This is a genomic window from Fontimonas sp. FW305-C-3, assembly GCF_058783185.1.
In genome coordinates, this window is record NZ_JBYSYK010000001.1 from 396,140 (window position 1) to 509,450 (window position 113,311).

Sequence of the window (113,311 nt, forward strand, 5' to 3'; positions counted from 1 at the left end):
GCAGCTCGACGAGATATTGAGTGGCGCCGGGAACCAGCTCGATCTGGATGCGCCCGCGGACCGGCTTCACGGCGCGGCTGGTGTTGCGTTCGCGGATGAAGTATTCGACGAGGCCGCTGCGCGGCGTCGTGTCGGCACTCAGCGATGCGAGGCGATGCAGGCCGCCGCCGTTCAGCGCGCGGCCTTCGATCGGGCTGTAGGAATAGCGCCGCGCGGGCAGATCCTTCAGCGTCAGCTCAAGCTCGATCAGCTCCCAGTCGGGCACCGTGTTGGCGACATAGATCTGGATGCCGTCGCTGACCGCGGAGCCGGCGCGCGTCTGCGCTTCGAGCTCCACCGCGCGATCGAGCAGGCCGTCGGTCGTGACGTCAGCGCCGGCTGCGGCCAGGCTCAGCAGCGCTGCCGCGCTGCCCAGCAGGATCGACGCGCTGCGACGCGGGTTCATCACGACGTCCCGGTCAACAGCTGTTGCGCCGCGGCCATCTCCCAGCCGCGCGCGGCGAGATAGCCCGCCGGATTGTCGGGATCGAGTTCGCTGCCGCTGATGAAGCGGCTCTCCACGGTGGCGCCGTCGGCACCGAACGCGACCGAGCCTGCGCCCTCGCGAATCGCATCGACCGCCGGCTTCGGCAGGCCGAGCGCACTGGCCGCATCGCAGAACGCCGCGCCGTCGCAGACTGCGGTCGTCAGCCGCTGCATGTCGAGCGGCTTCTGCCACTGGCGCCAGCGCAGCATCTGCAGCGCGCACCACATCAGCTGAGAGCGGCGCGGGAAAGCCTGCAGGCCGGCGGAGAAGCGCGGCGTGCTGCCGATGCCGTCGCCACGCAGCGCCGATTCGATCCATGCCGCCGGCACCGACAGCACTTCACGCTGCAGCAGCAGGTCGGTGAGCTCGGCGGAAACGTCGCGGCTCGACAGCTCCTGCAATGCGCGCATGACGGCGACGATCAACGCGCGATGCGTGTTCGGATACCGCTGCGCCCACTCATGGGTGACGCCAAGCACCTTGTCGGCGCCGCCGTCCCAGATCGCACTGGTCGGCGTGATGACGACGCCCAGGCCGCCGCGCACCGCGGCGGTGTTCCAGGGCTCGCCGACGCAGAAGCCGTCGACCGTGCCGCTTTCCAGCAGGCGCACCATCTGCGGCGGCGGCGCGGCGCTGATTTCCAGGCCCGGCGTGTGCTCGGGCACATCGCCGAGCGCGAGCCATTCGCGCAGCAGATAGTGGTGCATCGAGTACGGGAACACGTGCGCCAGGCGCGCCTTGCCGCCGTGGCTCAGATAGTTGCCGAGCGCCTTCGCGCTTTCGACGGCGGTCATCTTCGGCTCGAAGCCGATGCGGATCGCCATGCTGCGCGACAGCGTGATCGCCGCGCCGCCCTGCGACAGGCACAGGCCGGTGACCATGGGTACGCCGACGCGGTCGGCGCCGAGGGTTGCGGCGATCGGCATCGGCGCTAGGCACTGCGCGGCATCGAGCGCGCCATAGGCCAGCCGGTCGCGCAGGCTCGCCCACGACACTTCGCGGACCAGGGTGACGTCGAGCCCGGCGGCGCGGAAGTAGCCGCGATGCTCGGCCCACAGCAGCGGTGCCGCATCCAGCAGCGGCATGTGGCCGACCGTCAGATGATGGACCTCCGGGGCGAACGGCAGCGACGATCTCATGGGAGATCTCCGCCCGGCTGGTGATCGAGCGAGCCGTCGAGCAGATTCGCCGCTGCGATGACGATGCGTGCGGCTTCGCCGATCGTCACGCGCTGCGCCATCGCGCTGCGTCGGAGCAGCGCATAGGCCTGTGCCTCGTCGAGCTTGCGCATGCGCGCGAGCATCGACTTGGCGCGCTCGACGTCGCGGCGGTCGGCCAGGCGCGTGCGCATGTTGTCGAGTTCGTCGCGCAGCTTCTGGTGTTCGAGGAAGCGCGCGATGGCAACGTCGAGAATCGGCTTGAGGCGGTGTTCGGCCATGCCGTCGACGACGTAGGCGCTGACGCCGGCGCGCACCGCCTCGGCAATGGTCTCGGTGTCGGAGTTGTGCGCGAAGAACACGATCGGCCGCGGCACCTGCTGGGAGATTGCCGCGCAGCCGTCGATGACATCGCGCGCCGGGTTGTCCATGTCGACCAGGATCACGTCGGGCTGGACCCGACGCACGGCGGCCGGCAGATCCTCGGTGGCGCGCATGCGCGCGACGACGTCATAGCCGCTGGCGTGCAGGGCCTGGGTCACGAAGGCGGCGCGCGAAGTGTCGTCATCGACCAGCATGACGCGGAGGCGCCCACGGTCGGCGCTACGCAGTGCGGGTTGCGCTGCCATCAGTCCGATCCGTTCGCCACGCTTGCTCATGCACCCTGTCTGTCCCTGACCGTTGCAGACAGCGGCGCACTAAAGGAGCCCCTGCTGCAGTACACGCAGCGGACGCCTTTGTCCGAGAGAAAATTCGTTGACCTTGATCACTCATGGGAATGAAGCGGCAGCGTTGCCACGGTCTGTACAGCGAATGTGGATAAGCGAAACGCGTGCCAACACCTGAAGTAGATGAAATACAGCCACTTAGTCCATTTGCGAACGCACCAAAAGTTACTCTTGCCTCGAAGCACTGCACTGCGATTGGGCATCCGGCATAGAACTTGCGTTGACGCACTCCGAATGCACATTGCACCGACTCGATACATCCCATGCGCGTAATGCTGGTCGACGACGACCAAAGCCGATTGACGATGCTGCATCGCGCGCTCAGCGACGACGGTCATGAAGTCGTCGCCCGCCTGGCGGCGGAAGCCGACCTGCTCGACGCGGTGAAGCGCCATGCGCCGGAGATCGTGCTGATTGATGTCGATGCGCCGACCCGCGACACGCTGGAGTCGCTGTCGCAGGTGACCCGCGATGTGCCGCGGCCGGTCGTCATGTTTGCCGCCCACAGCGATGCCGACACCACGCGGCGTGCGCTGCGCGCCGGCGTCAGCGCCTACGTGGTCGATGGCCTGGTACCGTCGCGGCTGCGCTCGGTCATCGAGGTGGCGATCGCGCGATTCCACGAGCACCGCGCGCTGGTCGAAGAACTGCAGGATGCCAAGTCGCGCCTCGCCGACCGTCGCGACATCGATCGCGCCAAGGGCCTGCTGATGGCCCGCCGCGGCATGAGCGAAGACGCCGCCTACGAGCAGCTGCGCAAGCTGGCGATGGACCGCAACATCCGCATCGGCGAAGCCGCGCGCGTGCTGATCGCGGCGGCGGAACTCATATGAAGCGCACTCCTTATGAATAGTCGCGGCAAGCTGGAACAGCCGGCGCTGACGCTCGGCCTGATGCCGCTGGTCGACGCCGCGCCGCTGGTGGTGGCACAGGCGGGCGGTTTCTTCGCGCGCGAAGGCCTGGCGATCGAACTTTCGGTCGAACGTTCTTGGGCCAGCATCCGCGACAAGCTGGCGACCGGCGTGCTCGACGGCGCGCAGATGCTGGCGCCGATGCCGCTGGCGTCCAGCCTCGGCCTCGATCCGCTGCTGCAGCCGACGGTGGCTATAGCGGCGCTCAATCAGGGCGGCGCCAGTCTCTGCGTCTCTTCGCAGCTGTTCGACCGTTTGCAGGCTCAGGGCCAACCGGCCGATCCGCTGGCCTGGGCAAAGGCGCTGAAGGCGGTGATCGAGGCGGATCGCGGCAGCGCGCCGCCGCTGACGCTGGCGCATGTCTTTCCGCATTCCACGCATCATTACGAACTGCGCTGGTGGCTGGACAGCGTCGGGCTGCTGCCCGATCAGGATCTGAATCTGGTCGTCGTGCCGCCGCCGCTGATGCTCGAGCACCTGCGCAGTGGCCGCATCGACGGTTTCTACTGCGGCAGTCCCTGGCCGCAGCTCGCGCAGCGCCAGCATTACGGCCGCATCCTGTTCGGCAAGCAGGAACTCTGGAACGGCGGCCCGGACAAGGTCTTCGGCGTGACCGCGGCGATGGCCGACACGCATCCGCTGACCCTGCAGGCATTGTTGCGCGCGCTGATCGCGGCGGCGGTCTGGCTCGACGAGCCGCGCCACCATGGCCAGGCGGCGGACTGGATGATCGCCAGCGGCGCATTGAATGTGGAACACGAGGTGCTCGTCGACTCGCTGGCCGGCATCCGCTTTCACAGCGGTGCCGCCGGTTTTCCCTGGCGTTCTCACGCGCTGTGGCTGCTCGAACAGATGCGGCGCTGGAAGCACTGCGACGCCTCGACGCCGTTCGGCGAGATTGCCGAACGCGCGTACCGGCCCGATCTCTATCGTCAGGCCGCGCACAGCCTGGGCCTGGCGACACCGATCGCCGATTCGCGGGTCGAAGGCGGCCAGGCCGCCAGCTACGACTGCGCGAGCAGTCAGGGCCAGCTGAATCTGCCGGCGGACCGCTTCTTCAGCGGCGCCGCGTTCGATCCCGGAAAGCGTCCGGACTGAACCCGTCATGCTCCGATCGGAGGCGCGCTGCACTGCCATGAAGCAGAAAGCCGCGCCGCCGTGGTGCGGTCGTCGCATTCACAGCGCCATCTTCCTACGTAGCGCCTATGGCATAGGGATTGCTTTACTGAAGGGGCGCGGCCAACGACGGTCGCGCACGGCGCGCCCTGATGAGCGCGCTCCCGACAACGGCGTCTTGTGTACGGAAAAAAGCTGCATTCCGTGCCAGGGCGCTTTTTTGTGGCCGGTGATCTGGCGCCCGGCACAGGAGACATAAGGCAATGTTCGAAGGTTCAGCCCCACGACCCGCACGCAAGAAGCTGCTGGTGATCGGCCATGGCATGGTCGGCCACAAGCTGTTGCAGTGCCTGGAGAGCGAACAGAGTCTCGAGATCACGGTGCTCTGCGAAGAGCCGCGCGCCGCCTACGATCGCGTCCATCTGACGTCCTATTTCAGTGCTTCCAGCGCCGATGAGCTGTCGCTGGTCGAAGCCGATTTCTTCGAGCGCAGCGGACACGTGCTGCGCCTCAACGAAGCGGCCGCGAGCATCGATCGCGACACGCGCACCGTGACGACCACGCTGGGCCATGTACTCGGCTACGACCTGCTGGTGCTCGCGACCGGCTCGTACCCGTTTGTGCCGCCGCTGCCCGGCAAGGATCGGCCGCAGTGCCATGTGTACCGCACGATCGAGGATCTCGACGCGATCCGCGCATCGGCGCAGAACGCGAAGATCGGCACCGTCGTCGGCGGCGGCCTGCTCGGCCTCGAAGCGGCGAAGGCGCTGGCCGATCTGGGCCTGCAGACGCATGTCGTCGAGTTCGCGCCGCGCCTGATGGCGGTACAGGTCGACGACATGGGCGGACGCCTGCTGCGGCGCAAGATCGAAGCGCTCGGCGTCGGCGTCCATACGCAGAAGAACACGCAGCGCATCGAGGACGGCGAGGCGACGACGCACCGCATGGTCTTCGCCGACGGCAGCCAGCTCGACACCGACGTCATCGTGTTCTCCGCCGGCATCCGCCCGCGCGACCAGCTCGCCCGCGATTGCGGGCTGACGGTCGGCGAGCGCGGCGGCATCGTCGTCGACGACCGCTGCCGGACGTCCGATCCGGCGATCTACGCGATCGGCGAGTGCGCGCTGTGGAACGGCAAGATCTTCGGCCTCGTCGCGCCGGGTTACCAGATGGCCGAGGCTGCAGCAAAGGACCTGCTTGGTCAGAGCGGCAGCTTCGTGGGTGCCGACATGAGCACCAAGCTGAAGCTGATGGGCGTCGACGTCGCCAGCATCGGCGATGCGCATGGCGCAACGCCGGATTCGCTGAACCTTCTGTACACCGATGAAGTGGCCGGTCACTACAAGAAGCTGGTGATCAGCGCCGACCGCAAGACCCTGCTCGGCGCGGTGCTGGTCGGTGATGCCAACGACTACGGCAACCTGCTGCAGCTCGCGCTCAACGCGATCCCGCTGCCGGATCATCCGGAAGACCTGATCCTGCCGGTGCGGGAAGGCGGCGCGCCCAAGGGGCTCGGTGTCGACCTGCTGCCGGCGACCGCAATGATCTGCTCCTGCAACAACGTCACCAAGGCCTCGCTGTGCGACGCCGTCAGCGGCGGCGCGACGACGATCGGCGCACTGAAGAAGTGCACGAAGGCGGCGACCACCTGCGGCGGCTGTTCGACGCTGGTCAAGCAGATTCTCGACGCCGAGCTCAAGCGCCAGGGCGTCGCGGTCGACAACAACCTCTGCGAGCACTTTGCCCACACGCGGCAGGAGATGTTCCACCTGATCCGCGTCGGCGAGCTGAAGGATTTCGCGACCGTGCTCGCGCGCCATGGCCGCGGCCGCGGCTGCGACATCTGCAAGCCGGCGATCGGCAGCATCCTCGCCTCGTGCTGGAACGAGCACATCCTCAAGGGTACGCACGCGTCGTTGCAGGACACCAACGACTATTACCTGGCGAACATGCAGAAGGACGGCACTTACTCGGTCGTGCCGCGCATCCCTGGCGGCGAGATCACGCCGGAAAAACTCATCGTTCTAGGCCGCGTCGCGCAGCGCTTCAATCTCTACACCAAGATCACCGGCGGCCAGCGCATCGACCTGTTCGGCGCGCGCGTCGAGCAGCTGCCGCTGATCTGGCGCGATCTGGTCGAGGCCGGTTTCGAGTCCGGCCACGCCTACGGCAAGGCGGTACGCACCGTGAAGTCCTGCGTCGGCAGCACCTGGTGCCGCTTCGGCGTGCAGGACTCGGTCGGCATGGCGATCCACATCGAGGAGCGCTACCGCGGCGTACGCGCGCCGCACAAGCTCAAGTTTGCGGTGTCCGGCTGCACGCGCGAATGCGCCGAGGCGCAGAGCAAGGACGTCGGCGTCATCGCCACCGAGAAGGGCTGGAATCTCTACGTCTCCGGTAACGGCGGCATCAAGCCGCGCCATGCGTCGCTGCTCGCCACCGATCTCGACAGCGAGACGCTGGTACGCATGATCGACCGCTATCTGATGTTCTACATCCGCACCGCCGACCGCCTGCAGCGCACGAGCACCTGGCTCGACAACCTCGAGGGCGGCATCGACTACGTGAAGAAGGTCGTGCTCGAGGACAGCCTCGGCATCGGCGCCGAGCTCGAAGCCGACATGCAGCGCCTGGTCGACAGCTATGCCTGCGAATGGGCCAAGGCGATCGACGATCCGGGCACGCTCAAGCGCTTCCGCCATTACATCAACTCGGCGGAAACCGACACCAACATCCAGTTCGTCGACGAGCGTGGGCAGATCCGGCCGATCAAGCCGACCGAACGCAAGCGCACCGTCGAGGTCGAGTCATGATCGCCGAGGCCAGTGCAACGATGGCGGCGGCGACGCGCTGGGTGTACGTCTGCCGCGTCAACGAGATCGTGCCGAACACCGGTGTCTGCGCCAAGGTCGGCAACGATCAGGTCGCGGTGTTCCGCGTCTGCGCCGACGATGCCGCGGCCACCGATCAGGTCTATGCGCTGAGCAACCACGATCCGAAGTCGGGTGCCAACGTGCTGTCGCGCGGCCTGGTCGGTGACCTGCTGAACGAGCCGGTCGTCGCCTCGCCGGTCTACAAGCAGCACTACAGCCTGCGCGACGGCCGCTGCCTCGAGGATGAGGCGCTGACCGTCCCGGCGTTTCCGGTGCTCGTCCATGACGGCATGATCCTGGTCAAGGAACGCGCGTGACCCGCGAAAGCATCGCCGTCGTCGGCAACGGCATGGCCGCCGCGCGTGCGCTCGAGGAGTTGCACAAGCGCGCGCCGAAGCGTTACGACATCAGCGTCTTCGGCGAGGAGCCGCATGGCGCGTACAACCGCATCATGCTGTCGCCGGTGCTCGCCGGCGAAAAGAAGGTGGCCGACATCGTCACGCATCCGCCGGCCTGGTATGCCGAGCGCGGCATCGAGCTGCGCCGCGGCGCGGCGGTCGTCGAGATCGACAAGCAGGCGCAGGCGCTGCGCACCGCCGACGGCAACTTGATGCACTACGACCATCTGCTGCTGGCGACCGGATCGAAGCCGTTCATCCTGCCGGTGCCCGGCAAGGAGCTGCCTGGCGTGGTCGGCTTCCGCGACATCGCCAACGTCGAGACGATGATCAAGGCGACGCAGGACCGTCGCTACGCCGTCGTCATCGGCGGCGGCCTGCTCGGTCTTGAAGCAGCTTACGGTCTGATGAAGCGCGGCATGCGCGTGACCGTCGTGCATCTGATGGACCGCATTCTCGAACGCCAGCTCGACACGCCGGCGTCGGAACTGCTGCGTGCGCATCTGGAGAAACAGGGCCTGCGCTTCCACATGCCGGCGCAGACCAAGGAAGTGCTCGGTCGGACCAATGTGCGTGCGGTTGGTTTTGCCGACGGCACGGAGATTCCGGCCGACCTGGTCGTCATGGCCGCGGGCATCGTGCCGAACGCCGACCTGGCGCGCAGCAGCGGCCTGAGCTGCGAGCGCGGCGTCGTCGTCGACGATCATCTGCAGAGCAGCGATCCGCATATCGCCGCCCTGGGCGAATGCGCGCAGCATCGCAAGACCTGCTACGGGCTCGTCGCGCCGCTGTATGAGCAGGCCGCGATCTGGGCACGGCGCATGGCCGGCGATGCGGAGGCCCGCTACGAAGGCTCGGTGATCGCGACGCGCCTCAAGGTCACCGGCGTGAATCTGTACTCGGCCGGCCAGTTCGACGGCGGCGAACACTGCGAGGACCTGGTGTTCCGCGATGCGCGGCGCGGCATCTACAAGCGCCTGGTGATCAAGCAGGGACGTCTCGCCGGTGCCGTGTTGTATGGCGACACGCGCGATGCCAGCTGGTACTTCGAACTGCTGTCGGCCGACAAGGATCTCGGACGTTTGCGCAAGGCGCTGTTGTTCGGTCAGAGCTACGCGGGCGCCGCTGCGTGAGTGCCACGATATCGACGACTTGCCCGTACTGCGGGGTTGGCTGCGGGGTCAGGGCGACGCCGAGCGGCGCGCAGTCGGCGGTCGTCATCGGCGACCCGCAGCACCCGGCGAACGCCGGCCGCCTTTGCGTCAAGGGCTCGGCACTCGGTGAAACGCTGGGCCTGCACGGCCGCCTGCTCGAGCCGATGCGCCGCGCCGCGGACGGTGTGCTCAATGCGGTGAGCTGGGAATCCGCGCTGGACGAAGTCGCCGGCGAGTTCAATCGCATCATCGATCAGCATGGTCCCGACGCCGTCGCCCTGTACGTGTCCGGCCAGCTGCTGACCGAGGACTATTACGTCGCCAACAAGCTGGTCAAGGGCTACATCGGCACGGCCAACATCGACACCAACTCGCGGCTGTGCATGTCGTCGGCGGTAGCCGGCCACAAGCGCGCGTTCGGCGAAGACATCGTGCCGGTCGACTACGACGATCTCGAACGCGCCGACCTGATCGTGCTGGTCGGCTCGAACACGGCCTGGTGCCACCCGATCCTGTTCCAGCGCATGCTCGCGGCGAAGCAGGCGCGCCCGCAGATGCAGATCGTCGTCGTCGATCCGCGCCGCACCGCGACCTGCGAATCCGCCGACATGCATCTGCCGGTGCAGCCGGGCACCGATGTCTGGCTGTTCAACGGCCTGCTGGCGTATCTGCATGAGCATGGCGCCACCGATCAGGCCTTCGTCGGCGGCCACACCAGCGGCGCCGCGGCGAGCGTCGAGATGGCGGCCAACAGCACGGGCAGCCTCGCGCATGTGGCGCGAACCTGCGGGCTGACCGAAGCGGCGCTGCGCGAGTTCTACGAACTGTTTACGCGCACCGAGCGCGTCGTCACGATGTTCTCGATGGGCGTCAACCAGTCGAGCGCCGGCACCGACAAGGTCAACAGCATCATCAACTGCCATCTGCTGACCGGCCGCATCGGCAAGCCCGGCATGGGGCCGTTCTCGATCACCGGCCAGCCCAATGCGATGGGCGGGCGTGAGGTCGGCGGCCTGAGCAATCAACTCGCTGCGCATCTCGACATCGACAACGCGGCGCATCGCGAGATGGTGCAGCGCTTCTGGTCCTCGCCGCGCATCGCCCAGCGCGCGGGCCTGAAGGCCGTCGATCTGTTCGACGCAATCCACGACGGCAAGGTCAAGGCCGTATGGATCATGGGCACCAACCCGCTCGTCAGCCTGCCGAATGCGGACAAGGCGCGCGAGGCGCTGCGCCGCTGCGAGTTCGTCGTCGTATCCGATGTGCTGCGCGATACCGACACGACCGTCGAGGCCGATCTGCTGTTGCCGGCGCTGGCCTGGGGCGAGAAGGACGGCACGGTCACCAACAGCGAACGCCGGCTGTCGCGTCAGCGTGCGTTCCTGCCGTGGCCGGGTGCCGCGAAGCCGGACTGGTGGGCGCTGTCCGAAGTCGGCCGGCGGATGGGCCACGTCGAGGCCTTCAGCTACAGCGCCGCCCACGAAATCTTCGATGAGCATGCGCGCTTGTCCGCGTTCGAGCAGCAGCGCATGCCGCGGGTCTTCAATCTCGTTGCGCTGTGCGGGCTGGGGGCCGAGGCCTACGAGAAGCTTCAGCCGCAGCAATGGCCTTGCCTGGGAACCGGTTCGGTGCGCCCTTACGCCGACGGCATGTTCACGACGTCCGATGGCCGCGCACGCCTGCTTGCGCTGCGGCCGCGCAAGCCCGTGCATGCCGCGGACGACGACTGGCCGCTGGTGCTCAATACCGGACGCCTGCGCGATCAATGGCACACGATGACGCGCACCGGCCGCTCGGCGCGTCTGTCGGGCCATCGCCCCGAGCCGCAGGTGGACGTGCATCCGCACGATGCGCTGCTGTGCGGCGTCAAGGACGGACGCTTGGGGATCGTGCAGACGCGCTGGGGTCGTTGCGTGGTGCGTGTGCGCACCACAACGGAGCAGTCGCGCCGCCAGCTGTTCATGCCGATTCACTGGAACGACCAGAACGCGTCGGACGCGCGGGTCGGCAGCATCGTCAACCCGGTCGTCGATCCGGTGTCTGGCGAGCCGGAGTTCAAGCACACGCCGGCACGGTTGGAACCGTTCCATGTCGACTGGTACGGCTTCGTGCTGTCGCGTCAGCCGCTGCCGATGAACGCCGCCAGCGGCGCGATCTGGTGGACGGCGATCCAGGGCGAGCAATTCCTCCGCTACGAGATCGCCGGCCGCGGACAGATCGAGGACTGGAGCCAATGGGCGCGTACGCAGCTCGGCGTCGGCGAAGACGCCGACTGGATCGAGGCCAGCGACGCGTCGGAGCAGCAGTACCGCGCTGCACACCTGATCGACGATCGCATCGAGGCCTGCGTGTTCGTCTCGCCACGCACGGACGACCTGCCGGCGCGCGAATGGTTGTCCGGGCTGTTCCTGCAGCCGGTACTCGAAGACATCGACCGCGTCGGCCTGATGGTCGGCCAGCCGGCCCAGCCGGGCGCCGATCCGGGGCCGCTGGTCTGTTCCTGTTTCGGGGTCGGCCGCAATGTGATCTGCGCGGCGATCCGCGAAGGCCTGCACAGCGCCGAGGCGCTCGGCGCCAAGCTGCGCTGCGGGACCAACTGCGGTTCCTGCGTGCCCGAACTGAAATCGCTGATCACGCTGACGCGCGCGGAACTGGCCGAAACCAGCTGAGCACCCGCAGAGGCTGTCATTGCGCTGTCATATGGCACGCCCTTTGCTCGTTAACAACAAGGGCCAACGATGGCTCTGTAACGATGCGGACAACGGCGCCCGCTCCCGACAACTCGGAGTTGTGTCGTGTCCTCATCCGCCAAAGCAGTCCGCATCGACCTGTTCAGCTTCAGCACGCCGCAGATGCGTGCCTTCCACGTCACCTGGATGGCGTTCTTCGTGTGCTTCTTCGCGTGGTTTGCGATTGCACCGCTGATGCCCCTGATCAAGGGCGAGTTCGGTCTGAGCAAGGACCAGATCGCCAACATGAACATTGCCGCGGTCGCGGTCACCATCCTGGTGCGCCTGATCATCGGCCCGCTGTGCGACCGCTTCGGACCGCGTCTCACCTATACCGCGCTGCTGCTCATCGGTGCGCTGCCGGTGATCGGCGTCGCGACGGTCGAATCCTATGAAGGCTTCCTGTTCTTCCGCCTGTGCATCGGCGCGATCGGTGCGAGCTTCGTCATCACCCAGTACCACACCTCGGTGATGTTCGCGCCGAACGTCGTCGGCGCCGCCAATGCCGCGGCGGCGGGCTGGGGCAACGCCGGCGGCGGCTTCGCTCAGGCGATCATGCCGTTGCTGCTGGCGGCCATCGTCACGCTCGGCGTCGAGCAGGCCTTCGGCTGGCGTCTGGCGCTGGTGGTGCCCGGTGTGCTGATGATCGTCATGGCCGGCGTCTACTGGAAGTTCACGCAGGACACGCCGGAAGGCAACATCATCGAGCTGCGCAAGCAGGGTGCCGAGATCAGCTCTGGCAAGAAAGGCGGCTGGGCTTCGTTCAAGCAGGCCTGCGCGAACTACCGCGTGTGGATGCTGTTCATGGTTTACGCCGCCAGCTTCGGCGTCGAGATCACGATCCACAACCTGGCGGCGATCTACTACGTCGACACCTTCAAGCTGGATCTGAAGACCGCCGGCCTGTGTGCGGGCAGCTTCGGCCTGCTCGCGCTGTTCGCCCGTGCGCTCGGCGGCTATGTGTCGGATCGCATCGCCAAGACGCGCGGACTCGATGGCCGTACGCTGCTGCTGTTCGCGCTGATCGTCGGCGAGGGCATTGGCCTGATCGCCTGGTCGATGAGCGATTCGCTCGCGGTCGCGGTGACGATGATGCTGATCTTCGGCCTCTTCACCCACATGGCCTGCGGCGCGACCTACAGCCTCGTGCCTTTCATCGATCGAAATGCGTTGGGCGGCGTCGCCGGCATCATCGGTGCTGGCGGCAACGTCGGTGCGGTGGCTGCCGGCTTCATGATGAAAGGCGCGGTCGACACGCAGAGCGGCCTCACCATCATGGGCATCGCCGTCGTTTGCTGCGCGGTCTGCGCGATCGCGGTGCGCTTCAGCGCCGAGCACAAGTCGCGCGAGGCGGATCTTTACGCGGAAGCCGTCGAAGCACGGCGTATAGCGAGCACGAGTACCAGCAGCGGAACTCTGGCTCAGGCCTGAGCCATGGCGCGAGCATCCAATATCACCGCCGGCATCCTCGCCGGCGGTGAGGGTCGGCGACATGGCGGCGCCGACAAAGGCTGGCTGCCGTTCAACGGCCGCCCGCTGATCGAGTACGTGATCGACAGCCTGCAATCGCAGGCCGACGAACTGTTGGTTTCGGCAAACCGCAACACCGAGCGCTACGCGGATCTGGGCCTGCGCGTCATCCGCGACACCCTGGGCGCCGGCCCTTTGGCGGGCCTGCGCGGACTGATGCTGGTTGCCAGCAATCCCTGGTTGCTGTGCGCGCCTTGCGATGCGCCCAACCTGCCGGACGATCTCGCCGAGCGCTTCATGGCCGTCGCCATCGAGCAGGACGCCGATATCGTCGTTCTGCATGACGGGGTGCGCGCTCATCCGACGATCTGTCTGCTGCGCGTCGATCTGGTCGGCGATGCGGAACAGTATCTCGCCGCCGGCGAGAGCAGCCTGCTGCGCTGGCAGGAGCGCCATGCGATGGCCTGGCTGTATGGCGATGCGCCGCTGAACTTGAACACGCCGCAGGATCTGGCCTTGGCGGAGCTCACGCACTGATGGGCAATGCACTGCCATTCATCGGGGCATCCACGGTTGCGGTGCTGCGCGATGCCCGCGGCCGCACCAAGCGCAAGCTGCGCCTGTCGTTGACCGACCGCTGCAACCTGCGTTGCCTGTACTGCATGCCGGACAAGCCGACCTGGCTGCCGCGCGCGGAGCTGATGTCGCGCGCCGAGCTCGTCGAGCTGGCGCGGGTCTTCATCCGCGACCTGGGCATCACCGAACTGCGCCTGACCGGCGGCGAGCCGCTGCTGCGCAGCGATGTCGTGGAGATCGTCCGCGAACTGAATGCCTTGCGCCCGCTCGGCCTCGAGCGCATCGCGATGACCAGCAACGGCGGCCTGCTGCCGCGTTACGCGGCCGAGCTCAAGGCCGCCGGCCTCGACGATCTCAACATCAGCCTCGACGCCATCGACGCCGACACCTTCAAGCGCCTGACCCGCGGCGATGTGCATGCCGTGCTGCGCGGCATTGCCGCCGCGCAGAGCGCCGGCCTGCCGGTCAAGCTCAACTGCGTTGTCGTGCGCGACTACAACGAGGACCAGGTGCTGCCGCTGGCGCGCTGGGCGCAGCAGGCCGGCCTGCCGCTGCGCTACATCGAATTCATGCCGCTCGACGGCCGTCGCGACTGGAGCCGCGAGCGCGTCGTCAGCGAAGCGGAAATCCTCGACAGCCTGCAGCCGCTCGGCACGCTGACCGCGATTCCGCGCGGCCACGATCCGGCCAGCTATTACGAACTCGCCGACGGCTATCGCATCGGCGTCATCTCGACGATCTCCAAGCCGTTCTGCGCCAGCTGCGACCGCCTGCGCGTCGATGCGCGCGGTGCGCTGTACAGCTGCCTGTTCTCTGAACGGGATCATGATCTGCGCGCCACGCTGATGGCCGACCCCGCATCCCTCGCGGAACTGGTCCGCCTGCGCGTCTGGCACAAGGACATCGGCTACATCGCGAGTCCCGGTCAGGTCGAGCGGCCGATCACCATGCATCACCTCGGAGGCTAGGCGATGAACGCCGGCCACCCGTCACCGCGTTCCTGTCTGCTGGCCGGCTGCACTGGAGGAGGGTGAGTACGACAACCCTCCGTGCTCACTGCTAAATGCAGCCGGCCAGCTGACTCGACATCAGCTTGCAGAGATTCCGATGATAGAAGTCAGCGATGCGCTCGATCGCATCCTCGCGGCGACGCCGCTGCTGGGCAGTCTGCGGATGCCCCTGGCCGCAGCGCGCCAGCGCGTGCTGGCAGCCCCGGCGCAGAGCGCCTGCGACCTGCCGCCGTTCACGCAAAGCGCGGTCGATGGCTACGCCGTCCGTCACATCGACATCGCCGGCGCGCCGCTGGCGCTGCCGTTGACGCAACAGATCACCGCATCCGCGCAGGAACGCATTCCGGTGCTGCAGCCGCAGACCGCGGCGCGCATCTTCACTGGCGGCATGCTGCCGCTCGGCGCCGATACGGTCGTGCGTCAGGAACTGACGCAGCGGCCGTACAGCGACTCGGTCGTCATCGTCGACAGCGTCGCGATGGGGGCGGACATCCGTCAGGCCGGTGAGGAATTGCGGGCCGGTGCCGTCATCGCGCGCAGCGGTGCGCTGCTGACGCCGGGACTGGTCGGAGCGCTGGCCATGGCCGGCGTGACGGAAGTCAGCGTGCGCAGCCGGCCGCGCGTGGTGGTGCTGATCACCGGCGATGAAGTCGTCGCGGCCGGCCAGCCGCGACGGCCGGGACAGATTGCCGATGCGAATGGTCCTCTGCTCGAAGCGCAGCTCGCCGAATGGGATTGCTCGCCGCTGCGTGTCGAGCACGTCGCCGATTGCGAGGAGCGCTTGCATGACGCACTGACGCGCGCGTTCGACGATGCCGATCTGGTGCTGACGACCGGCGGCGTGTCGGTCGGCGATTTCGATTTCATTCCCAAGGTCTGCGAAACGCTCGGTGCCGAGCGTGTGCTGTGGAAGATCGCGCAGAAGCCGGGCATGCCGATGTATGTCGCCCGCAAGGGTCAGGCGGTGCTGTTTGGCCTGCCGGGCAATCCCGCATCGGTGATGGCCAATCTGCTGGTCTATGTCCGCAGCACGCTGGATGCGATGCAGGGGCTCGATCCCAAGGCGCGCTGGAACTCGGTACGGGCGCCGCTGACGCTGAAGCGTCTACCGGACAAGACCTTCTGGATGCGTGCCGTCGTCAGCGCGGATGCGGAGGCGCAGCTGCAGTTGCAGGCCCTGGGCGGCCAGGCTTCGCACATGCTCGGCAATCTGGCGAAAGCCAACGCATTGGTGCGCGTGCCCGGCTTGCACGAAGCCGCGGACAGCGCCGTGCTGCAGTGGCTCAGGCTGTAGCCTCACCTAGGCGAGAGACTCGTACAGGTTCAGAAGTTCGGCATCGTCGCCGATGCGCACGGTGCCGGCCGCGACAAAGCCGACGCTCTGCAGCACGCGGATCGATCCAGCGTTGTCCGGCAGCGTGATCGCCAGGATGCGGCCGACCGCATGCTGCCGGCGTGCCTGTTCGAGGATCGCGCGCGCCGCCTCGACGGCGTAACCCTTGCGATGATGCGCGGCGAGATACGCAAAGCCGAGATCGACGTCGGGCAGCGTTTCGCGGCGGATCAAGCCGCATAGGCCGATCGGCACGTCGCCATCGCGCAGACTGACCCGCAGCATCGCGTAGCCGTGCCTGCGCAGATTCGCGCGTGGGCCATTCTCGATGTAGCGAATCGCATCCTCGATCGTGCGGACCTTGCGGTCGCCGATGTACTTGATGAACGAAGGTTCGTTCAGCAGCTCGATGATGAACGCCGCATCGTCGTCGCCGAGCGGTCGCAGCAGCAGGCGTTCGGTCTGCAGCATCGGCGTGCTCGATCCGTCAGCGCGTCAACAGCAGCCAACGCGCCCAGATCGCCGCGAAGACGACATCGCCGACGGCGGCCAGCGCGGTCGAGCCGCTGCCGAGATCGGACAGCCACAATGCTTGCGCGACGACGAACGCGGCGGTCTTGCAGATCGCGACAAAGGCGAGCATCTCGCGGTTGAGCGTCTTCTGCAGCGGCATCCAGGCGTACAACAGGCCGAACGCGGCGACGAACATGCTGCTCAGCGCGGCATACAGGGGCGGCACCGGCGACGGCAGGTCCATCAATGCGCTGATGCGCGAAGCCGGGAACAGCAGCATGCCGGCAACGATCAGGTTGAACGGCACGCTGAGCAGCAATGTGGCCCGCACCAGACGATCGGAAACCTCCGGCCGCGTCACAGCGCGCGACCGTCGAAATGCTGGACCGCCAGCTTGTCGAGATCGACGTCGTCGAGGCAGCGCACATTGACCGCCGCCATGCGATTGCCCTTGGGATCGCTGCCTTCGCCGTAGGGATGCATGCCGCACTGTCCGCAGAAGATGTGCTGGATCACGTGCTTGTTGAACGTGTACGTGCGCAGATCGGCGGCGCTGCTCAGCAGCTTGAGGCTGTCGCGCGGCAGGAACCACATCAATGAGCCCTTGCGCTGGCAGATCGAGCAGTTGCAGGACATCACGCCTTCCAGCGTGCCCTCGACCTCGAAGCGGATCCGACCGCAGTGACAACCGCCGCTGTATTTCATGACGACCCCCGAATCGCAGATCGTCAGAGAATCACACCGTTGCCAGCCAGTTGTCGAGCAGCCGCTGCATGCGCCGGTTGCTGCCGGCGAAATGGTCGAGCTGGGCGAGCACGGCGGCCGGCTCCTGGACGTACTTCGAGAGCTGCATGGTCTCGCCGACGTACATGTCGCGCGCATTGGCGGCGGTGACTTCCAGATGGAACTGCAGGCCGAGCACGCGCTCGCCGATCTGGAAAGCCTGGTGCGCGCAGCCTTCGCTGCTCAGCAGCAGCGCGGCGCCGGCTGGGATCGCGAACGTGTCGCCGTGCCAATGGAATGCCGGAAAGCGCTCCGGGAAGCCGGCCAGCAGGGAACCCTGTACGGCACCGGGCGTGCGGAACACGTCGAACCAGCCAATCTCCACATGCGCGTTACGCGTGACCGGCGCGCCGAGGCTGGCCGCGATCAGCTGGGCGCCGAGGCAGATGCCGAGCACCGGCTTGCCGGCATCGATCGCCGAACGCACGGCGGCGCGCTCGTCGCGCAGCCAGGGATGCTGATCGAACTCGTCGACATTCATCGGCCCGCCCATGACGATCAGGGCGTCGTAAGCACCGGTGTCGGGCGCCGTCTCGCCGGCGAACCAGCGCGTGACCTGCAGACTGTGACCGCGAGCGATCAAGGCCGGTGCGATGCAGCCGAGATCCTCGAACGGGACATGCTGGAACCAGGCGATGCGCATGCGCGGCTCAGCTACGCGGCTTGAAGTTCAGCGCGGCGGAATTGATGCAATAGCGCAGACCGGTCGGCTTGGGCCCATCCGGGAAGACGTGACCGAGATGGGCTTCGCAACGCGCGCACAGCACTTCGACGCGGCGCATGCCGTAGCTGTTGTCTTCGCGGTTCTCGACGTTGCCGTTCTGGACCTGGTCGAAGAAGCTCGGCCAGCCGGTGCCGGATTCGAACTTGGTCTGCGAGTCGAACAACGGCAGATCGCAGCAGACGCAGTGGAACTTGCCATCGCGATGGTCGTCCCACAGCGCGCCGGTGAACGCGCATTCAGTACCGCCGTGGCGCGTGACCCGGTACTGTTCCTCGTTCAGCACGGCGCGCCACTCGGCGTCGGTCTTGATGATCTTTTCCATGGCCTTGGCCTGCATCAATTGGGGAAGTGATCCAACACTGTGGCAGCTTGCGCGGCGTTTTCAAGGGCTGGCGGGACTTCCGCGCCGCGGTCCTTTAGGCTTGCCGCACTCAAATCCGGAGTTGTCGATGCTGCAGGGTCTCTGTGTTGCCGCGGTCGTCAGTGCGGTGCTGGCCATCATTGCCGACTGGAACGAAACCAAACCGAAGGTCTTCTTCGTGCTCAAGCCGCTGACGACGATCCTGATCGCCGGCATCGCGCTGCAGGCGACGGACACGCCGTACCGCGACTGGATCGTCGCCGGTCTGCTGCTGTCGATGATCGGCGACATCTGCCTGATGTTTCACGGCAACGCGGCGTTCATCGGCGGCCTGTCGAGCTTCCTGCTTGCCCATCTCGTCTTCATGTGGGCGTTTGTGCAGGATCTGCAGGTTGGTGCGGTGCCACCGTGGGCTGCGGCGTATGTGGTCTATGGAATCGCGTTCTCCGCGGTGCTGCTGCCGCGCGCCGGCAGCCTGAAGATTCCGGTGCTGCTGTACGGCGCCGTTCTGATGGCGATGGCGATCACCGCATCGATCCGCTACGTGCACGTCAGCAATGCCAGCGGAGTGTTGGCACTCGTCGGCGCCTCGCTGTTCGTGCTGTCGGATTCCGCGCTCGGCGCGCGCAAGTTCATCGGCGCCTACCGCGGCGCGCAGGGCGTGATTCTCAGCACCTACTGGGCTGCGATCGGATTGATCGCGGCTTCGGCACTTTACGTCGCGTAGGGTGGGCTGAGCGCAGCGAAGCCCACCGTTGCCGTTGCTCGAAAACGATGGGCTTCGCTGTGCTCAGCCCATCCTACGGCTGCGACGAAGCTAGTAACGCTTCAGCAGATCCTCGACGTCCTTGCGGATCGCATCGAGCGATTCGCGCATGGAGATCGACTTGCGCGCCGACGCGCCGTTGACCAGCGCGGCGAAGGCGATCCAGCCGCCGTCGTTGCGGCGCATGTAGCCGGCGATGCCGAACGCCGAATGCGGTTCGCTGAGCGTGCCGGTCTTGAACGACACGCGATTCTTCCAGTCCGGGTTGCCATGGCGCAGATAGGCGTGCGGCGCCTGCGCCGGCACGACTAGGCCCGCATAGAACAGCGGGAAACGCTGGGTATCGCGGTACTCGGCCGTCAGCACCGCCACCAGATCCTGCGCGGAAAGCCGGTTCTCCGGCGTCAGGCCGCTGCCGCTGAGCATGTGCGGACGGTCGTCTGCATCGCGCGGCAGCGGATACCCCATGCCGACCCGTGCGCGCAGGATGAAATCCTCGAGCTGGCGGGCCGCTTCGGCAAGACTGCCGATCGGCTTGGGCGTGCGATCGGCAGCCAGCGCCAGGGTCAGCACATCGGTGATGTAGTTGTTCGAGTAGCGCAGCAGGCTCGCGACCTGCTCGTTGAGCGGCTTGCTGTCGATGCTCGCCAGCAGATGCGCGTCCTTCGGCACCGCACCGTTGTCGACCCGCACATCGCCTTCGACCTTGATGCCGAGTTCGCCGAGAATCTGCTTCAGCAGCATGCCGGCGCCGAGCGAAGGATTGGTCATCGATCGATACAGGCGCTGTGCCGGCGCCTTGTCGCCGATGTCGCCATCCATGATCAGCGCTTCGTTGTCGTCGCGGGTGACGCGGTCGAGCCACATCCAGGTGCGCGGCTTGCCTTGCTTGGTCAGGATCTCGCCTTCCAGCGGAATCGGCACATCCACTGCCGCGCAGCTCTGCACGTTGGCGACATCGCCCGGACGCGTCGGCGTGATGTCGACGCACCAGGTGCCGTAATCGACGCCGAACGCGGCCAGTGGCGCGTCGTAGGCCGTGTGCGCGCGGGCCTGTGCCTCGCAGCGATCCTTGGTCTCGCAGTCGAGCACGCCGAACGGCGCGGCCTTGACGACGAGATCGCCGCTGACCTTGCGGATGCCGGCCTGGCGCACCTGCGCGGCCAGGAACCACAGCGACTGGTGATCGAGGGTGGCGTCGCCTTCGCTGTAGACGATCAGATCGCCGCCGAGCTTCTCGTCGCGCGGAGCGCGCTCGCTGACGATGCGCGTCACGAAGGTCTTGTCGCCCGGCCAAGCATCGAAGGCGGCGCCCGCGAGCACGATCTTGCTCAGCGAAGCCGGCGTCAATCGCTGCTCGGGATTCAGCGCCTGCAGCGTCTTGCCGGTCGCGAGATCCACCGCTGCCGCGGTGACGAGCACGCCGCGCTTGGCCTGCAGAGCCTGCAAAGACGACCAGTCGGCGGCCGCGGGGTTGATCGGAACCAGCGCCGCCAGCGGCAGTGCGCAGAAGAGCTTCAAATACTTGCGGTACGGCTTTGCGGACATTCGGAACGAAGGAAAAGTGAGCGCGGCGCAGCGCCGCGACTGAAGAAAGGGTTGCGCTAACTCAGCGCGGCGATCCAGATCGCGGCGATGCGTTCGAGCCCCGCCTGATCCTCGGCGTCGAAGCGGCCGAGCAGCGGGCTGTCGAGATCGAGCACGCCGATCACTTCGCAGCCGCGCAGCAAAGGCACGACGATCTCGGAGTTGGAGGCCGAATCGCAGGCGATGTGGCCATCGAATTGATGCACGTCGGCGACGACCTGCGTCGTGCAGCTTGCCGCCGCCGTGCCGCAGACGCCCTTGCCGATGGCGATCCGCACGCAGGCGGGCTTGCCCTGGAAGGGACCGAGCACCAGCTCCCGGCCATCGAAGAAATAGAAGCCGGCCCAGTTGAGGTCCGGCAATCCGTACCACAGCAGCGAAGAAAGGTTGGCCGCATTGGCGATGCGATCGGTTTCGCCCTGCAGCAGCGCCTGTGCCTGTTCCGCGAGCACGGCGTAGCGTTCGGCCTTGCTGATGGCCGACGCGCTGGCGTCGTCGATGGGCTTGAGTTCAAAGCTCACGCGGTTCTCGGGCGGGCTGGGCCGGGCAGTATAGTGATGTCAATGTGATTAAGTATTGATTAATGGTATTTAAAACATGTATTACGCACATCGACTTTCGTTCCTTTGCAGGCACTGGGGAATCTTCCGCTGCCCAACGGAGTCTGTACCCCATTAAGCTGCTGCCGTTCCGTCTTACGCCCTGCATCCATAAAAGAGGAGTTTCCGATGCGGCAAATCGCCTTTACGGCGCTCAGCATTGTGTTGCTGACCGCTTGCAACAAATCCGAACCGCCCGCTCAGCCAACGACCGCTGTTGCCGCGACGCCCAAGGCGCTGGCATCGGGTATCGACCAGACCCAGTTCGACAATGGCATCCGTGCGCAGGACGATTTCTATCGGCATGTGAACGGCCAGTGGCTGAAGAACAACCCGGTTCCTTCCGACAAGTCCAATTACGGTTCGTTCACCAAGCTCGCCGACGATGCCGAGGCGCAGCTCAAGACCATCATCGAGGAATCGGCCAACGCCAAGGACAAGAAGGCCGGCTCGGACGAACAGAAGGTCGGCGACTACTACAGCGCCTACATGAATGAGGCGCGTGCCGATGAACTCGGCATCAAGCCGATCGAGGCCGAGCTGGCAGCGATTGATGCGGTGAAGGATCGCAAGGAACTCGGCAAGCTGTTCGCGCAGATGATCCGCAACGGCGTGAACATCATGCCCGGCTATGTCGACACCGACGCCAAGGATTCCTCTCAGTACATCCTGACGATTTTCCAGGGCGGCACCGGCCTGCCGGACCGCGACTACTACCTGGATCAGACCGAGGAGTTCAAGGCGATCCGTGCGAAGTACGAGGCGCACATCGGCAACATGCTCGCGCTGGCCAAGGCCGGCGATGCCGCGATGGCCAAGAAGGTGCTCGCGCTGGAGACGCGCATTGCCGAAGCGCAGTGGACCAAGGTCGACTCGCGCGATGCCGACAAGACCTACAACAAGTTTGCGTTCGGCGATCTCGGCAAGCTGTCGCCGAACTTCGACTGGTCCGGCTTTATCGACGGCATGGGCGTGGAGAAATCGCCGGGTGTCGTCGTCTCGCAGCCGAGTTTCTTCACGGCATTTGACGGCATCTTGCAGAAGTCCGATCTGCCGACGATCAAGGCCTGGTTGAAGTGGAATGTGCTGTCGACCTACGCGCCGTTGCTATCGAAGCCGTTCGTCGACGAGAACTTCGCGTTCTATGGCAAGACGCTCAACGGCATCGCCGAGCTCAAGCCGCGCTGGAAGCGCGCGGTCGATGCGACGGAAGGCGCACTCGGCGAAGTGCTTGGCCGCATCTATGTCGCCCGCCATTTCCCGCCTGAGGCCAAGGCGAAGATGGATGGGCTCGTGCAGAACCTCGTGAATGCCTACGAGGCGAGCATCAAGGAACTCGACTGGATGAGCGACGAGACCAAGGCGAAAGCCCTGACCAAGCTCGGCAAGTTCACGCCCAAGGTCGGCTATCCGAAGAAATGGAAGGATTACTCCGCGCTCGAAGTGAAGAGCGACGATCTAGTCGGCAACGTCATCCGCTCGAGCAATGTCGAGCACGCCCGCGAAGTCGCCAAGCTCGGCGCGCCGATCGATCGCGACGAGTGGCACATGACGCCGCAGACCGTGAATGCCTATTACAACCCGGGCATGAACGAGATCGTGTTTCCCGCGGCGATCCTGCAGCCGCCGTTCTTCGACATGAATGCCGACGATGCGGCGAACTATGGCGGCATCGGCGCGGTGATCGGCCACGAGATCGGCCACGGCTTCGACGACCAGGGTTCGAAGTACGACGGCGACGGCAATCTGCAGTCCTGGTGGACCGATGAAGATCGCAAACGCTTCGAGGAGCGCACCGCGGCGCTGATCTCGCAGTACGACACCTACGAGCCGCTGCCCGGCCAGCATGTCAACGGCGCCTTCACGATCGGCGAGAACATCGGCGATCTCGGCGGTCTGTCGATTGCGTATCGCGCCTACAAGATGTCGCACCCACAGCCGGAAACGATCGACGGTCTGACCGGCGACCAGCGCGTATTTCTCGGTTGGGCGCAGGTCTGGCGGCGCAATTACAAGGACGAGAACCTCTTGCAGCGCCTCAAATCGGATCCGCATTCGCCGTCCGAATATCGCTGCAATGGCATCGTTCGGAACATTCCGGCCTGGTATGAGGCCTACGGAGTGAAGGAAGGCGACAAGCTTTACCTGTCGCCCGAGCAGCGTGTCCGTATCTGGTAATAGATTGAAAATAAACAAAAAAGGGCCGACATCGTCGGCCCTTTTTATTGCGGCTCCAGCGGCTAAGTCAGAATCTCGCAAAACTAACCAGTAACTTCATTCCCCAAAAAAGTGCAAGCGCGTTCGTCCGGAATTTGCCACCGGCTGTCGCCGCGCTTTGATTTCGGCGAGCGTGCAGTGCAATATCCCTCACAGAAGTAAGGGCTTATCAGATCGGGGAACTGCATGCGGTGCGCGTCGGCAATGGCCTGGGAGGGCATTGTCGCTGTCATTGCGGGTCGCCGCGCTGACGCTTTTGAATGTGCCGGTCACGAATCCGGCACACCATCAACTGAGAGCACTGATGCGTATTGTTTCCCTGCGTTACCTGTTGCCGATCGCGGCATTGTTCATCGCCGCCTGCGGCGACGATTCCATCCGCAGCCCGGATCTTCCCCTCGACCGGCTCGTCTCGGGCCCGACAATCACCTGCACGCCTTCGGGCCCGCTCGCGGTTGGCGAAACGACTCAGTGCGCCGCTACCGCTTGCGTCTATCAATCGGTTGACGCCGAAGGCAACGTGACGCGCGATACCTCGCGCGCATGCCCGACAGCGACCTGGTCGGTCAGCAACGACAACGGCACGATCGACGAAGGTGGCCTGTTCACCGCGACCAAGCCGGGAACGGTTGTCGTCACCGGCACCATCGAGGGTGGTTCGGACGACATCACGATCACGGTGTCGGCTGCCTGCGCCGATAGCGTCGCCGATTTCACGATCAGCCCGGTCAACGCAACGACGATCGCCGGTTCGGCACCGACGACCTACCGCGCCTCGCTGGTGCTCAGCGACAACTCGACGGTGGACGTCACGGCAGGCACCACCTGGGCCAGCTCCGACAATCGCGTCACGTTCACCGGCAACGTCGCAAGCACGCCGGCGGATATCGACGGCGATTTCACCGCAACGATCACCGGTAGCTACAACGGTTCGCTGCTCTGCGACGACGTGACTGGCCCGGCGACCCGCTCGACCAGCCTCACCGTCACCGAGTCGACGGTCGTCGCCAACGGCGGCATCTGCATCGGCGTGATCCCGCCGGCCGTGGACTTCGATGGCTGCCGTCCGGATACCGGCGCCTGCGTGCTGCCCGAGGCGCCGATCGAACTGGCGTTCACCAACCCGCCGCAGACGCGCGACCTGCTGATCCGTGCCCGCTACACCAACGGCACCGAGTGCAACGTGACGAACACTGCGACGATCACGTCGAACAACACCGGCATTGCGACGGTCAGCAACGGTACGGTCAGCGGTGTCGGCGTCGGTGCAACGACGATCGCCGCCACGTTCCTGGGCCAGACCGCCACGCCGCGTCCGGTCACGGTGACCGCGGGCCAGGTGCTCGGCGCCAACAGCCTCAAGGTCTTCACCAAGCAGCCGTTCACGGAAACCGAGCAGATCACGTTCGCGCGCGCCAACAACAACAAGTTCGCCTGCGTGGGTTCCAACAACCTCGTTGCCGATGGTCTCGCCGGCAATCCGCCGCGCGCCGGCCTGCTGACCTATGCGCTGGCTGCAACTTGCGCCGCGGACATGCTCGACGAGGACGGCAATTGCACCGCCGTGCCGCCGATCGATCCGGAGAATCCGCCGGAAGAGCCGCAAGTAGCGAGCGCCGAAGGCTTCGATGCGATTGTCCGTACGCGCGCTGCCAATGAAGTCACCAATCCGCAGGCGCCGGACTCCGACCTGCTGGCCGACGGCATCGTCTGGAACAGCGTCGCCGGCTTCTGGAATGGTCCGGAAGAAGGCTGCGACACCGAGGCCGTCGACTCGTCATCCCATGTGGGCGACGCGTACATCGATCCGCGCACCCTGGCGGTGGGCGATGACGGCACGCCGGTCGAGCCGGATCCGGAACTCGATCTGCCGCCGGGTGCGCTGCAGCCGAACGGCGTCGTGTATTCGGTCCCGGGCGTTCGCCTCGGCTTCAGCTGCGTGACCGCGACCTACACCAATCCGCAGGATCCGACCCAGACCATCACCGACGGTATGACGGTGCTGGTGTTGCCGGTGATCAACGACGTACTGCTTCAGAGCGGCGCCGATCCGGGCGGCGACAAGCTGTGCGACGCGCTGTCGCCGCTGTTCGGTTCCGGCCCGCTGCTCGGTCTGGTCCAGACCACGCCGGTGCTGTCGGCGGTCACGTCATCGCTGGCGCCGCTGCTCGAGGGCCTGGACGCAGTGCCGGTCGACGGACTCGTGACGGAGCTGCAGGGCGGCCTGTCCGCACTCACGGCGCCGCTGATCGCCCTGCTGAACGGCACGCTGATTCCGCCGCTCACGGACGGTCTGTGCGTGGTCACCTCGGGTCTCGGTACGCTGCTCGGTGCGCTCACCGGCAACCCGAACGATCCGGATTGCGCGCAGGATCCCGACGCCGAAGAGCCAGCCCCGTAAGCCGGGATCGATCGAAGCATCACCGTAACGACCAATCGGCGGGCCCTCACAGGCCCGCCGAACGCCGATAAGGAACAGAAGAATGAACTTGATCCACAAGCTTTGCGTAGTAACCCTGGGGTTGGCGCCGCTGCTTGCCAGCGCGCAGCAGAACGTACCGCCCGGGCAATGGGTGCCGGCGTCCACCGGTCAGGCGCAGACGGAGCGCGTGGAGCTGCGTCCGGTGCTCGACAATCGCTGGTCGCTCTGGCCGCAGGTCGGCGTGATCCTCTCCGACCAGTCCGATCTCGATAGCGGCATCACCGCCGGCCTCAAGTTGACCCGTCCGCTCGGCGACCATGTCGCCCTCGAGTTCGGCGGCGACTGGGGCAACCTCGAAACCTCCCGCGCCGGCGATTACGAGCGCGTGTCGATTCGCGCCGGCCTGCAGCTGTTCCCGGGCACGCCGTACTACGACGCCGCTTCGGACTTCCAGCCGTTCCTCGCGCTGGGTGTCCACGGCTCGCAGATCGATTTCATCGGCCAGACGGCCAGCGCCTTCGGTCCTTACGGCAGCCTCGGCTTCCTGCAGCGTCTCGGCGACTGGACGATGCTGAGCGTTGAAGGCCGTTACCAGCTCGACAGCGTGAGCGAAGAAGGCCCGCTGCCGGAATCCGATTTCTACACCTGGCAGATTCTTGCCGGTCTGCGCGTCGCGCTCGGCGAGAAGCCGTACGACCCGACCCAGGATGCGGATGGCGATGGCGTGCCGGATGCGCGTGACCGCTGCCCGAACACGCCGCGTGGCGTGCAGGTTGACGTCAACGGTTGCCCGCTCGATTCCGATGGCGACGGCGTGCCGGATTACCTCGATCGTTGCCCGGGCACACCGCCGGGTGCCGTGGTCGGCCCGGATGGTTGCGAACTCGACAGCGATGGCGACGGCGTGCCGGATCGTCTCGACAAGTGCCCGAACACGCCGCGTGGCGTGCAGGTCAACGCCGAAGGCTGCCCGACGCAGGATTCCGATGGCGACGGCACTCCGGACTACATGGACAAGTGCCCGAACACGCCGGCCGGAATCCCGGTTGGTCCGGATGGCTGCCCGCTCGATTCCGACGGTGACGGCGTGCCGGATTACCTCGACGAGTGCCCGAAGACCCCGCCGGGTGCGAAGGTGCTGCCGAACGGTTGCGCGCTGACCGGCGATTGCCGCCGTCCGCGTCCGGGCGAGCAGGTCGATGCCAACGGTTGCGCGATGGACAAGAACTTCATCCTCAAGGGCGTGAAGTTCGAGTTCGACTCCGACCGCCTGACGGAAGCCGCGAAGCTGATCCTCAACGACGTTGCCGAGACGCTGAAGTCCTATGACAACCTCAACGTCCGGCTGGAAGGTCACACCGACGGCGTCGGTTCCGACGCCTATAACCTCGGCCTGTCCGAGCGTCGTGCCAACTCGGTGGAAACCTACCTGATCGGTCGCGGCATCAGCGGTGGTCGCATGACGCCGGTCGGTTTCGGCGAGAGCCGCCCGATCGCCAGCAACGACACCGAAGAAGGCCGTGAAGAGAACCGTCGCGTCGAACTCGGCGTGATCGACTGATCCGAAGCTGGATCACTCAAGAACCCGCCGGATTCCGGCGGGTTTTTTTGTGCCTGTCGATTCGCTTCGGCGTCGATCGACCATCAGCAGGCGCTGCAATTGGCGTACGATCCGCAGCGAAAGAATCGGGAGCACCTGTGGCATCCATCATCTCTGTCAAAGGTCTGAACAAGACCTATGCATCGGGTTTTCAGGCGCTCAAGAGCGTCGATCTGGAAATCCGCCGCGGTGAAATTCTCGCGCTGCTCGGCCCCAACGGCGCCGGCAAGACCACCATGATCAGCATCGTCTGCGGCATCGTCACGCCGACGGCGGGCGTGGTGCTGGTCGATGGCCACGACATCAATCGCGAGTTCCGCGCGGCGCGGATGAAGATCGGTCTGGTGCCGCAGGAACTGTCGACCGATTCCTTCGAGACGGTGTGGGCAACGGTCAGCTTCAGCCGCGGCCTGTTCGGCAAGTCGCGCGACGACGCCTACATCGAGAAAGTCCTGCGCGAGCTGTCGCTGTGGGACAAGCGCGACGCCAAGATCATGACCCTCTCCGGCGGCATGAAGCGTCGCGTGATGATCGCCAAGGCGCTGTCGCACGAACCGAAGATCCTGTTTCTCGACGAGCCGACGGCAGGCGTCGACGTCGAGCTGCGCCGCGACATGTGGGCGATGGTGCGGCGCCTGCGCGACAGCGGCGTCACGATCATCCTGACGACGCACTACATCGAGGAAGCCGAGGAGATGGCCGATCGCATCGGTATCATCCGCAGCGGCGAGCTGATCCTGGTCGAGGACAAGCACGTGCTGATGCAGAAACTCGGCAAGAAGCAGCTGACCCTGCATCTGCAACAACCGCTGGAGCGGATTCCCGACGCACTGGCCGGACAGGGACTGGAGCTGGCCGCCGGCGGCTGCGATCTGGTCTACACCTTCGACGTGCAGAGTGAGCAGACCGGCATCGCGGCGCTGCTGCGCAAGCTCGGCGAGCACGGCATCGACTTCAAGGGACTGGAATCCAGCGAGAGTTCGCTGGAAGACATCTTCGTCAATCTGGTGAGCAAGCGCGCATGAACCTGAATTTCTACGCGATCCGCGCGATCTATACCTTCGAGATGGCGCGCTGGTTCCGCACGCTGATGCAGAGCATCGCTTCGCCGGTGCTGTCGACCTCGCTGTACTTCGTCGTCTTCGGTGCGGCGATCGGTTCGCGCATGGGCGCGGTCGACGGCATCAGCTACGGCGCGTTCATCATTCCGGGGCTGGTCATGCTGTCGCTGCTCAGCGAAAGCATCTCCAATGCGTCGTTCGGCATCTACTTCCCGAAGTGGGCGGGAACGATCTACGAAATCCTGTCGGCGCCGGTGTCTGCGGTCGAGATCGTCATCGGCTACGTCGGTGCGGCGGCGACCAAGTCGATCCTGCTCGGCCTGCTGATTCTGGTGACGGCGCGAATCTTCGTTCCCTACGAGATCGCCCATCCGTTCTGGATGCTCGGATTTCTGGTGCTGACCTCGGTCACCTTCAGCCTGTTCGGATTCATCATCGGCGTCTGGGCCGACAGCTTCGAACGCCTGCAGGTCATTCCGATGATGATCGTCACGCCGCTGACCTTCCTCGGCGGCAGCTTCTACTCGATCAGCATGCTGCCGCCGGTCTGGCAGAACATTGCGCTGCTCAACCCGGTGGTCTATCTGATCAGCGGTTTCCGCTGGGCCTTCTTCGAAGTGTCCGACGTCAGCGTCGGCGTCAGTCTCGGCATGATCGCGCTGTTCATGGCGCTGTGCCTGCTGGCGATCTGGTGGATCTTCAAGACCGGCTACAAGATCAAGAACTGAGTCACAAGCCCAGGTTGAACTGCGCGCAAAAACGCGCACACTAGCTTTACCACACCAGCGCAACGGGAGAGCAAGATGTCGAAGGGCATGGACAAGAAGAAAGAGACGAAGAAGGCACCGCAGAAGACCCTGAAGGAAAAGCGCGCCGCGAAGGCCGCGAAGAAGGGCTGACGGCATCGGGGCTCGGACTCCGGTCCGGCCCCAGCCGCTTCGATGCGTGCTGTGTTCAACCGGCGCAGTGCGCTACTGAGTGTGGCGGCGTTGTTGCTGCAAGCCTGTGTGTTCGTGCCGCGCACCGTCGAGATCTACGACGCCGGCTGCCAGGTGAAATCGAAGCAGATGTACATCGAGCCGATCCAGATCGGCGACTTTGTCGGCTGCAGCGACGAGACTTGTGCCCATTATCTGGTTGCCCTCGGCGCGGTTGCCGCCACCAGCGTCGTCGTGTCGGGCAGCATCGTGATCGTCGGTAACGCGGTCTACTGGTTCGAGATGCAGGGGCGTTGCGACCGCGAGCTCTGAGGCCGCTACAGCCAGTAATCCGAGCGGGACAAGCCGCCCTCTTTTGCGCGAGGGCTCCCCCCAGACAGGTGGGAAAATGCTGCGGGTATTCACGCGCCGATCCGGCACCGCGCCTTCTGTGATGCAGTGCCGATTGCCGGTCTAAGCGCCGGAGCCGATGGGGGATTTTCAGCCGTTCCGGTGTCTTCTCTTGACCTTGATGGCAGCGGCGGCATTGACCGGCCCATTTCGGCTCCAAAACTGCGTGCTAGGCTGAATTTCCAATTATTCCAAGCCACAGCACCAGAGGTAGGACCATGAAGTACGCGTCTTCGATCGTTCGCATCATCGCCGCTGCAGGTACGCTCGCCGCCGTCGCGATGGCACCGGCCGCCGTCGCCGGCGACCAGGATTTCACCATCAACAACGAAACCGGCGTCGAGATCTACAACGTCTACACCTCGCCCGCCAGCGCCAACGAATGGCAGGAAGATGTCATGGGCGCCGACACGTTGCCGAGCGGCGAGAGCGTCGAGATCACCTTCAGCCCGAGCGAAGACGCCGAACTGTGGGATCTCAAGGTGACGGACTCCGAAGGCAACGGCATCGTCTGGACCCAGCTCAATCTGATGGAAATCTCGGCGCTGACCCTGCATTACAAGAACGGCAAGGCCTGGGCTGACGCCGAGTAATTCGCGGCGGACCGCGTCATGCGGCCGGACAAGGGCGCTCCAGAGGTCATGGAGCGCCTTTGCTTTTGCGGACTCGGAAAGCGCACCCGGTAGACGCCCGTGTCCATTTCTCCACGCATTGAATACCTGACGTACGCTGCCGTTTGCGTCGTCAATGCATTGGCGATGATGTTGTTGTTCTTCGGCCATGCGGCGACAGGCTCCGGGATCAAGCCCCTGCTATGGCCTGAAGCACTGCTGTGCATCCTCGGCGTGCTGCTGCTTGCCGCATTCAATGGAGCGAGAGCAAAGCAGGTCGATCAGCCGGGCTGGACGGCGGGTATCGCCACGCTGCTATTGCTCGGGTTGGGGCCGGCAGTGTTGCTGCTGGTGATCTATCTGGCGGCTCTGCCCGAAAAAGGCGTGCCCGGGCAGATCGGCAGGCAGGCTCCGCCGATGATCATCGGTCTGCAGGCCGCAGCATTGCTTCTGTTGCCGTGGCTTCTGCTGTGGGGCATGCGCAGCATCTGGTCGCCCGCCTGACGGTGCCCGGCGCGAACGCAACGTTCAAAGCAGCTTGAGCACCGTATCGACCAGCGTGCGGATCAGACGTTCGCGCGAGAGCTGCGGCGGGCGGTAGAGCACGGTCTGCAGCACGGCGGACCAGACCATGTTCATCAGCAGATAGGTGCTGGCTTCGGGGTCGTCGAAATGCACGACGCGCTGGCTCTTGTGGCGGCCTTCCTGGGCGATGAGCTGCAAGGTGTCGGACAGATCGCGGACCTCGGCGATCTCCCACAGAAAAGGCACTTCGCGCAGCGCAACGCGCAGCAGGTCGCCGCGCTGTTCGAGCGCTGCGGTCATCGCGCGGACCCAGTAATCGATGCCGGCGCGCGGCTGATCCTCCAGCGACAGCGCCACGCGCATGCCCAGCAGCACCTCGCCGGTGATCTCGCGCATGACGTCGCCCAAGGCGACGGCGATGATCGACTGCTTGTTGGGGAAGTATTCGTAGAGCGAACCGATGCTGACGCCAGCCTCCTCGGCAACCCGGTTGGTCGTCACCGCGGCGTAGCCGTGGCGCGCCAGTATCTGAGTGGCCGCCTGCACCATGGCATCGAAGGTGGCCTGCGCACGCGCCTGCCGTGGGCGTTTTTTCGCCCTCAATTCACGGCCTTGCAGTGCTGTTTCGATGCGCATGAGCGGGCGGCGGGATTCCGAGTATTTCCGAGCTTTTATTCAGGTTAAGGTGAATACTGCGGCTTGGAAAGAGCGGCGTCGCTATTGCGCGCAGCCAGGGGCCTGACTTGAGCGGGCTGCCCAGCGGAGAGAGAACGCGGATGAAGACAATCTTGAAGCATGCCGGCGGATGGGGGGCGATCGCCGGCATGGCGCTGCTGGTCGCAGGCTGCGCGGGCGAATACGACGGCGGCGCGGCGGGTGGCGGCAACGGGCCCGGCACCAGCGGCGGCAGCTTCTCCAGCGTCAGCGACTTCTACGACAAGCGCATCGAACCGCGGCTGGCGTTCTGCCGCACCTGTCATATCCCGGGCGGCGTCGCCGATGTCGAAGACGGCCGGCTGTTCATGCTGGCACCTCTCGAAGGCAACGACTTCGCGACGCTGAAGGCTTCGTGGGAAGCGCTGGGCGGCAACAACCCGACCTCGCGCATCCTGCTGATGGCCTCGGGGCAGGAGCTGCCGCACAGCGGCGGCCAGCCGTGGGCGCAGGGCTCGAGCCCCTACAACGACATGGCCACGCTGCTGAAGTGCTTCGAGAATCCGGACGGCTGTCTCGCCGGTGCCGGCGGCGGACCGACCACCCAGGAAGAGCCGCTGCTCGGCAGCAAGCGCGGCGGCCACGCCTGGTTCGATTTCTGCGAAGGCAAGCCCGACGACACGCTGCTGCCGCCGGATCCGCGGTCGCTGGTCGTGTCCGGCGTGAACTCGGGCAGGGCGGTCTACTTCAATGCGTACTGGAAGGACTGTCATCGCGAGGAAGTGCCGGTCGGCGAGGAAGATGCGGCAACGACCTGCGGCGAGCTGCGCGATCAATGGCAACGCGGCGAAACCCTGGTCAAGGGCGACGGTGCAATCGGCGCGGGCTGGTACTTCGGCGGCAACGGCACCAGCGGCAATTTCAGCGCGGCCAAATACAACGCGCTGTGGGAAAGCTGGGGGCTGCCGGGGCGGCCGGACAATTTCGATCTGCTCGCCGCAGAGCGTTACGGCATGGCGATGGGCGCGACACGCAACCCATACCCGCTGGCCGGCGAAGATCCGAATGCGAAGAACGGCGGCAGCGGCCAGCTGCCGGTGGGCCTCACGCAGCTGCGCGAAAGCGGCGGCCGCTGGACCGGCAACATCGGCGTCAATTGCCATGTCTGCCATAGTGGCGGTGTCGGCTACGCCGATGAAGGCGCGGGCCTGGGCGCGGTGTTCGGCGGCAGCAACAGCCTCAGCGAGTTCGGCCAGATCGATGTCGATCTCGGCGGCAGCGCGGCGTCCAGCTCGCTGAAGGTTCCGGTCGTCGTCGGCAAGACGCGCGGCACCAACAACGCACTCGCGCTGCAGATCATCGTCTTCCTGCTGACCGGCGATATCCGCCCGCTCAATCCGAACTTCCTCGGCTTCGCCGTACTGGCACCCAACGGCGGATCGATCGATACCCCAGCCTGGTGGAACATGGGACATCGTCCGGTGAAGTTTCAGGACGGATTCCTCGCGATGGACGCGCTGCGTTCCGACTTCGGCTTCTTCATCCAGGGCGTGCCGGAAGGCTACGACTGGATCCGGCAGCACGTGCGCGCCGGCGATACCTACATCAGCTCGCTGAAGGCGCCGGCCTGGCCGAAGAGCGTCGACACCGCGCTTGCCGAGCAGGGTTCGATCCTGTTCCACAGCAAGGATCTGTGGGCCGACAAGCTTGCGAATCCGGTACCGAAACCCGAGGGCGGCAACGGCTCCTGCGCGAGCTGCCACGGCGCCTACGCGCCGCGCTACGTCAAGGATTCGGCCTATCTCGAAACGCCGGAGCTGGAAGGCATGGCGAGCTACATCGTGCCGCGCAATCTGATCGGCACCGATCCCAAGCGTGTCGACAGCGACAGCGAAGCCGCCGAGCAATACGGCAAGGACAACTTCTTCGCCTATCCGGAAACGATCAACGCCGATCCGGAGCTCGACTGCAGCACGCAGAACCGCGCGCAGATTCGCCAGGGCCGCGAGCCCGGCTATCTCGCGCCGCCGCTGTACGGTGTGTGGGCCAGCGCGCCGTACTTCCACAACGGCTCGGTGCCGAACGTCTGGGAAGTGCTCAAGCCGGAAGACCGCAAGACGATCTGGCGCCGCCTGTCGACGCCGGCGCGCTTCGACCAGATCGGCAGCGTCGTCATGGGCTTCGACACGAACTTCGCGCGCGCCTACGACCAGCAGCGGCTCGGCTGGAAGTACGACGCGCTGAGCTGCGGCGACGAAGGCACGACACCGTACTTCGACTGCAATCCGTCGAACCAGCCGAACGACCCGAGTTTCCAGGCGCTGCTGAACATCCTCAACTCCAGCAATCCGTACCTCTGGTACGTCGGCGCTGGCGCGACGCGCAACGAGCAGCTCGAACAGCGCAAGGTCTACAACACGACGATGTACGGCCAGGGCAACCAGGGCCACGAATTCACCGCGGTGCTCACCGACAACGAGCGTCGCGCGATTCTCGAATATCTCAAGACGCTGTGACGGCGTCTTAACTGCGACAGTTCACGGAAGAATCACCATGAAGACGGCGATGAAAAAAATTCTGCTGAGCGGCATCAGCGCCGCGGCGTTGCTGGTCTCCGCCTGCGCCGAGAACTACGACAATCCCAACACCGCGCCACAACCGACGCCGGATGGCGGCGGCCCCGGCACGCAGGAATTTCCGTTGCTCGGCAGCAAGCGTGCCGGCCATTACTGGTTCGACTACTGCGAGGGCAAGGCCGACGACACGCCGGTGCCGCAGGATCCGCGCGAGCTGGTCGCGCCCGGCATCGATGCTGGCAAGGCGGTGCTGATGAACGCCTACTGGAAGACCTGCCAGGAAGACAATCATCCGGGCACCTGCGGTGAACTGCGCGCACGTTCCGAGCGCGGTTATCGATTGATCGCAGCCAACGGCGAGGTCGGTGCCGGCACGATGTTCGGCGGCGATTCGCCGGATCCAAGTTTCGGTTTCCCGGCGGAGACCTACAACAAGCTGTGGGATCGCGTGTGGCGCATGGACAGCCGCCCGGACAACTTCGATCAGCTGGTGGCCGAACGCTGGGGCATGCCGATCCCCAAGGTGGCGAACCCCTATCCGCAGCCCGGCGAAGACCCCAATGCCACCAACGGCGGTAGCGGCCAGCTGCCGATCGGCCTGACGCAGCTGCGTAATCCGGACGGTAGCTGGACCGGCAACATCGGCGTCACCTGCAACATCTGCCACGGCGGCGCGGTCGGCAATACCGTGGACGGCGCAGACCTGGGACCGATGTACGGCACCAACTCGCTGTCGGACATCACCGTCATGTTCACCGAGCTCGGCATGCTCGTGCCGCAGCAGTCGGTGCTCGCGGTGATCTCGCAGAACAAGGTGCGCGGCACCGGCAACATCACCAACTTCCAGCTGTTCGGCACGCTGACCCTGTTCGATGCGCTGATCCCTTATCTGACCGTGCAGACCCAGCCGTCGACCGGCACCGAGGATCCGCCGGTGTGGTGGAACGTCGGCAGCCGTCCGATGAAGTTCTTCGATGCCGGCATGCCGACCGACGGCAAGCGCATCGAGCTGTCGTTCCACTTCCCCAACGTCGCTTCGCCGAACAACGTCGAAGGCAAGCAATGGATCATCGATCATCAGCAGGACGGCGACAGCTGGCTGATGTCGATGAAGTCGCCGGCCTGGCCCGAAGCCAGACTCGGCGCGATCAACACGCAGCTGGCCGAAGCCGGCGCCGTGCTGTTCCATGCGAAGGACCTGTGGGGCGCCGGCCTCGACAATCCGGTCGCACGTCCGGAAGGCGGCAACGGCTCCTGTGCGAGCTGCCATGGCGCGTATTCGCCGCGCTACGTCAACGACCCGGCGTATCTGCAGACGCCGCTGCTCGAAGGCATTGCCGCGTACGTCACGCCGATCGAAATCATCGGCACCGACAGCAAGCGCCTCGATGGCCACAGCCAGGTGATCTCGAACTACGCGCGGCAGAACTGGTTCGCCTACAACGACGGTCCGAAGAACGAGCAGGGCGTGCCGATCTGCGGTTCGCAGAACGACAGCGCCGTGCGCGGCGACCGCAAGCTCGGCTATCTCGCGCCGCCGCTGTACGGCGTCTGGGCGACGGCGCCGTATTTCCACAACGGCGCGGTGCCCAACATCTGGGAAGTGCTCAAGCCGGAGGACCGCAAGCCGATCTGGCGGCGTCTGTCGATGCAGGGCGATATCGGCGGCGTGCGCGGCTTCGACTACAGCCTCGAGACCGGGTACGACGCGGAACACGTCGGCTGGAACTACGAGGAACTCGCCTGCGGCGTCGGCACATTGCCGCTGATCGAGTGCAGCCCGACCGGCGGCGCCAACGTCCAGGATCTGCTCGGTCTGGTCTGGGCCAACGGCGGTCTGGCCTGGAATCTGCTGAACCTGCCGATCCTGACGACGCAGCAGATCGAGGCGCGCAAGATCTACAACACGAACTACTACAGCCAGGACAACGCCGGTCACGAGTTCACCAGCGTGCTCAACGACAACGAGCGGCGCGCGATCATCGAGTATCTGAAGACGCTGTAAGGCGGGATCGCAGTCAAAGCGAGCGGGGCGCCGCCTGGCGCCCCGCGGATACCCGGATTGTTCCAAACAATCAATGGATTGAGCGCGAGGTCTGGCGCTCTGCCGATCCGAGTGGATTGCGCGACCTTGTGCGCGTAGCTTTAGCAGCTGATTAAACAGATTGCGGCGGCCGCGCCTTGTCCAGGCGCCAGGCACGTTGCTCGAGGAGAATCCGATGGGCCCAAGCATCTTCATTGCCAGGTGCCGTTTTGCAGTGATCGCCGGCATGGCGCTGCTGCTGACGGCTTGCGCGGGCGAATACGACGGCGGCGCGGCGGGTGGCGGCAACGGGCCCGGCACCAGCGGCGGCAGCTTCTCCAGCGTCAGCGACTTCTACGACAAGCGCATCGAACCGCGGCTGGCGTTCTGCCGCACCTGCCATATCCCGGGCGGCGTCGCCGATGTCGAAGACGGCCGGCTGTTCATGCTGGCGCCGCTCGAAGGCAACGACTTCGCGCCGCTGAAGGCCTCGTGGGAAGCGCTGGGCGGCAACAACCCGACCTCGCGCATCCTGCTGATGGCCTCGGGCCAGGAGCTGCCGCACAGCGGCGGCCAGCCGTGGGCGCAGGGCTCAAGCCCTTACAACGACATGGCCACGCTGCTGAAGTGCTTCGAGAATCCGGACGGCTGTCTCGCCGGTGCCGGTGGCGGGCCGACCACCCAGGAAGAGCCGCTGCTCGGCAGCAAGCACGCGAAGCACGTCTGGGCGAGCTACTGCGAAGGCAAGGCCGACGATGCGCAGCTGCCGCCGGATCCGCGCTCGCTGATCCAGCCGGGCTTGGTCGCTGCCGATCGTGCGGTCTACTACAACGCCTGGTGGCAGGACTGCCACGTCAACATGGACGCCGCCGAGCAGCAGGCCAAGACCTGCGGCGAGTACCGCACGCGGCGCGATCGCGGCTTCGCCTTCCTGCTGGACGAACTGCCGGCGGGCAACAGCTCGGCGGAAAGCCACAACAACGCCTGGCAGAAGTGGGGCCTGCCGGGCCGGCCCGAGAATTTCGACGAGCTGTACACGCTGCGCTACGGCCTGAATCACGCGCCGTTCGACAACCCTTATCCGCTGCCCGGCGAAGATCCGAATGCGAAGAACGGCGGTTCCGGCCAGCTGCCGCTGGGCCTGCGCCAGCTCAAGGACGACAACGGCCGCTGGACCGGCAAGATCGGCACCGCCGCGTGCTTCCAGTGCCATGGCGGCCAGATCGGCGATCCGGCCGGCGGCGAGAATCTGCTGACCGCGAAGAACCTCGGCCTCGGCAATAACAACTACGACGTCGTCATCTCCGGCCAGGACAGCTCGCCGTTCGCCGGCACGCCGGCCGCCGCGCTGCTGCCGGCGCTGTCGATCGACGCGCTGTTCAACATCGGCATCAAGCAGCGTGGCCAGAACAACGCGGTCGGCGCCTTCGAATTCCTCATCACGGTGCTCGATCTCGATTCGCTCGGCCTCAATCCGAATCCGCTGAAGACGATCGTCGAGGCGACCGGGCCGCTGGATGTCGCGCATCCGCTCGCGCACACGCAGGACACACCGCCCTGGTGGAACATGGGTTCGCGGCCGCGCAAGTTCTTCGATGCCGGCGTCTCGAACGACTCGACGCGCATCATCATGGCGGCTGGTCCGGGTGAAGCGGCGGAGCTGTTCAGCCCGTCGGGCGATTACTACCGCAACCGCATCGAGCAGTACGACCAGGATCTCGAAGCCTTCTTCCTGTCGCTCGAATCGCCGGCCTATCCGCTGCCCATCGATACCGCGCTGGCCGAACAGGGCGCGATCCTGTTCCACACCAAGGATCTGTGGGCCGAGGACGCCAATGCCGAGGCGCCGCAGCCGCTTGGCGGCAACGGCTCCTGCGCCAGCTGCCACGGCGCGTATTCGCCGCGTTACGTGAAGGACAGCCGCTATCTGGAAACGCCAGCGCTGGAAGGCGTGGCCGGGCACATCTCGCCGCTGGCGGTCATCGGCACCGACACTGCGCGTTCCGACATGCTGACGCCGACGCTGCGCGAGCGCTGGGATTCGACGTTCTGGGGCTACACCGACAACGTCGACGGCTGGACCGCACCCGGCGACAAGGACCCGGTCACCGAACTGCTCGACGACATGCTGCCGGTGGCACTGCGCCCCGAGGGCGTCTGCGGCTGGCAGAAGGAAGTGATCGGTTATCAGGCGCCGCCGTTGTATGGCGTCTGGGCGACTGCGCCGTACTTCCACAATGGGTCGATCCCCACGCTGGAGCAGGTGCTCGACTCCGCCGAGCGTCCGGCGATCTGGCGTCGCCAGCTGCAGCAGAAGGATGGCGTCGTCGGCTTCGACCAGCGTTTCGGCTCGGCTTACGATCCCGTCCGTGTCGGCTGGAAGCATGACGTGCTGAGTTGCACCGACATTCCGGGCAGTGCGCTCAACAACTGCAATCCGCTCAACGAGCAGGGCCCGTCGCTGACGCAGATGGTGCAGAACTTCCTCAACGGTGCCGTCAGCTGGACCGGCCTCGTCAACATTCCGGACCCGGTGCCCGGTTCGGTCGACAAGCGCCTGGTCTACGACACCCGCACGCTGGGCAACGGCAAGGGCGGGCACACCTTCACCGACGCGCTGACCGAGCAGGAGCGCAAGGCGCTGATCGAGTACATGAAAACCCTCTAAGTCTCTGTCCGCAGTCACTATCGCGCCGCCTTCGGGCGGCGTCTTTTTGGGTGCTCCGGCAGGGCGCAAGGACTATCGAATAGAATGCGGCCCCCTGTCTGATCGGTGAGCATCGCGTGGAAGCCCTGCTGAATATCGACCTCTGGATTGCCCTTTTCACGCTGGCCGCGCTGGAAATCGTGCTCGGCATCGACAACATCATTTTCCTGTCGATCATGGCCAACAAGCTGCCGGTGCATCAGCGCGCCAAGGCTCGCACGATCGGCCTCGCGGCGGCCTGCCTGATGCGCATCGGTCTGCTGTTGTCTCTGGCCTGGCTCGCGAGCCTGACCACCGATCTGTTCTCCGTGCTCGGCATGGGCATCTCCGGCCGCGATCTGGTGCTCGGCCTCGGCGGCCTGTTCCTGATCTGGAAGAGCGCCAGCGAAATCCGCGAGTCGCTCGCCCATGCAGCGGCCGTCAAGGAAGAAGTTGACCAGGGCAAGGACGGCATCGTTGCCAAGGCGGCGGTCAGCTTCTTCTCGATCATCGTGCAGATCATGGTGATCGACATCGTCTTCTCGCTCGACTCGGTGATCACCGCGATCGGCATGACCAACAACATCCCGGTGATGGTCGCCGCGATCATGCTCGCGGTCGGCGTGATGATGTTCTTCGCCGGCCCGGTCGGCGCGTTCGTCGAGCGCAACCCGAGCATCAAGATTCTGGCGCTGTCCTTCCTCGTGCTGATCGGCGTGTTCCTCGTCGGCGAGAGCCTCGACTATCACATCGAGAAGGCCTACATCTATTTCGCGATGGGCTTCTCGCTGGTCGTCGAGCTGATCAACATGCGCTTGCGCCGCTTGCTGGCAGCGGCCAAGCACTGAGCGTCACACCAAGTATCGCGAAGCGGCCCGGAAGGGCCGCTTTTCGTTTCAGCGCCTTGACGTCGCCCGGGTGCAACCCGGGTTTCGCATCGCGGCAAGGCGACGGCCAGCTTCGTAGGATAGGCCGTCAGGCCCATCGTCGCGCTCTTGCGGCAGATGATGGGCCTGGCGGCCCATCCTACGTCGGCGATGCCAGTGCTTCGCCGAGCGCACGCATCAGCGGTTTCATGAAGTAATCGCCGTCCGGCATCGCCTGGACGCTGACGCCGTACGCCGCGAGCGCGTCGGCAACCACCGGGCCGACCGCGGCGACGACGCTGCGCTGCAGACCGCGCAGCAGCGCGGCTTCGCGTTCGGCATCGCGGGCGACGCGAAACAGGCGATCGACCTGCGCCATGCTGGTGAATGCGATGGCATGCAGCGTGCCCCGATCGAGTTGATCGATGAGATCGATAACGCGCGCGGTGTCGACCGCATCGGCATAGACGTACGGCGCGACGATCTGCAGCGTCGCACCGGCCGCGCGCAGCGCGGCCTGCAAGGGTTCGTTTTGCACCTGGCCGTAGAGCTGCACGCCCACGCGACGGCCTTGCAGGTCCAGTGTCTGCAGCGTCGCGATGACGCCGGCGGTCGTCGGCTCGGCGGCCAGCAGCGTCGGCTTCAGCCCCAGCTCGCGCAGCGCGCGTCCCGGCTTGGGGCCGCGGACGATCGTGCGGACCTGCGACAGTCGCTCGACGAAGCCCGCACGCAGCGCCGCCTCATGACGGTCGATGCAGGCGACGAGCCGGCGCAGGCCCTCGCCGGTCAACAGGATCAGGTCGTCGCAGCTGCCGGCGTTGAAGGCGCGAATCCAGGCCAGCACCGGCTGCGGATTCGGCGCATCGAGGATCGCGACGAGCGGGCAGCGCAGCACTTCGGCGCCGCGCCGTTCGAGCAATGCCGCGAAGACATCGAGCTCGCGCGTTTCCGGAACCGCGATGCGGCGCTGTTGCAGATTCGGTTCGTCCATAGGTCAGCGGATTCTGAAGCTTTCCGCGCCCCGGCACACGGGCGGCAACAGCGCCTGGGTTCAGACCATCTCCAGCCGCGGCTGCGCAAACGGCGGCGCGGCGGGCGGCGCCTGTCGCGCGCTCCACTCCAGCTGCCAATGCTGCGTCTCGAGGCGCGTCAGCATCGCCTGGACCAGCGCCTCGGCATAGGCGCGACCGAAGCGCGAACGGCAGCGGCGCTGGTCCTCCCAACGCATGAAGCGATCGTCCGGGCCTTGGCAGACGCGGATCAGGAACTCGCCGTTGCCGTCGCGGCTCAGGAAGACCCCCGCCAGCTCGCCGTCCTGCGGCTGCTGCAGCAGATAGCTGGCGAGCAGCTGCTCGTTGTTTTCGATCCACTCGCTGAAACGGGCATGCGAGGCCAGGGCGGGAAGGTAGTTCGTGCTCATGTCCCTGTTACGGCCGCGGGCCGCCCGGCCTGATTAGGACGCTCGCTCTTCCGCGTGTAGGAAAAATGCCCGCCCGGCGTCAGCCGCAGGTGCCGGCCGGTAGGGGCGCTACCAGGCGCGTCCGTACTGGACCGGCGGCTCGATCTTGACCTTCAGCGCTTCGGCGGCGCGGCGCGGCCAGTAAGGATCGCGCAGCATCTCGCGGGCGAGCATCACGACATCGGCCTGGCCGGTGCGGATGATGTGATCGGCCTGCTGCGGCGTCGTGATGAGGCCGACGGCGGAGGTCGGCATGCCGGTGCGCTGACGGATGGCCGCGGCGAACGGCGTCTGGAAGCCCGGGCCGATCGGAATCTGCGCTTTCGGCAGCGAGCCGCCGGACGAGACGTCGATCAGATCGACCCCGTCGTTCCTGATCGCCTCGACCAGCGCGCAGGATTGTTCGAGGTCCCAGGCGGCAACGCCGGGCTCGGCCCAGTCGGTCGCCGAAATGCGCAGGAACAGCGGCAAGTTGTCCGGCCAGGCCTTGCGGACCGCGGCAATCACGCGGCGCAGCAGGCGGATACGGTTCTCGAAGCTGCCGCCGTAGTCGTCGGTACGCTGGTTCGAGATCGGCGACAGGAACGAATGCAGCAGATAGCCGTGCGCCGCATGCAGCTCGATGACCTCGAAGCCAGCGGCCTGGGCGCGCCTGGCGGCGGCGGCAAAATCCTCGACGAGCTTGTCGATTGCCGCGCGGTCCATCGCCTTGGGCAGCGGGCTCTGCTCGCTGAACTCGATCGCCGACGGTGCGAGCAGCGGACGCCAGCCGCGCTTGTCCGGGTCGAGCGCGTGGTTGCCGTTCCAGGGTTCGGTCGTGCTCGCCTTGCGTCCCGCATGCGCGAGCTGGATGCCGGCGACCGTGCCGGTGTGGTGAAGAAAACCGACGACCGGCTTCCAGCTCTGCACGTGAGCATCGTTCCAGATGCCGGTGTCGGCCGGCGAGATGCGGCCCTCCGGCGTGATCGCGCTGGCCTCCGCCATCACCAGGCCGGCACCGCCGACCGAGCGGCTGCCCAGATGCACCAGATGCCAGGTGTTGGCCTTGCCGTCGGTGGCCGAGTACTGGCACATCGGCGACACCGCGATGCGGTTCTTCAGCGTCACGCCGCGCAGGGTCAGCGGTTCAAACAGGCTCATGCTCGGACTCTCGCTTTCTTCGATTTGTGGTCGTCATGACTGCCGCAGCCGCCGGCGAGTTCCCTCGGCGGCGGCTGCGGTTTTGCAACATTCATCCCCGCTTGCGCGGGCGATGAAGGATCAATCGCGATCCGAACGCTTGCGCTCGTGCTCCTTGAGGAACTTCTTGCGGATGCGGATCGAGGTCGGCGTCAGTTCGACGAGTTCGTCGTTGTTGATGAACTCCAGCGCCGGTTCCAGCGCGAACTTCACCGCCGGAACGAGGATCACGTTTTCGTCCGAACCCGACGCACGCATGTTGGTCAGCTTCTTGCCCTTCAGCGCGTTGACGACGAGGTCGTTGTCGCGCGAGTGGATGCCGACGATCTGGCCTTCATACACCTCGTCGCTGGGCTCGGCCATCATGCGGCCGCGCTCCTGCAGGTTGAACAGTGCGTAGGCGAGGACCTTGCCCTGTTCGTTGGAGATCATGACGCCGTTGCGACGCTCGCCGATGCCGGTCGCTTCCGACTTCGGGCCGAAGTGGTCGAAGTTGTGGAAGATCAGGCCGGTGCCCGAGGTCATCGTCATGAACTGGGTCTGGAAGCCGATCAGGCCGCGCGACGGGATCATGTACTCGAGACGCACGCGACCGCGGCCGTCCGGCACCATGTTCTGCATCTTGCCGCCGCGTTCGGCGAGGCCCTGGATGACGCCGCCCTGGTTGCCTTCTTCAACGTCGGCGACAAGGGTTTCGTACGGCTCGCACATCTCGCCGTCGATCTCCTTGAGGATGACCTGCGGACGCGACACGGCGATTTCATAGCCTTCGCGACGCATGTTTTCGAGCAGGATGCCGAGGTGCAGAAGACCGCGACCGGAGACGCGGAACTGGTCGCCGGTGCTCATCGGTTCGACGCGCAGCGCGACGTTGGTCTTCAGCTCGCGCTGCAGGCGATCGCCGATCTGGCGCGAGGTGACGAACTTGCCTTCCTTGCCCGCGAACGGCGACTTGTTGACCTCGAAGATCATGCTCATCGTCGGCTCGTCGACCTGCAGCGTCGGCAGCTGTTCCGGCACCTTGGCGTCGCAGACGGTCTCGGAAATGCCGAGGTCTTCGACGCCGGTGATCGCGATGATGTCGCCGGCTTCGGCTTCGGCCACTTCGACCTTGTCGAGGCCCATGAAGCTGAGCACCTGCAGCACGCGGCCCATGCGGACCTTGCCTTCGCGGTCGACGACCGACACCGGCATGTTGGTCTTGATCTTGCCGCGCTTGACGCGGCCGGTGCCGATGACGCCGACGTAGCTCGAATAGGCCAGCGACGTGATCTGCATCTGGAACGGCTGTTCAGGATGGACGTCCGGCACCGGCACCTTGTCGATGATGGCCTGGAACAGCGGGTCCATGTTGCCTTCGCGGATGTCCGGGCTGTCGCCGGCGTAGCCGTTGAGCGCGCTGGCGTAGATGAACGGGAAGTCGAGCTGCTCGTCAGTCGCGCCGAGCTTGTCGAACAGATCGAAGACCTGGTCGATGACCCAGTTCGGACGCGAGCCCGGACGGTCGATCTTGTTGACGACGACGATCGGCTTGAGGCCCATGCCGAACGCCTTCTGGGTCACGAAGCGGGTCTGCGGCATCGGGCCGTCGACGGCATCGACCAGCAGGCAGACGCAGTCGACCATCGACAGCACGCGCTCGACTTCGCCGCCGAAGTCAGCGTGTCCCGGGGTGTCGACGATGTTGATGCGGTATTCGGTGTCGGTGCGCTTGTCGAGCCAGCGGATCGCGGTGTTCTTGGCCAGGATCGTAATGCCGCGCTCACGCTCCAGGTCGTTGGAGTCCATGATGCGTTCGCCGAGCTGCTCGCGAGCTTCAAGGGTCTGCGACTGACGCAGCAGCTTGTCGACGAGGGTCGTCTTGCCGTGGTCGACGTGGGCGATGATGGCGATGTTGCGAAGGTTCTGGATGCTCATGGGAATACCGCGTTTGGCGTCGCCAGGGTGAGGTGACGTCTGGGTTTGCGGTGCCGGTTGGCAGCGCGGGGCAAAAGGGCGCGGGATTGTACGCGAGTGCCTGCTATTGCGCATTTTTTAGGCGATTTTTACGCCCGGATGACAGTGCAGCGTGCGCGGGACAGGCCTAAAATCCGCGCCTTCGGTCTCTGGGGAATCGCCGGAATGAGCGTTTTGCAGGGGGTTCGGCGCCTGGTTCTGGGCAAGAAGCTCGATCCTTTCGACCCGAAGACCCGCCAGCACCTGGTCCTGGTCGCATTCCTGGCCTGGATCGGCCTGGGCGCGGACGGCCTGTCGTCGTCCTGCTACGGCCCGGAAGAGGCCTTCCTCGCGCTCGGCGAGTATCGCCACATCGCGCTGTATCTGGCACTCGCCACCGCCGTCACCGTCTTCATCATCTCGCTGGCCTACAACCAGGTCATCGAGCTGTTCCCGTCCGGCGGCGGCGGCTACAAGGCGGCTACCCAGCTGATCGGCCCGCATGCCGGCCTGGTGTCGGGCTCGGCGCTGATCGTCGACTACGTGCTGACCATTGCCATCTCGGTCGCCAGCGGCATGGATGCCCTGTTCAGCCTGCTGTCGCCGGGCGCCCTCGGCTTCAAGCTCTACGCCGAGGTCGGCGTGATCGCATTGCTGATCACGCTCAACCTGCGCGGCATGAAGGAGTCGATCACGGTGCTGGCGCCGATCTTCCTGGGTTTCTTCATCACCCACATCGGCCTGATCGTCTACGGCATCCATTTCCATGCGGCCGAAGTCAAAGGGCTGTTCGCGGTGACCTGGGCCGAGACCACGCAGCTGTCGCAGGAAACCGGCTGGATGTTCGTCGTCGCGCTGTTCCTGCGCGCCTATTCGGTCGGCGCCGGCACCTATACCGGCATCGAGGCGGTCTCCAACAACGTCAACATGCTCGCCGAGCCGCGCGTGCGCACCGGCCATCTGACGATGGCTTACATGGCGTTGTCGCTGGCGGTGACGGCCGGCGGCATCATCCTGCTGTATCTGCTGTGGGACGTTCAGCATGTGCACGGGCAGACGCTCAATGCGGTGACGTTCCGCAGCATCCTGCAGACCCTGCCGTGGAGCGCGGAGACCGCCGAGACCGCGTTGTGGACCGTGCTGCTGCTGGAGGCCGGCCTGCTGCTGGTCGCCGCCAACACCGGCTTTCTCGGTGGCCCCTCGGTGCTCGCCTCGATGGCGGCCGATCACTGGGTGCCGCGCCAGTTCCGCCAGCTGTCGAGCCGCATGGTCACCCAGAACGGCGTGCTGCTCATGGGCATCTCGGCGCTGCTGGTGCTGCTGCTGACGCGCGGCAAGGTCGGCCTGCTCGTCGTGCTGTACTCGATCAACGTGTTCCTGACGTTCTCGCTGTCGCTGTTCGGCCTGTGCCGGCACTGGTGGGATCAGCGGCGCTTCCAGCGCTTCTGGAAAGGCAAGTTCGCGATGGCCGCACTCGGCTTCGTCGTCTGTGCCGCGATTCTCGTCGTGATCCTGGTCGAGAAGTTGATGCTCGGCGGCTGGATCACGGTACTGATCACCAGCGGCGTGGCCGGCATCTGCCTGTTGATCCACCGCCACTACGAAGGCGTGCGCCTGCAGATGCAGCGCATCGACCAGACCTATACGCAGAAACAGGACTGGGACCCGGACCTCCGCGCGCTGCCGACCGACGCCGAGCTGGAAACGGCGGTCATGCTGATGGGCAACAGCCGCGGTGCCGGCATGCAGGCGATGCAATGGGTGCTGGAGCATTTCCCCGGCCGCTTCGGCAACTTCGTGTTTGTATCGATCGGCGAAGTCGACAAGGAAGCCTTCAACAGCGCGCGCAATCTGAAGAGCCTGCAGGCGCGCATCGAGAATTCGCTGAACTACTTCAGCAGCTACAGCGCGAGCCTTGGCCTGCGCTCGAAGACCTACCAGGCCTACGGCGGTGATCCGCTCGGCGAGCTGATGGGCCTGCTGCCGCGCGTGCTGGAGGATTTCCCCAGGGCCACCGTGTTCGCCAGCCACCTGGTCTTCAGCCATGAGACGCTGATGACGCGCTGGCTGCACAACCAGATGCCGATCGCCGTGCAGCAGCGCATGGCCAAGCTCGGCCGGCCGATGATCGTCGTGCCGCTCGAAGTGCCGGACGAGTTGCCGGAACAGATGCCCAACATCCGCTAGCCGCCGCCTGCGCAATTTTCGCGCCGGCGGCGATGGGCGGTTTCCAGCACGAGTCTTGCGAAACCTTCAGGCCTGCCGGGGCGATCGAGAAACGCTGACACGTGAAGGGCTTCGCTCCGACAGTTCCCTGCTGAATCGGCTGTCCTTCGGCGCCTGATCCGCCCGGCACAGTAAACCCTGGGACTGGGGTGGACGGGGCGGATGAAGCATTCTCGAATTTCCGAGCTGGATGGCTTGCGCGGGCTCGCTGCGTGCATCGTCCTGCTGCATCACGCGTTCCCGACGCCGCTGTTCTCGGCCTGGCTGGTCATGGAGGGCTTCTTCTGCCTCTCCGGCTTCCTGATCACGACGATCCTGCTGCGCATCGACCTGTCGCAACCGATCGCGATCCGCAATTTCCTCGCACGCCGCACCCTGCGTATCTGGCCGGTGTACTTCCTCGCGCTGGCTTCGGCCTACCTGCTCGGCGTGGCCTTCGAGCTGCGTCAGCCCGAGCTGTATACGGACATGACCTGGTGGAAGGGCATCTTCTTCCTGCAGTTCACAGAGGGCTATTCGCAGCTCGGCAGCAACGACTACCTGTACGACTACGCGCTGTGGTTCCGCCCGACCTGGTCGTTGGCGGTCGAGGAGCAGTACTACATCCTGTGGCCGGCGCTGATCATGCTGGCCAGAGGGCGCCGCGCCGTCATGCTCGCCGTCTGCGTGGCGCTGGTGATAACCGGCTTCGCGATGCGCGATGCCGGTTATCAGCTGAACCTGCTGCTGACCCGCGGCGACGGCTTCGCGCTGGGTAGCGCGCTGGCGATCATCCAGGAGAGCCTGCCCAAGCGCAGCGAGGCTTTCCGCCGCGGCGTGGTGTGGATGTATGCCGTCGCGTTTGTCGCGGGGCTGTATGTCTGCGGCGAGTACATCGTGACCGGCTACCTGAGCGGTGCCGTGCAGAACTACAGCGACATCATCACCTACGGCGACTGGACCAGGAACGTGTTCTTCGCGTCGCTGCTGGCGATGGGCATCATCGGCCTGCTCCGCAGCGGCCAGCTGAACTTCGCGCGGCGCGCGCTGAGCATCCGGCCGTTGATCTACATGGCCGAGATCAGCCTGGCGCTGTATCTGTTCCAGGATCAGGTGATCACCGTCGTCCGCACGGTCGCGCAGATGCTGCATCTGCCACATGGCATCTGGACCGAGGTGCTTGGCATGGGCTTGAGCATCGTCGCCGCCGAACTGTCGAGGCGCCTGATCGAGCGGCCGGTCAATCGGCTCAAGCGCCTGTTCCCGGCCATTACGCCGGACGGCAAGGTTGCCGAGGTGATCAGTGCCGACGTCGAGGCGCCGCGGCCGGCGCGGCCGGCAACGCCCAGCGGCATTGTTGTCGCGGCGGCCTGAACCCCGTCGCCGCCGTTAGGCGGCGAGCACCCGGGCGCGGCCCGATTCGACAGCGAAGCGGCGCAGCGTCGCCGCCGTCGAGGCGGGGTCGCGGACATCGGCCACCACCCGGAAATCGACCTCCAGTCGTTGCGGCGTCGCCCGGCACTGCACATAGCCGCGCTGCCGGCTGTCGAAGAACTTCACATGCGGGTTCTCCGGCAGGATCGCCGCAAAGGCTTCATAAGGCACGCCGGACGAACTGATTGAAGTGCCGGTGAATTCGGTGGCGACCGGCACCGTGCCTGGCGCCAGCGACAGCTCGCTGGCCCAGAAGGAATGGATGTCGCCGCCGATGACGACCGGGTTCGCGGTCCGCGCCGCGGCCAGCCGGTCGAGGATGCGCTGGCGCGCCGGCGCATAGCCGGTCCACCCCTCGGTCCAGCTGCCGTAGGAGGGGCCCACCAGTTGATCCAGCGGTGCCATCAGCATCGACTGCGCGAGCACATTCCAGCGGGCGCCGCTGCGGCTCAGGCCGTCGAGCAGCCATTGCTCCTGTGCGGCGCCAAGCATGCTGCGCGCGGGATCGGCCAGCGCGGCGCAGTCGGTCACCAGCCGGCCGCCGCCGGCCTGCGGCAGCGGGCAGGCCTGGTCGTCGCGGTACTGGCGGGTGTCGAGCACGTGAAAGGCGATGAGATCGCCAAAGGCGCTGCGCTGATAGAGCGGCATGTCGGCACCGCGCGGGCGCGCATGCAGGCGCAGCGGCATGTGTTCCCAGTACGCGCGATAGGCGGCAGCGCGCCGCGCGAGAAAGCGCTCGGCCGGATCGAAGTCCTGGCTGTGGCTGCCGGCGTAATCGTTGTCGACCTCGTGGTCGTCCCAGCACAGCAGCCAGGGGCAGGCGGCGTGCGCGGCCTGCAAGTCGCGATCGAGCCGGTAGCAGGCGTGGCGGTTGCGGTACTCGTCCAGCGTGTACGGCTCGCCGGCTTCGTGCGGGCGCAAAGGATTCTTTGTCGACGACTCGTAGATGTAGTCGCCCAGATGCAGGATCAGGTCTGGGTTGTCGCCGACCATGTGGCGATACGCCGAGTAGTACCCCTGCTCGTAGTGCTGGCACGACGCGTAGGCGAAGCGCAGGCCGGCCGGCGTGCTGCCGGCGGCCGGCGCGGTGCGGGCGCGACCGGACGGACTGACGGCGTCGGCCCAGCGAAAGCGATACCAGTACAAGCGGTCGGGTTCGAGGCCGGCGACTTCGACATGCAGTGAATGCGCCCAGTCCGGCTCCGCCAGCGCGCGGCCGGCCAGCCGGATATCGCGAAAGCGCTCGTCGGCCGCGACCTCCCAGTCGATCTCGACCGCTGCCGCCGGCATGCCACCGCCGCCGAGCGGCTGCGGTGCCAGCCGGGTCCAGATCACGAAACCGTCGGCCTGCGGATCGCCGCTGGCGACGCCGAGCGTGAACGGATATTCGCCCGGCCGTGGCGCGGGACCGTTGCGTGTCGCGCAGGCGCCCAGGGTCAGCAGGCCCGCCGAGGCCAGCAGCAGGCGGCGCCGATCCGGCGAAACGATCGAACGAGTCATCTGCAAAGTCTGGCGCCGCCGGATGACAGGCCGGTGTCGAGCGCTGCCGCTTGCATCGACAGTTGCCTACAAGTAACTGTAAATTGACCTACAAGTAACATGCGCATCGACTGACGTCCGGGGCCGGTGGCGCACACAAGACCAGGGTCGCTGCAGGTGGGGCAGATTTGAAGCATTCCCGAATTTCCGAGCTGGACGGCCTGCGTGGCGTTGCTGCCTGCATCGTACTGCTGCATCACGCCTTCCCGGTCCAGCTGTTCTGGGGCTGGCTGGCGATGGAAGGCTTCTTCACGCTGTCCGGCTTCCTGATCACAACGATCCTGCTGCGTATCGACCTGACCCAGCCGATCGCGATCCGCAACTTCCTGATCCGCCGCACGATCCGCATCTGGCCGGTGTACTTCCTCGCGCTGGCCTCGGCGTTCGCGATCTGGGTCGCGTTCAAGCTGCGCCAGCCGGAACTGTACGGCGACATGATCTGGTGGAAGACGCTGTTCTTCCTGCAGTTCTCCGAAGGCTACTGGCAGCCTGGCGAAACCGCTTATCTGTACCAGTACGCGCTGTGGTTCCGCCCAAGCTGGTCGCTCGCCGTCGAGGAGCAGTATTACCTGCTGTGGCCGGCGCTGATCATGCTGGCGCGCGGCCGGCGCGGCGTCATGCTGGCGTTCTGCGTCGCGCTGGTGGCGATCGGCTTCTACATGCGCGAGGCGGGTTACGCGCTGAACCTGCTGCTGACGCGCGGCGACGGTTTTGCCGTCGGCAGCGCGATGGCGCTGCTGCAGGAAAGCCTGCCCCATCGCAGCGAACGCTTCCGCCGGGGCGCGGTGTGGATCTATGCCGCTGCCTTTGTCGCCGGCGTTCTGGTCTGCGGCCGGTACGTCGCCGACGGCTACGTCGAGATCAAGGCCTACAGCGACATCCTGACCCATGGCGACTGGACGGTGAACGTGTTCTTCGCGTCGCTGCTGGCAGGCGGCGTCATCGGCCTGTTCCGCAGCGGCCAGCTGGAATTCGTGCGCCGCGCGGTCAGCATCAAGCCGCTGATCTACATGGGCGAGATCAGCCTCGCGGTCTATCTGTTCCAGGACCAGGTGTTCACGGTTTTCCGCACGCTGGCGCAGATGCTCGACCTGCCGCATGGCCTGTACATCGAAGCAGCGGCGATCGTCGCCAGTGTCATCGTCGGCGACCTGTCGCGACGCCTGGTCGAAGGGCCGATCAACCGGCTCAAGCGCCTGTTCCCGGCGATCACACCGGACGGCAAGGTGGCCGAGGTCATCACGGCAGAGCCGATCGTCGCCGCGAGCGCGCCGAAACCGCCCGGCAGCGCGCAGCCGACGGCCGCCTGATCCGGGGTCAGTTCCCCGCGCTGATCGCCGCCGCGGCCTGCCGTGCTTTCGCGCGCGCCGCCTCAACGTCGGCAGCCAGCGCCAGCGTCACGCCCATGCGGCGCTTGCCGACGATCTCGGGTTTGCCGAACAGGCGCAGCTGGGTATCCGGCTCGGCCAGCGCAGCGGCGAGGCCGCTGAACGTCGGCACCTTGTGATCGCCTTCGAACAGCAGCGCGCAGGACGCCGCCGGGCCCTGCTGGCGGATCGCAGGAATCGGCAGGCCGAGGATCGCGCGCACATGCAGCGCGAACTCCGATAGGTCCTGCGAGATCAGCGTGACCAGGCCGGTGTCGTGCGGGCGCGGCGAGACTTCCGAGAAGATGACCTCTTCACCGCGGACGAACAGCTCGACACCGAACAGGCCGCGGCCGCCGAGCGCGCCGGTCACCGCTTCGGCAATCGCCTCGGCCTTTTTCAGCACGGCCGGCTTCATCGGGTGCGGTTGCCAGGATTCGCGGTAGTCGCCGTCGATCTGCAGATGGCCGATCGGCGCGCAGAAGCTCGTGCCGCCCGCATGGCGCACCGTCAGCAGCGTGATCTCGTAGTCGAACGGCACGAAACCCTCGACGATGACGCGGCCGGCACCGGTGCGCCCGCCCGCCTGCGAATAATCCCAGGCCTTCTGCACATCGGACGCCGACTTGACCGTCGACTGGCCCTTGCCGCTCGACGACATCACCGGCTTGATGACGCAGGGAATGCCGATCTTGTCGACCGCCGCGACGTACTCCTCGTAGGTGTCGGCGAACCGGTACGGCGAGGTCGGCAGGCTGAGGTCCTCGGCGGCCAGCCGGCGGATGCCTTCACGATCCATCGTCAGGCGCGCGGCGCGCGCGGTTGGCACGACGGTGTAGCCCTCGGCTTCGAGTTCCAGCAAGGTCGGCGTGTGGATCGCCTCGATCTCCGGGACGATCAGATGCGGCTTCTCGAGTTCGACGACGCGACGCAGCTCGGCGCCGTCGAGCATCGCGATGACGTGCGAGCGGTGCGCAACCTGCATCGCCGGTGCATTCGCATAGCGGTCGACGGCGATCACTTCGACGCCGAGGCGCTGCGCCTCGATCGCTACTTCCTTGCCCAGCTCGCCGCTGCCGAGCAGCAGCATGCGCGTCGCGCCGGTGGAGAGCGGGGTTCCGATCGTCGTCATGGTTGCATCCTTCGCGGCTATGGGTGTTTTCGGGGGCTACAAGCGTCACCGGCGAGGCCTACACTAAGGGCATCGCCGGCACGGCGCGATCCGTGCAGAGGCTCGGCAGGTCGCCATTGTATTGATGTATTGAGAACCAACGCATGCAACGTCGTACCAAGATTCTCGTCACCCTCGGCCCCGCCACCGACGACCCGGCCAAGATGCGCAAGATGCTGGCAGCCGGAGTCGATGCGGTGCGGCTCAACTTCTCGCACGGCAGCGTCCAGGACCACACGCAGCGCGCGACGATGGTCCGCGAAGCCGCGGCCGAACTGGGCATGGTCGTCGGCATCCTCGCCGACCTGCAGGGGCCGAAGATCCGTATCGAATCCTTCAGCAACGGCCCGGTCGAGCTGCTCGACGGCCAGACCTTCGTGCTCGATACCGCGCTCGACAAGAATGCCGGCGACCTCAACGTGGTCGGCTGCGCCTACAAGGAACTGCCGCAGGACGTCGTGGCCGGCGACACGCTGCTGCTCAACGACGGCGCGATCGCGATGCGCGTCGACGCGGTGGACCTCACCCGCATCGTCTGCACGGTACTGATCGGCGGCTGGCTGTCGAACCGCAAGGGCATCAACAAGCAGGGCGGCGGGCTGTCCGCCGCGGCACTGACCGACAAGGATCGCGAAGACATCAAGACCGCCGCGGCGCTCGATGTCGACTTCATCGCCGTGTCGTTCCCGCGCTCGGCGGCCGACATGGAGCTGGCGCGTTCGCTGGTGCGCGAAGCCGGCAGCGATGCCGCGCTGGTCGCCAAGATCGAACGCGCCGAAGCGCTGCCGGTGCTGCGCGAGCTGATCGCGGCGAGCGATGTGGTGATGGTCGCGCGCGGCGATCTGGGCGTCGAGATCGGCGATGCCGAGCTGCCGGGCTGGCAGAAGCGCATCATTGCCGAGTCGCGCGAGCAGAACAAAATGGCGATCACCGCGACGCAGATGATGGAGTCGATGATCACCAATCCGATCCCGACCCGCGCCGAGGTGCTCGACGTTGCCAACGCCGTCATGGACGGCACCGACGCGGTGATGCTGTCCGCCGAGACCGCGGCCGGCAAGTATCCGGTCAAGACCGTGCAGGCGATGTCGCGCGTCTGTATCGGCGCCGAGTCGAGCATGCAGCACCTGCCGCAGCGCGACGTCAAGCGCAACGACTCGCACTTCACGCGCACCGACGAGGCCATCGCGATGGCGACCGCCTGGACCGCGCAGCAGATGAACGCGCACGCCGTGGTGGCCTTGACCGAATCCGGTTCCACCGCGCTGATGCTGTCGCGCACCGACACGCAGATCCCGATCTATGCACTGACCCGCCACGACAAGACGCGCCGCCGCATGACGCTGTGCCGCGGCGTCTACCCGGTCGGTTTCTCGCACAGCGCGCCGGACAGCCGCATCCAGGTCGCCGAGGCGATCGATTGCCTGCGTACCCGCGGCGCGCTCAATGCCGGCGACCGCGTGCTGCTGACCAAGGGCGACGGCACCGGCTCCGGCGGCACCAACGAGATGAAGATCATCAAGATCGCCGACGACTGAGCGCGCAAAGGCGAGTAGGCTAGGGCGGGACCATCGCGAAGACGGAGCAGTCATGACCACCCCGCGCGAATTCACCATCATCGGCCATCGCGGCGCCGCAGGCCTGGCGCCGGAAAACACCCTGCTGTCGATCGACACCGGCATCCGCGCCGGCGCCGGCTGGATCGAGATCGACGTGCAGCACCACGACGGCGAGCTGTGGGTGATGCACGACCTCACGGTCAACCGCACGACCAACGGCAAGGGACTGCTGACCGACCTCAGCGCCGTGCAGATCCGCCAGCTCGACGCCGGTCGCGGCGAACCGGTGCCGACGTTGTCCGAAGTGCTCGACCTCGTCGAACAGCGCGTCGGCGTCAACATCGAACTCAAGACCTGGAACGGCTGCGCCGCGGCCGTCGCCGATTGCCTGCGCGACTATCTCGCCGAGGGTTGGCCGCCGAGCAAGCTGACCGTCTCGTCGTTCCATCTGCCGGAGCTGTGGGAGTTCAAGCAACTGCTGCCGCAGGTGCCGCTCGGCGTGCTGTACTGCGGCGTGCCGCTCGACTGGGCCGGCGTCGCCGGTGAGTTCGGTGCGCGCAGCCTCAACATCTCCAACGAGTTCGTCGACGCCAAGCTGGTCGCCGACGCGCATCAGCGCGGGCTACGGATGAACGTCTATACCGTCAACGACGTCGACGAGCTGAAGCGTCTGCGCGCCGTCGGCGTCGATGGCATCTTCACCGACGTACCAGACCGCATGCTCGCCGCAGTCAAGAACCCGTAGGCTGGGATGAAGCGCAGCGGAATCCCAGCACCGCCCCAAGCATGCGCACCTACACCCGCACTCGGATCGCCGGCGGCACCTACTTTTTCACCGTCAACCTCGCGGAACGCAGGAAAAGCAGCCTGTTGGTCGATTACATCGACGCTCTGCGCGAAGCCTTCCGCCTGACGCAACGCGATCATCCGTTCACGATCGACGCTGTCGTCGTTCTTCCCGAGCACCTGCATTGCTTGTGGACCTTGCCGCCAGGCGATGCGGATTACTCGAATCGCTGGCAACTGATCAAGGCGCGCTTCTCGCGTAGCTTGGCGAAGACCGAAAGCATCTCATCGAGTCGGCAGCGGCGCGGCGAGCGTGGCATCTGGCAGCGGCGCTACTGGGAGCATGCGATCCGTGATGATCGCGACTTCGAACGGCATGCGGACTACATTCATTTCAATCCGGTGAAGCATGGGTATGTCGCAGCTGCACGGGAGTGGCCGTATTCATCGTTTCATCGATGGGTGCAGCGCGGGTTCTATGCCAGCGATTGGGCGGCGCCGCCTATGAGGGAGGATTGGGAGTGAGGTTGCTGGGATTTCATCCCAGCCTACAGGCCTACAGGCCGGCTGAACCGTAGGCTGGGATGTAATCCCAGCATGGCGCCTATCCCTCACTGCGCCGCGCCTGTCTGTGCATCACGAAACCAGCAACCGCCACGCCAAGTGCCACCGCCGTAACGATCAGCGTCGCCAACGCATTAACCTCCGGCGTCACCCCGAGCTTGACCTTCGAATAAATCACCATCGGCAGCGTGCTCGCGCCGGGACCTGATGTGAAGCTCGCGATGACGAGATCGTCGAGCGACAGCGTAAATGCCAATAACCAACCCGCCAGCAGCGCCGGCGCAATCAGCGGCAGCGTGATGAACACGAACACGCGCCAGGGCCGCGCACCAAGATCCATCGCGGCTTCTTCGAGGCTGAGGTCCAGCGAGCTCAGGCGCGAGCGCACGACGACGGTGACGTAGCAGGCGGTCAGCGTGATGTGCGCGAGCATGATCGTGCCCATGCCGCGCTGCGGCCAGCCGGTCGCCTGCTGCAGCGCGACAAACAGCAGCAGCGACGACAGGCCGAGCATGACGTCCGGCATGACCATCGGCGCGGAGTTCATCAGGCTCAATATGCCGCGGCCCGGAAAGCGGCCGAAGCGCGATAGCGCGAGTCCGCTCGCGGTACCGAGCAGCACGGCGGCGGTCGCGCTGACCGCAGCGATCGTGACGCTGCGGCCGAGCGCGGCGAGGATCTGTTCGTTGCCGAACAGCTCGACGTACCAGCGTGTCGAGAAGCCGCCCCAGACTGTCGCGAGGCGTGAGCCGCTGAACGAATAGACGATCACCGAGAAAATCGGCACGTAGAGAAACGCATAGCCGAGCGCCATCACCGTGTACAGCGGCCAGGCCTTGCGCTTCATGAGCGCAGCTCCGGGTTCTCGCGGCGGTTCTCGAGGTACTCGAAGATCAGCGTCGGGATCACGATCAGCAGCAGCATCGCGATCGCGACGGCGGCGGCGAGCGGCCAGTCGCGATTGGTGAAGAACTCGGTCCACAGCACGCGGCCGATCGTCAGTGCGTCCGGTCCGCCGAGCAGATCCGGAATCACGAACTCGCCGACCGCCGGAATGAACACGAGCAGGCAGCCGGCGATGATGCCGGGCATCGACAGCGGCAGCGTGATGCGCGCGAAGGCCTGCATCGGCCGCGCGCCGAGATCGGCGGCGGCTTCGAGCAAGGTGAAGTCGAGCCGCATCAGCGTCGCCGTCAGCGGCAGGATCATGAACGGCAGGTAGTTGTAGACGATGCCGATGTAGACCGCGAGATTGGTGTGCAGGATCGCGCTGCCCGGCTCGATCAGGCCGAGCGAACCCAGGGTGGCCGACAGCCAGCCGTTGGCCTTGAGGATGCCGATCAGCGCATAGGTGCGCAGCAGCGAGCTGGTCCAGAACGGCAGGATCACGCCGATCAGCAGCACCAGGCGCGCCGCCGGTTTCGCGCGCGCGATGCCGTAGGCGATCGGGTAGCCGATCAGCAGGCACAACAGCGTCGACACACTCGCGAACAGCAGCGAGCGCAGATAGGCCGCGACGTACAGCGGGTCCTGTAGCAGCATCGCGTAGCTCGCCGCGTGCAGGCGCAGGCTGATCGCGCCGTTCTCGGCGCGTTCGATCAGCGAGGTGTACGGCGGCGCCTGGCCGAACACGGCTTCGGCGAAGCTGATCTTGGCAACGATGAAGAACGGCACGGCGAAGAACAGGCCGAGCCACAGCATCGGCAGCAGCTTGACGATGAAGCGCCCGCGCTGGGTGCGGAACTCCGTACCGACGGCGCGGAACCAGCCGAACAGGTTGCGGACGACTTCCGCCCAGAAACTCCAGAGGCCGCCGCTCGCGGCGCTCATGTCGTCAGCACGACCGCCGCGGTCGCCGGCCAGCTGAGCCACAGGCCGGTGTCCCACTCATAGTGCGGCGCCGAGCTGCGTTCGACATGCGTCTCCTGCACGCTGACGGTCGCGCCGGCGGCGATCTGTACGTGGTAGATCGAGACGTCGCCGAGATACGCAATGTCGCGCACCTTGCCGCTGACGAGATTGTCGGCCTGCGGTGGCTGCTCGTGGACGTCGATCTTCTCGGGACGCACGGCGACGTTGACGGCGGTGCCGACGGCGATCGGGTCGGCATGCCGTGCCAGCAGCGTCGCGCCGAGCGATTCGCACTGCACTTTCGCCAGGCCGGTGGCCTCGTCGTGCGATAGCACGCGGCCTTCGAACAGGTTGATGCCGCCGATGAACTCGGCGACGAACTTCGACGCCGGGTACTCGTACAGCGCCGCCGGCGTCGAGACCTGCGCGATGCGCCCGGCGTCCATCACAGCGATGCGCGATGACATCGTCATCGCCTCTTCCTGGTCGTGCGTGACCATGATGAAGGTCGTGCCGATGCGCTCCTGGATATTCACCAGCTCGAACTGCGTGCGTTCACGAAGACGCTTGTCGAGCGCGCCGAGCGGTTCGTCGAGCAGCAGCAGCTTGGGCTGCTTCGCCAGTGCGCGGGCCAGCGCGACGCGCTGGCGCTGGCCGCCGGACAGCTGGTCCGGTTTGCGGCCGCCGAGCTGCGGCATCTGCACCAGCTCGAGCATCTGCTGCACGCGGTCGCGGATCTCGTTGCGCGACAGCTTGTCCTGCTGCAGGCCGAACGCGATGTTCTGCGCGACGCTCATGTGCGGGAACAGCGCGTAGGACTGGAACATCATGTTGACCGGCCGCTGGTACGGCGGCATGTCGGTGACGTCGATGCCGTCGATCAGCAGGCGCCCGCGGTCCGGCTTCTCGAAGCCGGCGAGGATGCGCAGCAGCGTGCTCTTGCCGGAGCCCGAACCGCCAAGCAGCGCGAAGAACTCGCCGCGGTAGATGTCGAGCGAGATGTCGTCGCAGGCGTAGACCTTGCCGAAGGTCTTGGTGACGCCCTCGATGCGGACGAAGGGCTGCGCCGCCGGGTCGAGCCAGGGTGCGATCGGCGGTGCTGCGCGCGCTGGCGCGACCACGCCTTACTGCCCGCTCTTGATCGTGGTCCAGGCGCGCACGCGCTGGCGCTGCACTGCTTCCGGCAGCGACACCGGATCGACGAGCTTGGCGCGCACCGCGTCGGGCGGATAGACGCCCGCATCACTGGCGATCTCCGGATTGATCAGCGCGGTCGCGTCCTTGTTGGCGTTGGCGTAGGCGACGAAGTCAGTGATCGCGGCGATGACCTTCGGTTCCATCAGCGTGTTGAGGAAAGCGTGCGCATTGAGCGGGTGCTTGGCGTCCTTCGGAATCGCGATGACGTCGATCCAGCGCTGCGCGCCTTCCTTCGGAATCACAAAGCGGATGTCCGGCACCGGCTTGCCGGCACTCTCGGCGGCTTCGACCGCAACGTCGCGCGCCTGGCCGATGTCGCCCGAGTAGCCCATGACGACGCAGGCATCGCCGTTGGCGAGCGCGTCCTTGTACTCGGCGTTGTTGAAGGTGCGGACATGCGGGCGGATCGCGGCGTAGACCTTCTTCACCGCATCGACTTCATCCGCCGCGCCGGCGTTCGGATCGCGGCCGAGCCAGATCAGCGCGGCGCCGAAGGCTTCCTGATCGTCGTCGAGAATCGTGATGCCGCAGTTGGCGAGCTTCGCGGCGTTGGCCGGATCGAACAGCAGCGCCCAGGAATCCAGCGGCGCGTTCTCGCCGAGCGCGGCCTTGACCTTCTCGACGTTGATGCCCAGGCCGGTCGTGCCCCACATGTACGGCACGAGATGCTGGTTGCCCGGATCGACGTCCTCAAGACCCTTGAGCACGGCCGGGTCGAGATGCGACCAGTTCGGCAGCTTGCTCTTGTCGAGCGTCGCGTACAGACCGGCTTTGACCTGGCGCTGCGCGAACGGCCGTGCCGACGGGAACACGAGGTCGTAGCCGGAGCTGCCGGCGGTCAGCTTGGCCTCCAGTGTTTCGTTCTCGGAGTAGACGTCGTAGTTGACCTTGATGCCGGTTGCCGTCGTGAAATTCTGGATCGTGTCTTCGGCGATGTAGTCCGACCAGTTATAGACATTCAGCAACTTTTCCTCGGCAGCCGGCGCGGCGGCGGACTCACCGGCGGCGGGTGCGGCTTCCTGCTTGTTGCCGCAGGCGGCGAGCAGCAGGACGGCACAGGCAAACGATGTGCGGCGGAGCATCGGGGTCACGGCGGCATCCTTTCGTTGCGAGGGTCAGCCCGGATGGTACGACAGGGCCGTGGCGCTGCCCATATGGCCCGGCGCGGATGTGCCCGGGCGGCTTGAAGCCGTGTATCGTGCGCAAAAATTCAGCCACCGGAGTGCCGCGATGCCGAAGATGCCGCTGTCGTCCCGCCTGTGCGGTCTGTCCCTGTGTTGCGCGCTGCTGGCGGCGCCGGCCTGGGCGCAGGACGAAACTGCCGAGCCGGCCTTCGCCGTCTCCGGCGGCGTCGCCGCGATGACCGACTACGTCTGGCGCGGCGTCTCGCAGACCGGTGGCGATCCGGCGGTGCAGGGTGAGGTCTTCGTCCAGCATGAGACCGGCCTGTTCGCTGGCGTCTGGGCGACCAACGTCGATTTCACCGGCGCCGGCGACGAGGACGACGGCATCGATGCCGAGGTCGACGTCTATCTCGGCTATTCGCTTGCGCTGGGCGACACGCAGACGCTGGACCTGCAGGCGACGCGCGTGATCTATCCGGGCGCCAACGACGGCTTCGACTACGACTACACCGAGTTCCAGGCGTCGCTGAGTTTCGCCGAATACTTCAACGCGCTGGTCGCCTACTCGCCGGACATCTTCGGCCTCGGCGAAGGTGCGTTCTACTACAGCGCCGGCGCGGAACTGCCGGTCGGCGAGACCGAGTTCGGCGTCAACCTGCAGGTCGGCTATTACGATCTCGACGATGCCGCCGGCGACAGCTACTTCGATTATCTGGTTGCCGTCACGCATCCGCTGGGGCCGCTGCAGCTCGCGCTGCAGTACACGAACACGGCCAGCTACGGTGCGGCGCTCGAGGAAAACCTCGACGACGCCAAGGACGCCGACGACACCGTTGCACTGGTCGTCGGCTGGGCGTTCGGCGAATAACCCCGCTGAATCTGCTTCACGTCATTCCCGCGAAAGCGGGAATCCAGGGAATGCACAGCTGCGCCCTCCGCTCTGGATTCCCGCTTTCGCGGGAATGACGATCTTGAGAGAGCTGCTAGATCCCCAATAGCTGACGCACCGCAGGCTCCATCGCCTTGAGGCCGTGCGCGCGGCCGATCTCTATCGACTGCTCGGCGGCGACGCCGTCGACGTGATGCGCCTTCAGCGCGAACAGCGCGCCGACGCGGTTGCCGCTCGCGCAGTGGACCAGCGTCGGGCCGCGCTTCGCGGCGAGCGCGGCCGACAGTTCGCGCGCCTTCGCCGGCGTCAGGTCGGCGGCGCTGGCGATGGCGATGTTGACGTACTCCATGCCGAGCGAGGCGACCAGCGCCGCTTCGTCGAAGCCGGGGTCTTCGCTGATCGGGCACAGGTTGATCACCGTCTTCACGCCCTGCGCCTGCGCCTGCTGCAGGTCGGCCGGCTGCGCGCGCCCTCCGGTGCTGATGTCGGCGGACGGGGTCATGAAGTTGGGGATATTGAGCTGGGTCGCCATGGCGTGATCCTGGTCGGGTAAAGATCGGGTCGATGCCGCGCAGTGTGCCATCGCAGGTGAATCGATGGCACTTTCATGCTGGAATAGCGGCCATGCAAAGTCTGAATCCATCCTCCGCGCCGCAGGCCGGCAGCGACATCTACGACGTCCGCGATTTTCCGAGCGAGGTGCTGGAGCGCTCGCAGCAGATTCCGGTCCTCGTCGATTTCTGGGCGCCCTGGTGCGAGCCCTGCAAGGTCCTGACGCCAGCGATCGAGGCGGCGGTGCGCAAGTACAGCGGCCGCGTCGTGCTTGCCAAGGTCAATGTCGACGAGCAGCAGGAATGGGCGCAGCGCGCCGGCGTGCGCGGCATACCGAACGTCAAGCTGATCATCGGCGGCCGCGTCGCCACCGAGTTCACCGGCGTGCAGCCGCAGGCGGCGATCGAGCAGTTCCTCGAGAAAGCCTTGCCGCCGCCGCCGACCGATCCGATTGCGGATGCCGACGCACTGCTTGCCGAAGGCCAGGTCGATGTCGCGCTGGAACTGCTGCAGCAGGCGACCGCCGATCCGGCGCGACGGGGCGCGGCCTGCCTGCGTCTTGCACGATTGCTGCTGCTCGACGATCCGGCGGCGGTCGAACATTTCCTCGGCGGCATCGTCGAAACCGACAAGGAATATGCCGACGGCCAGGCGATCCGTCGCGTGCTTGCCTTCATGCGCGAACCCGGCGCCGACCTGCCGGCGTCTCCGGCGAAAGCGCCGTACCTCGACGCTGCGCGGCAACTCGCGAGCGGCAACATCGGCGGCGCCCTCGATCAGCTGATCGAAGCGGTGCGGCTCGATCGCAAGTTCGAGGAAGACATCGCGCGCAAACGCCTCGTCGATCTGTTCGACTGGCTCGGTGCCGCCGACGAGCGCACGCGCGAGTACCGCCTCAAGCTCTACGACGTGCTCTGACGCGGGATTGCGCAGGCGGCATCCGGTCACACTTCGGCCGGTAGGGGCGGCGTACACTCGACCGACGGCCAGGCATTGCCCGGCGCCGCCCTGAGAACAATCACAACGCCGCTGGAGATCCGCATGCCCCCTTCACTGTCCAGCGCTGCCCGCGCTCCGTATTTCGTGCTGCTGTCGGCGGCCCTCGCGCTCGGCGCCTGCAAATCCGGCAATGAAACCGCTGCAGCTGCAACGGCCGCTGCCGAAACCGCGGCGGCGCCCGCCGGCGATGGTGCCTTGACGCCGGATACCAGCAACAGCCGCTGCCAGCTGCTGCCGCCGGAGAACATCGCCGAGTACAAGCGCGCGCATGATCTTTTCAACAGCGCGCCCGGCCTGACCCCGCAGTTCAGCAAGGGCCATCTGTTCAAGGGTGGCGATACGGTGAGCTTCAAGACCACCGAGGCCGGCAGCGGGCCATACGGTGTCGACGTCTCGCTGCTGCGCGATTGCAGCGTCGTCGCGCTCGGCGGCTTCTTCCTCAGCGAAACTTCGCCCGGTGAACTCAGCGGCATGATCCTGACCAGCGCCGCCGGCAGCAGCTATCCCGCGGGCACGCCCGGCCTGATGCAGATCACCAAGACGGTGGTCGATTCCGCGACGATGACCGGCAAGACGACGATCGTCGCCGAGTACACGATCCGCCTGCAGGAACCGGCAGAGTGAGCCTGCGCCATGTTGTGCGCTGCGGCCTGATCGCCGCGGCGCTGCTGACGACGGGCGTGGCCCTGGCCGAGGACGGAACGCCGGTGCCGACCAAGGACGTCGCGGGCCTGAAGGATCCGCCCGGCGTGCAGCGCTATAAGGACGCCGTGCTGTTCCTGCGCGAAGACAGCGAGTACGACGAGCTGAGCCTGCCGACCGGTCCGGCCAAGTACGGACGCACGCCGGATGACAGCTACGATTTCAAGAAGCTCAACGTCGCGTCGAAGATCGAGGCGTCCGGGCGCCGCACGCGGCTGATGTACGTCATTCCCGCAGGCCGCTCGGCGCTGGAGGTGGTGCGCAACTACCAGACGCAGCTCGGCGCCCAGGGCTACAAGACGCTGTACGAATGCAATGCCGACGATTGCGGCGAAGGCATCGACACCTACGTCAGCGAGAACTCGAAGAACTTCGCGAACTTCCTGTATCCGTTCGAGCAGTGGAAGACGGCGGAAAGCACCGTGCCCGCCTGCGCCGCCGCGTTGCGCATCAAGCCGCCGCGCTATGCGCTGCTGAAGAACGCGACCAGCGGCGAGGTCGTCGCGCTGTTCGTGCATGTGCCCGACATCGGCTCGGCCTACTGCGACGAGGCGGCCTGGGCGCAGCGCCAGGTGCTGACGCTGGTAACGGTCAAGCCCAAGGCGATCGAGCAGGCGATGGTCAATCTCGGCGCCGACGAGATGAGCAAGGCGATTGCCGAAACCGGCCGCGTCGCGCTGTACGGCATCCTGTTCGACACGGCGAAGGCGGAAATCAAGCCGGCGTCGAAGCCGGCGCTCGACGAGATCGCCAAGTTGCTGAAGAAAGACACGAGCCTGAGCCTGCACGTCGTCGGCCACACCGATGCGCAGGGCAAGCTCGAAGCGAACTTCGATTTGTCGAAGCGCCGCGCCGAAGCTGTGAAGGCGGCGCTGATCAAGGACTACGGGATTGCCGCGGCGCGCCTCAGCGCCAACGGTGTCGCGTCGCTGGCGCCGATCGCCAGCAACGAGACCGACGAAGGACGCGCGAAGAACCGGCGCGTCGAGCTGGTGCCGTTCTGAGGCGGCTCAGGTCGCCGGCAGCGCATAGCTGCCGGTGACGTGCGCCACGCACAGCGCCGGATCGGCGCTGCTGTACAGATTCACTTCCATGACGACCAGGCGCCGGCCGAGCTTGAGCAGGCGCGCTTCGGCAATCAGGTCGCCGGGCTTGGCCTTGTTGAGAAAGTTGATGTTGAGGTTCGACGTCACCGCCATCAGCAGCGGGCCGAGGTGCGACAGCACCAGCGCGTACATCGCCAGATCCGCCGCGGCGAACATCGACGGGCCGGACAGCACGTTGCCGGGGCGGATCATGCTGTCCCTGTAGGGCATGCGCACCCGCGCCATGCCGGGCGCGACCGCGTCGACGACGATGCCGCTCGCGGACACCAGACCGCCGCGGATCAGTGCTTCGACTTCTGCTGCTGCGAGTTTCAGTTCCACCACAATCCCCTGATGCCATCGTAGGCAAGCTTGAGCGACAACAAGACGAGTATCCAGCGAAACAGGCGCGCGAACTGCGCTTCGCTGACACGGGCGTTGATCTGCTTGCCGAGCGCAGTGCCGGCGACGACGCAGACGCACAGCGCGGCCAGCAGCCACGGATTGGCCAGTGCGCTGAGGCCGACGAAGCCGAGCGCAACCACGCGCAGGCCGTGGCCGAGCAGCTGGGTGAGCGCCAGCGTGCCGATCGTGGTTTCCTTGCGCCACTCCGGGCGGAAGAACAGGCGGCCGACGAACAGGCCCGTCGCGCCCACGAAGGGCCCCAGCGCGCCATTGAGAAATCCGGCGAGCACGAAGGACGGTCGTGCGGGCAGCGCCTTGTCGGCCTGCCCGGGGGCGAGCGACGCGAGGATCAGGCCGGCCATCAGCAGGCAGACGAGATCGCCGTTGATCCTGGCGACGTAGGGCACGGCGAGAAACGTGGCCGGCACGGCGGCAAGCATGAACCAGCCGGCCGCATGCCATTCGACATGCTTCACGTAGGCGATCGTGCGCGAGCTGTTGGAGACGAACTGCACGGCGGCGAACAGCGGCACGGCCTCGGCCGGCGACATGCCGAAGGCATACAGCACACCGATCAGGATCGTCCCGCCGCCCATGCCGGCGACGCCGGACAGCGTCGCGGTCAGGAAACCGACGATCAGGATTGCGGCGTCGACCAGCGTCATCGGGCAGACGGTGCTGCAATCAATGCGGGCGGGTTTCCGGGAAGCGGCCGCGCGGCGTGGCGAGCACGCGCTGCCATTCGAGATAGCTGCGCAGCTCGCCGGTGCTGACGCGGCCGTTGTGATCGGTGTCGACTTCATCGAAGACCAGCGCCAGCTTCGGCATCGCGACCGCTTCCTCGCGCGTCAGCGTGTCGTCGCCATCCTTGTCGGCCGCCTGGAACTCGGGGCGCAGCGGCGTCAGCAGGTCGGGGCGCGCTTCGCCGGGGCGGGTGGCGCAGCCGGCCAGCAGCGAGGCGGACAGCAGAAGCAGCAAGGGCAGGCGGACGTTATTCAAGCGGTGGTCTTCAGGAAGAGAACTTCGGGGGCAGAACTTCGGCGGCAACTCAGGTCACCAGGGTCTTCGCCAGCAACAGCATCAGGCCCATGCCCAGCACGTCGGTGAAGGTGGTCAGGAAGATGCTGCTCGCGGTCGCCGGATCGGCGCCGATCCGGCGCAGCGTGATCGGCACCAGCACGCCGAAGATGCCGCTGCCGGTGCAGGCGCCGACCATCGCGATGAGGATCGCCAGCGCCAGCATCGGCGCATTCTCGGCGCCGGTGTTGGCGGCATAGAACCACATTGCCGCCGCCGCGACGAGCCCGACGAGAAAACCGTTGAGCGCACCGAGCAGGGCTTCCTTGATAACCAGAGAGCGTATCGGTCGGTCGTCGAGATCGCCCAGCGTCAGGCCGCGCAGGGTGATCGCCAGCGCCTGGCAGCCGGTGTTGCCGCTCTGGCCGGCGAGCACCGGCAGGAAGGCAGCCAGCGCGACGATGCGGGTGATCGTGTCCTCGAACAGACCGACGACGACGGCGGCGGTGAACGCGGTGACCAGGTTCAGCTGCAGCCAGGGATGGCGCATGCGGAACGCCTCCCAGAACGTGCTGTAGACGCGCTCGTCCTCGTTGACGCCGACCATGCGGCCGCTCTGCGCGGTGATCTCGATCGCCTGGCGTTCGAACAGGCGCCAGCCGCGCACGATGCCGACCATGCGCTCGCTGTCGTCGACGACCGGATAGACCGGGTAGTGGCGGTGCACGGCGGCGGTGATCGCCTCGCCGGCCGGCATGTCGACGGCGAGCGTGAACGGGTCCGGCAGCATCACGTCGGTCAGCGGCTGGTCGGGCCGCGCGAGCAGCAGGTCGCGGATGACGACCATGCCGATCAGGCGCTCGTCGGCATCGGTGATGTAGAGATAGGTGATCTGCTGCGCATCGCTGGCGGCGCGCAGGTAGTCGATCGCGTCCTGCACGGTCGCGTGTCCCGGCAGGCGGCCGAGCGCCGGTTCCATCAGGTCGGCGACGATGCCGGGAATATCGAGTTCGGTCGTCGTCGTCAGCGCGTCGTCCGGTTGCAGCGCCGGCGGCAGGTAGCTCAGCACATCGTTGGCGAGCCGGCGCGGCAGCTGGTCGAGCACCGCGGCGACGGTTTCCGCGGACTCGCGCGCCAGCAGCGCGGCGCCGTCCATCGGCACGCGTGCACTGACTGTTCGCGACAGCTCGCTGACCCGCTGCGATGAATCCATGCGTGAACTCCGGCGATCGACTGACATCATAATGCCCTGAAACTTCCACCCTTCGACATCTTGCTGCGGGAGAGCCGGAAAATGAGCGATACCCCTTACAAGCTCTGGGGCATGAGCGGCAGCGGCAACTGCTACAAGCCGGCGCTGCTGATGGCCCAGCTCGGACTGCCGCTGGTCTGGGAGGAGGTCGACACGGTCGGCGGCGCGACGCGCACCCCCGGGTTTCTCGCCCTCAACCCCAACGGCCGGGTGCCGCTGCTGCAGCTGCCGGACGGCCGCCTGCTCGCCGAATCGAACGCGATGCTGTGCTACCTCGCCGAAGGCACGCCCCTGCTGCCGGCCGATCGCTACGCCCGCGCGCTGGTCATGCAGTGGCTGTTCTTCGAGCAGTACAGCCATGAACCCTATGTCGCCACCGTGCGGTTCTGGATCTACGTCCTCGGCAAGCGCGAGGAATGGGCGGCGAAGATCGCCGAGGCGCAGGGCAAGGGTTATGCCGCGCTCGGCGTGATGGAGCGGCAGCTGCAGCAGACCGCGTTCCTCATCGGTGAGGCCTACAGCATTGCCGACATCGCGCTGTATGCGTACACGCACGTCGCGGAGCAGGGCGACTATTCGCTGGAGAACTATCCGGCCGTGCGGCGCTGGCTGCAGCGCGTGCAGTCGCAGCCGGGCTTTGTCGGCATGCCGGACGTGATCCGCTAGCGGCATCGGCGCGGCGGTCCGGCGCGCGCCGGAACCGTCCGCGCCACTCGGCGGCGCCAATCAGCCGTTGGGAAGGTTTTCCCTGACACTCAAAAGTAACTTGGCGAGAATTTTGCGGACCACGCCACTGCTTGCTTGCCGAGCCGATCAGGGCCACGACCGCGATGAAACGCAGAACCTTCCTCCAGCTGACGGGCTATTCCGCCCTCTACGGCAGCCTGCTGGCCGACCTGACGCAGAGCGCGCTGGCGATGGAGCCGGCCGAAATCGCTGGAGCCGACCTGGACCTGCATCTGCTGCGCCGGATCAGTTTCGGCCCGACGCCGGCCAGCCTGGCGCGGGTGCGCGAGATCGGTCGCGCCGAGTTCATCGAAGAGCAGCTGGCCGCCCGCGATGTCGACGCCGAGGCGGCGACCGCCGTGCTCTTTCCCTTGATCAACACCTCGGGCCCGGTCATCTACGCGGCCACGCTGGCCGGCCTCAACGTCACGGTGCATCAGCTCGAGCTGCAGTGCGCGATGCTGCATCGCGCGGTATTTTCCAGCGCGCAGCTGTACGAGGTCATGGTCGATTTCTGGAACGACCACTTCAATACCTATCTGCGCAAAAACCCGATCCCGCTCAAGCTCGACTTCGACCGCAGCGTCATTCGCGCCAACGCGCTCGGCAATTTCAAGACCCTGATGAAAGCGACGGTGCGCAGCGCCGAGATGCTCCACTTCATCGACAACTGGCTGAATCGCGCCGGCCAGATCAACGAAAACTACTCCCGCGAGATGCTGGAGTTGCACACCCTGGGCAAGGACGGCGGCTACAGCGAAGCCGACATGAAGGCGCTGGCGCTGATCCTGTCCGGCCTCGGCTTCGTCGTCGATCCGCCCGAAGCGGTGCTGGCCTACGGCGCGGTGCGCTTCACCGACGCGCAGCACGACGGCAGCGAGAAATGGTTTCTCGGCCAGCAGTTCCCCGCCGGCGGCGGCGAGGCGGAGATCGATCGCGCGCTGGACCTGATCCTCGACCATCCCGGCACTGCGCGATTCATCGCGACCAAGCTGTGCCGGCGCTTCGTGGCCGACGAGCCGCCCGAGGCGCTGGTGACGCGCGCCGCCGCGGCCTTCACGAGCAGCGGCGGTGACATCACCACCTTGCTGCGGCTGATCCTCAACTCGGCCGAGTTTGCGGCCAGCGCCGGCGCCAAGCGCAAGCGTCCGCTCGAGGCGATGGTCGGCGCGATGCGTGCCTGCGGCATCAATCAGCTCGAGCCGCTCGTCGATCCCAACCTGTTCGGCGTCCCGGTGGCCGCACCCAATGGCTTGCTGTTCAACTCGCTGGTCCAGGCCGGCCAGGAGCCGTTCGCCTGGGTGCCGCCCAACGGCTATCCGGATCGCGAGAGCTACTGGGCCAACAGCAACACCGATCTGTACCAGCAGAAATATCTGGTCGCGCTCGTCGAGGGACTCGGTTACAGCTACCTGCTGAGCGATCCGTTCGATCTCGCGCAGGGTGGTGGTTCGGTGGCCTCGGGCGTCACCCGCGCAAAGACGCCGCGCAGCGCGGTGAGCAATGCGGTGGCCAATCTGCTGTTCACGTCATTGCCGGCGGAAGCGGCGGCCGCCTGCCTCGCCTTCGTGGCGCAGGACGCCGACCCCGATGCCGAGATGCCCGCCGCGACGCTCGATGCGCGGGTCAAAGGCCTCGTGTTCGTGCTGCTCACCTCGCCCTGGTTCCTGCGGAGATAACCCATGCTTTCCCGACGTGCTTTGCTGGCGCTGCTGGCAACCGGCGCGACCAGCGCCTGCGGCATCGGCAGCAGCGATCCGGTGACCAATGACGGTGCGCAGCCGACGCCGGGGCCCGGCGGCTCCAACGGCGAGCAACCGCCGCAGCACACGCTCGTCGTCGTGTTCCAGCGCTTCGCCGCGGACTGGATCAACATGCTGGTGCCCTACGGCGATCCCGACTACGCGGTCGTGCGGCCCAACGTGAAAGTCGGCTCGCCGATCGTGCTCGATGGTTTCTTCGGGCTGAATCCCGGCATGAGCGCGCTCAAGGAACTGTACGACGCCGGCACACTGGGCTTTGTCAGCGCCACCGGCTGGGTGCCGCTGGATGCGCGCGACCGCTCGCACTTCTTTGCCCAGTCGATCGCCGAGGCCGGCGCCCGCAATGGCGTCAACGATGGCTGGCTGGGCCGCGTGATGCTGCGCGATCACGTCGACTACCAGACCAACAATTTCGCCGCGCTCGCCGCTGAGCCGGCGGTGCCGGCCAGCCTGCAGGGCTATCCCGGCGCGCTGGCGGTCCGCAACTTCGCGGACTATTACCACGGCTCGATCACCGGCGATGACGCCACCGATCTGATCGAGACCATCGCGACGATTGCCGGCAAGCCGGGCGACGACATCCGCCGTGTCGCGGAGAGCATGCGGACGCTGCGTGAGACGCCGCTGCCGGAGCCCGCCGCCAGCTACCCGGCGACCACGCTCGGCAATGGACTGAAGACCGCCGCGCAGGCGATCCGCGGCGGACTCGCGCCGCGCGTGATTGCCGTCACCTCCGACGACGACTGGGACACTCACGTCAGCCAGGTCAGCCGTCACGCGGTGACGCTGCCGAACTTCTCGGGGGCGATCCGCGCCTTCCACGACGACCTCGGCGACCTGATCGGCCAGGTGACGCTGGTGACGATGACCGAGTTCGGCCGCAAGGCAAAGGAAAATCTCGGCGGTACCGATCACGGTACTGCGTCATCGATGCTGGTGATGGGCGGCGGCGTGCGCGGAGGGCGGGTCTACGGGCAATGGCCTGGGCTGGCCGCGGACAAGCTGTTCCAGGGCGAAGATCTGGAACCGACGACCGACTTCCGTTCCGTGCTCGGTGAAATTCTCGCGCGGCGCATGGGCGTGAGCCAGGGCCTGCTGGAGCAAGTGTTTCCCGGCGGCTATGCAGGCGCCGGGCACTGGCGCGGCTTCATGAGCTGAGGGTGCGGCGCCCCTTGCAGGCTGACGCTGCCGCGGCGGTGCTTACCAGCGGTAGTGCAGCCCCAGACTGACCACCGGCCAGTAGCGCAGGCCTTCGATGTCCTGTTCGACTTCGTCGGCCTCGTTGGCGAGTTCGTTGCGGAACGCCGCGGCGCGCGGATCGTTGCTCTGGACATCGAATCCGGCGGGCCCATTGGGATCGCAGGCGGTCAGCGTTGAATCGCAGGCCACGCCCTCGGCGCTCAGCGACACGGACGGCGTCTTCGCAAACATCACGCCGGCGTCGAAGCTGAGGCCGAAGCCGTTGCCACCTGTGGTGCCGCCCCAGCCGAAGCCCAGATACGGCGCGGCCGAGCCGAAATCGATGTCGCCATCGAGGCGGCCGGTCGCGGTGTACTCGCGGCCGCCGACCTCGTACTGATCGTTGTCGCCGACCGTTTCCAGCGTGACTTCCGGCGCCGAGCTGTAGAGGCCGGCACTGACGCGGAAGCCGCCCGCGAAAGGTTTGATATCGATCATCGCCTGCGCCGCGCTGAAGCGGATGTCGCCGTCGTAGTCGATGCCGTCCTCGTCGAAATCGCGGCCGAGCGAGCCGAAGGCATAGCCGCCGCGCAGGTCGATGTAGTCGTTCAGGCGATGCGCGTACTCGACGACGAGGCCGCCGCTGCCGGCGCGCAGGCCGATCGCATTGCTGTTGTCGTTTGCCGCGAAGGCGGGACCACTGGCCAGCACCGCTGCGGTGAGCAGGCTGCGGTAAACGAGAGAGGGGTTCATTGCGCGCTGGTTCCGAGATCGGCAGACAGGTGAATCACGAAATCCGGCGACGACTCGGTGATGACATCCTCGACGACCGCCAGACGCCAGACCTGGCCGCCCTGCTGGCGGTAGCTCAGGCCAAAGCTGAGCAGGCCGCCCGGATCGCTCAGGGCTTCCAGCTCGCTGTCGTCATATAGCGGCGCGTGCGCGTAAAACTGTAGGCCCGCATCGAAATGTTCGGTCAGCGCATAGCCGATCGATGCCCAGCCGAACGGCAGGAACTCGCGCTGCAGCGCTTCCAGCGGGCCGTCGGCACGCTGCGCGCTGAGGCCGCCGGCGACGACGCCGGTCCAGCGCTCCGTCGAGCCGAACACATAGGGCTGCTCGTACCAGACCGCGCCGCCCAAGCCGCCGCCGAGCAGCTCGTCGGCATCGGCGACCGGCAGCTGCAGCATGCCGCGCAGGCAGCCGCCGCTGTCCTGGCAGCGCGCCGCCGTCAGGCGGATGTCGCCGACCGTGTTGGCCCCGTCGTTGACGTCGAACACGAGCGCGCCGTCGCGCACGTAGGCGTAGCGGTAGTCGTCGCGCGGCAGCTGGTCGCGGCCGCCGTTGGGCAGGCCGAAGGTGTCGTGCCAGGACTCAATCGCGGCATCGAGCATGCCGCCGCCGGCGAACAGCAGCGGCACCTCGACGCCGAAATCGGTGCCCGCCCACTGGGTCTGGTACTGCAGGCCGAGCCGCAGGATCTCGCCGTCGACGATCAGGGTTTCGGTGCCGGCGGCGTCGATGACGTTCTCGCTGGTCCAGTCCAGGGTGACGCGCGGCCCCGGGCGGTCATGGCTGGCGCTCGGGATCGGCAAGGCCGCGAAACGGGCCAGTGCGGACTGATTGAAGCTTGGAAAAACAAAGGCCTCGCGTGCCTGGGCCGGGCCGGCCAGCAGGCCGACGAGGCCCAGCAGCGGGGTCCAGCGGGACAGGACGGGGCGGAGTCGAGGCGGGCGCGGGGCGGACATGAAGTTACCGGACGTTTGGACCGAGCCATTGTGCCGCTTCGCCCAGCCCCCGCCCAGAGACCCGGCTGGATGCCCGGCGGACGATGTTGCCCTCTGCATGATCTGCTAGCATCCCCGGCCCCTAGCGTCATAACCGGTTGCAGTCACATGCGTTTCGTTACAGAAAACACCCGTATTGGTTCCGTCCGTGAGGTAGCGACGCCGGCCGCGATTCAGGCCGAGCTGCCGCTGACCGATGCCGCGTCGAAGACGACCTTCGATGCGCGTCGTGAAATCCAGGACATCCTCTACGGCCGTGATGACCGCCTGCTCGTCATCGTCGGGCCCTGCTCGATCCACGACACCGACGCCGCGCTCGATTACGCGAAGAAGCTGCTGCCGATGCGCGAGGCGCTCGCCAAGCATCTGCTGATCGTCATGCGCGTGTATTTCGAAAAGCCGCGCACCACGGTCGGCTGGAAGGGTCTGATCAACGATCCGAATCTCGACGACAGCTACGACATCAACAAGGGCCTGCGCGTCGCGCGCAAGCTGCTGCTGCAGCTCAACGAGCAGGGCGTGCCGGCCGGTGTCGAATACCTCGACATCCTGACCCCGCAGTACCTGACCGACCTCGTCAGCTGGGGCGCGATCGGCGCGCGCACGACGGAGTCGCAGCTGCACCGCGAACTCGCATCGGCGCTGTCGTGCCCGGTCGGTTTCAAGAACGGCACCGAAGGCAGCGTCAAGGTCGCGGTCGACGCGGTGATGTCGGCCTCGCATCCGCACCGCTTCCTGTCGCTGACCAGCGAAGGCCAGGTCGCGATCTTCGAGACCAAGGGCAATCCGGACTGCCACATCATCCTGCGTGGCGGCAGCGCCGGCACCAACTACGATGCGAAGAGCGTCGATGCGGCGGCGGCGGCACTGACCAAGGCCAACCTGAAGCCGAAGATCATGATCGACTTCTCGCACGCCAATTCGAGCAAGCAGCACAAGCGCCAGATCGTCGTCGGCCAGGACGTCGCGCACCAGCTCGCCGGCGGCGACGAGCGCATCATGGGCGTGATGATCGAATCGCATCTGGTCGAAGGCCGTCAGGAAATCGGCCCGCGCGACCAGCTCTGCTACGGCCAGTCGATCACCGACGCCTGCATCCACTGGGACGACACCGCCGAGCTGCTGCGCACGCTCGCCAACGGCGTCGAGCAGCGCCGTCTGCGCCAGGCCCGCAGCGCCTGAGCTCCACCGGCATCAAAAAAGCCCGCGCGAGCGGGCTTTTTTGTGGGCGCGACCCACGCCTGGATCAGGCCATCAGCGCGCTGTCGCTCATCATGTTGCGGCGCAGGCGGCGTGCGTAGATGAACAAGCCGATCGTCACGGCAACCATCACCAGGAAGACCAGCCACGGCGAGCCCATCGGCAGTCCGCGCGGCTGCGCGGGCACCAGCGGCGCGCTGTGCGGCTTTGCCGCCGGCTTCACGACCGCGCGTTCTGCCGGCGGCGCAGCGACATCGGTCGTGCGGGCTGCGGGCGCTTGCGCCGCTGCGACGATCTCGTCATCGGCTTCGGGTTCCGCTTCCGCTTCCGCGTCGGTGGCCTTGGCGAGGGGCTCGGGATTGTCGCGCAGCCAGGCGAGGCTGTACGCCGACAGCGCCGCGGCGAGCTGGAAGCGCGGTGCCGGCAGTGTGAAGTCTGCCGGCCCGGCGGTGGCCTTGGGCTTGTCGCGCACCGGCTTGTCGCGCGGCATGGGCGTTGCCGCTGCGGCCTGAGCGGTCTCGGCCGGCAGCGGTGCTGCGCTTGCCAATGCGATGCGGGTATCGATCGCCGCGGATTCGTCGGCGGCGCCGGCCACACCGGATGCCACCGGCGCCTCGGCAGACGGCGGATCGAGCAGGACCGGCAGCTCGCGGACGATGCGCATCGCCGCCTGGCCGACTTCGATACGCAGCGTCAGCAAGGGCTCCCACACCGGCAGGCTGGAACTGATCTGCAGGCGCTGATGCACATCGTCGAGCGCGACGATGTCGAGCCGGATCGCGCCCGGCACGCCGGCGATGGTCCAGGCTTCGGAACCGTCGGTATTGATCAGCCGCGCGACCGGCAGTCCGCCGCTGCTGTGATCCGACTCGATCGCCACGTCGACCCGCAGCGGCTCGCCGAGGCTGGACATGATTTCCGGCGCACCGAGCGACAGCGCGGCCGCCGGCAGCGCGGTCGCCAGCATCAACAGCGCCGCGAGGGCCCGGGCCATGCCTGGTGGCAGGCCGCCGCGTCGGCGAGAGTTGGCTTGAGAGTCTTTGATGGCAGGCAACGGATGGGCCAGGTTAGCGTGCTAAGTTACTACAGCTCGCTGACCCTGCCTGCCCCCCATATGGGTCGGATTCTTGCGGGAAAACAAAGGCTAGGATGCGCGCGAAAAATTATTCGAGGGGACTATGGCAGCGGCTGCGTCAGCGCGAAAGAAAGCACCGGGATCCCTGAGGGCTTGGCTCGACGGGCGCCGTCGCGTCTGGGGCCAGTTGCGCTACGCCATCTATGTCGGCCTGCTGGTGTTCAGCACCGCGTTCGTCGTCTTCGGCCTGCTGATGACGAAGCTGATGATTCCCGCCGACGGCGTCTTCACGTATCTCGGCCACAGCTACAGCGGCCGCGAACTGCAGCGCCAGGTCTTTCTGCCGTACTGGGGCATCGTCATGATCATGACGGCGCTGATCTATCTGTATCTGCTGCGCATCCTGATCCTGCCCGCGGAAGTGCTGCGCAACCGTCTGAGCATGGGTCAGCGCAAGCGGCGTGAATCGCCGGACGCGGCAACGGAATCGGCCTATCGCCCCGAAGACATCGAAGTCCTCGAGGTTTCGGTGCAGGCCGCGCGTCAGCAGGTCGACGACATGCAGGCCCTGCTGGTCCAGCGCAGCGATCTGCTCGGCAAGCGCGAGACCCAGCTCAAGCTCAGCGAGAAACGCCACGCGGCATATGTGGAAACCCTCGCCGAAGCGGCGATCGAGACCGACGCCGAGGCCGTCATCGTGTCGGCAACCGCAATGGCGGCACAGCTGCTCGGCACGTCCGCCGCCGCGCTGGTCGGCAAGCGCATCGTCGACGTTCTCGCGGTGTTCGATGGCGAAAAGGAAAAGTGGCGCGAGCACTCGCTGGCTCCGCAGGTCGCGGGGCTGCTGACCGCGGGCGCATCCACGCCTTGGCTGTATCGCGGTGTCATGGCGGATCGCAACGGTACGCCGCAGCCGGTGTCGATCACGGTGCTGCCGTTCGACAGCGGCAGCCAGTCGCTCGGCGGCACGATCAGGCTGTTCGCCGAAGGCCAGATGCCGGCGCTGCTCGAAGGCACCAACCCCGCCAATGCGCTGCTCGATCCGGAGTCGGGGCTGCCGAACCACCAGGCATTCCGCTCCCGCGTCGCCAAGCTGATCGAAGGCTCGCGAGAACACGCGATGACGCACACCGTCGGCCTGTTCGTCGTCGCCGGCGTTCGCGACGAGGACGATCCGGCCGAGACCTTCCGGCAGAATCTTGCCGGCATGCTGGGCCACACCCTGCGGCGCAGCATGGAAGGCACGGCCGAGCTATACCGCATCGGCGGCGTCGCGTATGGCCTGATCAAGACCGCCGCGCGGCCCGACTCCATGCGCGATCTCGCCGAGACCGTGCGCGCCCTGTGTCAGCTCGACGTCGCGCGTCTCGACGATGAGCGCGGACATCTGACGGTCCGCTACTCCCTGGCCGACCTCAGCAGCGCCAGCGAAAACCCCAACGCCGTCGAGGCGGAGCTGGTGGCGCTGCTGAGCAATCAGGCGACGCTGCGTGCCGCGACCGGTTCGGCGTCCGACAAGGAAAAGGATCTGCTCGTCGCACGCGCACGCTGGGTTGCCGAGCGCATGCTCGACAACCGCCTGCGCCTGACATCGCAATCGGTGCTGACCACCGATGCGGCCATCGCCCGCAAGCCCTGGCTCGAGGTGTTCGTACGACTTGAGGATGACGACGGCCACTGGCTGGAACCGGCGCACTTCCTCAAGGCGGTCGAGCATGTCGGCGAGGTCGATCGTCTCGACAGCGCGGTGTTCGAGCGCATCGTCACCGCCTGCCGCGAGGAGCCGACGCTGCTCGAACGCTACGAAGGCATCAGCCTCAACGTCAGCACGCAGTCGCTGGCCAGCGAGCACTTCCTCAACCATCTGATCGAATCGACGCGCGCGCTCGGCGTCGAGCCTTCGCGCTTCGCGATCGAGATCGACCAGCGCCTGCTGAGCGCGCCGCCGGCGGCGATGTCCGGCGTCGAGCTGCTGTTGTCGGCGGGGGTGCGCATCATCGTCGATGGCTGCAACGACATCCGCGGGCTCGGCCTGATGCGCCAGGTGCGGCCGTTCATGATCAAGCTGTCGAGCGATCTGCTCGACGCCTCGAAGCTGGATCCGGTCATCGATGCCGAGCTGCAGGCCATTGTGTCGTCGGCCAAGGTGCTCGGTGTGCGCCTTTCGGCCAAGAACGTTGCCGACGGCGCCGAGCTCAGACGGCTGTCGGCGCTCGGCATCCAGTACGCACAGGGCGTCGGCGTGGAATCGATTGGGCCGATCGTCGGTTAGGAAGCGTTGTCGATCAGACCCAGATCACGGGCAGTGATCAAGGCCTGCAGGCGGTTGGCGACGTGCAGCTTTCCGTAGATGTTCTTGAGGTGGAACTTGATCGTGTTCTCGGTGACGAACAGGCACCGGCTCATCTCCTTGTTCGTCGCGCCGCTGTCGAGATGCTCGAGCACGCGCAGCTCCTTGCTCGTCAGTGCGGTCAGCAGCGTATAGCCGGCGAGCTTCCTGCGGCTCATGCCGGCGCCCACCGTCGTCGGCATCTGATCGCCGAATGTCATGCCCTTGTCTTCCTCTGCGCTGCGTACGTCGAGATTCATGGCTGGCCTGACAAGCGGATTACATCAGGTACGTCGACTTCCACTGCTGGTAGCCGGCCAGGGTTTCCGGGCCGAGTTCGCGGCCGATGCCACTGGCCTTGACGCCGCCGAACGGCGAGCCGATCGCCGGTGCATAACCGTTGATGCCGACAGTGCCGGTGTGGATGCGATCGGCAACCGCACGCGCATGCGCTTCGTCTTGGCTCCATACCGAACCGCCGAGGCCGAACTCGTTGTCGTTGGCCAGCAGCAGCGCTTCTTCTTCGTTCTCGTACTGGATCAGCGACAGCACCGGTCCGAAGATCTCCTCGCGCGCGATCGTCGCGCTGTTGGAAACATCGGCGAACACGGTCGGCTCGACGAACCAGCCGCGCGACTGATCCTTCGGCCGTCCGCCGCCGGCCACCAGACGGCCTTCCTTGCGGCCGGTTTCGATGTACTTCTCGACCCGTTCGCGATGCAGTCGCGAAGCCATCGGGCCGACCTGCGTCGTGGCGTCCACCGCCAGCCCCACCTTCAGCGACGACACCGTCGTCGCGATCGCGTCAACGAGTTCCTTGTAGCGGTTCTTCGGCACCAGAATGCGGGTGCTGTTGAAACAGGTCTGGCCGTTGTTCAGCAGCGAGGCGAGCGGCAGGCGTTCCTGCAGCGTGCCGACGTCGACATCGTCGAGCAGGATGGCCGCGGACTTGCCGCCGAGCTCGAGGCTGACCGGGCGCAGCAGCTGGCCGCATTCGCGGGCGACGATGCGTCCCGCCGCGGTCGAGCCGGTGAAAGCGACCTTGTCGACGCCGGGATGCGAAACCAGATAGGCACCGACCTCGCGATCGGCCTGCACCCAGTTGATGACGCCCGGCGGCAGGCCGCTTTCGAGCGCTGCTTCAGCCATCAGGTAGCTGTCGAGCACGGTGCCCGGCGACGGTTTCATGACCAGCGTGCAACCTGCCGCCAGTGCCGGTGCGATCTTGCTGAGCGCGAGAGCGATCGGGTAGTTCCAGGGCACGATGGCGGCTACCACGCCGATCGGCTTCTTGCTGACGATGGTCTCGCGACCGAGCTGCGCGGCGCGGCGGTCTTCGACGGCCGGCTTGTCGATCAGGTCCGCGTAGAAGTTCACGAGGCTGAGCGCGATGCCGGCCTCGAAGGCCGAGCTGAGCCACATCGGCATGCCGTTCTGGCTCGACACCGCGAGTGCGAGCGCGTCCTTGCGCTGCTGCAGCGCTGCATCGAAACGGCGCAGAACCGCAGCGCGCGCGGACGGCGTCAGATCGCGCCAGGCCGGCGCTTCGAGCGCCGCACGCGCGGCGGCGACGGCGCGATCGATATCGGCGTTCTGGCCTTCCGGAACCGTGGCAACGCTGGACTCGGTCGACGCATCGACGATCGTGAAGGTCTTGTCCGACGAGGGCCGGACCCATTCGCCGCCGATGAAGAAATGGCGCCGATCCAGATCGGAATTGCTCATGCTGTTCTCCTGCTTATGGTTGCGACTCGAGACGAGTGCCTGCTGTTCTGTCTGCAGGCTAGGGCGGCACTACCCGCCCCACCACTACCCGTTTCGGGTGGCCTGGACAGTGCTCAGTCGGCGCGGCGCAGGCGCTTGATCAGTGCCACGTACGCTTCGGACCGCCGGCTGACGCCGAGCTTCGCGAAGATTTTCTTGAGGTGGAATTTGACGGTGTTCTCGGAGATGTTCGCGCTCGTCGCGATCTCATGATTCGACATGCGCTGGCTCAGGTAGCCGGCGATCTCGCGCTCCCGCTCGCTGAACTGGCCGATGTCCATGGCCGCCGCATCAACGGCCGTTTCCGAGGGGATAGCAGGGCCGTTGCTTTCGGCATCGGACAGGAAGCCGATCAGCGGAGAATCCGGCTGGGCCTGCAGTGAGTGCAAGAAGTGCGCCTTCAGCTCCGGCTGCTCGCGAACCTCCTCGAGCGCCGAGCGCACGAATCCGCTGTCGTGAGCGAGACGCACGCTGGCGGCGAACTGGCGCGCGGCCGGATTGCGCAGTCCGCGCGCCTCCAGCAGCTGGGCCTTGCAGAAGCCCAGGCGCAGGTTCAGCAGCGCGCAGTCCGGTCGCAGTCCCAGCAGCACATCGAGGGATTCGGAGGCTTCCGCATATCGCTCCTCCTTGATCGCCAGCCGGATCGGCGCCAGCGTGCGTCCGGTGAACAGCTCCTCGAACGTCAGCCAGGCCTGATCGGGAATCGCGGTTGCGTCGTGACCCGATCTGCCGCGCTCGGCCCGCTGCTCGCGCTGCAAGGTCTGCACGATTCGCGGCCAGCCGCTCTGTGACGCGATGACCTCGGCTTCGGCAAGCAGGGCGTGGTAGGCATCGTCCTGCCGCAGCGCGCGGTGCGCGCGCAGCGCCGACAACACGCCGACCGCGAACAGGTCCGGAATGGCGCAGCCGAGAATCATGTCGCGGTAGCTGGCAAACGTCGCGAGTACCTCATCGAGACGGCTCGATTCATACAGGCACCACAGATAACAGCAAGCCAGCGGCGCGGTGGCAAACGGCAGATCCAGCGCGCGGCGCTGTGCGATCAGCGCGGTGCTCAGATGCTCGATGGCGTCCGCGGTCCTGCCCTTCAGCAGCAGGCTGAGCCCATGCACGCTGGCGGTGTATCCGGCGCTGAAGAAGGCCTGGCCTTTCTCGTTGTAGGCCTTGGCCGTCGCCAGCGCACGCTCCGCGCCGCGGAAGTCGCCCATCACCAGCTTGCCGAAGGCGTCGAGATTGGCAGCCGCCGCGAGTTCGAAGCTGGTGAAACGATCGAGATCGCCGCGTCGATTCCTGACACGACCGGTGATCCGGAACGCCTGGTCCATCTGGTCGGCACAGATCGCGATGATCGAGCGGACCGGCGCTTCGTCGGGTGGAACGTCGGCGCCGTCTTCGGTCTCGCCGGTGTCCATGATCTTCGCGAGCTTGCCGCGTTGGCGCAGAAACGCCATCGCCCATGCCAGGCGGCGCTGGAGCACCGGGCGGCGCCGGATCTCGCCCAGCGGCAGGCACTCGAACCAGCGATCGGCAATCGACAGCTCGCCGTCGGCGACGAGCCGCTCGGACCAGCACTCGAGGATTTCGGCCGCGGCGGCGAGATCGTTGGCGGCGACGGCATGATGCATCGCATCGCCCGGCACGCCGTTCGCGAAGAACCACTTCGCGGCGTCCTGATGCAGCTGACGGAACCGCTCGGGGGACTCGGTCAGCAGCTGCTCACGCAGCTGGGTGGCGAACAGCGTGTGGTAGCGGAACCAGCCGGAGCCGTCGTCGATCGCACTGACGAACAACCCCTGCTTCTCCAGGCGCGTGAGTATCGCCTTGGAGTCGGACCGCCCCGTCAGCGCGTTGCAGATCTGCGCATTCAGGCGATTGAGGATGCAGGTGCGTTCGAGAAATGCGCGTACATCGGTCGACAGTCCGTCCAGCACGCACTCGGTCAGGTAGTCCGCCAGGCCCTGCGGCCGGTACTGATCCAGGCCCCGGAGCACTTCGACCGGCGACATCCGCGACACGCCCAGGCGGAACAGCTGGATCGCCGCCGGCCAGCCCTCGGTGCGCTGATGGATCGCGTGAATGTCCCGGTCCGATGCCGCCGCCGTTTCGGTGGAACGGAAGAAGCTGCGCACCTCGTCCTCGGAGAAACACAGATCCCGCGCGGACAGCGCCAGCAGCCGGTCCGAGACGGTCAGGCGCGGAATGCCGACATCCGGCGACGACCGGGCCGCGATGAAGATCCTGACGTGCGGCGGCAGCTTGAGCAGGAAATCCTTCCAGAAGGCGAGGACGGACTTGTCGCTCAGCGTCTCGAACTCGTCGATGAACAGTGCAATCGCGCAGTCTTCCTGCTCAAGCAGGTCGACGATCCAGTCGGAGCGGTCGGCGCGACCGCCGCCGCCACCGCCACCGCGCTTCGAGCCGCTGCCGGCGAGCTTTGCGGGCGGCAGGAACTGGCGCAGCATCCGCTGCAGGTGCGCCGCGTGATGGCTCGCATCGTTGTCGGAGTCATCGAGAATCAGCCAGCCGCAGCGAACGCCGCGGTTCTCGCATTCGTCGCGAACCTGTCGCAGGACGGTTGACTTGCCGTGCCCTGCCGGCGCCTGCAGCAGCACGATGGGCGCCGCGTTGTCGGCGAACACGCGGGCGAGTATCGCGTCGCGGCGGATGCGCTGCGGTGTCGGCGCGGCGTCGGACGCCGCGCGGGTGATGGGGCTCGCCTTGTTCATGCCAGCTCTAGTTGATCGTCTCCTCGGATCAAACTACCCGATTCGGGTAAGGGTCTCCGCTACCCGATGCGGGTAGTGGCTGGGGTGGCGGCGCGTTTCCTACGGTGTAGCGCACATCGAGAGGAGACGCAAAATAATGAACGCACCCTGCAACCCGACATCTCAAGGCCGCGATCCGGGCCACGACGCTGGCCATGACCTTGATGTCGTCATTGTCGGCGCCGGCTGGGCCGGGATGTACATGTTGCATCGCTGCCGCAAGCTCGGCCTGTCCGCCAAGATTCTCGAGAAGGGCCCGTCGGTGGGCGGCACCTGGTACTGGAACCGCTATCCGGGCCTGCGTTGCGACGTCGAGAGCGTGCAGTACTCGTACTCCTTCGATCAGGAGCTGCAGCAGGACTGGACCTGGCAGGAGCGCTACGCGACCCAGCCCGAAATCCTGCGCTACGCCAACCATGTTGCCGACCGTTTTGATCTGCGCCGCGACATCCTGTTCAATGCGCCGGTCGCCTCGGTCGTTTACGACGAGCAGACGCGGTTGTGGAACGTGCAGGCCGAAGGCGTCGGCATCATCGCGGCGCGCTTCGTCGTCATGGCGACCGGCTGCCTGTCGGTGCCCAAGGACGTCCAGCTGCCCGGCATGGATCTCTTCAATGGCGAGGTCTATCACACGGCGCGCTGGCCGGAAGCGCCGGTGGATTTCAGCGGCAAGCGTGTCGGCGTCATCGGCACCGGCTCATCGGGGATCCAGGCGATCCCGATCATTGCCGAGCAGGCTGCGCATCTGCATGTATTCCAGCGTACGCCCAGCTACAGCCTGCCGGCGAAGAATGCCGCGCTCGACCCCAAGTACGTCGCGTCGATCAAGGGTTCCTATGACGAACTGCGCGATCAGGCGCGCAAGCACATGGTCGGCATTCCCGGCGAAACCTACGCGGCTTCGGTCTTCGATGTCTCCGAAGAGACGCGCACGAAAATCTTCGACGCCTGCCACGACAGCGGCCTGCCGTTCGCGCTGATGGTGTCGTTCGGCGATCTGCTGATCAGCGAGGAGGCCAATCGCGTCGCCCAGGACTATCTGGCCAGCAAGATCCGCGAGCGCGTCGGTAACCCGGAGCTGGCCGAACAGCTGATTCCGCAGGGCCAGTTCGTAGGTACCCGGCGACTCTGCCTCGACACCAACTACTACGAGAGCTTCAGCCGGCCCAACGTCACGCTGCAGAACCTGGCGCGCGATCCGATCGACGAGATCACCGAGCGCGGCGTGCGCCTGAACAGCGGTGCCGATATCGAACTCGATTGCCTGGTCTACGCGACCGGCTACGACGCGATGACCGGCGCGCTGCTGTCGCTCGACATCCGCGGCGAAGGCGGCGTTGCCCTGCGCGAACGCTGGGCCGAAGGTCCGCGCACGATGATGGGCCTGATGGTCGACGGGTTCCCGAATCTGTTCACCGTCACCGGTCCGGGCAGTCCGGCGGTGCTGAGCAACATGGTGCTGTCGATCGAGCAGCACGTTGACTGGATCGCCGACTGCCTGCGCCACCTGCAACAGAACAACAAGTCCGCGATCCGCGCGCTGCCGGAAGCGCAGGCGCAGTGGGTCGACCACGTCAACGAGGTGGCTCACTCGACGCTGTTTCCGCGCGGCAACACTTGGTACATGGGCGCGAACGTGCCCGGAAAGCCAAGGGTGTTCATGCCCTACCTCGGCGTCGGCGCGTACCGCGAGCTTTGCGACAAGGTCGCCAGCGAGGGCTACCAGGGCTTCGCGATGAGCTGAAGCGTCGCCGCGACACACCATTAAAAATACGAGGAGAGAGCGATGAACGAAGCTGCAGAGAACTCAGGACTGGTCCGGTCCGCACGCCGGCAGCGGCTTGCCGATCTGCTGCACCGCAGTGCCATGCGCTTTCCGGACAAGACGGCGCTGATCTACCGGGATGTCCGGCAGACCTTTGCGCAATTGAACGACACGGTAAACCGGACCGCGAACGCGCTGGCGGCGCGCGGTGTCGGTCGCGGTGATCATGTGGCGCTGCTGTCGCATAACAACCACGGCTTCGTCGTCACCCGCTTTGCGCTCGCGCGCCTGGGTGCGGTCGCCGTGCCGATCAACTTCATGCTCAGCGCGCCGGAGATCGCTTTCATTCTGGACAACGGCGAGATCTGCGCCATCGTCGCCGAGGATGCGCTGACCGCTGTTGCCGATGCCGCGATCGTCGAGGCGCAACGGCCGATGAAGCTGCGCGGCTCGATCCGAGAGAAGTTGGTCACGACGCCGACCGGCTGGGAACTCGTGCAGTCCTGGATGGAGCATCCCGACAGCGCGGAGCCGGACGTTGACGTCGACGACGATGCGCCAGTGCAGATGATGTACACCAGCGGCACCGAATCGCGCCCCAAGGGCGTGCTGCTGTCGGCACGCAGCCTTTATGCGCAGTATGCGAGCGTCATCATCGACGGCGAGATGAGCGCCGACGATGTGGAAGCGCACCCGATGCCGCTGTATCACTGCGCGCAGCTCGACTGCTTCCTGACGACCGATCTCTACCTGGGTGCGACGAGCATCGTGCTGCCGTCCTCGGATGCCGGCACCCTGCTCAAGACGATCGCGGCCGAGAAGGTCACCAAGCTGTTCTGCCCGCCGACGGTGTGGATCTCGCTGCTGCGGCATGCCGATTTCGACGCCACCGATCTGTCGTCGCTAAAGAAGGGCTACTACGGTGCGTCGATCATGCCGGTCGAGATCGTCAAGGAGATCGCGGCTCGTATCCCGGCGCTGCGGCTCTTCAACTTCTACGGCCAGACCGAGATGTCGCCGGTCGCGACGATCCTCAAGCCCGAAGACCAGTTGCGCAAGCTGGGCTCGGCCGGGCGGCCGGCGATCAACGTCGAAACGCGAGTCGTCGATGACAACGATGAGCCTTGCCCGGTTGGCGTCGTCGGCGAGATCGTTCATCGCAGTCCGCATGCGACACTCGGCTACTGGAAGAATCCGCAGAAGACCGCCGAATCCTTCCGCAACGGCTGGTTCCACAGCGGCGACCTCGGCGTCTTCGATCGCGAGGGCTACCTGAGTGTCGTCGATCGCAAGAAGGACATGATCAAGACCGGCGGCGAGAACGTCGCCAGCCGCGAGATCGAGGAAGTGATCTTTGCGCATCCCGCGGTGTCCGAAGTCGCGGTCTTCGGTATTCCGCATCCGCGCTGGATCGAAGCGGTGACGGCGGTCGTTGTCGCGCGCGCCGGGAAAACCCTGTCCACGGAGGATCTCACCGCCTTCTGCCGCGAACGTATCGCCGGCTTCAAGGTGCCCAAGTTCTTCGAGGTCGTCGACCAGCTGCCGAAGAACGCCAGCGGCAAGGTTCTGAAGCGCGAGCTGCGCGACCGCTTCGCCAGCCGCGCCGATGCGCTGAGCTGAACCTCCAATCCCGAACTCAGGACTCCGCCATGAAATCACGAACGAAACTGCTTGCCGGCGCACTGACGCTGGCCACGCTGCTGGGTGCTTGTGGAAAGCCGGACACGCCGCCGGCGCCCGTTGCCGCAGCCGCCGCGCCGGTCGCCGCGGTCGACGGCGCGCGCATCATCAACGCCGACAGCGAGCCCGGTTCCTGGCTCAGCCACGGCCGCACCTACGACGAACAGCGCTTCAGTCCGCTGAAGAAGATCGACACTTCCAACGTCGCCAAGCTCGGCCTCGCCTGGCAGTACCGGCTCGATGTCGATCGCGCGACCGAGGCAACGCCGATCGTCGTCGATGGCGTCATGTACGTCACCGGCGCGTTCTCGATCGTTTCCGCGCTCGATCCGGTGACCGGCAAAGAGCTTTGGAAATACGATCCCAAGGTCGCGCGCGACAAGGGCCGCGACGGCTGTTGCGATGTCGCCAATCGCGGCGTCGCGGTGTGGAAGGGCAAGGTCTATGTCGGCGCCTACGACGGTCGCCTGATCGCGCTCGACGCGAAGAGCGGCGCGGTGGTCTGGACGGTGGATACGGTCCTTGACGGCCGGCGCAGCTACACGATCACCGGCGCGCCGCGCATCATCAAGGACAAGGTGATCATCGGCAACGGCGGTGCGGAGCTCGGCGTGCGCGGCTACATCAGCGCCTACGACAGCGAGACCGGCAAGCAGCTGTGGCGCTTCTTCACCGTGCCTGGCGACCCGTCCAAGCCCGACGAGGACAAGGCGATGGAGATCGCGCGGCCGACCTGGAAGGGCGACAAGTACTGGGAGTTCGGCGGCGGCGGCACGGTCTGGGATTCGATGGCCTACGACCCGCAGCTTGATCTGCTCTACATCGGTGTCGGCAACGGCAGCAGCTGGAACCGCAATGTCAGAAGCCCGGGCGGTGGCGACAATCTGTTCCTGTCGTCGATCGTCGCGCTCAAGCCCGATAACGGCGACTACGTCTGGCACTACCAGACGACGCCGGGCGACACCTGGGATTACACGGCGACACAGCACATCATCCTCGCCGACCTGAAGATCGGCGACGGCATGCGCAAGGTACTGATGCAGGCGCCGAAGAATGGTTTCTTCTACGTGATCGACCGCATCACCGGCGAACTGCTCAGCGCCGACAAGTTCGCGCCGGCGAGCTGGGCGACGCATGTCGATCTGAAGACAGGCCGCCCGGTCGAGAGCGCGGACGCCGACTGGTCGAAGGAACCCCGGCTCGTATCGCCCGGCCCGCTCGGCGCGCACAACTGGCAGCCGATGTCCTTCAATCCGCAGACCGGCCTCGTCTACCTGCCGATGCAGGAGGCGATCGCGTACTTCGCGCCGAAAGATCAGCCGTATTCAGGCAAAGGCACCTGGCACATGGGTTCAACGCCGATCGCGCTGCCGGAAACGCAGAAAGAACTCGACGGCGTCGTTGCCGCGCACAAGGGCCACCTCATCGCCTGGGATCCGGTTGCGAAGAAGGAAGTCTGGCGCCAGAGCTACGTCACCGTCTGGAACGGCGGCACCTTGAGCACGGCTGGCGGCCTGGTCTTCCAGGGCACCGCCGACGGTCGCTTCGTCGCGTACGCCGCCAACAACGGCGACAAGCTGTGGGAGACGCAGGCCAACACCGGCGTCATGGCCGGGCCGGTGACCTACGAGATCAATGGCGAACAGTACGTGACCGTCGCCGCCGGCTGGGGTGGCGCGTTCCCGCTCGCGCTCGGTGCGCTGTCGGAGCCAGCGAAGGTGCGTCCTGAAGCCCGCGTGCTGACGTACAAGATCGGCGGGCAAGCCTCGCTGCCGCCGCCGAACAACGAGCCCGCGGCGCTGCCGGAGCCGCCGCCGCTGACCGCGGATGCGAAGCTTATCGACGAAGGGCGAGAGCTGTACAACGGCCATTGCGGCATGTGCCACGGGCCCAATGCGATTTCCGGAACGGTCATCCCCGACCTGCGCTACCTGAAGCCGGAGAAGCACCAGATCTTCGGCGGCATCCTCGCCGGTGCCTATGCGCAGCGCGGCATGCCGTCGGTGATGGACAAGCTGACGCCGGACAACGCCGAAGCAATTCACCAGTACATCATCAAGCGAGCCCACGATCTTCAGCGGGATCTGCAGGCAGCCAAGCCGGCAGCTTCGGCGGACGGGGCCGCACCGGCGCGCTGACCGCCAGCCCCAGTTCGTGCAGGGAGTCGCCGCAAGCGCGGCTCCCTGCACAAGGGGCCGCTCCAGCGTTGCCGCAGTATTCAGCCGATCTGGGTCCAGGCGCGCAGCTCGTTCTCATGGCGGCGCACGACGTCGCGGCCTTCCTCGATCGCCTGCGCGGCGCGGTGGAAATCCATCAGCGCATAGTCTTCCAGCAGCGGCACCAGAGAAATCTCCGGCGGATCGCCGGCCATGCGGCTGCGCGTGATGCGGTCCTGCATGATGTTGATGCTTGATGCGACGACATCGAACATGCCGGGCCGCTCGCTGTTGCCGCTCTCGAAGTAGCCGATGAGCCTCTGCCAGAAGCCACGCACCGGCTTGGGCGCGATCTGCGCCTCGACGGCCGCCGCGGCTTCGCCCGGCAAGTCGGCCGCGGCGATCTCGGCGGCCTGCGCCTCGCTCGGCACGCCGGTCTGCTCGGCCTTGACCTCATCCTCGACGGCCTGCCGGCTGGCGCGCGACAGATGCCCGCCGACCAGCTGGGCGTTGAGGTTCACCGCGATGACGACGTCCGCGCCCAGCGCACGGCAGGCCGACACCGGCACCGGATTGACCAGGCCGCCGTCGAGCATCCAGCGGCCATCGTGTTCGACCGGCGGAAACATGCCCGGCAACGCACAGGACGCACGCGCCGCGACAAGCACCGGACCTTCGTCGATCCAGATCTCGCGGCCGGTCTTCATGTCGGTGCAGACGCTGAGAAAGCGCTGCTCCAGGTCCTCGATATTGGGATTGGCGTGGCGCGTCGAGAACGAACCGAACAGCCGCTCGCCGCGGACGACGCCGCCGGAGAAGCTGAAGTCCATCAGACCGACGACGTCGCGCACGGTCAGGGTCTGCACCCAGTCGGCGAATTCCTTCAGCTGGCCGGTCACGTAGATGGCGCCAACCAGGGCGCCGACCGAAGTGCCGGCGACCACCTGCGGACGGATACCCATTTCCTCAAGCTGCAGGATCACGCCGATATGCGACCAGCCGCGCGCCGCGCCGCTGCCGAGCGCGAGCCCGACAACGGGCGGTTTTTGTGTTGTCTTCATGCGCGCATCCTAAGCCAAGGACGGCGCGCCGCGCTGCTGCTTCTAGAAACTGTAGGCGACCGCGAAGCCCGCGAAATCACGATCGCGCATGCCGTTGACGCTGCCGCCGTCCGCCCAGCCCTGGTAGTAGAACTGCGTCGTCAGGCGGTTGCTGATCTCGATGTCGGTCGCGATCTGGAACATCATCGTGCCCTCGACGAAGTTCTGCATCGGACTGATCGAGATGCCTTCGACGTCGTGCGACCAGACCAGCTGCGGCTTGTACGTCCAGCCGAACAGCCACTGGTTGTACTCGAGGCGCACGATCGCGCGATAGCCGGCCGCGAACTCGTCGGCGAAGCCGCTGGTCTGCTGCGTCGGTGTCAGGCGCATCGTTACCGGCGAACCGTCCGCTGGCAGGCCGCCGCTGCCGTCGGCGCCGCCGCTCGCATGCGTGTTGTTGTAGTCGCCACCCTCGAACTGCAGCTCGTCGCGCGACGGCATGTCGAGCGCCCAGGTGAAGCCGGCTTCGACGATCAGCTGGACCTGATCCGCGCCGAAGGGATTTTCGCTGCTGCCGAAGATGCGGATGCCGGTGAAGCTCGACTGCAGCACCTGCAGGCGCTCGTAGCCGCGGATCAGCTGGTTGGGTTCGACCGTCTCCATGCCGCGGTATTCGGTCAGGAAGCTTGGCGCCGCATGGCGCCGCGAAGGCAGTGCGAAGTCCGTCGTCGCATGCGCGGCCAGCTGCAGGGCAAGGTCGATTGTCTCCGGCGAGGTCGCGATGGCGAGTGCCGTTGCCGGATCGAGTCCGGCGTTGATCAGGCTCTGCACCGACAGCTGACCGATCGTCGCCAGACCGAGCACGATGTCGTTCGCCGGCAGCGCCGGCTGGATGCCGGCGAACACCACGTCGGGAATGTGGATCTGCACTGGCACGTTCGGCCGGTACGCGGCTTCACCGGCGAGCGACCATTTGCCGAGCGTCGTGTTGAAGCTGGCGCCGAACAGTTGGATGTCCTCGGGGTAGTCGAGGAAGATGCTGGCGGTGTCGATCGGCGTGGGCTCGAGTCCGTTGGGATTGAGCTTCATGCCGCGGCAGTCCGTCGTGGCCTGCAGCACATCGGTCGTCGTATCGGCGATGCAGGTGTGGTCCGCGGCGTACATGCTCAGGTACGGCAGGCGGCTGTGGTAGTTCAGCGCATAGAGGCTGACCTCGGTGCTGATGTCCTGGAAGTAGGTCGTCAGCTTGGCGCCGAACTGGCCGTCGTCGCGCGGCTCGCCGCCCTTCTCGTCGAGCGGCACGGTCAGCGACGTATCGGAAATGTTCACGCCGATGCCTGGCAGGCGCTGGCGCCGTTCGGGGTCTTCGTGAAACTGGCCGACCGTCAGCAGTGCGGTATCGCGGCCGATGACGTCCAGCGTCGAGAAGAAGCTGCCGCCGCTGGGCAGCTCGACGCCGCGCCAGGCGAGTTGATAGAACAGGTCGATCGTCACATCGTCGGTCAGCGCGGTCGACAGCACGACCGCCGGCGTGGTCTGGAACACCGCGGCGATCTGCGTGCCCGGCTGATACAGATAACGCGCGTCGGGCGGATTGATCTCGGCGAGGCTGTTGAGCGCGATCAAGGTCGACTCGCCCCAGCGGATCTGCTGATAGCCGACCGCCAGCGCGAAGTCGTGGTCGAAGAAGTTGAACAATCCGCTGACGAGCAGATTCTCCAGCGTCGCGTCGCTGCCGATCACGCCGCGTGCTTCGGCACTGCGCGGCGTGCGCGACGGCTGATAGGTCGGATCGAAATGGCGATCATCGAAATCGTCATTGACCGGATCGAAGAAATAGGTGCCGCTGGCCTTGAACGTCAGATCGCCCCAGCTCGCTGTCAGCTCGCTGCTGATCTTCGACACGGCGGCGACGACATCGCCCTTGTCGTAGTTCATGTTGCCGTCGTCCTTGTTGACGCCGAAGAACGCGCCCGGCGCGTCGATCAGCTTCCGGTTCGGCTCGGGATTGCCGTTGAACGACACGCAGGCGTCGTCGATGCCAGTGCCGCACAGGCTCGGGTCGAGGTTGTTCTTGTCGATGAAGCGGTTGTCGCGATCTTCGACACGCCACGAAGCGCCGAGGGTCAGGCGCGTGTTCAAGGTGCCGGTGATGTCGGCGTAGTCGAAATCCAGCGCCTGCGCCGGCCCGCTGTCCGCGAGATATACCGTCAGTACTGCCGCCGCGCACAAGCCCCTGCGCTGACGGATCGCTCCTGCCAGAGTTTTCTGCATGTCTACTCTCCACCTGCTCGCCGACTGATCGTCGTTCGCTCAAGGCACCGGTACATTGCCGGTCGCCTCGGCCCCACTGCTTGAAGAAACCTATTGCGGCAACGCCTGCTGCAGATCGCTGCCGGCAAGCACCGGCAGCATCAGCGCAGAAGGCGTGTCGCCCCCGATAGACAGCACATTCACGCCCGGCACCGACAGCATGTACAGCGAAGTGCCGAGCAGATACAGCCGCAGACGATGGCCGCTTTCGAAGCGATTGCCGATCGGCCAGAACTCGATGTTGTACTCGCGCTGCTGCCCGGGCAACGCGAGGTCGTTCTCGCTGTAGATGCCGTAGGGCTGCACGAGCGCGCCGCTCGCGTCGTAGACCGAGCGTTCGGGATCGATGCCCGGATAGCTCATGCGCAGACGGCCGACGCCGACCGCGTAGGCCTGGCCGTCGGGCCAGACATCGCCGAGCACGGCGTAGATGTCCGATACCGGCAGCACGGCCGACAGGAACAGCTTGAGGTTCGCCGGACCGACGACATCCAGCGGCGCGGCGAGCGCCGGCGTCGTGTAGGTCAGCGCCAGCGGTTCCTGCACGGCGAGCTGGGTCAGCAGCGGCAGCGTGTCGAACAGCGTCCGCACGCCGCCGGCGGCGATCGTCGAGGTCGTGTGCGGATCGGTCGCGGTCGGCAGCGAGTTGAGACCGAGATACAGCTGGCTGGCCTTGTCGGCCACGGCCGCGGTGGCGAGCGTGCCGTCGTTGAGCGAGCGCGCACTGCCCGCGCGCCTGGCATCGAGATGCAGGGCCTGCCAGCGCGTGCCCGGCAGCGGCCAGTCGCTGCCGTCGATGCGCGTGAACTCGCCCGCATTCAGTGCGGCCTGGCTGCCGTTGCCGACCAGCAGCTGCACGCGCGGTTCGCGATCGATGCCGTTGGCGATGCCGCGCACGTGATGATCGAACCAGCGCAGAAAATCCGGATACGGACTTTCGGTGCCGGCCGGAAAGCCATCGTGCGCGCCGAACACACGCAGCTGGGTGTCGATGCCCTGTGCGCGCAGCATCCTGTAACTCTCGAACGGTCCGCGCGGTTCGGGATCGTAGAAGCTGGTCGCGGCCATGACCGGGAAGCGGTTGGGGCCGGGCCGCTGCGTGCGATCGAGCCAGTAGGCGTCTTCCGAAGTGTGCAGAAGAATGCCGACGTCGAGGCCGAGCATGCCCAGGCCCGTGATCAACGCGTCGCTGACCGGCTCGCCCATGGAGACGCCGGTCGCCGCCTGTTGCAGGAACGGCGCGCCGACGCCGAGCGCAACGGCCGCCGCCGGCGCGAGATTGAGGATGCCGCCGGGATACAGCAGATCGCGATACAGATCGTTGGTGCCGGCGAGCAACGACGCCGCCTTCACGCAGGCCAGCGGCAGATGCATCGAGTTGTAGACCGCAATCGCGCTGGCCGAGAACCCGAACAGGCCGATGCGGCCGTCGCTCCAGGGTTGCTCGCAGGCCCAGGCCAGAAACTCGGCGATGTCGAGCTGGTCGCGCGGACCGATCGCAGTCCAGATGCCTTCGCTCGCGCCGGTGCCGCGCGCGTTGACGATGACGTGGTTGTAGGCGGTGCCGAAGGTATCGCCAAAGCTCGCCGGCGCGCTGAACTGCTGCGCGAAGGAGCTGGAGCCGTAGGGCGTGAACTCGACGATCAGCGGCCGCGCGCGGAAATCGTCCGTCGCGCTGCTGACGAAAGTTTTGAGGCGCACGCCGTCGCTGGCGGTGAACTCCAGCGTCTGCGTGTGCATCGGCGCCGTGCGGTCGGCCAGGGCCGCGGCGTCGTCGGCCGGCGCGGCGGCGGGCGGCGCTTCGCCGCCGCCGCAGGCACCGAGCAGTGTCGCGCCGAGTACAGCGAGCAGGCGCAGGCCGCGCATCAGGAATCGGCCTTGGCGACGGCGTGGATGCGATTGTTGAGCAGGCGCATGACCCACTCGTAAGGCGGCGCGAACTTGGATTGCCACCAGTAGCCGATGCGCACATCGAGCGACGTGAAGACCATGTAGCGGCGCCGGCGGATGCCCTTGAGGATGGCCTTCGCGGCGATCTCCGGCGTCACCGCATGACTGCGGAAGCGCTCGGTGAGCGCGCGCAGTTCCGGCTGCTCGCGGTCGATGCCGACGATCTGCAGCGTACGCACCAGCCCGGTGTCGACACCGCCCGGACAGACCAGGCTGACGTGGATGTTGTGGCGGCGCAGGTCGTAGCGCAGCACTTCGGAAACGCCGCGCAGGCCGAACTTGCTCGCGCTGTAGGCGGCATGCCAGGGCAGGCCGAACAGTCCGGCAGCCGACGACACGTTGACCAGATGTCCGCCGCGGCCGGCGCGGATCATCGGCGGCACGAAGCATTCGATGACGTGGATCGGCCCCATCAGGTTGACGTCGACCACGCGCCGCCAGTGCTCGTGGCGCAGGTTCTCGACGGTGCCCCAGACCGAGATTCCGGCGATGTTCATGATCACGTCCATGCTGTCATTGCCGGTATGGATGTCGGCCGCATAGGCGCGCACCGCGTCGAAATCGGAGATGTCCAGCGCACGCGCCGCGATCACCGTGGCGCCGCTGCCGCGCAGCTGGGCGACGAGGCCGTCGAGACCCTGCGCATCGATGTCGGTCAGATACAGCAGCGCGCCCTGCGCGGCGGCCATCTCGGCCACCGCGCGACCGATGCCGCTGGCGGCGCCGGTGATGAAGCAGCGCTTGCCGGCCAGCAGGCGCGAGCGGGTTGATCCGGCCATGTTGTCGAACCTGTCGAAAACCATGCCTTGAGCGGCATGCCGACGATCGTAGGAGCGCGCCGGCGGCGGGCCTAGTCCTCATTCAGGTCAGCGGCAGTATCCGATTCGGCCAGCGGCCAATTCTGGCCGCATTTGCTGCACACTCGGACCGTCGCCGGACGGTGGGACCGGGGAGCGGGGGGAGCGAGCGCGGACGTGGCAGATCGGAAGACCCAGGGCTGGATTTCGGTGCGTCACCTGCAGCACATCGTCGCGATGGGCCAGGCGATCGGCATCAGCGCCGACGAGCTGCTCGGCGATACCGGCGTCGGTGTCGGCAAGCTGGCCGACGCCGAGGGCGCGATTCCGCTCAGTGCGATCGAGGCCATGCTGGAGTCGATCACCAAGCGCCATGCGCTGCCGCTGGTGGGCCTGCATCTCGCGAACGACATCCAGCCGGCGACGTTCGGGCCGCTCGGCCATCTGGCGCAGACCTGCAAGACCTTCGGCGAAGTGCTCGACGTCACCGTGCGCTTCAACGGCCTGCTCAGCAACATCGGCCGCTTCGCGATCACCCGCCGCCCGGGCGCGGTCGACCTGAGCTGGGAATGCCTCGCCGGCGGTCCGGCGTTCCGCCGCCAGGCCAGCGAGTACGTGCTGGGCGCGCTGGTCGTGACGAGCCGCTTCCTGCTGCCGAACCAGCAGGCGTTTCCGCTCGCCGTCGGTTTCAGCCACAGCGCGCCGGAGACCAACGGCCTGCGCCGCGCTTATTTCAGCTTCTTCAAATGCCCGGTGCATTTCGACCAGCCGCTGACGTCGATCACGATGCCGGTCGACGCGCTCAACACGCGCATGCCGTATGGCGACGCGCAGCTGAAAGGCCTGCTGGAACAGCACGCGGCGGCGCTGATGCGCCAGCGTGCCGAGCCGACATCGCTGGTCGAGGACGTGCGCCAGCTGGTCAAGGCGATGCTGGCCGACGGCGCGCCGTCGCGCGACACCGTCGCCGCCCAGCTCGGCATCAGCAGCCGCAGCCTGCATCGCAAGCTGGAACTGGCGGGCACCCACTACGGTGCCGAGCTGAAAGCAGTGCGCCTCGCGCTCGCGCTCGAACTGCTGCGTGATGCCGATGTGCCGGCCCGCGACATCTCCGAACGCCTCGGGTTCTCGACCCAGCAGGCCTTCCTCAAATGGTTCAAGCAGGTGACCGGCAAGACGCCGGGCGCCTACCGAGGCCGCAACGAAGAATCCCCATGACATCGAACGAACTGACGCCGCCCGGCGGCTGGATCACCCATGCCGCACCGCGCCTGACGCCACCGCCGCCGCGCGAACGCGGCCTGCTGTTCCGCGGCGTCGCGCAGGCCTCGCGCTGGTTCGGCCGCAGCGAGCTGCCGGACATCTTCACCGTGCTGCACATCAATCCGCGCCTGTTCTGGGGCTGGCTGTATTTCGCTTCAAGGCTGATGCCGTTCGGCCGTCTGCCAGCGGCGACGCGCGAGAAGATCATCCTGCGCACCGCCTGGAACACACGCAGCCGCTACGAGTGGGGTCAGCATGTCGACATCGGTCTGCGCTGCGGCGTGACCGATGCGGAGATCGTTGCGGTCGCTCAGGGCTCGCAGGCGTTTGCCGATCCGGTCGAGCGCGCAACGATGCAAGCCTGCGACGAGCTGCTGCGCGAGCGGGTGATCTCCGACGGCACCTGGCATGCGCTGCGTGCCGGCTACAGCGACAAGCTGCTGATCGAGATCGTCATGCTCGTCGGTCATTACGAAATGGTCGCGGGTTTTCTGAACACCGCGGGATTGACGCTGGAATCGTCGATCGAGGCCAGGCTGCAGGCATTCCACACCCGCATCGCGCACAATTGACGGCATATGCCGATCCAGAAGCCCCCTCCACAGTCGCTTGCGCAGCGGCTACGCCAGTTTCGCGCAAGTTGGGGGCGGGTCGTGCTCATTGCGGTCGTTGCACATCTGCTGATCCTCGGTACGGTCTATGCGCTGTACCGGCTGTCGTTGCCGCCGCCGCCGCGCTACGTGGTCGTCGATCTGATACCGGCAACGGCAACGCCGCTGCCATCTCCGGCAGCGGACTGAGCGTCGGCGCTATTCGCAGTTCACCAGCGCGACAAAGCGCGGGTCGATGACCTTCGACGGGTTCATGCCGAACACTTCGTTGAAGGCCTTGTCGGCATGCGCCAGATCGTGAAAGCCGGCCTCGACCGCGAGGTCGGTGAGCTTCAATCCACGCTTCCATAACATCGCCGCACGCCACACCGCGCGCCAGCGGGCGTACTCGCCGATCGTGAAGCCGGTCTGCTGACGGAACAGTTCGCGCAGGCGTGATGACGACAGGTGCACGCGCTCGGCGAGCATATCGAGGCTGATTTCGTTGAGCGGTGTGGCGTCGAGAATCGCGCGCGCCGCGGCAATGCGGGGGTCGATCGCCGGCGGCGCTGAGCTGCTTTCACCGCAGACCGCCGCAACGACGTCGCGCACCAGGGCTTTGACTTCCGCCGGCGCCAGCAAGTCGCTCATGCCGCGCCGGATCGTCGGCAACAGCGATGCGAATCGCTCGATCGGCAGGTCGACCAGCGACTCGCCGTCCAGCACTTCGCGCAGGCCGGAATACTCCGGCAGTTCCAGCGGCAGATAGAACAACGCGATGTCGCTGTTGAGCGCGACGATCTTCTTGCGCTCCGCCTTCGGTGCGACGAGCGAGGCGCGCGTGCGCAGGGCCTTGCCCTGCACCTCGATCGTGTACGGCTCGCCGCAGGCAATGCGCAGCGTTGCCGACAGCGGGCCGGTCGGCCGGTCGAGCAACAGCGAGCGGGCGAGCAGCACCAGGCTGCAGGGCCAGTAGTAGATCGACACGCCGGCCGGCGCCGGATGCGGCAGGTCGCCGGGCGACGCGGAATCTGCGGTCGGGTCTTCGATCTTCGTCATCTGGTACAAGCCGGCGGCGGGACCGCTAGTCTAGATTGCCGGTATGGGGACGCGGGGGTCGCGCCCGAACACAAGGCCAGTGCCTCAAGGGGCACCGGCGCGCGAGGAGTTCACGTGGTTCATTCAGGCTGGAAACTGGCGCTGCTCGGCGCCTGCGCATTGACCCTGTCCGCTTGCGGCGGCAGCGACGACGCCGCGACGGGCAATGGCGGCGGCGGGGTGGCCGGCGGCAGCTGCGCCGGCAGTGGCCCGATCGAAGTCGGCATGCCGGACGAGGCGCGCATCTACGGCTGGATCGAGGATCTGGTCGGCATCGGCTATCGCCGCACCGGTACGCCGGAGGGCGAGCGCGCCGCCGCTTACGTCAAGTGCGAGTTCGAGAAGCTCGGCCTGCAGGATGTGCACTACGAAACCGCGCCGTCCTGGAACTGGCAGGTGACGAGTTCGAGCCTGCAGTTCAACGGCGAGCCGGTCGACAGCTATCCGACCGCGCACACGCTCGTGACGATCGACCAGCCGTCGGTGTTCTCGACCGGGCCGCAAGGCCTGACCGCCGAGATTGTCGACGTCGGTCGCGGTACGGCCGCGGATTTCGCGCGGCAGGACGTGCGCGGCAAGATCGTCATGTTCGACCTGCGCTTCCTGCTGCCGCCGGCCGGCTTCGCGCCGCTGATGGAGTTCTTCTGGGACCCGATGCTGACGATCGTCGAGCCGACGCTGGTGATCGGCAATCCGTTCATCACCAGCTACGCGAACTTCGCCGAGGCGGCGATGGACGCCGGTGCGGTCGGCTTCGTCGGCGTGCTCGCCGACTACTTCGACTCCAACAAGTATCACAATGAGTTCTACCGCCGCACGCAGGTGACGATCCCCGGCTTCTGGGTCACGAAGAAGGCCGGCGACCGGATGCGCGCGGCGATGCAGAACGCCAGCACGCCGCCGCGGGTGACCATGCACATGGAAGGCTCGCGCGAAGTCGCTACGGCACGCACGGTCGTCGGCTTCCTGCCCGGCCGCAGCACCGACACGATCATGATCCAGTCGCACCACGACTCGGTGTTCGACGGCGCGGTCGAGGATGCCAGCGGCACAGCGAGCGTGCTCGCGCAGGCGCAGTACTTCGCGTCGCAGCCGCCGGACTCGCGCGAGAAGACGCTGATGTTCGCGACCTTCGACAGCCACTTCACCGGCTACCAGCAGCACCGCGAGTTCGTCCGCAAGTACGTGGTCGACAAGGAGACGCCGTACCGCCTCGTCGCCAACGTCACGCTCGAGCATATCGGCAAGCAGGGCATCACCGGGCCAGACGGCGCGCTGCAGGTCACCGACAAATCGGAGCTGCGCGCGATCATCGAGAATCTCGGGCCGACGCTGAAGCTGCAGATGATCAATTCGATCATCAAGCACGACCTGCGCCGCACCGCGATGATCCAGGGCCACGCGCTATGCCCGACCGGGCTGCTGCCGACCGATGCCGGCTTTGTCTGCGGTTCCGGCGTGCCGACTGCGAGCCTGATCGCCGGGCCGAACTATCTGTACGACGCCGCCGATACGCTCGACAAGATTGAGAAGAAGGATCTGGTGCCGGTCGCGCAGGTGTTCATCGACCTGATCGAGGCGATTGAAGCGACGCCGTCGGCGCTGATCGGCGTGCCCTTCGTCGGCGACCTGCTGCGCAACATCCTCTACGATCCGCTCGCCAGCCCAGGGCCGGATCCGATGCCGACACCGGCGCCCTGATGCGCCGCATCGCGCTCGCGCTCTGTCTGCTGCTCGCCGCCTGCGGCGGCAGCGATCGCGACGCGATCACGGCGCCGCTCTCGGCCGGTGAAGTCGATGCCTGGGCGACGGCGCACGGACTGCAGCGCGGCGCAGGACCGGACGGCACTTTCTACGCCGCGCCGCCGGATAGCGAGACGACGCAAGCGACACGCTGGCCGATCCTGTTCTCGCACGCCTGGTCGCGCACCGCGGACACCGCGTTCCAGGGCGATATCCCGGAGCCGGGTGCGGAATTCGACGTCTACGGCATCAAGACTGCATTGGAGGCCGCGGGTGTCGTCGTATTCCAGCCCGACAAGCTCGCGTATGCCTCGCATGAGCGGCGTGGGCGCCTGCTGTACAAGAAATGCGCCGGCACGACGCTGACGGAGATTCTCTGCGAAGGGGAAAATCCGCAGGTTGTCGACGGCGTGCATCTCGCGACACAGCAGTACTGCGTCGATCCGGCGCTGCGCGCGCGGCATGACTTTGCCGATGAGATGAGCTGCCGACGCGGCTTGCAGTTCAACATCATCTGTCACTCGCAGGGCTGCGCCGATTCGCGTTACATGATGGCCGCGGTACGAAACGAGTACAGCGGCGAGCTCATGTACAGGCATGTCGCCAGTTGGACCGCGATGGCCGGTGCCAACAAGGGCACCGCGCAAGCGGACTGGATCCAGGAACTGCTGCTGGCCTGCCTGACGCCGGGGTGCCGCTCGCTGCTGCTCGATCTTGCGTTCGCGGTCGATTCGTTCTCGAAGAACGAGGCGCTGATCACCGAAGGCGGAGAATCCGTCGTCGCGCTGACGCGCAAGTACATGCTCGAGACGACCGACATGAACTGCAGACCGCAGAACGGCGAAGCCTGCGCGCCGAGCTTCAACGCGCTGTACCCGCTGCCGGTCGATCCCGCGCATCCGGTGCTGTACCAGACCTTCAGTTCGCAGATCGATGACATCAGCCATCCCTGCTATCGATCGAACAAGCTGTTCTGGGACGTCATCAACGAGCGCGAAGGGCCGAACGACGGCAACATCTCGGTCAACTCGCAGCGCTTCACGCACTACGGACCCGGCGACAGCGGCGCGCCGACGCCGGTGGTTTCACGCTGGCTCGCGGCGGTGTCGAACGATCCGCAACAGCCGCACCCCGGCCTCAATCACATGGCGCCGAACGATTCCGAAGTGCCGGGCATCCCCAGTGTCAGCTGCGATGGCGAGGACAACTCGGCGTTCTTCTTCAGCCGTCAGCAGCTGTATCGCAACCTCGTCAGCGAGCTGGCGCGCTGGGGTTACTGAAGCGCCTACTGACGCTTTCGCAACACCTCGACCGACTCGCCGGCGATGCCCCAGTTCGTCAGCTCGACCTCGTCGATGACGACGAAGGTCGTTGCCGGATTCTTGTTCAGCACGCGTACCAGCAGATCGGTGACGCCCTTGATCAGCTCGGCCTTCTGTTCGGCGGTCGCGCCTTCCTTGGTGATCTTGATGTTGACGTAGGGCATCGGGGCTCAGGGATCGGTGGATTCAGTGCGTGCTGGTTTCACGCAGGCGGTAATCGAAGACCTTGGCGATGATCTGCCAGCGGCCGTCGAGATGGATCAGGCTCAGCAAATCCTTGAAGTGACGTTCGCCGATGGCGCATTCGACGCGCGCACTCGCCGCCGTCTTGCCGACGAAGTCGACCGCAAGTATGCGATCGGCGCGCGCCTCGCCGCGGCTGGCCGGCGATTGGCGCTTGTCGACGATCGCGAAATAGGTCGGCATGTCGAGGTGCTGCAGGCGTCCATCGGTGGCGCAGATGTACTGCGCCGCCGGATGAAACACCCGCGCGAGCCGCGAGCTGTCGCTGTGGTAGAGGCCGTCGAAGTAATCGACCAGCAGCGCGCTGATCTCGGCGAGCGGCGTATCGACGGATGCGTCGCTCGCCGTGGCGCGCTGCGGGTCGTTGTCCATGCTTACTTGGCGAGGCCTTCCGACTTCAGCGCTTCAAGCACCTTCGGCCGCGCGGCAACGCGGGTGAGGAAGGCATTGAGATGCGTCAGGCCGGAGATGTCGAGCTTGACGAAGTGCGACCAGCGCGCAACGACGAACAGGTAGGCGTCCGCAGCGGTGAAGGTCTTGCCGGTCAGGTACTCGCGATCCTTGAGCTGTTCGTTGACCCAGCCGAGCTTCTTGAGCACGAGGTCGGCGAAGATCTTCTTGACCGCGGCGTCGTAGGTCGGGTTGAACAGCGGCGTGAAGGTCTTGTGCAGCTCGGCGGTGATGTAGTTCTGCCATTCCATCACGCGATAGCGCTCGATCGTGCCGGCGGCCGGCATCAGCTCCTTGTTGCCGGCCTTGTCGGCGATGTACTGGCAGATCACCGGGCCTTCGCTGAGGCGGCTGCCGTCGTCGAGCTCGAGCAGCGGCACGTAGCCTTTCGGGTTGATCGCGTAGAAATCGCTGCCGTCGGCAGTCTTGTGCGTGCCGGTGTCGACCTTGATCAGTTCGACCTTGGCGCCGGATTCCAGCGCGACGATATGCGGAGCCTGCGAGCAGGCGCCCGGCGAGTAGTAGAGCTTCATGGTTCGGCCTTCTGGTGGGGTATCGGGGAGTGCAGCTTATTTGTAACCAGCGAGGCTATAAACCCCGGCATGGGCAAATGAGTTGATACCTGATGTAATGAATCATGCGCCAGTTCGACGATATCCAGCTCGGCAGCCTTGAGCTGTTCTGCGCCGCCGCCGAGTCCGGCAGCTTTACCGCGGCCGCGACCCATGCCGGCGTCACGCCGGCGGCCGTCAGCCGCACCGTCGCCCGCCTCGAAGCGCGGCTCGGTACGCGCCTGTTCGTCCGCACCACCCGGCAGATCCGCCTGACCGACACCGGCCGCGCGTACTTCGAGCACTGCAAGCTGGCGCTGACCCAGCTTGCCGATGCGGAGCGCGAGATTTCCGGCCAGCAGTCCGCGCCGACCGGCGTGCTGCGCATCAGCGTGCCGACGACCTACGGCCACTTCCGCGTGCTGCCGCTGCTGCCGGCATTCCGCGCGCGCTGCCCGCAGGTCAGGGTCGATGTACATATCAGCAATCGGACGATCGACTTCGCCGCCGACGGCTACGACCTCGCGATCCGCATGCGCCCGCCGGCCGACTCAGGCCTTGTGGCGCGCACGCTCGAAGTCACACCGGTCGTCGTCGTCGCCGCGCCGGCCTACCTCAAGCGTGCCGGCACGCCGCGCGATGTCGCGGCCCTGCAGGCGCACGAATGCATCCAGTTTCTCCAGCCGAAGAACGGGCGTCGCGTGCCCTGGGTATTCCGCAGCGACGACGGCGAGGAAGAAATCCTCACGTCCGGCAACTACACCTGTTCGGAAGACATCCTCGGTTGCGTCACGCTCGCGCGCGCCGGCGCCGGCCTGTTCCAGACCATGCGCTTCGTCGTCGAGGAAGACCTGCGCGCCGGGCGCCTCGTCGAGGTGCTGCAGCCGCATGCCGGTGATGCGCGGCCGATCACCCTGATCTATCCGTCGCGCCGCGCCGTGCCGCAGCGGGTGCGGGCCTTCGTCGACTTTCTCGTCGAGGCGCTGTCGGCGTAAAGTCAGTGCGAAGCAGGGGGGCTTGCGTGGCGGATCAGGCGGACAGGGAAGCCTATAAGTACTGGGCGTTCATCAGCTACAGCCACCAGGACAAGGCCTGGGCGAGCTGGCTGCACCGCGCGCTCGAAACCTATCGAGTGCCGCGTCGCCTCGTCGGCCGCGAACACTGGAGTGGCGCCATCCCGCGCCGCCTGCTGCCGGTCTTCCGCGACCGCGACGAACTGTCGAGCTCCGCCGAGCTCGGCACCGTGCTCAATGAAGCGCTGCGCCAGTCGCGCCATCTCATCGTCATCTGCTCGCCGCAGGCGGCGAACTCGCGCTGGGTCAATGAAGAGATCAAGACCTTCAAAGCCATGGGGCGCAGCGCGCGCGTGCTGCCGATCATCGTCGGCGGCGAGCCGGATGTTTCGCAGCTTGCCGACAAGGCTGCGCTCGAATGCCTGCCGGCCGCACTGCGCTTCGAAGTCGACGGCAACGGCGAACTGACCGACCGGCGTGCGGAGCCGATCGCCGCCGACGCGCGCGGCGGACAAGACGGTCGCCGCAACGCGCGGTTGAAACTGATTGCGGGACTCATCGGCGTCGGACTCGATGAGCTCAAGCAGCGCGAGCGGCAGCGGCAGGTTCTGCAGCGTTTCGCCGCAAGCGCTGCGGTCATCGCGCTGACGCTCAGCGCGACAGCAGGCTGGCGCTGGCAGCAGGATGAAAAGCAGCAGGCGTTGGACGCGCAGGCACTGAAGGTGCGCATCGAACAGCTCTACGAAAAGGGGCGACAGGAACTGCTGGCGCACAACGAGGCGCGTGCGGCGGTGTATCTCAACGAAGCGTACAAGCTCGGTGTCGATACGCCGGCGCTGCGATTCATGCTGTCTCGGGCGATGCGGGTGGTGGATGCGCAGGTGTTGCGGGTGCAGACTGGCAATGACGGAATTCTGGTTTCACTAAGCCCCGACGGCACTCGTTTCCTGACTTTGGGACAGGATCCGGTACTGCGCATCTGGGACGCCGTGACCGGCAAGCCGTTGTTTCATTACGACAGGCCGGAAGGTTCCGGCATCGTGTCTGCCCGCTTCAGTCCAGGCGGCCGATGGATCTGGGTTTACACCTACGTACACAGCGACGATTCGCTGAGCCTTAGAGTGCTGGACGCCAATACCGGGCAACTGATCAAGGCCATCAACCCAGGCGGTATGTTTCGCGATGCTTCTCTCGAACCCATTGACGTGTCGGACCGCTGGTTGAGCTACGTCAAAGGGGATGGCTCGATCGCAATCGAAGAGCTGGGCGGATCTCGCAGTTGGCTCTGGCCCGGAAAGTATTCAGCGGTACATTTTTGCGGTGATCAGCCGAAACTGATCACGGGTGCAGAAAGCGGCGGAGTCGACCTGCGCGGGTTTCCTGATGGGAATGTGTTGCGGCACTACTCAGGGTTGGGTGGCGCTGTGTTGGCGCTGGACGCCAGCGCAGGATGCAAGGAGCTGGTCGCAGGGTCCAGCCTCGGTGAACTGCGTTGGTGGAATGCCGATGATGGAACGTCGCTGATGATCGGGGGCCACACGCAATCGCTCGCAGACGTGCACCTCAGTTCCGACGGTTCACGACTGAGTAGCCAAACAAAAGCCGGCATCAGTGTGTGGAGTCGACACAATGGAGCCTTGCTATACGCGGCAAAGTTTTTCGATCCCAAAACTACGACGGCCCAGGCGAGCCCACAGCAGACGCTACTCGCGGTAACGGCGGGACCCCAGTTGCTGATCACCGATCCGGCATCGGGAGAAACGCTTTACACGCTCGACGGGCATCAAGGTGGCGCGTATACCTTCGGCTTCGGTAGTCAGGAATCACAATTGATCAGTACGGGGGCCGACGGTTCGACGGTCCTTTGGCATCTCCCCGAGCGCAGAGTTCACGAGTACGCAATTGGTAGCCCAACTGCTGGACGATTGGCCGTTGATGTGTCGGGAATTTTCGATCACAGCGGCGACGCGTACTTCTACTGGAGTGACGAACAAGGCGGTGAGCTTCGGGGCGCCGAAGTCTGGCAGACCGCAGAGGGTGTCAGCGCCGCGGCCTTCGCTCCGGGTGATCGCACGATCGCCGTCGCACAGAGTGACAAGAAGCTGGTGCTGCGGGACGCTCACTCGGGGGCGCTGATCGAAGAATGGCCAGCATTAGAGCGTCGGATTGCTTCGTTGTCGTTCAATGCGCAAGGCAGTTTGATTTCGGTTCTTTCGAAGAAGGCACTGAATCTCCGCCACGTCGAGCTTCGGAGAATTCCTGGCGGACAGCTTTTGGCCGGGTTTGATATCGATTGGCCCAAGGCTCATGCGTTCAGCCCTAGCGGCGAGACGTTCGCGGTAGGGCTGAAGGGCGCCGTGAGTCTCTGGGATGCTGCTCACGAGAAAAATCTCTGGAGCACGCAGCTTCCATCTGGTGAGAGCCTGGAAGGAACGATCTCAGCGTTGCTCTTCAGTCCCGATGGAAAAACGCTGATCGCGGTCCAGGCGCAGCGACACGTCTATCTATTGGATGCGGCAGACGGAAAAGTGCTCAAAACGGCCGATCTGCCGATGGCAACGGGCCAGTATCTGGCCGCAATCAGCGCGGATGGACGCCATGTTGCGTTAGGGGATTTCAGTAAAGCGGTGTTCGTCTGGAGCCCGGAAAGTGGGGATGTGCAAACTTTGCTGGGCCATGGAGGGCAGATCATGGGCTTGGCGTTCAGCCCGGATGGGACTTTGCTGCTGTCGGCGGGTGCCGACGGTCTCGTGAAGATCTGGGATGTCGCTAGACAGGAACTGATCGAGTCCGTCGTTGTGCAGGAAGGTGCCGTCAACTGGTACAGCGCGAGCATCAACTCCGATGGGGGTAGAGCCATCATTGGTGGAACCGACGGCACGGTGAAGCTATTCAACATGCATCAGGAACGCCGCGACCCCGAGCAGATCGAGGCGTTATTGCGCTGCCGCGTACCTTGGCGTGTGACAGGCACCGAACTCCTTCCTGCTGCGCCGGAGTTCAGCGGCTGTTCGATGCCCTGACGCGCTTAGCGCGGACCGGGATCGACGGGACCGGGATGCGGCACCATGGCCGCCTCACAGAGCCCGACGTAGCTGCAGACATGAAAGTGGCAAACGAAATACCCCACCACCAAGCCTAGGCCAAAGGCCGCCAGCAGCTTCTTTGGTCCGCCTCTCTGATCGTTCCCGCCCATACGTCCCCCTGCATGTAGTGCGATGACAGAAACTCATCTTGCGCCTGCAAATTGCACGGGGTCAATCGCAAATGCCAACTGCCTTCGCTTTATCCGATTCGTTTTATTCTCGCCGCATCCTGCGTGAATGTCCGGAGTGTGTGCCATGCAAAGAGTCACCGGTATCGGCGGCATCTTCTTCAAGGCGAAGGACCCGAAAGCCTTGTGCGCCTGGTACAAGCAGCATCTCGGCATCGACGTGCAGGAGTGGGGCGGTACGGCTTTCCGCTGGGCCGACGAGAGCGGTGAGCCGGCCGGTGGTACGACGATCTGGTCGATCGGTGGCGCGGACAACGACTATTACGCGCCGAGCACGGCGAGCTTCATGATCAACTATCGCGTCGCCGATCTGCATGGCCTGCTCGCGGCGCTGCGCAGCGAGGGCTGCCAGGTGCTCGACAAGACCGACGACTCGGAGTTCGGCAAGTTCGGCTGGGTCATGGATCCGGAAGGCAACAAGGTCGAGTTGTGGCAGCCGCCCGAAGGGCAATGAAGCAAGCGCTATGCTTTCCGCACGCCTCTTTCAGATCCGGAGTTGCCGTGAAGCTATTCGTCAATCTGCTGTGCGCGCTGGTCGCAGGCGCGGGCTTTGCGGCCAGCGCTGCACCCCCGGTCTGGGCAGATACGCTGGCGGTCAGACCTGTCGATCCACTGTTCGAAACCATCGCGGCACTGGACACGGCGGCGTTCGACGCCTTCAACCATTGCAGCGCGCCGGAGCAGCTGCAGAAGCACGCGACCTACTTCGCACCTGACGTCGAGTTCTATCACGACAACGGCGGCGTCACCTGGACGCGCGATGCGATGCTCGCCAACACGGCGAAGTACGTGTGCGGCAAGTTCAGCCGCGAGCTGGTGCCCGGTTCGCTCCGCGTGTATCCGATCAAGGACTTTGGCGCGATCTCGGAAGGCACGCACCGCTTCTGCCAGTTCGCGAGCGGCAAATGCGAAGGCATTGCCGACTTCGTGATGGTGTGGCGTCAGCAGGACGGGGCATGGCAGATCACGCGCGCCCTGAGCTACGGCCACCGACCGAATCCGTAAGCGTTATTCGCTGGCGCCGACGAACGTGAAACGCGGGACCTTGGCGCCATCCATGTCGACCTGCTCGTTCCATACCGCAAGCCTGCGCACGGACATCGGATAGCCGGCACGCTCGTACAGACGCACGTAGACCACCATGACGTCGTCGCTGTCGTCGTCGCGTGCGAGGCCCAGCGCCAGGTACAGGCGGCCCTTGAAGTGGCGGTAGACGCCTGCCTTGAAGCTGTTGTCGGATACGCTGTCGCTCATGCCGCACTCACTCCGTTGCTGTCGTTCCATCGGGCATGTCGAATACTGACATCGAGCGGCAGATCGCGCGCTTCATCGGGCCGTATCCGGCGCCGGTCAAGACGCAGGTTGCGCAGCTGATCGAGCAGGAGCGGCTGGCGGAGCATCTGCAGAAAAAGTATCCGCAGCGCCACAGCATCCAGACCGATGCTGCGCTCTACGAGTACACGTTGGCGCTCAAGCAGCAGCACCTGCGCAGTTCGGCGACGCTGCACAAGGTGCAGTGGCAGAACAAGATGGACGTGATCCAGAACGTGCTCGGCCTGCACACCGCGGTGTCGCGCGTGCAGGGCGGGCGTCTGAAGGCGAAGGCGGAGATTCGCATCGCCGGCCTGTTCAAGACGACGGCGCCGGAGTTTCTGGAGATGGTCGTCGTCCACGAACTCGCCCATCTGCGCGAGCGCGAACACAACAAGGCCTTCTATCAGCTGTGCCGGCACATGCTGCCGGACTATCACCAGATCGAGTTCGATCTGCGCCTGCTGATCCTGCAGCGTGCGCTGTCTGCGGCGGACTGACTCAGGCCACGCTGGACAGCACGCCCGCAAGCTGGGGGGCCAGTGCCGGCCCGGCGAAGCCGCCGGTGCGCAGCAGGCCGACGACGCGGCCTTCGATGATCAGCTCCTGCTGCGACAGATCGATGCGGATCGGCGCGAAGTCGGCGTTCGCCGGCAGCAGGCGCACCAGATCACCCTTGCGCTCGAAGCGCTTGACGGTGACATCGTCGCCGAGCCGCGCGACGACGATCTCGCCGTTCTGCGCGGCCGGCGTGCGCTGCACGGCGAGCAGGTCGCCGGGCAGGATGCCGGCGTCGCGCATCGACCAGCCCTCGACGCGCAGCAGGAAATCCGGCTGCGGATGGAACAGGCGGCGGTCGATCTTGTAGAACGACTCGATCGACTCGTGCGCCAGGATCGGCGCGCCGGCGGCAACGCGACCGACCAGCGGCAGGCCGTCCTCGTCGTTCGCCGCGTCGTCGAGTTCGCCCAGCACGCGGATGCCGCGCGAGGCGCCCGGCATCAGTTCGATCGCCTGCTTGCGCGCGAGCGCACGCAGATGATCTTCGGCAGCAGTTGCCGAGCGGAATCCGAAATGCGCCTGGATATCCGCCCGCGTCGGCGGCATGCCCTGCTCGACGATGTGGCTGCGGATGAAGGCGAGGATTTCCGCCTGGCGTGGGGTTAGCGCGTCCATGATGCTCCAATGACTGTACATATTTGCAGGCTGTTTATACGAACAGTGCCCGGGCGCCCGCCCGCTGTCAACGGCAGCGATTCGAGACCCGTCACAGCGGCGCAATCCGCGCCGTCTAGGCTGCGCGGCCCACTTTCTGGTCTTCTGATTCCATGAGCGTTCGCGCCGTCGGTCTGCTGGTTTGCGTCGCGCTCAGCGCCTGTGGCGACAGCGGCTCGACGCTCGCCGATCTGGAGCCGCAACGCTTCGTCATCGAGCAGCCCGCGCTGACCGAATCCTCCGGGCTGGCGCGCTCGCAGCGCGATGCGGACCTGTACTGGAGCCACAACGACAGCGGCGGACCCACCGAGCTGTATGCCTTCGACGGCGCGGGAACGACGCGCGGCGTGCTGCAACTGCAGCTGGCGCTCAACATCGATTGGGAAGACATGACGTCCTTCGTCGAAGACGGCGCGCCGCGGCTGCTGGTCGGCGATATCGGCGACAACGGTGCGATCCGCCCGTTGATCACGGTCTATATCGTCGATGAACCCGAGCTCGATGCCAGCGCGCCGACGCTGAGCGCATTGGCGCTGCGCCAGATCGAGATCCTGTACCCCGATGGCCCGCGGGATTGCGAGGCCGTTGCCGTCGATGCCGAAGAAGGCATGATCTATCTGCTCAGCAAGCGCGCCGCGGTGCCGCGCCTGTACCGCGCACCGCTGCGACCGCTGCTGCCGCTGGCGATGGCCGAAGCGCTCGGCGAGATCAACATCCCGCGTGCGCCGGAAGGCATCGAGAATCCGGAGCGGATCAACTGGGTCACGTCGATGGATTTCGATGCGGACAACCGCCGCGCCGCCGTCGTCACGCTGACGCAAGCCTATGTCTACGAGCGCCTGGACGGCGAAAGCTGGATCGACGCCTTCCAGCGCGAGCCGCTGAGCGTCGATATTCCCGACGAAAGCCAGATCGAGGCGATTGCCTGGTCGGCCGACGGTCGCGAACTGCTGATCACGTCGGAAGGCAGCCCGACGCCGGCGGCGCATATTCCGCTCGCGAACTGAAATCAGCTGCGCTGGCCCAGCCAAACACCCGCCGCGGCGAGCGCGAAGCCTGCGGTCTCACGGAGACCGAAATCGGCGCCGAGAATCAGCGCTGCGAGAACCGCCGTGACCGGCGGCACCAGGAAGAACAGGCCGGCCACGCGACCCGCCGCGCCGTTGCTGATCAGCCACAGATACAGCAGCAGGCCGGCGCAGGAATTGATCAGGATCGCCCACAGCACGCCGCCGATCACAGCGGGTGCCGGATGAAATTCCAGGTGCTCCAGCCCCCACGCGAACGGCAGCAGCGCGAACAAGGAAACCAGCAGCTGCACGAGCAGCGACAGGCGCGGGTCGAGATGACCGGCGTGGCGCTTCTGGTACAGCGTGCCGCCGCTCAGCGACAGCAACGCGCAGGTCGCCAGCGCATAACCGAGCAGCGAGCCGGCGTGGCTGAGCTTGGGTGCGATCACCAGCAGCACACCGGCAAGGCCGAGCACGAAGCCGGGAAGCGCGTAGCGACCGAGCCGCTCGCCGAGCAGGGCCGCCGCACCGAGTGCGGTCGTCAGCGGCATCAGGCCGGCAATCAATCCCGCCGCGGCTGGCGACACCCCGGCGCGCATGCCGGCGTAGGTGAAGCCGAAGAAGCCCGCCTGTACGAGCAGACCGGCGACCGCGGCATGCAGCAGATCCTGACGGCGCGGTGCCGGCGCCTGCCGCACGAGCAGCCAGCTGCCGATGATCAGCGCGGAGCCGGCGAAGCGGAATACCGCGAGCGTGAAGGAGCCGCTGCCGGCGAGCGCGAACTCGGCGGCGATGTAGCCGGTACTCCACAGCAGGACGAACAGCAGGCCGCCGATCGCATTGCCCGACATGGGCTGCGTCACGCTGTCGCCAGGCGCGGCGCGAGACGCGCTTCGCGGATCGGCAGGCTGATCAGGCCGGCGAGCAGGGCGAGCACCATGTCGGCGTACCACATCCAGTTGTAGTCGCCGAAGCGCGCGATCGTCAGGCCGCCGAGCCAGGCGCCGAAGAAGCCGCCGATCTGGTGCGACAGCAGGGTCAGGCCGAACAGCGTGCCGAGATAGCGCGTGCCGAACAGCTTGCCGACCAGACCCGCGGTCGGCGGCACGGTCGCGAGCCAGCTGAAGCCGAGGCCGGCCGCGAAGATATAGAACGTCATCGGCGTGCGCGGCGAGATCAGGTACAGACCGATCATCGCGACGCGGCTGAAGTACATCGCCGACAGGATCCACTTCATGCGGTAGTGATTGCCGAGGCTGCCCGCGGTCAGGCTGCCGGCGATGTTGAACAGGCCGATCAGCGCGAGCGCGGTGGCGGAGACGCTCGCCGGCAGTCCGCACAGGCCGACTTCGCCCGGCAGATGGGTGACGAGGAACGCGATGTGCACGCCGCAGGTGAAGAAGCCGGCGTGAAGAAACCAGTACGACGGATCGCGCAGCGCGACGCGCAGCTGCTCGCCTAGCGTGATCTCTGCTGCCGCGGCGGTCGTGGCCGCCGGCGTCACGGTATCGCGACGGCTGAGGCGGCGACCGAGCGGCAAGGTCAGCAGCGCGGTGCAGGCCAGCGTCCACAAGGCCTGCATCCAGCCGAGCGTCGCGATCAGTGCCTGTGCGAGCGGCGCGAACACGAACTGGCCGAAGGACCCGCCGGCGTTGATGAAACCGGCGGCGAACGCGCGGCGCTCCGGCGGCAGGCGACCGGACGTCGCGCCGATCAGGATCGAGAAACTGCCGGCACCCGCCCCGGCGGCGGACAGCAGGCCGAGCGTGACGATCAGCGCCCATTCCGCATTCGCGAACGGCGTCAGCGCGGTGCCGGCGGCGAGCAGCACGGCGCCGAACACGAGCACGCCGTTGGGGCCGCGCTGGTCGGCGATCGCGCCGAAGATCGGTTGCACCGCGCCCCAGACGAACTGGCCGATCGCCAGCGCGAAGCTGATCGAGACGATGCCCATGCCGGTCGACGCGTTGATCGGCGCGATGAACAGGCCCATCGACTGGCGCAGGCCCATCGTGATCATCAGGATCGCCGCCGCGGTCAGCATCAGCAGCCAGGCGGCGCGTGGGCTCATGCTGCTGTGGTTCAAGGCGGACTCCGGCGGCGGGTTGGCGGCAGTTTACATGATGTTCGTCATTTATAAATAGCGGATGTTCTAGCAGCGGCTATGCTGGGATTCGCTGCGCTTCATCCCAGCCTACGAACCGATGCCGAGCCCTGCCGATGCGTGACCAGTTGCTGCACAACCCGCGTTGTTCGAAGAGCCGCGAGGCGCTGAAGCTGCTGCAGGAGCGCGGCGTCGACGTGCCGGTCGTCGAGTATCTGGAGCAGCCGTTGAACAAGGCGCAGCTCAAGGAGTTGTGTGCGCTGCTTGGCATCAAGCCGGTGCAGCTGGTGCGCAGCAAGGAAGCCTTGTTCGAAGAGCTGGGATTGTCGGTCGACAAGGGCAGCGACGCGTCGTGGCTGGCGGTGCTTGCCGAGCATCCGCGGCTGATGGAGCGGCCGATCCTGGTCTATCGCGGGCGCGCGGCGATTGGCCGGCCGACGGAGAATCTGCTGAAGATTCTTTAGAACGTAGGATGGGCCGCTAGGCCCATCGGACTGAATGATGGGCCTAGCGGCCCATCCTACGATTGCGGCGGCGTCTTGGCGCTGCGGCTTGCCAGCTTGCGCAGCAGCGGTCGTGTGGCGAAGTACAGCACCGCGATCAGCAGCGGTGCGACGAGGCACCAGGCGACGATGCCGTACACGCCGACCATGCCGTAATCGACCATGAACTGCGTCGGCGAGGCCTGGAAGCGCTGCATCAGATCGGCGATCGAGAAGATCGGCACATGCGGTTGCTGGAACAGCGTCTCGCCGGCGCGGTAGAACGGCAGCAGCAGCGCGATCTGCAGCGGATAGACGAAGTAATTGATCAGCTGGATCACCGGCTGATTGAGGCGCAGCCACAGGCCGGCCAGTGCGCACAGCAGCGTCGTCGAGCCGAGGATCGGAAAGATGCCGAGCACGATGCCCAGCGCCACCGTCAGCGCGATCTTCTCCGGCGTGATGCCCTGCTTGAGCTGGCCGACGATCGGCGCGACGACCCGGCGCTGCCAGAAGCCGGCGAAACGTTGTTGCTCGACCGCGGTACTCACGATGTCAGGCGGGACGCCGCAGCAGCAGGTCCTCGAACCTGGCGTTGGCCGGCAGCTTGATGATCTGTATCAGCATGTACGCGGCCATCGCCATGTTGCCGAGACCGAGGATCAGCATCAGCCAGATCAGCCGCACGCCCCAGCTGCGCTCCTTGTAGGCGATCCACAGCCAGAACCACAGGAAGGCGAAGTAGGCGTCGAACAGGGTCGCGATGAACCAGGGCGTATAGCCGGCCGCCGGATTGGCGACCATGTCGTTGATCGCCGGCACGATGCTGACGTGGCCGGTGGCCCAGATGGAGACGCCGATCAGGCCGGCGAGGGCAAGCAGGGCGAAAGCTCCGGCGATCTTGATCATCTCAGTCTCTTGTCAGGGTTTCGTCAGGGTGATTTGCATGAGGTCAACACTACCGACCCGGAAGCCACATTCGCAATAGCTCAGGTAATAACGCCACATGCGCAGGAAGCGTTCGTCGAACTGCTGCGTCACCTTGTCGCGCACCGACAGCACGTTGCGATGCCAGTGCGCGAGCGTGTCGGCGTAGTCGCGCGCGTAGAACAGCGGATTCTCCGAACTCAGGCCGGCCTTGGCGGCGAGCGACTGGAACAGCCCCGGCGGGCACAGCATGCCACCCGGGAAGATGTACTTCTGGATGAAATCGCGTTTGCGGCGGTATTCGCCGAACAGATCGGCGCTGATCGTGATGCCCTGGATCGCGGCGCGACCGCCGGGCTTGAGCGCCTTGGCAATCGTCGCGAAATATCCGGGCCAGTACTCCTCGCCGACCGCTTCGTACATCTCGATCGAGACGACGCGGTCGTAGGTTTCCGTCACGTCGCGATAGTCGCGCAGCTCGAAGGTGATGCGATCGGCAAGGCCGGCGGCCGCGGCGCGGCGCTGTGCCTCGACCAGCTGCTCCTTCGACAGCGTGATGCTGGTGACGCGGCAGCCGCTGGTGCGCGCGGCGTAGATCGCGAAACCGCCCCAGCCGGAACCGATCTCGAGCAGGTGATGTTCGGGCTTCAGCTCGAGTCGCTCGGCCATCAGGCGGAACTTGTTCAGCTGCGCATCCATCAGCGTCTCGTTCGGCTTGATGAACATGCCGGCCGAGTAGGCCATCGTGTCATCGAGCCACATCTTGTAGAACTCGTTGCCAAGATCGTAGTGGTACTCGATGTTCTTCTGCGCGGTTTCCTTGGTATTGGCGCGCAGCTTGTGCTGTACCCAGCCGGCGAAGCGGCCGATCAGGTTCTTCTCGTACGGGCCCTTGTAGTGCGGCTCGTTGGCATGCATGACGTACAGCAGCGACGACAGGTCGGGCGAATCCCACAGGCCGTCGAGATAGGCCTCGCCGAAGCCGACTTCGCCGCCGCCCAGCACGCGGCCGACGATGGCATTCGAATGAATGTTCAGCACGCCATGCGGCCCGGCTTCGCTGCCGCGGAACTGGCGCAACTCGCCGTTGGGCAGCGTGACGTCGAGCGAACCGATGCGGATGCCCTTGAGCATGTACATCAGCAGCCGCACGCCCAGAGAAGGCGGCGTCGAGGCGGCATGCCGCGGCGTCGGCAGGTCCGGCGAGAATCCGTCGCGCGACATGATGCGGCCGAGCGTCGGCTCGAGGTCGTGATCAAGTTCGCGATGGAGCGGCTGCTGGCTTTTCAGATCAGGGTCTTTCATTGGCTGGCCCGGGTGTTCTTGGTGATGAGCTATACGGCGCTAGCTGACTTTTGGATCAAGCTGGCTGGGCTTGCTGTGAAACCGGGCGCCGCGCAGCCAGAGCTTGAGGGCTTCCCAATGGATGCCGGCGACGACTTTTGCGGCCATCCAGGGCATGCGTAGCACCTGACGGACGATCTGCATGTCCGTGAGGGGCCGCCGCTCGCCGGCGATTGTCGCATCGAGCGAAGGTGCGCCTTCGCGGCGCTGCTTGATGACCACGCGCAGGCGCTCGCCCGGCGCGCTCAGCGTGAACTGGTAGCTGCCGCTGCGATCGAAGAATGGCGAGACGTGGAAGCACTTCTCTTTCTCGACGCCGCGGTCGAAGGCGAGCGATGCATCGGCCAGCACGTAGCTGTGTTTCTCGCCGAAGGTGTTGTTGACCTCGGCGATGACCGCCTGCAGCGCGCCGTCGCGCCGCTCGCAATACCAGAGGCTGATCGGATTGAAGGCCATGCCGAGCACGCGCGGAAACGCGAGCAGGCGGATGCGCCCGCCATCCGGTTCGACGCCCTGCGCGCGCAAGGTCGCCTCGGCCCAGGCGCGCAGGCCGCGACCGTCGCCATGATCGCGCGCATGCAGGGACAGCAGGTTGAAGCGGTTGTACGAAAAGAAGCGCAGGCGCGCGGCCAGCGTCTCGGCGCGGTCGATGTCGACCAGCAGGTAGAACACGCGATAGACGAAACGGTACAGCGGCGCGACATGGCGGCGATGCATCACGCGCGCAGCATAAAGCGCCCCGTCGGGCGATTCGCCCGGCGTGTGGTGTGCGCTGTTCCCCTGGTCTACAGCTGCGCCCATTGCGGCAGACACCCCCGATCGATGCCGGCGACGGCACGCAGGCCGGACTTGAGTCCGTCTTCGTGAAAGCCGTAGCCATTCCATGCTCCCGCCCACCACAGCCCGCCGTTGCCCTGGATCTCTG

At 66.0% G+C, this 113,311-nt stretch carries 102 protein-coding genes (2 of these 102 cut by a window edge); 53 read left to right on the plus strand and 49 right to left on the minus strand.

Annotation, left to right across the window (positions count from 1 at the left end):
• The 3 genes in view from AC3WUF_RS01840 to AC3WUF_RS01850 are tightly spaced (each overlapping or abutting the next) and all read right to left on the minus strand, a layout consistent with a single transcriptional unit that may run on beyond the window.
• On the minus strand, window positions 1-445 hold the 5' portion of the coding sequence (locus tag AC3WUF_RS01840) for a tetratricopeptide repeat protein (protein ID WP_492421842.1). The gene continues 1,217 nt to the left of window position 1, outside the view; only the first 445 of its 1,662 coding nucleotides appear in the window; the start codon lies at window positions 443-445; the stop codon falls past the left edge of the window.
• Complete coding sequence (locus AC3WUF_RS01845) at window positions 445-1,665, minus strand: ABC transporter substrate-binding protein (RefSeq protein ID WP_492421844.1); 1,221 nt, start codon at window positions 1,663-1,665, stop codon at window positions 445-447. Before AC3WUF_RS01845 ends, AC3WUF_RS01840 begins: the two co-directional genes overlap by 1 nt.
• Complete coding sequence (locus AC3WUF_RS01850) at window positions 1,662-2,312, minus strand: ANTAR domain-containing response regulator (protein ID WP_492421846.1); 651 nt, start codon at window positions 2,310-2,312, stop codon at window positions 1,662-1,664. Before AC3WUF_RS01850 ends, AC3WUF_RS01845 begins: the two co-directional genes overlap by 4 nt.
• A gap of 362 nt (window positions 2,313-2,674) precedes the next feature.
• Here AC3WUF_RS01850 and AC3WUF_RS01855 point away from each other — a divergent pair, with 362 nt between their 5' ends.
• The 10 genes from AC3WUF_RS01855 to AC3WUF_RS01900 all read left to right on the plus strand — a co-directional run bounded on the left by AC3WUF_RS01855 (window position 2,675) and on the right by AC3WUF_RS01900 (window position 15,942).
• Window positions 2,675-3,244, plus strand: coding sequence for an ANTAR domain-containing response regulator (locus AC3WUF_RS01855; RefSeq protein ID WP_492421848.1), 570 nt, complete (start codon window positions 2,675-2,677; stop codon window positions 3,242-3,244).
• Window positions 3,245-3,256: 12 nt separating this feature from the next.
• The gene (locus AC3WUF_RS01860; RefSeq protein WP_492421850.1) at window positions 3,257-4,420 is read left to right on the plus strand and encodes a CmpA/NrtA family ABC transporter substrate-binding protein; all 1,164 of its coding nucleotides are present in this window, start codon (window positions 3,257-3,259) and stop codon (window positions 4,418-4,420) included.
• Between the two features lie 281 nt (window positions 4,421-4,701).
• Window positions 4,702-7,251: a nitrite reductase large subunit NirB gene (gene nirB, locus AC3WUF_RS01865; RefSeq protein WP_492421852.1), complete on the plus strand. Its 2,550-nt coding sequence runs from the start codon at window positions 4,702-4,704 to the stop codon at window positions 7,249-7,251.
• Window positions 7,248-7,628: a nitrite reductase small subunit NirD gene (gene nirD, locus AC3WUF_RS01870; RefSeq protein WP_492421854.1), complete on the plus strand. Its 381-nt coding sequence runs from the start codon at window positions 7,248-7,250 to the stop codon at window positions 7,626-7,628. Before nirB ends, nirD begins: the two co-directional genes overlap by 4 nt.
• Before the next feature lie 32 nt (window positions 7,629-7,660).
• The gene (locus tag AC3WUF_RS01875; protein ID WP_492423523.1) at window positions 7,661-8,842 is read left to right on the plus strand and encodes an NAD(P)/FAD-dependent oxidoreductase; all 1,182 of its coding nucleotides are present in this window, start codon (window positions 7,661-7,663) and stop codon (window positions 8,840-8,842) included.
• Entirely contained in the window at window positions 8,839-11,532 is a 2,694-nt protein-coding gene (locus AC3WUF_RS01880; RefSeq protein ID WP_492421856.1) for a nitrate reductase, read from the plus strand. The genes AC3WUF_RS01875 and AC3WUF_RS01880 overlap by 4 nt, the downstream gene beginning before the upstream one ends.
• A gap of 183 nt (window positions 11,533-11,715) precedes the next feature.
• On the plus strand, window positions 11,716-13,023 hold the full coding sequence (locus AC3WUF_RS01885; RefSeq protein WP_492423525.1) for a NarK family nitrate/nitrite MFS transporter: 1,308 nt from the start codon (window positions 11,716-11,718) through the stop codon (window positions 13,021-13,023).
• Between the two features lie 3 nt (window positions 13,024-13,026).
• Complete coding sequence (gene mobA / locus AC3WUF_RS01890) at window positions 13,027-13,599, plus strand: molybdenum cofactor guanylyltransferase MobA (protein WP_492421858.1); 573 nt, start codon at window positions 13,027-13,029, stop codon at window positions 13,597-13,599.
• On the plus strand, window positions 13,599-14,606 hold the full coding sequence (gene moaA, locus AC3WUF_RS01895; protein WP_492421860.1) for a GTP 3',8-cyclase MoaA: 1,008 nt from the start codon (window positions 13,599-13,601) through the stop codon (window positions 14,604-14,606). The genes mobA and moaA overlap by 1 nt, the downstream gene beginning before the upstream one ends.
• Window positions 14,607-14,745: 139 nt before the next feature.
• Window positions 14,746-15,942 (plus strand): molybdopterin molybdotransferase MoeA, encoded by a 1,197-nt coding sequence (locus AC3WUF_RS01900; RefSeq protein WP_492421862.1) that lies wholly within the window; start codon window positions 14,746-14,748, stop codon window positions 15,940-15,942.
• A 6-nt stretch (window positions 15,943-15,948) separates the two neighbouring features.
• Here the strand turns inward: AC3WUF_RS01900 and AC3WUF_RS01905 are convergent, their stop codons facing one another.
• From AC3WUF_RS01905 to msrB, 5 genes are read right to left on the minus strand one after another with little or no spacing between them, the layout of a single operon-like run.
• Window positions 15,949-16,452, minus strand: coding sequence for a GNAT family N-acetyltransferase (locus AC3WUF_RS01905; RefSeq protein WP_492421864.1), 504 nt, complete (start codon window positions 16,450-16,452; stop codon window positions 15,949-15,951).
• 16 nt (window positions 16,453-16,468) lie between these two features.
• Window positions 16,469-16,825, minus strand: a complete 357-nt coding sequence (locus tag AC3WUF_RS01910) for a hypothetical protein (protein ID WP_492421866.1) — start codon at window positions 16,823-16,825, stop codon at window positions 16,469-16,471.
• Between the two features lie 26 nt (window positions 16,826-16,851).
• Window positions 16,852-17,199 (minus strand): GFA family protein, encoded by a 348-nt coding sequence (locus AC3WUF_RS01915; protein ID WP_492421868.1) that lies wholly within the window; start codon window positions 17,197-17,199, stop codon window positions 16,852-16,854.
• A gap of 31 nt (window positions 17,200-17,230) precedes the next feature.
• A complete protein-coding gene (locus AC3WUF_RS01920) occupies window positions 17,231-17,920 on the minus strand; it encodes a type 1 glutamine amidotransferase (RefSeq protein ID WP_492421870.1) in 690 nt (229 codons plus the stop codon).
• A gap of 7 nt (window positions 17,921-17,927) precedes the next feature.
• Window positions 17,928-18,323, minus strand: a complete 396-nt coding sequence (msrB, locus tag AC3WUF_RS01925) for a peptide-methionine (R)-S-oxide reductase MsrB (protein WP_492421872.1) — start codon at window positions 18,321-18,323, stop codon at window positions 17,928-17,930.
• 127 nt (window positions 18,324-18,450) lie between these two features.
• Between msrB and AC3WUF_RS01930 the strand changes: the two genes are divergently transcribed.
• Window positions 18,451-19,089, plus strand: a complete 639-nt coding sequence (locus tag AC3WUF_RS01930; RefSeq protein WP_492421874.1) for a lysoplasmalogenase — start codon at window positions 18,451-18,453, stop codon at window positions 19,087-19,089.
• A gap of 90 nt (window positions 19,090-19,179) precedes the next feature.
• Here AC3WUF_RS01930 and dacB read toward each other — a convergent pair whose 3' ends face one another.
• Window positions 19,180-20,676 carry a D-alanyl-D-alanine carboxypeptidase/D-alanyl-D-alanine endopeptidase gene (gene dacB / locus AC3WUF_RS01935; protein WP_492421876.1) on the minus strand — a complete coding sequence of 499 codons (1,497 nt, stop codon included), beginning with the start codon at window positions 20,674-20,676 and terminating at the stop codon, window positions 19,180-19,182.
• Between the two features lie 56 nt (window positions 20,677-20,732).
• Window positions 20,733-21,215 (minus strand): GAF domain-containing protein, encoded by a 483-nt coding sequence (locus tag AC3WUF_RS01940; protein WP_492423527.1) that lies wholly within the window; start codon window positions 21,213-21,215, stop codon window positions 20,733-20,735.
• Window positions 21,216-21,443: 228 nt separating this feature from the next.
• Between AC3WUF_RS01940 and AC3WUF_RS01945 the strand changes: the two genes are divergently transcribed.
• From AC3WUF_RS01945 to AC3WUF_RS01980, 8 genes are all read left to right on the plus strand, one after another.
• A complete protein-coding gene (locus AC3WUF_RS01945) occupies window positions 21,444-23,492 on the plus strand; it encodes a M13 family metallopeptidase (protein WP_492421878.1) in 2,049 nt (682 codons plus the stop codon).
• A 343-nt stretch (window positions 23,493-23,835) separates the two neighbouring features.
• A complete protein-coding gene (locus AC3WUF_RS01950) occupies window positions 23,836-25,932 on the plus strand; it encodes a hypothetical protein (RefSeq protein WP_492421880.1) in 2,097 nt (698 codons plus the stop codon).
• Window positions 25,933-26,014: 82 nt separating this feature from the next.
• A complete protein-coding gene (locus tag AC3WUF_RS01955; RefSeq protein ID WP_492421882.1) occupies window positions 26,015-27,514 on the plus strand; it encodes an OmpA family protein in 1,500 nt (499 codons plus the stop codon).
• Between the two features lie 98 nt (window positions 27,515-27,612).
• Window positions 27,613-28,578, plus strand: a complete 966-nt coding sequence (locus AC3WUF_RS01960) for an ABC transporter ATP-binding protein (protein WP_492423529.1) — start codon at window positions 27,613-27,615, stop codon at window positions 28,576-28,578.
• Window positions 28,579-28,580: 2 nt separating this feature from the next.
• Entirely contained in the window at window positions 28,581-29,342 is a 762-nt protein-coding gene (locus AC3WUF_RS01965) for an ABC transporter permease (RefSeq protein ID WP_492423531.1), read from the plus strand.
• A gap of 213 nt (window positions 29,343-29,555) precedes the next feature.
• Window positions 29,556-29,864 (plus strand): hypothetical protein, encoded by a 309-nt coding sequence (locus AC3WUF_RS01970; RefSeq protein WP_492421884.1) that lies wholly within the window; start codon window positions 29,556-29,558, stop codon window positions 29,862-29,864.
• Window positions 29,865-30,160: 296 nt separating this feature from the next.
• Entirely contained in the window at window positions 30,161-30,535 is a 375-nt protein-coding gene (locus AC3WUF_RS01975; RefSeq protein WP_492421886.1) for a hypothetical protein, read from the plus strand.
• Between the two features lie 99 nt (window positions 30,536-30,634).
• Window positions 30,635-31,057, plus strand: coding sequence for a hypothetical protein (locus AC3WUF_RS01980; RefSeq protein WP_492421888.1), 423 nt, complete (start codon window positions 30,635-30,637; stop codon window positions 31,055-31,057).
• A 24-nt stretch (window positions 31,058-31,081) separates the two neighbouring features.
• On the opposite strand, the gene AC3WUF_RS01985 is transcribed toward AC3WUF_RS01980, so the two are convergent.
• Window positions 31,082-31,714: a TetR/AcrR family transcriptional regulator gene (locus AC3WUF_RS01985; protein WP_492421890.1), complete on the minus strand. Its 633-nt coding sequence runs from the start codon at window positions 31,712-31,714 to the stop codon at window positions 31,082-31,084.
• Between the two features lie 140 nt (window positions 31,715-31,854).
• Here AC3WUF_RS01985 and AC3WUF_RS01990 point away from each other — a divergent pair, with 140 nt between their 5' ends.
• The 4 genes from AC3WUF_RS01990 (at window position 31,855) to AC3WUF_RS02005 (ending at window position 39,865) form a co-directional block, all read left to right on the plus strand.
• Window positions 31,855-34,248, plus strand: a complete 2,394-nt coding sequence (locus AC3WUF_RS01990; RefSeq protein WP_492421892.1) for a c-type cytochrome — start codon at window positions 31,855-31,857, stop codon at window positions 34,246-34,248.
• A 49-nt stretch (window positions 34,249-34,297) separates the two neighbouring features.
• The gene (roxB, locus tag AC3WUF_RS01995; RefSeq protein WP_492421894.1) at window positions 34,298-36,313 is read left to right on the plus strand and encodes a rubber dioxygenase RoxB; all 2,016 of its coding nucleotides are present in this window, start codon (window positions 34,298-34,300) and stop codon (window positions 36,311-36,313) included.
• 214 nt (window positions 36,314-36,527) lie between these two features.
• Window positions 36,528-38,999, plus strand: coding sequence for a putative rubber dioxygenase RoxC (roxC, locus tag AC3WUF_RS02000; RefSeq protein ID WP_492421896.1), 2,472 nt, complete (start codon window positions 36,528-36,530; stop codon window positions 38,997-38,999).
• 116 nt (window positions 39,000-39,115) lie between these two features.
• On the plus strand, window positions 39,116-39,865 hold the full coding sequence (locus AC3WUF_RS02005) for a TerC family protein (RefSeq protein ID WP_492421898.1): 750 nt from the start codon (window positions 39,116-39,118) through the stop codon (window positions 39,863-39,865).
• A gap of 178 nt (window positions 39,866-40,043) precedes the next feature.
• On the opposite strand, the gene AC3WUF_RS02010 is transcribed toward AC3WUF_RS02005, so the two are convergent.
• The 4 genes from AC3WUF_RS02010 to typA all read right to left on the minus strand — a co-directional run bounded on the left by AC3WUF_RS02010 (window position 40,044) and on the right by typA (window position 44,438).
• A complete protein-coding gene (locus AC3WUF_RS02010) occupies window positions 40,044-40,874 on the minus strand; it encodes a uroporphyrinogen-III synthase (protein ID WP_492421900.1) in 831 nt (276 codons plus the stop codon).
• A gap of 60 nt (window positions 40,875-40,934) precedes the next feature.
• Complete coding sequence (locus AC3WUF_RS02015) at window positions 40,935-41,303, minus strand: hypothetical protein (RefSeq protein ID WP_492421902.1); 369 nt, start codon at window positions 41,301-41,303, stop codon at window positions 40,935-40,937.
• Window positions 41,304-41,411: 108 nt separating this feature from the next.
• Complete coding sequence (locus AC3WUF_RS02020; protein ID WP_492421904.1) at window positions 41,412-42,482, minus strand: NADH:flavin oxidoreductase/NADH oxidase; 1,071 nt, start codon at window positions 42,480-42,482, stop codon at window positions 41,412-41,414.
• 120 nt (window positions 42,483-42,602) lie between these two features.
• A complete protein-coding gene (gene typA, locus AC3WUF_RS02025) occupies window positions 42,603-44,438 on the minus strand; it encodes a translational GTPase TypA (protein ID WP_492421906.1) in 1,836 nt (611 codons plus the stop codon).
• A gap of 204 nt (window positions 44,439-44,642) precedes the next feature.
• Here typA and AC3WUF_RS02030 point away from each other — a divergent pair, with 204 nt between their 5' ends.
• On the plus strand, window positions 44,643-46,643 hold the full coding sequence (locus AC3WUF_RS02030) for an APC family permease (protein WP_492421908.1): 2,001 nt from the start codon (window positions 44,643-44,645) through the stop codon (window positions 46,641-46,643).
• A gap of 201 nt (window positions 46,644-46,844) precedes the next feature.
• Window positions 46,845-48,035 carry an acyltransferase family protein gene (locus tag AC3WUF_RS02035; RefSeq protein ID WP_492421910.1) on the plus strand — a complete coding sequence of 397 codons (1,191 nt, stop codon included), beginning with the start codon at window positions 46,845-46,847 and terminating at the stop codon, window positions 48,033-48,035.
• A gap of 15 nt (window positions 48,036-48,050) precedes the next feature.
• Here AC3WUF_RS02035 and AC3WUF_RS02040 read toward each other — a convergent pair whose 3' ends face one another.
• The gene (locus tag AC3WUF_RS02040; protein ID WP_492421912.1) at window positions 48,051-49,595 is read right to left on the minus strand and encodes an alkaline phosphatase D family protein; all 1,545 of its coding nucleotides are present in this window, start codon (window positions 49,593-49,595) and stop codon (window positions 48,051-48,053) included.
• Window positions 49,596-49,762: 167 nt separating this feature from the next.
• Here AC3WUF_RS02040 and AC3WUF_RS02045 point away from each other — a divergent pair, with 167 nt between their 5' ends.
• Window positions 49,763-50,944: an acyltransferase family protein gene (locus AC3WUF_RS02045; RefSeq protein WP_492421914.1), complete on the plus strand. Its 1,182-nt coding sequence runs from the start codon at window positions 49,763-49,765 to the stop codon at window positions 50,942-50,944.
• A 7-nt stretch (window positions 50,945-50,951) separates the two neighbouring features.
• Here the strand turns inward: AC3WUF_RS02045 and purT are convergent, their stop codons facing one another.
• Window positions 50,952-52,133, minus strand: a complete 1,182-nt coding sequence (gene purT / locus AC3WUF_RS02050) for a formate-dependent phosphoribosylglycinamide formyltransferase (RefSeq protein ID WP_492421916.1) — start codon at window positions 52,131-52,133, stop codon at window positions 50,952-50,954.
• A 143-nt stretch (window positions 52,134-52,276) separates the two neighbouring features.
• On the opposite strand from purT, the gene pyk reads away from it, so the two are divergent.
• Genes pyk through AC3WUF_RS02065 form a run of 3 tightly spaced genes read left to right on the plus strand, consistent with a single transcriptional unit; the run spans window position 52,277 to window position 55,042 of the window.
• Entirely contained in the window at window positions 52,277-53,710 is a 1,434-nt protein-coding gene (gene pyk / locus AC3WUF_RS02055) for a pyruvate kinase (protein WP_492421918.1), read from the plus strand.
• 52 nt (window positions 53,711-53,762) lie between these two features.
• Complete coding sequence (locus AC3WUF_RS02060) at window positions 53,763-54,476, plus strand: glycerophosphodiester phosphodiesterase (protein WP_492421920.1); 714 nt, start codon at window positions 53,763-53,765, stop codon at window positions 54,474-54,476.
• Between the two features lie 41 nt (window positions 54,477-54,517).
• The gene (locus tag AC3WUF_RS02065) at window positions 54,518-55,042 is read left to right on the plus strand and encodes an REP-associated tyrosine transposase (protein WP_492421922.1); all 525 of its coding nucleotides are present in this window, start codon (window positions 54,518-54,520) and stop codon (window positions 55,040-55,042) included.
• Between the two features lie 79 nt (window positions 55,043-55,121).
• Here the strand turns inward: AC3WUF_RS02065 and AC3WUF_RS02070 are convergent, their stop codons facing one another.
• The 4 genes from AC3WUF_RS02070 to AC3WUF_RS02085 all read right to left on the minus strand — a co-directional run bounded on the left by AC3WUF_RS02070 (window position 55,122) and on the right by AC3WUF_RS02085 (window position 59,211).
• Window positions 55,122-55,928 (minus strand): ABC transporter permease subunit, encoded by an 807-nt coding sequence (locus tag AC3WUF_RS02070; RefSeq protein ID WP_492421924.1) that lies wholly within the window; start codon window positions 55,926-55,928, stop codon window positions 55,122-55,124.
• The gene (locus AC3WUF_RS02075) at window positions 55,925-56,782 is read right to left on the minus strand and encodes an ABC transporter permease subunit (protein WP_492423533.1); all 858 of its coding nucleotides are present in this window, start codon (window positions 56,780-56,782) and stop codon (window positions 55,925-55,927) included. Before AC3WUF_RS02075 ends, AC3WUF_RS02070 begins: the two co-directional genes overlap by 4 nt.
• 125 nt (window positions 56,783-56,907) lie before the next feature.
• Window positions 56,908-58,053, minus strand: coding sequence for an ABC transporter ATP-binding protein (locus AC3WUF_RS02080; protein WP_492421926.1), 1,146 nt, complete (start codon window positions 58,051-58,053; stop codon window positions 56,908-56,910).
• 3 nt (window positions 58,054-58,056) lie between these two features.
• Window positions 58,057-59,211, minus strand: coding sequence for a polyamine ABC transporter substrate-binding protein (locus tag AC3WUF_RS02085; protein WP_492423535.1), 1,155 nt, complete (start codon window positions 59,209-59,211; stop codon window positions 58,057-58,059).
• Window positions 59,212-59,359: 148 nt separating this feature from the next.
• Here AC3WUF_RS02085 and AC3WUF_RS02090 point away from each other — a divergent pair, with 148 nt between their 5' ends.
• Window positions 59,360-60,121 (plus strand): TorF family putative porin, encoded by a 762-nt coding sequence (locus AC3WUF_RS02090; RefSeq protein WP_492421928.1) that lies wholly within the window; start codon window positions 59,360-59,362, stop codon window positions 60,119-60,121.
• A 115-nt stretch (window positions 60,122-60,236) separates the two neighbouring features.
• On the opposite strand, the gene AC3WUF_RS02095 is transcribed toward AC3WUF_RS02090, so the two are convergent.
• Window positions 60,237-60,674: a protein tyrosine phosphatase family protein gene (locus AC3WUF_RS02095; RefSeq protein ID WP_492421930.1), complete on the minus strand. Its 438-nt coding sequence runs from the start codon at window positions 60,672-60,674 to the stop codon at window positions 60,237-60,239.
• Between the two features lie 92 nt (window positions 60,675-60,766).
• On the opposite strand from AC3WUF_RS02095, the gene AC3WUF_RS02100 reads away from it, so the two are divergent.
• The 3 genes from AC3WUF_RS02100 to AC3WUF_RS02110 all read left to right on the plus strand — a co-directional run bounded on the left by AC3WUF_RS02100 (window position 60,767) and on the right by AC3WUF_RS02110 (window position 63,399).
• Window positions 60,767-61,612, plus strand: a complete 846-nt coding sequence (locus tag AC3WUF_RS02100; RefSeq protein WP_492421932.1) for a tetratricopeptide repeat protein — start codon at window positions 60,767-60,769, stop codon at window positions 61,610-61,612.
• A gap of 123 nt (window positions 61,613-61,735) precedes the next feature.
• On the plus strand, window positions 61,736-62,317 hold the full coding sequence (locus tag AC3WUF_RS02105; protein WP_492421934.1) for a hypothetical protein: 582 nt from the start codon (window positions 61,736-61,738) through the stop codon (window positions 62,315-62,317).
• The gene (locus AC3WUF_RS02110) at window positions 62,314-63,399 is read left to right on the plus strand and encodes an OmpA family protein (protein WP_492421935.1); all 1,086 of its coding nucleotides are present in this window, start codon (window positions 62,314-62,316) and stop codon (window positions 63,397-63,399) included. Before AC3WUF_RS02105 ends, AC3WUF_RS02110 begins: the two co-directional genes overlap by 4 nt.
• Window positions 63,400-63,405: 6 nt before the next feature.
• Here the strand turns inward: AC3WUF_RS02110 and AC3WUF_RS02115 are convergent, their stop codons facing one another.
• Genes AC3WUF_RS02115 through AC3WUF_RS02130 form a run of 4 tightly spaced genes read right to left on the minus strand, consistent with a single transcriptional unit; the run spans window position 63,406 to window position 66,115 of the window.
• Window positions 63,406-63,822 carry a PaaI family thioesterase gene (locus AC3WUF_RS02115; protein ID WP_492421937.1) on the minus strand — a complete coding sequence of 139 codons (417 nt, stop codon included), beginning with the start codon at window positions 63,820-63,822 and terminating at the stop codon, window positions 63,406-63,408.
• Window positions 63,813-64,550 (minus strand): sulfite exporter TauE/SafE family protein, encoded by a 738-nt coding sequence (locus tag AC3WUF_RS02120; protein ID WP_492421939.1) that lies wholly within the window; start codon window positions 64,548-64,550, stop codon window positions 63,813-63,815. The genes AC3WUF_RS02115 and AC3WUF_RS02120 overlap by 10 nt, the downstream gene beginning before the upstream one ends.
• Window positions 64,551-64,569: 19 nt before the next feature.
• Window positions 64,570-64,884, minus strand: a complete 315-nt coding sequence (locus tag AC3WUF_RS02125; RefSeq protein WP_492421941.1) for an EF-hand domain-containing protein — start codon at window positions 64,882-64,884, stop codon at window positions 64,570-64,572.
• 49 nt (window positions 64,885-64,933) lie between these two features.
• Window positions 64,934-66,115 carry a magnesium transporter gene (locus tag AC3WUF_RS02130; protein ID WP_492421943.1) on the minus strand — a complete coding sequence of 394 codons (1,182 nt, stop codon included), beginning with the start codon at window positions 66,113-66,115 and terminating at the stop codon, window positions 64,934-64,936.
• An 81-nt stretch (window positions 66,116-66,196) separates the two neighbouring features.
• Here AC3WUF_RS02130 and AC3WUF_RS02135 point away from each other — a divergent pair, with 81 nt between their 5' ends.
• The 3 genes from AC3WUF_RS02135 (at window position 66,197) to AC3WUF_RS02145 (ending at window position 69,801) form a co-directional block, all read left to right on the plus strand.
• A complete protein-coding gene (locus AC3WUF_RS02135; RefSeq protein ID WP_492421945.1) occupies window positions 66,197-66,820 on the plus strand; it encodes a glutathione S-transferase family protein in 624 nt (207 codons plus the stop codon).
• Between the two features lie 164 nt (window positions 66,821-66,984).
• Window positions 66,985-68,559, plus strand: a complete 1,575-nt coding sequence (locus AC3WUF_RS02140) for a DUF1800 domain-containing protein (RefSeq protein ID WP_492421947.1) — start codon at window positions 66,985-66,987, stop codon at window positions 68,557-68,559.
• A gap of 3 nt (window positions 68,560-68,562) precedes the next feature.
• Window positions 68,563-69,801: a DUF1501 domain-containing protein gene (locus AC3WUF_RS02145; protein WP_492421949.1), complete on the plus strand. Its 1,239-nt coding sequence runs from the start codon at window positions 68,563-68,565 to the stop codon at window positions 69,799-69,801.
• Between the two features lie 42 nt (window positions 69,802-69,843).
• Here AC3WUF_RS02145 and AC3WUF_RS02150 read toward each other — a convergent pair whose 3' ends face one another.
• Together AC3WUF_RS02150 and AC3WUF_RS02155 are read right to left on the minus strand one after the other, a co-directional pair.
• Entirely contained in the window at window positions 69,844-70,575 is a 732-nt protein-coding gene (locus tag AC3WUF_RS02150; protein WP_492421951.1) for a hypothetical protein, read from the minus strand.
• A complete protein-coding gene (locus AC3WUF_RS02155) occupies window positions 70,572-71,570 on the minus strand; it encodes a DUF3187 family protein (protein WP_492421953.1) in 999 nt (332 codons plus the stop codon). The genes AC3WUF_RS02150 and AC3WUF_RS02155 overlap by 4 nt, the downstream gene beginning before the upstream one ends.
• 147 nt (window positions 71,571-71,717) lie before the next feature.
• Here AC3WUF_RS02155 and AC3WUF_RS02160 point away from each other — a divergent pair, with 147 nt between their 5' ends.
• Window positions 71,718-72,791 (plus strand): 3-deoxy-7-phosphoheptulonate synthase, encoded by a 1,074-nt coding sequence (locus tag AC3WUF_RS02160; RefSeq protein ID WP_492421955.1) that lies wholly within the window; start codon window positions 71,718-71,720, stop codon window positions 72,789-72,791.
• 64 nt (window positions 72,792-72,855) lie between these two features.
• Here the strand turns inward: AC3WUF_RS02160 and AC3WUF_RS02165 are convergent, their stop codons facing one another.
• On the minus strand, window positions 72,856-73,803 hold the full coding sequence (locus AC3WUF_RS02165) for a type IV pilus assembly protein FimV (RefSeq protein WP_492421957.1): 948 nt from the start codon (window positions 73,801-73,803) through the stop codon (window positions 72,856-72,858).
• A gap of 268 nt (window positions 73,804-74,071) precedes the next feature.
• Here AC3WUF_RS02165 and AC3WUF_RS02170 point away from each other — a divergent pair, with 268 nt between their 5' ends.
• Window positions 74,072-76,156, plus strand: a complete 2,085-nt coding sequence (locus AC3WUF_RS02170; protein ID WP_492421959.1) for an EAL domain-containing protein — start codon at window positions 74,072-74,074, stop codon at window positions 76,154-76,156.
• Here the strand turns inward: AC3WUF_RS02170 and AC3WUF_RS02175 are convergent.
• The 3 genes from AC3WUF_RS02175 to AC3WUF_RS02185 all read right to left on the minus strand — a co-directional run bounded on the left by AC3WUF_RS02175 (window position 76,153) and on the right by AC3WUF_RS02185 (window position 80,703).
• Window positions 76,153-76,473 (minus strand): response regulator transcription factor, encoded by a 321-nt coding sequence (locus AC3WUF_RS02175; RefSeq protein ID WP_492421961.1) that lies wholly within the window; start codon window positions 76,471-76,473, stop codon window positions 76,153-76,155. The genes AC3WUF_RS02170 and AC3WUF_RS02175 overlap by 4 nt on opposite strands.
• 19 nt (window positions 76,474-76,492) lie before the next feature.
• Complete coding sequence (locus AC3WUF_RS02180; RefSeq protein ID WP_492421963.1) at window positions 76,493-77,938, minus strand: aldehyde dehydrogenase; 1,446 nt, start codon at window positions 77,936-77,938, stop codon at window positions 76,493-76,495.
• 113 nt (window positions 77,939-78,051) lie between these two features.
• Window positions 78,052-80,703 carry a helix-turn-helix transcriptional regulator gene (locus tag AC3WUF_RS02185; protein ID WP_492421965.1) on the minus strand — a complete coding sequence of 884 codons (2,652 nt, stop codon included), beginning with the start codon at window positions 80,701-80,703 and terminating at the stop codon, window positions 78,052-78,054.
• A gap of 136 nt (window positions 80,704-80,839) precedes the next feature.
• On the opposite strand from AC3WUF_RS02185, the gene AC3WUF_RS02190 reads away from it, so the two are divergent.
• From AC3WUF_RS02190 to AC3WUF_RS02200, 3 genes are read left to right on the plus strand one after another with little or no spacing between them, the layout of a single operon-like run.
• Window positions 80,840-82,486 carry a flavin-containing monooxygenase gene (locus tag AC3WUF_RS02190; RefSeq protein WP_492421967.1) on the plus strand — a complete coding sequence of 549 codons (1,647 nt, stop codon included), beginning with the start codon at window positions 80,840-80,842 and terminating at the stop codon, window positions 82,484-82,486.
• 42 nt (window positions 82,487-82,528) lie between these two features.
• On the plus strand, window positions 82,529-84,127 hold the full coding sequence (locus AC3WUF_RS02195) for a fatty acyl-CoA synthetase (RefSeq protein ID WP_492421969.1): 1,599 nt from the start codon (window positions 82,529-82,531) through the stop codon (window positions 84,125-84,127).
• A 29-nt stretch (window positions 84,128-84,156) separates the two neighbouring features.
• The gene (locus tag AC3WUF_RS02200) at window positions 84,157-86,325 is read left to right on the plus strand and encodes a PQQ-dependent dehydrogenase, methanol/ethanol family (RefSeq protein ID WP_492421971.1); all 2,169 of its coding nucleotides are present in this window, start codon (window positions 84,157-84,159) and stop codon (window positions 86,323-86,325) included.
• An 80-nt stretch (window positions 86,326-86,405) separates the two neighbouring features.
• Here AC3WUF_RS02200 and AC3WUF_RS02205 read toward each other — a convergent pair whose 3' ends face one another.
• From AC3WUF_RS02205 to AC3WUF_RS02220, 4 genes are all read right to left on the minus strand, one after another.
• A complete protein-coding gene (locus AC3WUF_RS02205; protein WP_492421973.1) occupies window positions 86,406-87,404 on the minus strand; it encodes a patatin-like phospholipase family protein in 999 nt (332 codons plus the stop codon).
• Window positions 87,405-87,446: 42 nt separating this feature from the next.
• Window positions 87,447-89,660 carry a DUF1302 domain-containing protein gene (locus AC3WUF_RS02210; RefSeq protein ID WP_492421975.1) on the minus strand — a complete coding sequence of 738 codons (2,214 nt, stop codon included), beginning with the start codon at window positions 89,658-89,660 and terminating at the stop codon, window positions 87,447-87,449.
• Between the two features lie 90 nt (window positions 89,661-89,750).
• Window positions 89,751-91,565 (minus strand): CocE/NonD family hydrolase, encoded by a 1,815-nt coding sequence (locus AC3WUF_RS02215; protein ID WP_492421976.1) that lies wholly within the window; start codon window positions 91,563-91,565, stop codon window positions 89,751-89,753.
• Window positions 91,565-92,428: an SDR family oxidoreductase gene (locus tag AC3WUF_RS02220; protein WP_492421978.1), complete on the minus strand. Its 864-nt coding sequence runs from the start codon at window positions 92,426-92,428 to the stop codon at window positions 91,565-91,567. The genes AC3WUF_RS02215 and AC3WUF_RS02220 overlap by 1 nt, the downstream gene beginning before the upstream one ends.
• 195 nt (window positions 92,429-92,623) lie before the next feature.
• Between AC3WUF_RS02220 and AC3WUF_RS02225 the strand changes: the two genes are divergently transcribed.
• The 3 genes from AC3WUF_RS02225 (at window position 92,624) to AC3WUF_RS02235 (ending at window position 94,509) form a co-directional block, all read left to right on the plus strand.
• Complete coding sequence (locus AC3WUF_RS02225; RefSeq protein WP_492421980.1) at window positions 92,624-93,664, plus strand: AraC family transcriptional regulator; 1,041 nt, start codon at window positions 92,624-92,626, stop codon at window positions 93,662-93,664.
• Window positions 93,661-94,281 carry a carboxymuconolactone decarboxylase family protein gene (locus tag AC3WUF_RS02230; protein WP_492421982.1) on the plus strand — a complete coding sequence of 207 codons (621 nt, stop codon included), beginning with the start codon at window positions 93,661-93,663 and terminating at the stop codon, window positions 94,279-94,281. The genes AC3WUF_RS02225 and AC3WUF_RS02230 overlap by 4 nt, the downstream gene beginning before the upstream one ends.
• An 81-nt stretch (window positions 94,282-94,362) precedes the next feature.
• Window positions 94,363-94,509, plus strand: coding sequence for a hypothetical protein (locus AC3WUF_RS02235; protein ID WP_492421984.1), 147 nt, complete (start codon window positions 94,363-94,365; stop codon window positions 94,507-94,509).
• Between the two features lie 9 nt (window positions 94,510-94,518).
• Here the strand turns inward: AC3WUF_RS02235 and AC3WUF_RS02240 are convergent, their stop codons facing one another.
• On the minus strand, window positions 94,519-95,358 hold the full coding sequence (locus AC3WUF_RS02240) for a helix-turn-helix domain-containing protein (RefSeq protein ID WP_492421985.1): 840 nt from the start codon (window positions 95,356-95,358) through the stop codon (window positions 94,519-94,521).
• A 114-nt stretch (window positions 95,359-95,472) separates the two neighbouring features.
• Here AC3WUF_RS02240 and AC3WUF_RS02245 point away from each other — a divergent pair, with 114 nt between their 5' ends.
• Both AC3WUF_RS02245 and AC3WUF_RS02250 read left to right on the plus strand, forming a co-directional pair.
• The gene (locus AC3WUF_RS02245) at window positions 95,473-97,098 is read left to right on the plus strand and encodes a M28 family peptidase (protein ID WP_492421986.1); all 1,626 of its coding nucleotides are present in this window, start codon (window positions 95,473-95,475) and stop codon (window positions 97,096-97,098) included.
• Window positions 97,098-98,420, plus strand: a complete 1,323-nt coding sequence (locus tag AC3WUF_RS02250; RefSeq protein ID WP_492421987.1) for a lipase family protein — start codon at window positions 97,098-97,100, stop codon at window positions 98,418-98,420. Before AC3WUF_RS02245 ends, AC3WUF_RS02250 begins: the two co-directional genes overlap by 1 nt.
• A gap of 5 nt (window positions 98,421-98,425) precedes the next feature.
• Here AC3WUF_RS02250 and AC3WUF_RS02255 read toward each other — a convergent pair whose 3' ends face one another.
• From AC3WUF_RS02255 to gstA, 3 genes are read right to left on the minus strand one after another with little or no spacing between them, the layout of a single operon-like run.
• Complete coding sequence (locus AC3WUF_RS02255) at window positions 98,426-98,626, minus strand: tautomerase family protein (RefSeq protein WP_492421989.1); 201 nt, start codon at window positions 98,624-98,626, stop codon at window positions 98,426-98,428.
• Between the two features lie 22 nt (window positions 98,627-98,648).
• Window positions 98,649-99,077 carry a nuclear transport factor 2 family protein gene (locus tag AC3WUF_RS02260; protein WP_492421990.1) on the minus strand — a complete coding sequence of 143 codons (429 nt, stop codon included), beginning with the start codon at window positions 99,075-99,077 and terminating at the stop codon, window positions 98,649-98,651.
• Window positions 99,078-99,079: 2 nt separating this feature from the next.
• Window positions 99,080-99,688: a glutathione transferase GstA gene (gstA, locus tag AC3WUF_RS02265; RefSeq protein ID WP_492421992.1), complete on the minus strand. Its 609-nt coding sequence runs from the start codon at window positions 99,686-99,688 to the stop codon at window positions 99,080-99,082.
• A gap of 101 nt (window positions 99,689-99,789) precedes the next feature.
• Between gstA and AC3WUF_RS02270 the strand changes: the two genes are divergently transcribed.
• From AC3WUF_RS02270 to AC3WUF_RS02285, 4 genes are all read left to right on the plus strand, one after another.
• Window positions 99,790-100,701: a LysR family transcriptional regulator gene (locus AC3WUF_RS02270; protein ID WP_492423537.1), complete on the plus strand. Its 912-nt coding sequence runs from the start codon at window positions 99,790-99,792 to the stop codon at window positions 100,699-100,701.
• Between the two features lie 26 nt (window positions 100,702-100,727).
• Window positions 100,728-103,742 carry a toll/interleukin-1 receptor domain-containing protein gene (locus tag AC3WUF_RS02275; protein ID WP_492421994.1) on the plus strand — a complete coding sequence of 1,005 codons (3,015 nt, stop codon included), beginning with the start codon at window positions 100,728-100,730 and terminating at the stop codon, window positions 103,740-103,742.
• Between the two features lie 318 nt (window positions 103,743-104,060).
• A complete protein-coding gene (locus AC3WUF_RS02280; RefSeq protein ID WP_492421996.1) occupies window positions 104,061-104,447 on the plus strand; it encodes a VOC family protein in 387 nt (128 codons plus the stop codon).
• A gap of 47 nt (window positions 104,448-104,494) precedes the next feature.
• Complete coding sequence (locus AC3WUF_RS02285) at window positions 104,495-104,998, plus strand: nuclear transport factor 2 family protein (RefSeq protein ID WP_492421998.1); 504 nt, start codon at window positions 104,495-104,497, stop codon at window positions 104,996-104,998.
• Window positions 104,999-105,001: 3 nt separating this feature from the next.
• Here AC3WUF_RS02285 and AC3WUF_RS02290 read toward each other — a convergent pair whose 3' ends face one another.
• Window positions 105,002-105,247, minus strand: a complete 246-nt coding sequence (locus AC3WUF_RS02290; protein WP_492422000.1) for a DUF1653 domain-containing protein — start codon at window positions 105,245-105,247, stop codon at window positions 105,002-105,004.
• Between the two features lie 35 nt (window positions 105,248-105,282).
• Here AC3WUF_RS02290 and AC3WUF_RS02295 point away from each other — a divergent pair, with 35 nt between their 5' ends.
• Window positions 105,283-105,804: a M48 metallopeptidase family protein gene (locus tag AC3WUF_RS02295; protein WP_492422002.1), complete on the plus strand. Its 522-nt coding sequence runs from the start codon at window positions 105,283-105,285 to the stop codon at window positions 105,802-105,804.
• Window position 105,805: 1 nt separating this feature from the next.
• Here AC3WUF_RS02295 and lexA read toward each other — a convergent pair whose 3' ends face one another.
• Window positions 105,806-106,480: a transcriptional repressor LexA gene (gene lexA, locus AC3WUF_RS02300; protein ID WP_492422004.1), complete on the minus strand. Its 675-nt coding sequence runs from the start codon at window positions 106,478-106,480 to the stop codon at window positions 105,806-105,808.
• Between the two features lie 152 nt (window positions 106,481-106,632).
• Between lexA and AC3WUF_RS02305 the strand changes: the two genes are divergently transcribed.
• Window positions 106,633-107,526 (plus strand): hypothetical protein, encoded by an 894-nt coding sequence (locus AC3WUF_RS02305; protein WP_492422006.1) that lies wholly within the window; start codon window positions 106,633-106,635, stop codon window positions 107,524-107,526.
• A 2-nt stretch (window positions 107,527-107,528) separates the two neighbouring features.
• Here the strand turns inward: AC3WUF_RS02305 and AC3WUF_RS02310 are convergent, their stop codons facing one another.
• Entirely contained in the window at window positions 107,529-108,392 is an 864-nt protein-coding gene (locus tag AC3WUF_RS02310; protein ID WP_492422008.1) for a DMT family transporter, read from the minus strand.
• On the minus strand, window positions 108,389-109,600 hold the full coding sequence (locus tag AC3WUF_RS02315) for an MFS transporter (protein ID WP_492423539.1): 1,212 nt from the start codon (window positions 109,598-109,600) through the stop codon (window positions 108,389-108,391). The genes AC3WUF_RS02310 and AC3WUF_RS02315 overlap by 4 nt, the downstream gene beginning before the upstream one ends.
• Before the next feature lie 149 nt (window positions 109,601-109,749).
• Here AC3WUF_RS02315 and arsC point away from each other — a divergent pair, with 149 nt between their 5' ends.
• Window positions 109,750-110,097, plus strand: a complete 348-nt coding sequence (gene arsC, locus AC3WUF_RS02320) for an arsenate reductase (glutaredoxin) (protein ID WP_492422010.1) — start codon at window positions 109,750-109,752, stop codon at window positions 110,095-110,097.
• Between the two features lie 56 nt (window positions 110,098-110,153).
• Here the strand turns inward: arsC and AC3WUF_RS02325 are convergent, their stop codons facing one another.
• The 5 genes in view from AC3WUF_RS02325 to AC3WUF_RS02345 are tightly spaced (at most 39 nt apart) and all read right to left on the minus strand, a layout consistent with a single transcriptional unit that may run on beyond the window.
• Window positions 110,154-110,666, minus strand: coding sequence for a DUF2062 domain-containing protein (locus AC3WUF_RS02325; RefSeq protein WP_492422012.1), 513 nt, complete (start codon window positions 110,664-110,666; stop codon window positions 110,154-110,156).
• Between the two features lie 4 nt (window positions 110,667-110,670).
• Window positions 110,671-111,024: a DUF1475 family protein gene (locus AC3WUF_RS02330; RefSeq protein ID WP_492422014.1), complete on the minus strand. Its 354-nt coding sequence runs from the start codon at window positions 111,022-111,024 to the stop codon at window positions 110,671-110,673.
• Between the two features lie 12 nt (window positions 111,025-111,036).
• Complete coding sequence (locus AC3WUF_RS02335; protein ID WP_492422016.1) at window positions 111,037-112,347, minus strand: class I SAM-dependent methyltransferase; 1,311 nt, start codon at window positions 112,345-112,347, stop codon at window positions 111,037-111,039.
• A 39-nt stretch (window positions 112,348-112,386) separates the two neighbouring features.
• Window positions 112,387-113,187 carry a DUF1365 domain-containing protein gene (locus AC3WUF_RS02340; protein WP_492422018.1) on the minus strand — a complete coding sequence of 267 codons (801 nt, stop codon included), beginning with the start codon at window positions 113,185-113,187 and terminating at the stop codon, window positions 112,387-112,389.
• A protein-coding gene (locus AC3WUF_RS02345) for an NAD(P)/FAD-dependent oxidoreductase (protein WP_492422020.1) crosses the window boundary here: on the minus strand, window positions 113,172-113,311 show its final stretch. It continues 1,150 nt past the right edge of the window; the window shows 140 of its 1,290 coding nt (coding positions 1,151-1,290); its start codon lies off the right edge, out of view — the gene reads right to left on this strand; it ends in the stop codon at window positions 113,172-113,174. Before AC3WUF_RS02345 ends, AC3WUF_RS02340 begins: the two co-directional genes overlap by 16 nt.

What these genes read in the sequence shown, in the direction of transcription:
- AC3WUF_RS02290 (WP_492422000.1), bottom strand. Translation starts at nt 105,247, where the DNA reads ATGAGCGACAGCGTATCCGACAACAGCTTCAAGGCAGGCGTCTACCGC.
- AC3WUF_RS02240 (WP_492421985.1), bottom strand. Translation starts at nt 95,358, where the DNA reads ATGACGAAGATCGAAGACCCGACCGCAGATTCCGCGTCGCCCGGCGAC.
- AC3WUF_RS02250 (WP_492421987.1), top strand. Translation starts at nt 97,098, where the DNA reads ATGCGCCGCATCGCGCTCGCGCTCTGTCTGCTGCTCGCCGCCTGCGGC.
- AC3WUF_RS02030 (WP_492421908.1), top strand. Translation starts at nt 44,643, where the DNA reads ATGAGCGTTTTGCAGGGGGTTCGGCGCCTGGTTCTGGGCAAGAAGCTC.
- AC3WUF_RS02075 (WP_492423533.1), bottom strand. Translation starts at nt 56,782, where the DNA reads ATGCTGTGGCTCGGCCTGTTCTTCGCCGTGCCGTTCTTCATCGTTGCC.
- AC3WUF_RS02100 (WP_492421932.1), top strand. Translation starts at nt 60,767, where the DNA reads ATGCAAAGTCTGAATCCATCCTCCGCGCCGCAGGCCGGCAGCGACATC.
- AC3WUF_RS02015 (WP_492421902.1), bottom strand. Translation starts at nt 41,303, where the DNA reads ATGAGCACGAACTACCTTCCCGCCCTGGCCTCGCATGCCCGTTTCAGC.
- AC3WUF_RS02260 (WP_492421990.1), bottom strand. Translation starts at nt 99,077, where the DNA reads ATGGACAACGACCCGCAGCGCGCCACGGCGAGCGACGCATCCGTCGAT.
- AC3WUF_RS01915 (WP_492421868.1), bottom strand. Translation starts at nt 17,199, where the DNA reads ATGAAATACAGCGGCGGTTGTCACTGCGGTCGGATCCGCTTCGAGGTC.
- msrB (WP_492421872.1), bottom strand. Translation starts at nt 18,323, where the DNA reads ATGGAAAAGATCATCAAGACCGACGCCGAGTGGCGCGCCGTGCTGAAC.
- AC3WUF_RS02135 (WP_492421945.1), top strand. Translation starts at nt 66,197, where the DNA reads ATGAGCGATACCCCTTACAAGCTCTGGGGCATGAGCGGCAGCGGCAAC.
- gstA (WP_492421992.1), bottom strand. Translation starts at nt 99,688, where the DNA reads ATGAAGCTCTACTACTCGCCGGGCGCCTGCTCGCAGGCTCCGCATATC.
- AC3WUF_RS01970 (WP_492421884.1), top strand. Translation starts at nt 29,556, where the DNA reads ATGCGTGCTGTGTTCAACCGGCGCAGTGCGCTACTGAGTGTGGCGGCG.
- AC3WUF_RS02155 (WP_492421953.1), bottom strand. Translation starts at nt 71,570, where the DNA reads ATGTCCGCCCCGCGCCCGCCTCGACTCCGCCCCGTCCTGTCCCGCTGG.
- moaA (WP_492421860.1), top strand. Translation starts at nt 13,599, where the DNA reads ATGGGCAATGCACTGCCATTCATCGGGGCATCCACGGTTGCGGTGCTG.
- AC3WUF_RS02145 (WP_492421949.1), top strand. Translation starts at nt 68,563, where the DNA reads ATGCTTTCCCGACGTGCTTTGCTGGCGCTGCTGGCAACCGGCGCGACC.
- AC3WUF_RS02085 (WP_492423535.1), bottom strand. Translation starts at nt 59,211, where the DNA reads ATGCTCCGCCGCACATCGTTTGCCTGTGCCGTCCTGCTGCTCGCCGCC.
- arsC (WP_492422010.1), top strand. Translation starts at nt 109,750, where the DNA reads ATGCGTGACCAGTTGCTGCACAACCCGCGTTGTTCGAAGAGCCGCGAG.
- AC3WUF_RS02330 (WP_492422014.1), bottom strand. Translation starts at nt 111,024, where the DNA reads ATGATCAAGATCGCCGGAGCTTTCGCCCTGCTTGCCCTCGCCGGCCTG.
- AC3WUF_RS02010 (WP_492421900.1), bottom strand. Translation starts at nt 40,874, where the DNA reads ATGGACGAACCGAATCTGCAACAGCGCCGCATCGCGGTTCCGGAAACG.
- AC3WUF_RS01950 (WP_492421880.1), top strand. Translation starts at nt 23,836, where the DNA reads ATGCGTATTGTTTCCCTGCGTTACCTGTTGCCGATCGCGGCATTGTTC.
- AC3WUF_RS02120 (WP_492421939.1), bottom strand. Translation starts at nt 64,550, where the DNA reads ATGACGCTGGTCGACGCCGCAATCCTGATCGTCGGTTTCCTGACCGCG.
- AC3WUF_RS02280 (WP_492421996.1), top strand. Translation starts at nt 104,061, where the DNA reads ATGCAAAGAGTCACCGGTATCGGCGGCATCTTCTTCAAGGCGAAGGAC.
- AC3WUF_RS01845 (WP_492421844.1), bottom strand. Translation starts at nt 1,665, where the DNA reads ATGAGATCGTCGCTGCCGTTCGCCCCGGAGGTCCATCATCTGACGGTC.
- AC3WUF_RS02060 (WP_492421920.1), top strand. Translation starts at nt 53,763, where the DNA reads ATGACCACCCCGCGCGAATTCACCATCATCGGCCATCGCGGCGCCGCA.
- AC3WUF_RS01955 (WP_492421882.1), top strand. Translation starts at nt 26,015, where the DNA reads ATGAACTTGATCCACAAGCTTTGCGTAGTAACCCTGGGGTTGGCGCCG.
- AC3WUF_RS02220 (WP_492421978.1), bottom strand. Translation starts at nt 92,428, where the DNA reads ATGGCCGGATCAACCCGCTCGCGCCTGCTGGCCGGCAAGCGCTGCTTC.
- AC3WUF_RS02230 (WP_492421982.1), top strand. Translation starts at nt 93,661, where the DNA reads ATGACATCGAACGAACTGACGCCGCCCGGCGGCTGGATCACCCATGCC.
- AC3WUF_RS02165 (WP_492421957.1), bottom strand. Translation starts at nt 73,803, where the DNA reads ATGGCCCGGGCCCTCGCGGCGCTGTTGATGCTGGCGACCGCGCTGCCG.
- AC3WUF_RS02090 (WP_492421928.1), top strand. Translation starts at nt 59,360, where the DNA reads ATGCCGAAGATGCCGCTGTCGTCCCGCCTGTGCGGTCTGTCCCTGTGT.
- AC3WUF_RS01875 (WP_492423523.1), top strand. Translation starts at nt 7,661, where the DNA reads ATGGCCGCCGCGCGTGCGCTCGAGGAGTTGCACAAGCGCGCGCCGAAG.
- AC3WUF_RS02105 (WP_492421934.1), top strand. Translation starts at nt 61,736, where the DNA reads ATGCCCCCTTCACTGTCCAGCGCTGCCCGCGCTCCGTATTTCGTGCTG.
- AC3WUF_RS01920 (WP_492421870.1), bottom strand. Translation starts at nt 17,920, where the DNA reads ATGCGCATCGCCTGGTTCCAGCATGTCCCGTTCGAGGATCTCGGCTGC.
- AC3WUF_RS02195 (WP_492421969.1), top strand. Translation starts at nt 82,529, where the DNA reads ATGAACGAAGCTGCAGAGAACTCAGGACTGGTCCGGTCCGCACGCCGG.
- AC3WUF_RS01930 (WP_492421874.1), top strand. Translation starts at nt 18,451, where the DNA reads ATGCTGCAGGGTCTCTGTGTTGCCGCGGTCGTCAGTGCGGTGCTGGCC.
- AC3WUF_RS02305 (WP_492422006.1), top strand. Translation starts at nt 106,633, where the DNA reads ATGAGCGTTCGCGCCGTCGGTCTGCTGGTTTGCGTCGCGCTCAGCGCC.
- AC3WUF_RS02140 (WP_492421947.1), top strand. Translation starts at nt 66,985, where the DNA reads ATGAAACGCAGAACCTTCCTCCAGCTGACGGGCTATTCCGCCCTCTAC.
- AC3WUF_RS02175 (WP_492421961.1), bottom strand. Translation starts at nt 76,473, where the DNA reads ATGAATCTCGACGTACGCAGCGCAGAGGAAGACAAGGGCATGACATTC.
- AC3WUF_RS01905 (WP_492421864.1), bottom strand. Translation starts at nt 16,452, where the DNA reads ATGCTGCAGACCGAACGCCTGCTGCTGCGACCGCTCGGCGACGACGAT.
- AC3WUF_RS02160 (WP_492421955.1), top strand. Translation starts at nt 71,718, where the DNA reads ATGCGTTTCGTTACAGAAAACACCCGTATTGGTTCCGTCCGTGAGGTA.
- AC3WUF_RS02190 (WP_492421967.1), top strand. Translation starts at nt 80,840, where the DNA reads ATGAACGCACCCTGCAACCCGACATCTCAAGGCCGCGATCCGGGCCAC.
- AC3WUF_RS02315 (WP_492423539.1), bottom strand. Translation starts at nt 109,600, where the DNA reads ATGAGCCCACGCGCCGCCTGGCTGCTGATGCTGACCGCGGCGGCGATC.
- AC3WUF_RS02335 (WP_492422016.1), bottom strand. Translation starts at nt 112,347, where the DNA reads ATGAAAGACCCTGATCTGAAAAGCCAGCAGCCGCTCCATCGCGAACTT.
- AC3WUF_RS02205 (WP_492421973.1), bottom strand. Translation starts at nt 87,404, where the DNA reads ATGAAGACAACACAAAAACCGCCCGTTGTCGGGCTCGCGCTCGGCAGC.
- dacB (WP_492421876.1), bottom strand. Translation starts at nt 20,676, where the DNA reads ATGTCCGCAAAGCCGTACCGCAAGTATTTGAAGCTCTTCTGCGCACTG.
- AC3WUF_RS02040 (WP_492421912.1), bottom strand. Translation starts at nt 49,595, where the DNA reads ATGACTCGTTCGATCGTTTCGCCGGATCGGCGCCGCCTGCTGCTGGCC.
- AC3WUF_RS01985 (WP_492421890.1), bottom strand. Translation starts at nt 31,714, where the DNA reads ATGCGCATCGAAACAGCACTGCAAGGCCGTGAATTGAGGGCGAAAAAA.
- AC3WUF_RS01860 (WP_492421850.1), top strand. Translation starts at nt 3,257, where the DNA reads ATGAATAGTCGCGGCAAGCTGGAACAGCCGGCGCTGACGCTCGGCCTG.
- AC3WUF_RS02180 (WP_492421963.1), bottom strand. Translation starts at nt 77,938, where the DNA reads ATGAGCAATTCCGATCTGGATCGGCGCCATTTCTTCATCGGCGGCGAA.
- AC3WUF_RS02185 (WP_492421965.1), bottom strand. Translation starts at nt 80,703, where the DNA reads ATGAACAAGGCGAGCCCCATCACCCGCGCGGCGTCCGACGCCGCGCCG.
- AC3WUF_RS02295 (WP_492422002.1), top strand. Translation starts at nt 105,283, where the DNA reads ATGTCGAATACTGACATCGAGCGGCAGATCGCGCGCTTCATCGGGCCG.
- AC3WUF_RS02065 (WP_492421922.1), top strand. Translation starts at nt 54,518, where the DNA reads ATGCGCACCTACACCCGCACTCGGATCGCCGGCGGCACCTACTTTTTC.
- AC3WUF_RS02130 (WP_492421943.1), bottom strand. Translation starts at nt 66,115, where the DNA reads ATGGATTCATCGCAGCGGGTCAGCGAGCTGTCGCGAACAGTCAGTGCA.
- AC3WUF_RS01900 (WP_492421862.1), top strand. Translation starts at nt 14,746, where the DNA reads ATGATAGAAGTCAGCGATGCGCTCGATCGCATCCTCGCGGCGACGCCG.
- AC3WUF_RS02150 (WP_492421951.1), bottom strand. Translation starts at nt 70,575, where the DNA reads ATGAACCCCTCTCTCGTTTACCGCAGCCTGCTCACCGCAGCGGTGCTG.
- roxC (WP_492421896.1), top strand. Translation starts at nt 36,528, where the DNA reads ATGGGCCCAAGCATCTTCATTGCCAGGTGCCGTTTTGCAGTGATCGCC.
- mobA (WP_492421858.1), top strand. Translation starts at nt 13,027, where the DNA reads ATGGCGCGAGCATCCAATATCACCGCCGGCATCCTCGCCGGCGGTGAG.
- AC3WUF_RS01885 (WP_492423525.1), top strand. Translation starts at nt 11,716, where the DNA reads ATGCGTGCCTTCCACGTCACCTGGATGGCGTTCTTCGTGTGCTTCTTC.
- AC3WUF_RS01855 (WP_492421848.1), top strand. Translation starts at nt 2,675, where the DNA reads ATGCGCGTAATGCTGGTCGACGACGACCAAAGCCGATTGACGATGCTG.
- AC3WUF_RS02255 (WP_492421989.1), bottom strand. Translation starts at nt 98,626, where the DNA reads ATGCCCTACGTCAACATCAAGATCACCAAGGAAGGCGCGACCGCCGAA.
- pyk (WP_492421918.1), top strand. Translation starts at nt 52,277, where the DNA reads ATGCAACGTCGTACCAAGATTCTCGTCACCCTCGGCCCCGCCACCGAC.
- purT (WP_492421916.1), bottom strand. Translation starts at nt 52,133, where the DNA reads ATGACGACGATCGGAACCCCGCTCTCCACCGGCGCGACGCGCATGCTG.
- AC3WUF_RS02210 (WP_492421975.1), bottom strand. Translation starts at nt 89,660, where the DNA reads ATGCAGAAAACTCTGGCAGGAGCGATCCGTCAGCGCAGGGGCTTGTGC.
- AC3WUF_RS02020 (WP_492421904.1), bottom strand. Translation starts at nt 42,482, where the DNA reads ATGAGCCTGTTTGAACCGCTGACCCTGCGCGGCGTGACGCTGAAGAAC.
- AC3WUF_RS02070 (WP_492421924.1), bottom strand. Translation starts at nt 55,928, where the DNA reads ATGAAGCGCAAGGCCTGGCCGCTGTACACGGTGATGGCGCTCGGCTAT.
- roxB (WP_492421894.1), top strand. Translation starts at nt 34,298, where the DNA reads ATGAAAAAAATTCTGCTGAGCGGCATCAGCGCCGCGGCGTTGCTGGTC.
- AC3WUF_RS02095 (WP_492421930.1), bottom strand. Translation starts at nt 60,674, where the DNA reads ATGGCGACCCAGCTCAATATCCCCAACTTCATGACCCCGTCCGCCGAC.
- nirB (WP_492421852.1), top strand. Translation starts at nt 4,702, where the DNA reads ATGTTCGAAGGTTCAGCCCCACGACCCGCACGCAAGAAGCTGCTGGTG.
- AC3WUF_RS01850 (WP_492421846.1), bottom strand. Translation starts at nt 2,312, where the DNA reads ATGGCAGCGCAACCCGCACTGCGTAGCGCCGACCGTGGGCGCCTCCGC.
- AC3WUF_RS02200 (WP_492421971.1), top strand. Translation starts at nt 84,157, where the DNA reads ATGAAATCACGAACGAAACTGCTTGCCGGCGCACTGACGCTGGCCACG.
- typA (WP_492421906.1), bottom strand. Translation starts at nt 44,438, where the DNA reads ATGAGCATCCAGAACCTTCGCAACATCGCCATCATCGCCCACGTCGAC.
- AC3WUF_RS02035 (WP_492421910.1), top strand. Translation starts at nt 46,845, where the DNA reads ATGAAGCATTCTCGAATTTCCGAGCTGGATGGCTTGCGCGGGCTCGCT.
- nirD (WP_492421854.1), top strand. Translation starts at nt 7,248, where the DNA reads ATGATCGCCGAGGCCAGTGCAACGATGGCGGCGGCGACGCGCTGGGTG.
- AC3WUF_RS01990 (WP_492421892.1), top strand. Translation starts at nt 31,855, where the DNA reads ATGAAGACAATCTTGAAGCATGCCGGCGGATGGGGGGCGATCGCCGGC.
- AC3WUF_RS02215 (WP_492421976.1), bottom strand. Translation starts at nt 91,565, where the DNA reads ATGCGCGGCCTGCGCCTGCTCGCTGTACTCGGCGCGACACTGCTCGGT.
- AC3WUF_RS01975 (WP_492421886.1), top strand. Translation starts at nt 30,161, where the DNA reads ATGAAGTACGCGTCTTCGATCGTTCGCATCATCGCCGCTGCAGGTACG.
- AC3WUF_RS02340 (WP_492422018.1), bottom strand. Translation starts at nt 113,187, where the DNA reads ATGGGCGCAGCTGTAGACCAGGGGAACAGCGCACACCACACGCCGGGC.
- AC3WUF_RS01945 (WP_492421878.1), top strand. Translation starts at nt 21,444, where the DNA reads ATGCGGCAAATCGCCTTTACGGCGCTCAGCATTGTGTTGCTGACCGCT.
- lexA (WP_492422004.1), bottom strand. Translation starts at nt 106,480, where the DNA reads ATGGACGCGCTAACCCCACGCCAGGCGGAAATCCTCGCCTTCATCCGC.